Source organism: Streptomyces sp. NPDC014733 (genome assembly GCF_043083385.1).
Lineage (GTDB): Bacteria > Actinomycetota > Actinomycetes > Streptomycetales > Streptomycetaceae > Streptomyces.
Map to the genome: position 1 here is coordinate 1 of NZ_JBIBYO010000010.1, position 115,343 is coordinate 115,343.

Genomic DNA, 115,343 nt, shown 5'->3' on the forward strand with positions numbered 1-115,343 from the left:
GGCGTAGATGTCGCAATCCACACCGAGCCAGAAGGCCCTCACCCGTTCAAGCACCCCACGCGCGTGTCACCAACGTCCCGGGACAACACACCTAGCTCCGCCAGCTGACTCGGTGCCCAAGCGGTAGAAGAACCGCAGACCAAGGGCGTCGGACGGTTCCGGGATCAGGCGGGGTGTAAGTGATTTCGGTGGCGGGGCAGGTGGCGACGAGGTGACGCGGCGCGTCGCCTTCGGTGTGGTCGATGGTCAGCGCCCAGCGGAGCTTCGTGGAGGTCCAGTCAGTCAGGTAGGTGCAGCGAGCTTCGGCGGCCGGCGGCATCCACTGGGCGGGATCCTGGTCGGCTTTGATCCGGTTGGTCTTGGCGGTGACGGTGGCCAGGGAGCGGGGGGCGTCGAGGTCGTTGGCGCAGGCCTGGCGGCGGGCGGCGCTCCACCGGGAGGCGCCCAAGTCCCAGGCTTCGGCGAGCGGGACCATGTGGTCGATGTCGCTGGGCGATGAAGGAACAGTGTGGTCCGTGCCGCCCCCGCCTGGGCAGTTCGAGCTTGCATGTCGCAGCAGCGCCCCCGCTCAGGCCGACCGGCGGCGTTGATTAGAATCGCTTCTCATGTCGAAGCCTGACGAACTGCTGGTTGATGTCGCGGCCTTGGTGGAGTCCGGACGCAGCAACCAGATGACTCTGACTGTGGTCGCCGGTGGTGCTGTCATCACGGGTCGGTTGGCTCCCGAAGCTGTCTGGAGGCAGCGGGTGTCCGAGGTCCTGGCGGACTCGGCCCGTCTCAATGAATTCTCAGCCGCCTTCACCACTACGACGTGTGAGAAGAAGGCGCCCACGCATCTGCATTTCCATGTGGCGCGGATTCTGCAGGGCAGGGTGGGGATCCCGGAGACAGGCGGGATGTACCGCGTGGCGATCGATGACGTCAGCGCTTGGACCGTGGGCGACTTCAGCTACTCCGACCAGTGAGATACGACGCTGCGCGTTGACGGACCGCGCGGCAACGCGGTGAGGGTCCGACCGGCAGGGGCCGGTCGGACCCTCACTGTTGTTCTGGTAGCGGCTCGCGCCGCTCGTCGGTCAGACGGCGGCAGGGGCGCCGAGCATCGCGGAAGCCTGCTGGAACGGTCTGCGGACACGCGTGGGCGCGGCGGTCCGGCGGAGGCCGGGGCAGGTGAAGCCGAGCTGAGTCATGGCCCGGAGAACTTCACCGGCGCCGAAATCGCGGCGGTCCTGGCGCGTGATGGCCTGCCCGACCTGCTTGACCGGGTAGATGCGGCGGCCGGTGTTCACGGACTCGCCGATGACCTGTTCGGGCTTGATGCCCTTCATGGATTCCAGGACGCCGCTCTTGGTGAGGTGAGGTCGAACAGGAAGCGGGCGATGACACAGCGCATGATGCCTCACAGAGAGAAGAAGGGGTGGCTCTACCGCGGTGAGGCAGTTCAGTGGGCAAGGGCGTGGACGCCCCGAGCGCCGTCCTGGTCTTCGACGACCGGCAGGGCAGCGAGCCGGCGGCCCAGGGCTGCGTGCTCGGCTTCGGCAGTCGTGGCCAGGGGCGAGGTGAACGGCCCACTGCCGCCGAGGATGTCGCGCAGTTGGACCCGGTCCGTGTACGCGGGGCTGTCACGGACTGCGGTGAGCTGGACCTGGGTGACCAGGTGGGCGCACAGGCCGTCGTTGTCGCAGACGAACAGGTGCCCGGTGCGGGCGCCGGCCATGACGGACAGAGCGACTTCGATGATCATGTCGTCGCAGACCTGCAGTGCGTCTGCGTCCATGACGTCCGCCGCAGTCGTGGGTGCGGGGGTGACATTCGTCGAGCGGGGCTGCATCTGAACCAGCGTCAAAAGGTGCCTCCTGCAGTGATGGGCCAGTTTAGTGATCACGAGGTTTCTAGGACGCCGCCGCGTCGAAGGAGGTCTGCCGCACGGTCCTGCGCCGGGCAGCCGAGGCGGGGCTGCGCCGGCCGCGTGAGGTCGCGCCCTGGATCGGGAGCGGGACGCTCATGCCCTGCGCGGTCAACGCGGCCAGTAACTGGGTGGGCATGTCGGGCTCGGCGAACGCCCCGTCCGCGGGCAGTGCGGGAGTGATCGTCTTCGGCAGGGCGAACTCGCCCGAGGCCTCGGCGGACCGCCGCCCCTGGCCGCCCGAGCGGCTCCGGCCCCCGGAACGGCTCGGAACGGGCGAGCCGAAGCGACTGCCCCGGCCCGAACCGGCGCCGGAACCGAAAGCGGGGCCGCCGGTGCGGCGGGTCCGGGAGGCGCAGTCGTTCGTACGTGTGGGATTTATTCGAGAACCTTCCTCGATACGGCATGCATCAAGGAATTCCCGCAGCGGAAGAAAAGTGCGGAGAATCGCAAGAAGGGGCCGAAATGAAAGGCGAAAGCAAAGCTGCCATGCAGTGAATCCGGTGCGGGAGGCAGACGGTGAAATGGGTGACGCCAGATGGGTGTGAGATCCCGGACGTCGATGAATGCGGCCCGGGGAAGGCGTGCCCCCCTGGAGAAGAGCTGGGGACGGTTCGTCCCACAGGTGGCGTCATTGAGGGAAGTGCCCGTAGCTGGGCCCCGCACCCCGAGGGATGCGGGGCCCAGCTACGAAGTGCGCGTCAGCGTCAGGCGGGAACAATGTTCTCGGCCGTCGGGCCCTTCTGGCCCGATGCGATGTCGAAGGTGACCCTCTGGCCTTCGAGCAGCTCACGGAAACCGTCGGCGGCGATGTTGGAGAAGTGGGCGAACACGTCAGCACCTCCACCGTCCTGCTCGATGAAGCCGAAACCCTTGGCCGCGTTGAACCACTTCACAGTGCCAGACGCCATGTCATATCTCCTCGTGGGGCAGTACGTCGGCACCCGCAATCCACGGATACCGGGTCGCTGCGATGATGCCCCGCCCGGAGAACAACCGGAAATTCAAAACGCTTCTCGCGGCTAAATGCGGGCGTAAGCGTGGAAGTTTTTGGGAACCACAACTGCAACTGAGATCGACACTAGCACGCGGAAACGGTGCGCGTCCGGTCGCTGACGGCACTCTGCTTGCGTCGGTAGAAACACTCTTCACGCGGCACGCTAAACCCTCATCCGGCCGCAATAGATTGGCGAGTAACAGTGAACGTCTTTTACGGCGCACTGCGGGCTCGGCCGTCGCTGGTCATGTAGCTCCCAGGAAGACGCGGAACGCGATACCGGCCGTGGCTCCGCCCCACACCAAGGCCAGCAGAATCCGCTGCTGGCCCGCGGGCAACAGCAGTACTGCCAGGGGTGTGTACGTACCGGCGATGATCAGGAAGATGTTCGCGTGGCCCAGCCGCCGCAGGACGGCCTCCCCGCGCGGGCCCCATGTCCCACGGTGGTAGAGCGCACTAGTACCGAACAGCAGGCAGACCGACAGTGCGTACACCGAGCAGGCGACGACTGCCGCCGCGGAGCGGGCAAGGGTGATCAGGACGATGCCGCCGGCCAGCCCGAGGGGGAACACTCCGGCGTGCAGCCAGCCCCGCATCCTCGGCTTCAGCGCAGCCGCCGCGCGCTGAAGGGCGTCATCCGGGGCGGCACCTGTCGGCCGGCCGGGCGGGCGGAGGCGCATCAACCTCCGGAGCGCGGTGGGTGCCGGAAAGGTGCTGGGGTTGGCGGCTGGGTGCCGCCGGATGGGTGTTTTCAGCAGTCATGTGCTCATGCGGGGAATCGGCGGACGGAGGTAGGTTGCCGCGATGGCAGGTCAGTCGCCGGTTGCGGGCTGGGACGCGGCGCGGCGGTACTCGGCGTTGATGCGCTGGGCTTCTTCGAGCTGGTCTTCGAGGATGACGATGCGGCAGGCGGCCTCGATGGGTGTGCCCTGGTCGACGAGTTCCCGGGCGCGGGCGGCGATGCGCAGCTGGTAGCGGGAGTAGCGCCGGTGTCCGCCCTCGGAACGCAGCGGGGTGATGAGTCGGGCTTCGCCGACGGCGCGGAGGAAGCCCTGCGTGGTGCCGAGCATCTCGGCGGCCCGGCCCATGGTGTAGGCGGGATAGTCGTCGTCATCAAGACGGTCGAAGGATTCGCCTGCTGTCATGTACACCTCTCTGGAACGCGTGGAGAGGCCCGGGTGCCGTACGGCACCCGGGCCTCGAAGGAACTGCTACACCATCTACCGGCCCTGGTACTGCGCCGGCCTTCTGTTTCCGCCGACCCGACCTGAATACTGCCGGGGGTGCGGGGATCGCGGTTGCTTGACCGGAGACCACCTCACTATCGATGTCCTGCGGTACCCGGGCTCACGACTTCCACCCGGGCGATCCTGATGGCGCCTGCTCCTCCGTTCTTCCCTCTGGGATCAATCACTCTCTACTGCTGACAGTGCCATCCTGCGCACTGCCGGTGGCCTGTGACAGCACCACCCTTCGGCAGCCAGCCCCGTTGCCCGTCCTGCATCTGCTCTGGCTTAGAGCCCCACTGCCGAACCCCCGGTGCGCGCGTCCGCAGCCGACGCCTTCACCGAGGTACTGCTCACTCAACTTCACTGCTGGACTGCACTTACAGATACTGCGGTACTGCTCACGGCGGCCCCTGATCACTGCGGGCCACCCGGTCCGGCCGTCAGTCCCGTCGCCGTCCTGCAACAACCCTGGCTTCGGAACTCCACCACCGAACCGTCCTGCGAACTGCAACTGCGGTTAACGCTGCCCGGCAGTTCGTCTCTGCCGGGCCCTGCTGTCTCTCTGGCTACGAGAGAAACCATAACCATGCCACCACCCAATGTCTACTCCCGCCAGCATAGATTTTTGTGGCCCAGGTGGAGAGATAGTCGGCACCAGCCACAGGACGGGTGCCCGGCGGTCCCGCTACAGCCAGGCTCCCCCACTCCGACCAGGCCGGTTGCGCCAACCTCGGTGCCGCGAACACCACAGCAGCCCCCGGCCGGCCCTATCGGCGGTGCGAGGGCGACGGCTTCGGGATAGACCGCGGCGAACAGCCGCGAGGTGCTGAAGCCGACGTGGTCCTGCTTCTCCCGGTCGAAGGGGATCAGGATGTCGATGCGGTCATCCCAGGTGTCCCAGGTGCCCGAGGGCGACGGGTGCCCGTCCGGGGACCAGATGGGTGCGCAGAGCATGAGGGCGGTCAGGACGGCGTCGTAGGTGGCGGCACCGGCGGCCTGCCGGGAACGCCCTGGTGGGTGTACCGCTGAGCGACACTCTGGGCATCGGCAGCTCCGCCTCACTTCGCAGAAGGTGATCGCGGCCTGGCCGGGATGCCCGTTACCGCTTTCGTGGAGCAATCGTCAATAGTTGTGGATCGGACAGGAATCAGGGCCACAGCATCTGCTTGGTCCACCCGTCGGGTGAAGACAGGTAGACGAGCCGGGTGTGGCGGCGCTGCTTGTCGCCTTGCCAGAATTCCACCGACTCCGGGCGCACTGAGTACAGCGTCCAACCTGGCGCCACGAGGTCCGGCTCGCTCTTGATCCGCGTGAGCGATGCCTCCACCTGCGCATCCCTCTCGGCCAGATCCGCGAGCGGTTGCGATTGCCGACCGAGCAGGGCTTCCGCCCGTGCCCCCGCGCCCCGGGCGAGGAAATCCGCAGCGCACAGTTCAGGGGTCTCTCGCACAACCGGGCCGCGCACCCGGACCTGGCGGGCAAGCGGTGCCCAGTAGAAGGTCAGCGCCGCATAGGGGCGGGCAGCGAGGTCGCGGCCCTTGAGGCTGCTCGCGTCCGAGGCGAACTGCCAGCCCTCGGGGCTCACGTCCTTGAGGATGAGTACGCGGGCGGTTGGATCACCGCTGGCGTCCGCCGTGGCCAGCGTCATGGCATGCGGCTCCTGCACCCCGGCGCTCAACGCCTTGAGCAACCACTCGGTGAACAGCTCGAACGGCGTGTCTGGCGCAATCGATGGGTCGAACCCGGGAAGCTCGCCGGCGAAGACCTCGATGTCCCGCAGCGTCTGACGCAGGTTGACCGCACCGGTCACGTTCCACTCCCTCAGCCGTGATCACTCAATTCGAACTGAACCTATCAACCTGCCCAATTCATAAGCTGATTGAGGTTGATCATGCCGCTGCAGCGCCAGGGCGTTCGACAAGGTGGCCGTTTTCGAAGCGAGCTCCGGCACGGACGAGGGCGACGAGGTGGGGTGCGGTGACCGCGCGCCAGCGGGCCTGGGCGGATGTTCACGGGAAACGACGGCAGTGCCGTGTCGTCCAGGGGCGGGGCGCGGTGTGCTCTTCGGGGGGGTGAGCGTGCAGGAGGCGGCGGAGGACGGCGGCCCCTCGGTGAGGGAGCCGCCGTCTTGGGGTGCGGCGGGTGCGCTCAGGCGGTGTGGCAGGTTTTGCGGTGGCGTATGGCGAGGGTGGTGCCGCCACCGGCGGCGAGCAGCACGGCGGCCATGCCGGCCATCGCCGCGGTGTTGTCGTCCGTGCCGGTCTCGGCGAGGTCGGATGCCTTGGCCGTAATCGACGGAGCGCGGTGGGTCTTCATGGTCTTGTCGATCCAGCCCGCGTAGGCGGGTGCGCTGGTGTAGAGGCCGGGGCCCTGCGAGCACGGCACGTCCGGGGCGCCGGGCCCCGAGGTGACGCCGATCAGCTCCCAGCGGCCGTTCCGGCCCTTTTGGACCTGCGGTCCGCCGGAGTCCCCGAAGCACGCCATGGCCTTGGGCACGGTGGTGATCGTGCACAGCCGGGTCCGGTCCGCGTAGCCGGGCGCGCACTCGGACACGGCGCCCCTGCGGGTGTTCAGCTCCTGGAGCCGGTCCGGGAACGCGAACTCGGTGTCGACGGTGGTGCCGAAGCCCAGGAGCCGGGTCGGCGTGCCGGGCCGCCCGGCCCGTTCGGCGATCTTGACGGGTTGCTGGGCGACCGGGCGGTCCAGGCGTATCAGGGCGATGTCGTTCTTGTTGGCGGCCTTGTTGTCGCCGTTCACATAGCCGGGGTGGACGAAGGTCCGGTCGATCTTCCGGACGGTGCCGCCGGACTTGCGGTGGTCGCTGCCGACCCGCACGATGCCGTCCAGCTTGAGCCCCTCAACCTTTATGCAGTGGGCTGCCGTCAGCACCCACTGCTGAGCGATCAGTGACGCCCCACAGTTCCCGTCGATCAGCCCCTGGTCCGGGGCCGACTCCGGGATGGTCGCCATGAACGGGTAGCTCTCGGTGGAGTCCGACCCGTTGACGATGGCTCCCGCGCTGCCGGCCATGACGGTGACGCAGGCCCCAACGGCGAGCGCGCCGACGGCAGCGGTGCGGGCGGTACTGCGACGCAGTGGCTTGAAGCTGAACACAGGAGTTCCCTTTTTGCTTGGTGGATCCGTATACCTTCAGCCTCGTTGCCCGACGCCTGCCGGACCATCCGGGCAGCGGGCCAGTCGATGGTGGGGCCAGCCCCCTCCGGACCGGGGAAAACCCGGCGCCCGGAGTGTCACCATGCACCGCTTCCTTCATACGTCGTTGCAGACAGCGGGGACGTGACAGACGGTGGTTGCCGTCGGATGTGCGCCCCTCGCACTCGGCCGCAGCCACGGAGGCTGTTCTTCCAGAGACCGCAAGAGGGCGCCTGACCGGGGAGATTCCCGTCAGGCGCCCTCTTCGGGCTGTCGCTCGATCCCCGGCGGGCGGGCGGCGTTCAGTTCCGGTAGCGGGCGCGGCCCACCGCCGCGGCGACCGTGAGCGGGAGCGTCAGGAGCGCGGCCGTCAGGAACATCCCCCGGTAGGCGTGGTGCTCGGCCGGCAGGGCGGCGAGGGCGCTGGCCAGCGCGCTGCCGACGTACAGCGCCAGGCCGAACATCGCCACCCCGGTGGCGCGGGCCGTCGGGGAGAGGAGCGTGGCCCAGGACTGGATCGTGGAATGCATGAACGACCAGCCGCCGCCGAGCAGCAGGGCGCACCCCACCAGCGCGGGCACCGACGTACTGGCCGCGGCGAGGCCGAAGGCCACCAGCATCTGCGCCCCGCCGGCCACGATCAGCCACACCGGCGTCCAGCGCCCCACCAGCCGCTTGACGCCCTGCGCCGCGGCCATCGAACCCACTCCGTAGAGCGCGGACACCGCACCGGCCAGCGTCGCCGAGGCCCCCTGGGCCTCCAGCGCCGGCGCCACATAGGTCAAGAATCCCAGCAGTACGGCGCCTTCGAGCATCGCGACGGCCATCACGTACCACTGCCAGCGGGAGCGCAGCACGACCCGGAACGGGGCGAGCAGCGCACCGGACGCCTCACGCGGCGGCTCCGGCAGCCGGCGCAGGGCGACGGTCAGACCGGCGGCGATCAGGCCCGGCAGGGCGAAGACCAGGCGCCAGCTGACGTAGTGGGCCAGCGCCCCGGCGATGACGGTCGCCACGGCGGTGCCCAGTGCGAACGCGGTCATCAGCTCGCTGAGCGGGCGCTGGCGGACCGCGGCGGGCACGGTGTCCCCGACATAGGTGATGGACGCGGCGATGGACGCGGCGAAGAACGCTCCGGCCGCCACCCGGGCCACGATCAGCACCGTCGGGTCGGGTGCCAGTACCGAGGCGAATGCGGCGACGGCGGCCCCGGCCAGCGAGATCCGCATCACCCGCACCCGCCCCAGCCGGTCGCTCGCCAGGCCCCAGACCGGCTGCATCAGACCGTACGCGAGGAAGTAGCCGCTGGCCGCGAGCATCACCGTGGGCAGCGGGGCGCTGAGCTGGGCGCCGATGAGCATCACCATGGGCGTGATGCAGAAGCGGTCGAAGTTGCTCACGAAACCGGCGGTCCGCAGCAGGCGCAGCGCGGCGGCAGGCATCGGCGGGGCGGTCGCGCCGACGGGCGACGTGGCGGCGGTGGCCGGGGGTGAGTCGGTGGTGTCCATGGGGCTCCTTGTGTCCGTGCCTGCCGGTGCTCTCGGCCCGGCGTCCACCAGCCCATCACCATGAACTCACCGCGTGGTCCCGCAACCTATTACCCTTGCTCACACCCTGCGGGCACGGTGTTCCGCCCCGGGGCGGCCGACGGCGGGGGAAGGAGCCGGCGCGTGCACGGCAACCAGTCCGGCGGACCGCGCCGCGAACTCGGCGCGTTCTTACGCTCCCGCCGTGAGCGGCTGGCGCCCGCCGATGTGGGGCTGCCCGGCTCGCCCCGGCGCCGTACCCCCGGGCTGCGGCGCGAGGAGGTCGCGGAGCTGGCCGGGGTCAGCAGCTCCTGGTACGCCTGGTTGGAACAGGGCCGGGTGCGGACCTCGGAACAGGTGCTGCGGTCGGTGGCGCGGGCGCTGCGGCTGAACGCCGACGAGACCGCGCACGTGCTGTCGTTCGTGGCGCACCCCCCGCGGCCCGGGCGTCCGCCCGGATGGGTGTCGCGCAATCTGCTGTCGCTGGTGGATTCGCTGACGCCGAATCCCGCGGCGGTGCTCGACCCGCACTGGGACCTGCTGGCCTGGAACGCGGGGTACAGCGCGCTCCTCACCGACCTGGCGCGGCTCGCGCCCAAGCAGCGCAATCTGCTGTGGCTGGTCTTCCGCTGGCAGCCCGCCCGTACGCTGCTGGCCAGTTGGGAGCCGGAGGCGCGGAGTCTGCTGGGCCAGTTCCGGGCGCAGGCGGCGCGGCATCCGGAGGACGGCAGGTACGCCGAGGTCGCCGAGGAACTGCTGGCCGACCCGGACGCCGCCCGCTGGTACGGCCGCCGGGAGACCTCGGCGTTCCACCCCGCCGTACGGCATTTCCGGCATCCGGTCGCCGGGGATCTGCGGCTGCGCTACGTCAAGCTCGCCGCCGTGGACGAGCCGGGCCACCATTTGCTGGCCTATCTCCCAGACGACCCGGCGACGGAGAAGGCCCTGCGGGCGCTCACCGCCTGACCGGGCGCCCGGACGGCCCGCCGTGCGGGCGGGCGGACAGGCACGACGGCCCGGCCGCGGCGGCGCGCCACGGCCGGGCCGTCCTCTGCGGCAGGCGCCGGTGTCAGGGCCCGCGCGGTGCCCGGACGTCCGGCGTCAGGACGTCAGCACCGCCTTCATCACCGATCCGTCGGCGACCGCGGCGAGGGCGGCGGCATGCTCCTCCAGCGGGAACGCCGTCACCAGCCCCGCCAGACCGAACCGGGCGGTGAGGGCCGGCAGGAGGCGGACGTACTCGACGAGATGGGCGCCGGTGAACGCCCAGGAGCCGACGACGTCGAGTTGCCGGTGGACGATCTGGTGCGGGTTGATCAGCGTGTCCCCGGCGTCCGTGTACTGCCCGATGATCAGGTAACTGCCGCCCCGGCGGGCCAGGGTGAGGCCCTGGCCGACGGCGGCGGGCACCCCGGCGCACTCGATGACCAGATCGGCTCCGTCCCCGCCGGTGGCCTCCCGCACCTGCCGCAGGACCGCCTCGGGGTCGGCGGCGCCGGCGATGTCCAGATGGACGTCGCCGATACCGGCCGCGCGGGCCCGGTCCAGCCGGGCGGCCGGGCCGCCCACGACGATGACCCGGGCGGCGCCGGCGAGTTGCGCGAACGCCGCCGCCGCCAGCCCGACCGGGCCGCTGCCCTGCACCACGACGGTCTCGCCGAGCCGCACCGGCCGCCGCTCGTAGAGCGCGTGGGCCACGGTGGGGCCGGCGCAGGCCAGCGACATGGCGGCGAGCGGGTCGGTGCCGTCGGGCACCTTGATCACGGTGGTGCCGGGCTGGAGCACGATGTGGTCGGCCCAGGCACCGGACAGCTCCGGACCGTCGCCGAGGGCGCGGTTGACGCCGTAGGTCCGGCGCCGCTCGCACAGGGTCGGCTCGCGGTGCAGCCGGCAGGGCGGGCAGACGCCGCAGGCGATGGAGGAGGCCCACATCACCGTGTCGCCGACCGCGAGCGGCGCCCCGGCGGCGTCGTGGTGGGTGCCTTCGCCCACCTCCCGCACCACACCGAGCCCCTCGTGTCCGAGGGTCAGCGGCACGGGGATGTCCAAGTGCCCCTGTTGCAGGTGCAGATCGGTACCGCAGACGCCGCCGTATCCGCAGGCGACGACCAGTCCGCCGACGGGGGCCTGCGGCAGCGGGAACTCCCGCAGTCGCAGCGGCTCGCCGAACTCCTCCAGGACGACGGCGCGTCCGGTGCGTCGTGTCGTCATGCCGCCACCGTGCCCAGGGTGTGGGAGAACGGCGCCGCCAGCGGGCGCAGCGGCTCGGTGTCACGGCACACGACGTACTCCGGCCGGGGCTCGCCCTCGGGCCGCGGCAGATTGCCGCAGTCGTTGTAGGTGGCGATCAGCAGCCGGCGGGTGAACGGCGACATGTTGGGCGCCGAGCCGTGCATGATCTCCGGGGAGAACAGCACGACGGAGCCGGCCGGGCCCTTGGGGCTCGTCATGCCGTAGCGGTCGACGTGCTCGGTGAGCTGCTGCGGCGTCAGCGAGATGTCGTCGGGGTCGAGGTGCTGCGCGGACCTGGCGGCGGCCGAGCGGTCCTCGTGGACGAGTCCCTGGCGGTGCGAGCCGGGCAGGAAGATGACCGGGCCGTTGAACTCGGTGACGTCGTCGAGGAAGACCCCGATGTTGATCTGGCGCGGGGCGGGCAGGCCGTCGGCGAGGCGCCAGGCGAGGTAGTCCTGGTGCCAGGCCCACTTGTCGCCGCCGAACGCCGGCTTGGCGTTGATCTTGAACTGGTAGACGTAGACGTCGTCGGTGAGCAGCTGCCGGACGGGCTCCAGGATGCGCGGGTCGCGGATCAGGCCCGCGCATTCCGGCTGCCGCTGGTGCGAGGCGTAGACGGCGCGTACCTCCGTCCCGCCGTCCTCGGCCACCACCTGCGGGCCGGGCACCTTCGCATCGCGTGCGAAGGCGGCGCGCAACATCTCCACCTCCTGTGTGTCGAGGAGGGAGTCGAGCATCACGAACCCGTGCGTGTGGTACTGCTCGGCCTGTTGCTGGGTCAGTCGCATGAGCTTCATCTCCTGAACGGTGCGGGAATCTGTCGGGACGGACCGGTGGGGGTGCGTGTACCGGGGCGGGTCACCCCATGAAGTGGCCGCCGTCGACGATGAGTTGCTGTCCGGTGACATAGCGGCTGCGTGCGGTCACCAGGAATTCGAGGGCGTCGGCCATGTCCTCGGCCGTACCGAGCCGGTGGCCCGGGATGGCGTCCAGGACGGCGGCCCGCCGCTCCGGGTCGTCGAGGCGGTAGCGCTCGGTGACCTCTTCGGTGTCGGTGAATCCGGGCAGCAGGGCGTTCACCCTGATGTGCGGGGCGAGCTCCAGGGCCAGGCACTTGGTGAGCTGGAGCAGGCCCGCCTTGCTGGCGCAGTAGTTGGCGCCGTTCGCCCGGGGCCGGATCGCCGTGGTGGAGGCGACGTTGACGATGCTGCCGCCGCCCGCCTCCGCCATCGCGGGTGCCAGGGCCTGACTGAGGTGGAAGGGGCCGGAGAGGTTGGTGGCCAACACCGTGTCCCAGTCCTCGGCGGTCATCGACAGGAACGGCCGGTCACGGTTGACCCCGGCGTTGTTGACGAGCACGGACGGCGCACCGTAGTCGCCGGTGATCCGGTCGCGGACCGTCCGGATCTCCTCGGGCCGGGCGAGATCACAGCGCAGCGCCTCGATCCGGCCCCGGCCCGCCGCCGCGGTCTGCCGCGCCGCGGTGTCGTCACCGCGGTAGAGGGCGATCACCCGGTGCCCGAGGGCGGCGAGCCGGAGGCTCAGCGCCCGTCCGATACCGCGGGTGCCGCCGCTGACCACTGAGATCGTCATGACATCTCCCTGCCGTGGCCTCGGTGGGCGATCAGTTGGCGACGAGGTCGCCGCGCTTGAGGCCCGAGCCCTCGGGCACCTCGGCCGGGTCGCCGCCCAGCCCCGCAACGGCGTTGTGCTCGTCGACGAAGACCACGTGAGGGACGAAGGAGACGGCCTCGGCGTCCGTCATGGCGGCGTAGGCGATGAGGATGACGAGGTCACCCGGGCTGATGAGCCGGGCCGCGGCGCCGTTGATGCCGATGACGCCGGAGCCGGCCGGGCCCTCGATGACGTACGTGGACAGCCGGGCGCCGTTGTCGATGTCGACGATGTCGACCTTCTCCCCGGCCATCAGGTTCGCGGCCTTCATCAGATCGGAGTCGACGGTCACCGATCCGACGTAGTGCAGATCGGCCTGGGTGACGGTGGCGCGGTGGATCTTCGACTTCATCAGGGTGCGGTACATGGGCATTCCTCGTCTGTCGGGTGGGTGCGGTGGGGTGGCACGGTCACGGGTGGGACCGGCCGGTGGGACACGGCCGGGTCAGACCGGCCAGGTGGCGTAGCGGCGCATGCCGTACAGCAGCGGCGCCGCGTCGGTGGCCGGGGTGTGCGTCTGGATGTGCACCACCTCGCCGATCACCACGGTGTGATCGCCGGCCGGGGTGAGCCGGGTGACGTGGCACTCCGCGGTGGCGTGCGCGTCCTGCGGCAGCGCCGGCAGGCCGGTGACCGGCGCGGGCTCCCAGGGCACCGTGCGGAACCGCTCGGCGGCCGGACCGGCGAACGCCGCGGCGGCGCGGCGCCCGCCGCTGTGCAGGAGGTTGGCGGTGAAGCTCCCGCGGGCGGCGAGGACCGGGAGGGTGCTCCCGTTGTTGCCCGCGCACACCAGCAGCTGCGGCGGGGCGAGGGAGACCGAGCACAGGGCCGTGCAGGTGAAGCCGTACGGGTTTCCCCCGGCGTCGGCGGTGGTGATGACGGCGACGCCACCGGGGTGGGAGCCCATCAGCTCCCGGAACGCGTCGCGGGCCACCGTGGGTGCGTCCTGCACGGGGGTCACCATGTGAAGGCCCGGGCGTCGTAGAGGTTCACGCCGACGGCGGACTTGCCCAGGTATTCCAGGCACTCCTGCGGCTTGGCGGGCATCACATGGGCGAACTGGACCTCGCGGATCAGCCGCTCCAGCGGGTGCCCGGGGCTGACGGCGGCCGACCCGCACAGCCGCAGCGCGTCCTGGGCGAGCTGCGGGCCGGTCTCGCCGACGACGTACTTGGCGGCGTGCACCATGGCGTTGGCCTCCAGGCTGCCGCGCTGGGCGGTGACGAGGTCACCGGCCTCGTGCACCAGTGCGCGGGCGGCCCACAGCCGGGCGGCCATCCTGCCCAGCTCCTGCTGGACGACGGGTGAGTCGGCGCGGGTGGCGGAGGCGGTGACATGGTCGACGGTGCGCTGGAAGAGGGCCTCGGCGATACCGAGGTAGGCGCCGGTGTAGCCGGCGATCATCCAGTGCGGTTCGCGGACGACCTTGAACAGGGACATGCCCTCGACCCCGAGGTAGAGCCGGGAGCGGGGCACCGGGACCTCGTCCAGCGTCATGGGGGCGGTGCTCGTGCCGTACATCGCCGACATGTGCTGCACGGCGTCGAAGCTGACGCCGGGGTCGTCGGCGGCGACGACGAAGTGCGAGACCTCACCGGTGTCCTCGGCGCTGTCGGCGGCGGCCGCGACGACGAAGTAGTCGGCGACGCCGGCCAGCGACACGAAGGACTTCTTGCCGCTCAGTATGTAGTGCGTGCCGTCGTCGGAAAGGCGGTAACGGGTCTGCATGCCGCGGAGTTTGGCGCCACGACCGGCCTCGGAGGTGGCGGAGGCGAACAGTTTGCGCCCGTTCACGACCTCGTCCAGCATCCAGGCGCGGAACGTCTCGGCCGCCGGGGGAAGCGACGTTCCGCCGGCGTCGGCCAGCGCCCCCATGACGACGTGGTGCATGTTGAAGCCGAGGGCGGCGGCGCCGTTGTGCCGGGCGAGTTCGGCCAGCACCCGCCAGTAGTCGCCGAAGCCGAGGCCCGCGCCGCCCGCTTCCTGCGGGACGAGCAGGGCGAGCAGACCGGACTCGCGCAGCACGCGGTAGGTCTCGTGGCCGTTGTCACGGCCGGCGTCGGTGTCGGTGGCGAGCGGGGCGAGGCGGGCGCCGGTCTCCGCGGCGAGTTTGAGGAGGTCATCGAGTTGGGTCGGCAGCGTCATCACTATTCCTTCAGGTCGGTGGTCGGCCGGCCGGTTTCCCGGCCGGTCAGTTCTCGACGGGGAGGCCGAGTTGGCGGGCGACGCCCACCCGCAGCAGGTCGTTCGGGCCGGCGTAGGTGAGGGCGGCCATGGGCCCGGCCAGATCGGCGGCGAGGTCGAAGCCGGGGAGGAAGGCACGGACTCCGGCGAGCGCGGTGGCGTGCTCGGTCAGCCGTACGTAGTCCTCGGATACGGAGATCTTGGTGAGCGCGGCCTCGGCGGCCAGCTGCCGGGCGGGCACCCCGGCGTCGAGCCGGGCGGCCATCGCGTAGAGCTGGACGCGGGAGCGGTGCAGCGCCATCGCCATGTCACTGACCCGGCCCGCGACCTGGTGGCTCGCGCCCATGCGGCGGCCGAAGTGGTCGCGGTCCGCGGCCCAGTCGACGGTACGGGTCACGAGGCGCTGTATCGGGCCGAGGGCGTAGCCGAGGATGACGGAACGCTCCCAGGCGGTGGTGGAGGCCATCACCGCCAGCCCGGACCCCTCGTCGCCGAGGAGCGCGCCGGCCGGGAGCCGGACCCCCTCGAAGAGGAGTTCTCCCATCGGCACGGTGGGCAGGGCGGTCTTGGTGAAGGACTCGCCGCGGCGGATCCCCGGCAGGTCCAGCGGGAGGAGGAAGGCGGAGAGCGCGAACGGTGAGCGTCCCTCGGCGGTGCGGGCGAAGACGATCGCCCGGTCGGCCACGGGGGCGGCGGTGATGAAGGTCTTGGCGCCGTCGAGCACGAAGCCGTCGCCCTCGCGCCGGGCGCGGGTCTCCATGGAGAACGGGTCGCTGCCGCCGCCGCGTTCGGTCAGTGCGTGGCACAGCAGCACCCGCCCCTGCTGGACCTCCTCGACCGCCCGCCAGGCGCCGTCGCCGACGGCGTCCCGCAGGGGGAACTGCATGCCGAAGAGCTGCGAGGCCAGCGCGTAGCACAGCCCCGGGTCCGCGCCGGCCAGACCGATGCCCTCGATCACCGCCAGCGAGCGGGTGACCGGGCCGGGTGCCGTGGCGTCCGGCGCGGCGAGCCGGAGCACCCCGAGGTCGGCCATGGCCCGCCACTGGGTGAGGAAGTCCGCGTCCGCGAGCCGCGCCACCACCGGTGCCGCCAGGTCCCGGTACGTGTCGACGATCTCCTCGGTGTGCGGGGCGCCGGTGCGCAGGACCGCGGTGGCCGCCGCCCTCATTTGCGGCCCTCGCCGGCGAGGTTTTCGATGGCGGCCCAAAGGGCCTTGGGACTGCGGAAGTTGGCCGCGACGATCTCCGTGTCGGGCAGGCGGATCCCGGCTTCCTTGTCCAGCGCCGCGACGATCTCCATGATCGCCAGCGAGTCGACCAGGCCCATTTCGAGCAGCGGGGTGTCGGCGTTCAGCGAACCGGCGTCCTCGCCGCGCCCCCAGGTGATCCGGCTGCCGACGAGGGTGCAGAGTTCTTCGACGCTGTTCATACGGTGATCTCCTCGTGTGGTGCGGGGGCATCGGCGTCGCGCAGCGCGCGGCGGTCGACCTTCCCGCTGGTGGTGGTGGGCAGAGTGGTGAGCGGGACCACCCGGTCGGGCAGCATCCGCTGGGGCAGTACCTCGCGCAGCGCGGCCAGGACCTCCCGTTCGGTGGCACCGGTCTGTGCGTAGGCCCAGATCTGGCCGGCGTGCGGGCCGCCCTTGGCGACGACCGCGGCGGTGGCGACCTGCGGCACTTCGAGAACGGCGTTCTCCACGTCCATCAGGTCGATACGGTGGCCGCGCCGCTTGACCTGGTTGTCGCGCCGGCCACGCAGGAAGACCAGGCCGTCGGGGGTGATCCGGCCCATGTCACCGCTGGCGTAGGCGCGGCGGGCCACACCGTCGCGGAAGGTGACGTGGACGGTGGGGTCGCTCGGTTCGTCACCGCGCAGATAGCCCTGGAAGACGGTGGGGCCGGCGATGTGGATCTCCCCCGGGCCGTCGGTGGGCCGGCCGTCCTCGTCGAGCACGTCGATGAGGACGCCGCCGATGCCGCGGCCGATGGGCATCTCCTGGTCGGCGGTCCAGTCGGGCGGCACCCGGTAGTAGGTGCAGGCGTTGGTCTCGGTGGGCCCGTAGAGGTTGTAGAAGGGGATCCCGTCGAGCACCTTCAGGTACCGCTCCAGCAGTTCCGGGGCGAACGCTTCCCCGCCGAAGGCGGCGATGCGCAGGGCCGGCGGTGGGGAGTCGGCGAAACCGCCCTGCTGGAGCATGCCGTGGTAGAGGGACGGTGCGGCCATGAAGGCGGTGATGCGCCGGTCGGCCAGCCATCCGACGACGTCCCGCGGGAAGGACCGGAGCAGATCCGGCATCAGGACCGTGCAGGCCCCCGCGGCGGCGGCGCTGAACAGGTCGAAGGTGGTCAGGTCGAAGGTGAGGGCGGCCTGGGAGCCGATCCGGTCCCGCGGGGTGAGTCCGAACTCGCCGGCGGCCCACAGTGCGTAGTGGGCGACGTTCTCGTGCGAGAGCAGGACGCCCTTGGGCCAGCCGGTGCTGCCGGAGGTGAAGAGGATGTAGCCGCCGGAATCGGTGGGCGCGGGCAGCGGCGCGGGGCGCTCCTCGGGGGTGAGGATGCGCAGCCGGTGCAGACCGTGGTCGAGGGCGCTCTCGGAGACCGGGGCCCCGTCGCGGGCGCGGGTGACGGCGCGGCGGGCCCCGGCCAGGGCCCGGTCGCAGGTCAGCAGCAGGGACAGGCCCGCGTTACGGATCATGCGGGCGGTGCGTTCCGGCGGGTCGGCGATGTCGAGCGGCGCGGTCACCGCACCGGCCCGCAGCGACGCGTACAGGGCGATGACGGTGGCCGGGGTCTTGGGTGCGTAGACGCCGACCCGGTCGCCGGGGGCGACTCCGGCGGCGGTCAGTTCCGCCGCCAGTGCGTCGACGGCGCGGTCGAGTTCGGCATACGTCCAGCTCTCGCCGTCCCCCTCCAGAGCGGTGCGCCCGGGGTGGACCTGCGCGGAGCGGGCCAGCAGGGCATCGAGGCGTACGGTGGGCCGCTCGGTCATCGGGCAGCCTCCGCGGTCGGCGTGTGCGCGGCGAGGAAGTCGCCGACGGCGTCGATGACGAGGTCGGGGCGGACCAGGTGGGGGTAGTGGTCGCAGCCCTCGGGGACCAGGCGCCGGAAGGGGCCACGCACCGCGCGCTCGGCGGCGTCGACCTGGGCGAGGGAGCCGTATTCGTCCGCGTCCCCCTGGATCACCAGCACCGGAGCGGTGACGTCGAGGTCGTCCTCGATGGACCAGCTGCGGAAGGCGGGCGAGAGCCAGACTCCGCTCCAGCGCTCGAAGACCCCCCGGGGGTCGTCGTGCACCATGGCCATCTTCCTGGCGAGCGGGCCCGCCTCGTAGGAGGCGCGGGCATTCTCGATGCCGATGCGGTTCTCGTCCTCGTAGTACAGGTGCGGGCCCATCCCCACGACGGCTTCCACGGGGTGCGCCGAGGCGTGGAGGAGTCCGATGGAGGCGCCGTCGCTGTGGCCGACGAGGACGGGGCGCCGCATGCCCAGCGCGCCGAGCAGTTCGGGCAGCACGTCCTGGGCGTGTTCGTGCATGTAGCGGGGGGTGCGGGGCAGCGGGTCGGGGCCGCTGCCGCCACTTCCGTGGCGGGAGTAGACGAGGGCGCGGCGCCCGGTGGCGGCGGCCAACAGGGCGGGAAAGCGCCCCCAGGCAGCGAGGCAGCCGAGTCCGCCGTGCAGGAAGACCAGGGGTGCCAGATCCGGGTCGCCGTCGATGACGACGTATTCGAGGGGACCGTTGCGCATATCTATTACCGGCACAGCGAAAATCCTTCTCAGTGTTGAATGGCAGCGGAACGGAATTCAGCGGAACCGGCCTTCACAGCCCTCTGCGAGCAGCGAAGATGCACCGGGGAAAAGAACGCTCGCCGGGTTCGGCGGGTCCGCGGAGAAGACATGCGGAGAAGAGAGAAAAGGTTTCGGGCAGCGGTCATCGGCGGAACGGCGAGCCGAAGTCGACGTACCGCTGGATCCGAATTATTGACTGACGCCCGGCGCCACTGTCCGGCGGCGCACGGAAATGACGCTACGAAGCCCAACCAACACGGATGACAGACCCCCGGAATGGCACCTGACGCGGTACCCTCCACCGGGCGCTCCGAAAGAACAGGCGCGCCTTTGCTTTTCCTTTAGTCAATCTTTGCGCCCTACCGGTCGATGGCGCACCCAGACTGATGATCACGACGAAACCCCCGTTGGACACATGGTCACACGCAGCGCCAGCTGTTGCCCTGCCGAGCAGGCCGGAAACCCCTTCCGCGCGGCACACCCAGAACACTAGACACCCGACCACTCCGGGAGAAATGACATTGCTGACCCACCTATACACCCAGCGAATCAATGTCGACCTACGCCATCTCCGGTGCTTTCTGGCGGTGGCCGAGGAAGGCGGCTTCACCGCCGCCGGCCGGCGCCTCCACCTCGCCCAGCCCACCCTCACCCGCACCATCAAGTCCCTTGAGGAGTCTCTCGGGGTCCAGCTCTTCGAACGCAACACCCGCAGAACGGAACTCACCGAAAAAGGGGAGAAGCTGCGGGAAAACCTCGGCCCCCTGCTCGGTCAACTCGACCGGACCCTGAAGGACTTACGGGAAGGGGAGAAACTGCGCGTCGGGTTCAGCTGGGGACTGCCCGAGGGACTGTCACGATTCGCCGCCCGGTTCGCGGAGGAGACCGGGACCGGAGTCGAGTTCGTCCGCTGCGAGATACCCCGGGCCGGGCTCGACACCGGCCAGGTGCACGTGGCTCTGCTGCGCGGCGCGCCACCGCCCAAGAACCTGCGCAGCCGCTTCCTCTATGAGGAGCCTCGCATCGCGGGCGTCCCCGCCGGCTGGGAACTGGCCGCACGCACCGAACTCGACTGGGCGGAACTCGCCGGTCTACCGCTGATCGTCAACACCGCCAGCGGCACCACCTTCCCCGACATGTGGCCCGCCGACCGCCGCCCGGCGGTGGGCGCCGAGTGCCGCAACTACGACGAGTGGCTGGAGCAGGTGGCCGCGGGCCTGGGCGTGGGCACCGCACCGATCTCCACCGCCCGCCGCTACACGCACCCTTCCGTACACCTCGTCCCCCTCACCGGCGCACCCACCGTCAGCGCCCACCTCGCCTACCCATCCCACGGCGCCCACCCGCAGGCCGCCCGCTTCGTCAACCACGCCTGGCGGGCGTCCGACGAATTGCAGACGTAGCCACCCCACCGGGCAGCCCACCCCGAGTCCGGCACCTGGGCCGCCCGATCCACCCGAATCGCTCCCCCGACCGCAGGAACCCCAGGTCACGGCCTACGTGACCTGGGGTTCCCCGATCACGACGCATGTCGCGTTCCCGACGGCGGCACCCCGGGCCAACGGGGCTGGCGCACGCGACTGTGGCGTCCGGGACGGTGGCCGGCGCTGCGGCAAGCGGCGCGGCGGCTCAGCCGCTCGGGGCGGCGGTGGGTTCGGGCTCCTGGGCGGGGAGCGCGGCGTCGCTCATGCCGAGGCGGAGGTGCTCGACGTGGTAGAGGGCCTGGTCGAGGAGTTCGGCGACGTGGTTGTCGTAGAGGGCGTAGACGACTGAGCGGCCCTTGCGGGTGCCGGTGACCAGGCCGAGGTTGCGCAGCAGTCGCAGCTGGTGGGAGCAGGCGGACTGCTCCATGCCGACCTCGGCGGCCAGCTCGGTCGCCGGCAGGGGGCCTTCGCGCAGGCGGGCGAGGATGAGCAGACGCGAGGGGGTGGCCAGGGCCTGCAGGGTGGTGGCCACCTTGGCGGCACCGGCCGCGTCCAGGCGTGTGCGCGGGACGTTGCTGGCAGGCTGTGCGGCTCCGTGACCCATGCGCCCATCGTACGCCGCACGATGAATACATGAAGTGATGTTCATCTGTTCCTGTTACGGTGAGGAGGTTGGACGCCTCCGCCGTTGTCGTGTCTCGAGGGACCGTGTCGATGTCTTCCACTCTCACCCGTCCGGTTCCGGCCGACGCCGCTCGCGAACCGGCAGCGCCCAGGCGCCGTACCCGGATCTTCGCGCTCCCCGAGGCCCGCTGGGCGGCCGCGGCGCTGGCGCTGTTCCTGATCGCGCTGCCGCTGTATCTGACCGGGGCCCCGGCCTGGACGTGGGGGCCGCTGTTCGCCCTCACCTACGCCACCGGCGGCTGGGAACCGGGCTGGGCAGGGCTTCGGACGCTGCGGGAGAAGACCCTGGATGTGGACCTGCTGATGGTCGTCGCGGCACTGGGCGCCGCGGCGATCGGGCAGGTGCTGGACGGCGCGCTGCTGATCGTCATCTTCGCCACCTCCGGCGCCCTGGAGGCGATCGCCACCGCCCGCACCGCCGATTCGGTGCGCGGCCTGCTCGATCTCGCCCCGGCGACCGCCACCCGGATCGCCGACGACGGCACCGAGGAGACGGTGCCGACCGAACGGCTCGGCGTGGGCGACATCCTCCTGGTGCGGCCCGGCGAGAGGATCGGCGCCGACGGCCGGGTGCTGGACGGGGCCGGTGAGGTCGACCAGGCCACCATCACGGGCGAGCCGCTGCCCGTGGCCAAGGAGGAGGGCGACGAGGTCTTCGCCGGAACGCTGAACGGCACCGGCGCCCTGCGGGTGAAGGTCGAACGCGACCCGTCGGACTCGGTGATCGCCCGGATCGTGGCCATGGTCGAGGAAGCCACCGAGACCAAGGCGCCCACCCAGCTGTTCATCGAGAAGGTCGAGCAGCGCTACAGCATCGGCATGGTCGCCGCCACCCTCGCCCTGTTCCTCCTCCCTCTGCTCTTCGGCGCCGCGCTGCAGTCCACGCTGCTGCGCGCCATGACCTTCATGATCGTCGCCTCGCCCTGTGCGGTCGTACTGGCCACCATGCCGCCGCTGCTCTCCGCCATCGCCAACGCCGGACGGCACGGCGTGCTGGTCAAGTCCGCGGTGGTCATGGAACGCCTCGGACAGGTCGACACGGTCGCCCTGGACAAGACCGGCACGCTGACCGAGGGCACCCCGCGCGTGACCGACGTCCGCCCCCTGGCCGCCTCCGGCCTGAGCGAGGACGAGCTGCTGCGGCTGGCGGCCGCAGCGGAACACCCCAGCGAGCACCCCCTGGCCCGCGCCGTCGTGGACGCCGCCCGCACCCGCGACCTCGACATCCCGCCGGCGGAAGGCTTCGCCTCCACCACGGGCGCCGGGGTGAGCGCCACGGTCGAAGGCCGCGTGATCGCGGTCGGCAGCCCCGCCCGCCTCCTGGACGACCACACCAGCCACCCCGCCGTCGCCGTGGCCGCGAGCCTTGAGGAAGCCGGCCGCACCGCCGTGCTGGTCACCCTCCACGGCACCCCGGCCGGGGTGCTGGGCATCGCCGACCGGCTCCGCGAGGAGGCCGCCGCCACCGTCTCCGCCCTGGGTGACCTGACGGGGACCGCCCCCGTGCTGGTCACCGGCGACAACCCCCGTGCGGCGGCCCGCCTCGCCGCTGAGGTGGGCATCACCGACGTCCGCGCGGGCCTTCTGCCGCAGGACAAGGTGAGTGCGGTGCGGGAGATGACACAGGCCGGGCGGAAGGTGCTGGTGGTCGGCGACGGTGTGAACGACGCCCCGGCGCTGGCCGCCGCCCACACCGGCATCGCCATGGGCCGCGTCGGCGCCGACCTCGCCCTGGAGACCGCCGACGCCGTCGTGGTCCGCGACGAACTGGCCACCCTCCCCACCGTCGTCCGCCTCTCCCGCCGAGCGCGCCGCCTGGTCGTACAGAACCTGGTCATCGCCGGGGTGTTCATCACCGGTCTGGTGCTCTGGGACCTGGTCGGCACGCTGCCCCTGCCGCTCGGTGTCGCAGGCCACGAGGGCTCCACCGTCCTCGTCGGTCTCAACGGCCTGCGTCTGCTGGCCGACGGCGCCTGGCGCCGCGCCCGCAGCGGCGGGGACCGGTGAGCCGTCGCGCGCGGGCCTGTGCGGCCTGCCACCGCACCGCGCGAAGGGCGGCACCGCGGTGTCAGCGCGTCAATCCGGCATCCCTGGCGCAGCGGTCCGCGCCTGCCGTCTCCCCGGACCCTTCCCACCGGCGATGAGAGCGCCCGGCGATCCGCTGACGGTGCGCGGGAGCCCCCGGACGGGTACCGGGGCGGACGTCGCCCCCTCGCCATGAGGAATTGGCCGAGCGGGGCCGCATCCCGGAGTCGCGTCATCTGCCGGGCCGTGTCCCGCCTCCGCCCGGCAGGTGAAAGTGAAACTACCTAAATCGCGATTTTGCCGCACAGGAATCGGCCGCCCCGTACAGAGAATCGCGGCGCCCGGAGCGAAGGAAATTAGCCTGCGCCATCCCTATGAAAAACCCACGGGATTCGCGACATAGCGGACGCCGGCGGTCCATTGTGCGGGGGTGTTCATCGTTACCATGGTGAATCCTGGTGAGCACCGTTACCGGTGTGGAGGCTCCGTGTGGGTTTCTCCGCAGGGAGGGGGACAGGAGCGCAGACCCGGCCCGAGCACGAGAGAACCGCAGGCCGACCGGTTTTTCTTCCTCACCGACTCCCCTGCCACGCCCCTCACCGACGCCCCCTTGCCTCGCCCCTCCCCCCCCCGTGACATCTCCCGAAGTCACCGCACACCTGCGGTTTCCCGCGAACGATGCGAGCGGCACCTTCTCCACGATGGCGAACGACCAGTAACTCCCCCAGGCCGTATACGCCTGCCGGCTGAATACGGGCTCAAGAGCGAAAGCGGTGATGTCGCATGTCGAAATTCCCGAAAAGGATCGACGCGCTGTTCGCGGAAGTCGCCGAGGCGCAACCAGCGTCCACAGCGGTCATCGACGGCCACAGAAAGCTCACCTACGGCGAGTTGTCCAGCCGGGCCGATGCCGTCGCGCGTGCTCTGCGCCACCGCGGAGTGGGCCGGGGCGACGTCGTGGGGCTGGCGCTGCGGAAAAGCGCCGACCTGATCGTCTGCATGCTGGGGGTGCTGAGGAGCGGTGCCACCTATCTGCCGATGGACACGGCCTACCCCGAGGAGCGCCTGCGGTACTTCCTCGACGACGCGCGCCCCACCTGCGTCGTGGTGCAGGACGACCCGCCGCCCCTCCTGGACGGCGCACCGTCCACCGTGCCGTACGACGAACTCGTCGCCGCTGCCCGGGGACCCGCACCGGACGGGAGCGGGTTCACCACCGACGACGCGGCCTATGTCATCTACACCTCCGGCTCGACGGGGGAACCCAAGGGCGTGGCGGTGGCTCACTCCAGCGTCACCGCGCTGGTGGGCAGCGCGAACGGCGCCTTCGGTTTCGGGGCGGACGACGTGTGGACGTTCTTCCATTCGCAGTGCTTCGACTTCTCCGTCTGGGAGATCTGGGGGCCGCTGCTGACCGGCGGCCGGGTCGTCGTGGTCCCCTACGCCATCGGCAGCGCCCCGGCCGACTTCCTGCAACTGCTGCGCCGCGAGCGCGTCACCGTACTCAACCAGACGCCGTCGGCGTTCTACCTGCTCGGCGAGACGGCGGCGGCACAGCCGTCAGCCGCGGAGGGCCTGGCGCTGCGGTATGCCATCTTCGGCGGTGAGCCGCTGGACTTCGGGCGGCTGCGGACCTGGCGGGACGCCGTCGGCTCCGCGCCGGAGTTCGTCAACATGTACGGGATCACCGAGACCACCGTGCACACCACGCTGCGCCCGGTCCTGGACGAGGAGATCGACGCGGCCCCGGGCAGCGTCATCGGGTCGGGGCTGCCGCACCTGACCGTGCACCTGCTGGACGAGACGCTCACCCCCGTCGGTCCCGGTGAGGTCGGCGAGATGTACGTCTCCGGCGAGGGCGTGGCTCTCGGGTACCTGAACAAGCCCGCGCTGACCGCCGGCCGTTTCGTCGCCTGTCCGTTCCGCAGCGGGGAGCGCATGTACCGCTCGGGCGACCTGGCGCGGCTGCTGCCGGACGGGGAGCTGGAGTACGTCGGCCGGTCCGACGACCAGATCAAGGTCCGGGGGTTCCGGATCGAACCCGGGGAGATCGAGAAGGCGTTGACCGCCCATCCGGGCGTGGACCGGGCCGCGGTGGTACGGCAGGACCTCTCCGGCGGCACCGCGTCGCTGGTCGCCTACGTGTCGCTCGCCGAACCCGCCCCGGGCTCCCCGGACGGGGCGGCGCCCTTGGAGGACGAGGCCGAACGGGTCGCCGAGTGGCGGAGCGTGTACCAGGAAACGTACGCCGCCCTCGACGCGTCGGACACGTCCGCCTCCTTCACGGGGTGGAACCGGAGCTGGGACCAGCAGCCCATCCCCATCGAGGAGATGCGCGAGTGGCAGGCGAACACCGTCGCCCGCGTCCTGGCGCTCAACCCGGAACGGGTCCTGGAGATCGGTGTGGGGAGCGGCCTGCTCCTCACCGAGATCGCCCCGAAGTGCACCGAGTACTGGGGAACCGACCTTTCGGAGTCGTCCGTCGCGCATCTCCGGGAACGGTTCTCCGCGGAGGGCGGGGAGGCGGGTGTCGCGACGCGGCTGCTGTGCCGGCCGGCGCACGACTTCTCCGACCTGCCGGAGAACGCGTTCGACGTCGTCGTCATCAACTCCGTCGTGCAGTACTTCCCGAGCGCCGGCTACCTGGACCGGGTGCTGGCGGGAGCGCTGCGGAGACTGGTGCCCGGCGGGCGCCTGTTCGTCGGTGACGTGCGGAACCTGGCACTGCACCGGCACTTCGCGGCGGAGACCGTCGGCCTGCGCCACGGCGAGCACACGCTGTCCCCGGGCCGGGCGCGGGAGTTGGTCGCCGACGAGATGGACCGGGACAGCGAACTCCTGGTGGACCCGCGCTTCTTCACCCGGCTGACGGGTTCCGCGCACGACGTCGCGGGGGTCGAGGTCCGGCTGAAGGCCGAGAGCAGCGCGAACGAGTTGAGCAGATACCGCTACGACGTCGTGGTGCACCGCAACGGGCCCGGTGCCCGCTTCGAGGACACCGCCTCCGTCGTCCGCTGGGGCACCGACTGCCGGGACGCCGCGGAGCTTCGGGCGCTGCTGGAGGACGCGCCGCGCGGCGTGGTGCGGGTGCGGGGCGTGCCGAATCCGCGCACCTCGCGCAGCGTCTCCTGGCTGTCCGCCCTGGACGGCGACGGACCCGCCTGGCCCCCGGCACACACCGCTCCCGGCACCGGGACCGACCCGGCCGAGCTGTGCGCGGCGGGGGCGCTCTGCGGCTACGAGGCGACCGCGACGTGGAGCGCGGAGCCGGACCGGTTCGATCTCGTGCTGTGCCCGCCCGGCCGGAAGTGGCGCGGCGGCGACGGACCTGCCGCGGCCGACGGGGAGCGCCTGGCCGGCGAGCCCATGCGGTCGGGCCCGGCCCGGCGCCGGTACGGCGGTGCCGTCCGCGGCTGGCTCCGCCGGAGGCTCCCCGCCCACATGGTGCCGTCGTCGGTGGTGGTCGTCGACGACTTCCCGCTGACGGCGAACGGGAAGCTGGACAGGCGCGCCCTGGCCGGGCGGCACCGTGCGCCGGGCGGGGCGGGCGGACCGGCTTCGAGCGAGGACGAGGCGGCGCTGCTGGGCATCGTCGCCGAGGTTCTCGGGCTGCCGGGCGTACCGGCCGAGGAAACGTTTCTTGACGCGGGCGGCGATTCCCTGTCGGCCGCGCGGGTGGTCAACCGGCTGCGGGCGGAACTCGATGTGGACCTCTCCGTCCGGTCCCTGATCGAGCCGCGCCCGATGGCGGAGCTGGCACGGCTGCTGCGGGCCGCGCCACGGGCCAGGCCGCGGCTCGTCCCGACGGCGGAGACCGGCACCGGACCGACCCGCCACCGGTTGTCCGCCGCACAGCGGGACCTGTGGTTCAACGAGCGCGTCATGGGCCCCTCGTCGGCGTACAACGTCCCGGTCTGCTTCGACCTCGCGGGCGAGGTGGACACCGGCCGGCTGGCGCGGGCGTTCCGCCGGGTGGTGTCCGAGGTGCCGGTGCTGCGCAGCCGGTTCGTCACCGAGGAGGACGGGACACCGGCCCAGGAGGTGCTGCCCGCGGAGATGGCCTGCGGTGCCGTGGAGGAGGTCGTGGTACCTCCCGGGGAGCCGGACGTCACCGCGCGGCTCGCCGCCCGGCCGTTCCGGCTGGACCGCGAGTGTCCGGCGCGTCTCGTGGTGCTCCGGCACGGCGGTGACCGCGTCCGCGCGCTGCTGGTGTTCCACCACATCGCCGTGGACGGCTGGTCGATCAGGCCGTTCCTCGACCGGCTCGCGGAATGCTACGCCGACCCGGCCCGCGCCTCGGCCCCGTCCTCGGGGCCGCGGTTCGCCGACTACCTGCGCTGGCAGGACGAGCTCCTGGGGTCCGAGGAGCGGCCGACGGCGCTGCGCACAGAGCAGACGCGGTACTGGCGCGAGCAGCTGTCCGGGCTGGCGCCGCTGCTGCCGCTGCCCACCGACCGGCCCCGCCCGCCGGCGTTCGACGGACGCGGCGCCCGGCACCGCTTCACGATCGGCAAGCCGCTGGTGCGGCGCATCCAGCGCCTGGCCCGGGAGCGGAACTGCACCGTGTTCATGCTCGTGCAGACCGCACTCGGGGTGCTGTTGTCACGGTTGAGCGGCGTCACCGACGTGCCCGTCGGGACCGCCGTCTCCGGGCGGGACGACCCCTCCCTCCAGCGGGCGATCGGCAGTTTCGCGAACACCGTCGTGCTCCGCATGGACCTGGGAGGCAATCCGACGTTCACGGAGCTGCTCGCGCGGGTGACCGACATGAGCCTGCGGGCGTACCAGCATCAGGATCTCCCGTTCGATGCGGTGGTCAACGCGCTGAACCCGGACCGCTCGCTGAGCCATCACCCCGTGTACCAGGTGCTGTCCACCTTTCAGGACGCCGAGGCGGAACGGCTGGCGCTGCCGGGGGCGGAGGCCGCCTGGGTGCCGGTGGACTCCGGCGGGGCCCGGTTCGACCTGGCCTTCGACTTCACGCCGGGGCGCGGGGAGGACGGCGAGGAGATCACCGCGACCATCGAGTACCCGGTCGCGCTGTTCGATGCGGACACCGTGCGGAGCATGGGCGACCGGTTCCTTCTCGTGCTGGAAGCGCTGCTGAGCGCTCCCGGAAGAGGGGTGTTCGACGGTGACGTCCTGCTGCCGGGTGAGAGGGAGACCTACCGTGCGCTCGGCAGCTCCGCCCCGGCCGAGGACGTGCGGGAGACGGTGTACGACACGTTCCGTCGCCGGGCGCTCGCGGCGCCGGAGCGGACCGCCGTCGTCACGGGCACCGAGTCGGTGACGTACGGGCAGCTGCTGGAGCGGGCGTCCGCGGTCGGCGCCGGCCTCGTGGGCTCCGGGGTCCGCCCGGGTGACCTGGTGGGGCTGCTGCTGGAGCGGTCGTCCGACCTGGTCGCGGGCATGCTCGGCGTGATGGCGGTGGGCGCGGCGTACCTGCCGCTCGACCCCGCCAACCCGCCGGGCCGGATCGCACACCTCTTGAGCCTGGCGGAGCCCGTGCTGGTCCTGGCCGACACCGGGCACGACGGGCTCGCGGAGTCCGTCGCGCGGCTGGCCGTCCCCCGCGGTGAGCTGGATGGGCCCGGTCCCGACGGCGGTGTGCCGGGCGGCCCCGGCCCGGACTCCTTGGCGTATGTGATCCACACCTCGGGGTCGACGGGGGCGCCCAAGGGCGTGGAGATCACGCACCGGTCGCTGGCGCAGTTCCTGTCCGGTATGGGCGGGCTGCTGGGGATCGGGGAGGACGACAGTTTCCTCGCGACCACGTCGTCGGCCTTCGACATCTCCGGGCTGGAGCTCCTGCTGCCGCTGCGGCACGGTGCGCGGGTGGTGATGCTGCCCTCCGGGGTGGCCGGCACCCCGGACGTGCTCGGCGCGGAGATCGAGCGGTGGCGGCCCACCTTCGTCCAGGGCACTCCGACCATGTGGCAGCTGCTGCGCGAGTACGGGTGCGTCCTGCCGTCGGGCACGACCGTGCTGTGCGGCGGCGAGGCGCTCCCGGAGGACCTCGCGGCCCACCTGGCCGGGACCGGTGAGACCGCGTGGAACGTCTACGGGCCGACCGAGGACACCGTGTGGTCCACGGCGCACCGCCTGACCCCCGAGGGGGCGGTGGAGCTCGGCCGCCCGCTCCCCGGTACGCGGCTACATGTGCTGGACCAGCGCCTCCGTCCGGTCCCGCCCGGGACGGCCGGGGAGCTGTACCTCGCCGGCGCGGGGCTGGCGCGGGGGTACCGCAACCGGCCGGACCTGACCGCGTCGCGCTTCGTCGCCGACCCGCACGGTGCTCCCGGGGAGCGGCTGTACCGCACCGGTGACCTGGTGAAGTGGATCTCCGGGGGCAGCCTGTGCTTCCTCGGCCGCAACGACGACCAGGTGAAACTGCGGGGCCACCGCATCGAGTTGGGTGAGGTCCGGGCGCGTCTGGTCGCCCACGACGGGGTCGAGACCGCCGAGGTGGCGGTCAAGGCGACCCCGGCCGGTGACCGGGCCCTGGTCGCCTATGTCGTGCCCGCCGACGCACGGCTGACGGAGTCCGCGCTCAAGGCGTCGCTGCGGGCGGCGCTGCCGGAGTACATGGTGCCGGCCGCGGTGGTGTTCCTGGACCGGCTCCCCCTCACCCCCAACGGCAAGGTGGACCGGGCCGCCCTGCCACTCGCCGGGACCGCCGGCGCCGGGCGCGAGCTGCCCGTCACCACGGACGAGGCGGTGCTGACCGGCCTGGTGTCCGAGGTGCTGGGCGGCGCCGGGATCGGGGTGACCGACGACTTCTTCGCCGCCGGCGGGAACAGCATCTCGGCGGTGCGCCTGTGCGCGCTGGCGGGGCGGCGCGGCTACGCGTGCACCCCGGCCGATGTCTTCGCGGGACGCACGGTCCGGGGCATGCTCGCCGGCATCGCGGACCGCGGCGGCGCGGCCGGTTCCGCACCGGCGCCGGACCACGTGCTGGAGTTCCGTCCCGGTGCCCCGTGCCCGGTGCTGTGCTTCTACCCGAAGGAGGGCATGGGCTGGCACTACGCCCACCTGGCCGACGCCCTGGGTGAGGAGGGCGCGGTGTTCGCCTTCCAGTCGCCGTTGCTGGCGGGCGACCGGACGCCCGGGAGCGTGGAGGACATCGCCGCCGGACACGTCCGGGAGATCCTGGCCCGCCGGCCCGAGGGGCCGTACCACCTGGTGGGCTGGTCCTTCGGCGGGCTGGTGGCCTACGAGACCGCCCGGCTGCTGACCGGGAGCGGGCGACGGGTGCGGTCCCTCACCGTGCTCGACATCGCTCCCTTCGACGGTGCCGTACCGGAATGGCCGCCGGGGCTGTACGAGGCGCTCGACGCGGCGGGCGACGCCGTCGCGGAGCCCGCGCCGGAGCCGATGGCCCGTATCCACGAGGTCATGGCCGAGCGTTACCGTCCTCTTCCGGCCCCCCTGGCCGTCACCTACGTCTCCTCCCGGGAGACCGCCGACCCGGGCGCGGACGCCCTGGCATGGCACCGGCTCACGGGGGTGGCGCCGGCCACCGCGCATCTGGACTGCGCCCACCACGAGATGCTGCGGCCGGAATCCGCCGCTGCCCTCGCCGAGATCATGCACGCTCACCTCGTAGCGCACCCCACGGAGTAGGAGGTCTTCTCGTGGCGAACCCGTTCGACGACGAATCCGCCCAGTTCACCGTTGTGCGCAACGACAGACGCCAACACTCGCTCTGGCCCTGCGCGTTCGACGTCCCGGAGGGATGGGAGAACGTGTTCGGCCCGGCGTCCCGGGGCGAGTGCGAGGCGTACATCACCGCACACTGGACGGAACACACGCGTGCTTGACTCCCTCACCACCGGCCGGTCCTCCGAGCCGGACAGCCGCCGGGACGTCCTGGCGGTCGGGCCGCTGCTGACGGGGGCGATCCTCGCCCCGATCGACTACTTCGTCGTCAATCTGGCGCTGCCCGACATCCGGGCGGACCTGTCGGCGGGCAGCGGACAGCTCCCGTTCGTCATCTCCGCCTACGCCACCGCATACGCCGTCGGGCTGATCCCCGGCGGACGGCTGGGCGACCGGTTCGGCCGCAAACGCCTGTTCCTGACGGGTCTGGCGGGCTTCGTGGTCGCTTCGGCCCTGTGCGGACTGGCCGGGAGCGTCTCCTTCCTCATCGCGGGGCGGTTCCTCCAGGGCCTCGCCGCGTCGATGCTCTCACCGCAGGTCCTGGCGACGTTCCGGGCCGTCCTCCCGCAGCGGCGCCAGACACCCGTGATCGCGGCCTACGGCTTCGTGTTCGGCCTGGGCGCGATCATCGGGCAGGTGGGCGGCGGACTGCTGCTCCAGGCCGATGTGTTCGGGCTCGGGTGGCGGGCGATCTTCTGGATCAACGTGCCGGTGGGACTGCTGGCGCTGGTGGGCGCGCGGGCGTGGATGCGGGAGAACGCCGGCGACCGCACCGGCGCCCTCGATGTCGCCGGCGCGGCCGTCCTGTGCGTGCTCATCGCGCTGGTCCTCGTCCCGCTGTCGGTGGGGCGCTCGCTGCACTGGCCGCCGTGGGCGTTCGCCTGTCTGGTCGCCGCCGCGGTGCTGGCGTGGTGGTTCGTACGCTTCCAACGCCGACGCACCACGGTCCGGCCGCTGGTCGACATCGAACTGATCCGTCGTCCGGTGGTCTGGCGCGGGCTGCTGCTGGCGTTCTGGTTCTACACCGACAGCCTGTTCTTCATGGGCTTCGGGATCTACACGCAGGACGGTCTGGGGCGCAGTGCGTCGGCCGCCGCGCTGCTGTTCCTGCCGTTCTCCGCGGGCTTCATCATCGGTCCGCTGATCGTGCCGAAGCTCGTCGTGGCGGCCGGTGAACGCACCGTGCCGATCGGCTTCGCGGTGATCTCGGCGGGCTTCGCGCTCCAGGTGGCGGCGTTGCTGACGACGGCCCGGCCGGGCCCGGCCCTGATCGCCGGGCTGGTGGTCGCCGGCATCGGGCACGGGCTCGTCCTGTCGTCGCTGACCCGCGTGCTCATGATGGGCGTCGAGACCCACCGGGCCGGCCAGATCTCCAGTTTGGTGATCTCCGCGATGCAGATCGGGTCGGCCCTGGGAGTGGCCGGATTCGGCCCTGTGCTGTTCGCCGCGCTCGGCGACGGCACCGGGGTCCGCGCCTACGGCACCGCCTTCGGGATCGCGGAGTCCTGCCTGACCGCTGCGCTGCTCGGCTGTCTGCTGCTCAGCTTCTCGCTGGCACACGTGCTGCGCACCGGACCCCCCGTCCCCACAACGCAGAGGTAGGGAAGGCGAAGAGATGTCGAACGGGTTCACGGTGGCGGTCGTCGGAACCGGGCCCCGCGGGGTGTCGGTCATCGAACGGCTCGTGACCAGGATCGTCGAGCGGCGCTACTCCGCTCCGGTGACGGTGTACGCCATCGACGGTGTCGAGGTGGGCTGCGGCCGCACGTGGCGCACCGACCAGCCGGACATATTGCTGATGGACAACTCCACCGATGAACTCACCATGTTCTCCGGTCCGGCCGACGGCGGTCCCGTCCGGCCGGGCCACGGGCCGACCTTCGCGGAGTGGTACCGGGCCTCGGGCCACACCGCGGGGGTGCCCGTCGGGGACGCCGTGTACGCCCCGCGCCGCGCCTACGGTGAGTACCTCACGTATGTGTTCGCCTCGGTCCTGCGCAACGCCCCGGACACCGTGAGGGTGGTCCCGGTGCGCGACGAGGTCCGGGCGGTCACGAAGGATGCGCACGGCGGCTACGTTCTCGACCTGCGGGCCGGCGGGGAGTACACCGCCGACCGGGTCGTCTTCGCCACGGGCCACCCCGACCGGGAGGACGCCACCTCGCCCGGCGCGCTCGACGGGGGAACGCCGATACCTGCGGACTTCCCGTTCCTGCGCCCGAGACCGGCCGCGGAGTGGGACTTCGGCGACATCGCGGCGGCGAGCACGGTCGGCGTGCTCGGGATGGGGCTGTCGTTCTACGACGTCCTCGCCTCGCTGACGCTCGGCCGCGGGGGCAGCTTCGTCCGGGATCCGGGCGGCGTACTGCGGTACCGGGCGAGCGGGGCGGAGCCCCGACGCATCGTGGCGGGGTCGCGTACCGGCGTCCCCATCCGGGTGCGCGGGGTGCACCAGCGGCTCGGGGTGCGCACCTACGACCCGGTGCTCTTCACCGTGGACCGGATACGGAGCCTGCGCGGCCGCGGCGGATGCGACTTCGCGGAGGACGTACAGCCCTGGATCGACGCCGAGGTGAACGTCGCCTACTTCCACACCCTGCTCGGCGCGGAGCACGGCCCCGAACGGGCCGGGGCGTTCCTCGCGCACCTCCGCGGGGCCGCACCGGCGGCGGAGGACCCCGGAAAGGTGGTCGCGGCGGCGCTGGCGGAGGCGGGGCTCGCCGGGCACGCACTTCTCGACCTCCGCGACCACGCGGACCCCTTCCGGGGGCGGACGTTCGAGAGCCCGGCCGCCTTCGAGCGGGCACTGCGCCGGGTGGTGGGCGACGACCTCGCGCACGCCCGGGCGGGCAACATCGACGATCCGCTCAAGGCAGCGCTGGAGGTACTGCGCGCCACCCGCGATCTCCAGCGGATGGCCGTGGACTTCGGGGCGCTGACCCCGGCGTCCCACCGGTCCTTCGTCTCCGAACTCGCCCAGCCGCTGTCCTTCCTGTCCGCCGGGACCCCGCTGGTCCGGGCGGAACAGTTCCTGGCCCTGCTCGACAGCGGTCACCTGCGCGTAGTCGGCCCGCATGTCCGGTATCGCCGGAGTGCCGAGAGCGGCCGGGTCATGCTGGACTCGGCACGGGTCCGGGGTGCGCAGACCCCGGTGGAGGCGCTCATCGACGCGCGGTTGCCCAAACCGGACCTCCACCACGACAGTTCGCCGCTCACCAGGCAACTGGTCAAGGACGGCATCTGGACCAGCTTCGTCAACGAGGCCGACGGCGACGCGTTCGACACCGGCGGCGTGGCGGTGAGCGACGCACCGTTCCATCCCGTCGACGCCTCGGGCCGGCCGGACGAGAACCTCTACGTCCTCGGGCTGCCCACCGAGCACGTCCGGTGGTTCATGCAGGTCGGTGTCGTTCCCCCGGGCCATCCGCTGCGTGGGCTGGGAGCCGACGCCGAGGCGGTGGCCATGCATCTGCTCCGCTCGTGACGGAAAGGCGAACGGCCCCGGCGGGCCACCGTCCCGGACGCCGGGGTCATCGTTCGGCGTTCCGCCGCGGACCTTCCCGTCAAGCGGGTGGAAGCCGGCGGGCAGGGGCCTCAAAGACGAGTTCGGGGCCGTCCTCCTCGTCCCACTCCTCGCCGACCTCGACGAAGCCGAAGCCCGAGATCGTGGCCAGGGATGCCACGTTGTCGGGGCTGATCGTCGCCCGCACGGTCGTGACCGCGGGTTCCGCCGCTGCCCGGCGAAGCAACTCGGTCAGCATGGCGCGGGCATATCCCCGGCGGCGGAAGCCGGGAGCGACGGAATAGCCGATCTCGACCGTGCCGGCCTCATCGGGCGGTCCGTGGAACCCGGCATGTCCGACGACGGTGCCCTCGTCGCCGACGACCGCCTGCCGCACCATCCACCGCGCGTGACCGGGGTCGGCGTCCATCTGGCCGAGTCGGTACCGCCACAACCACCGCGCCTGGTCCGTCACGAAATACTCGGTCAGCGTGACCCCGGCCGTCCTGCCGGCTGCTGACAGGTCTCCGTCGAGCAGAGCGGACATCGCCTCACCGGAGAGCTCGACGAAACGCACCGTCCTCGGGCTCCGCACGAGCGGCCTCCCGCGACCTTCCTCATCTGTCATCCGTGGATGCTCGCCGATCGGCCTGAGGGTGTCCAACGCTTTCGGCGTGACCCGGCACTCAGCCACGAGGGGATCCGCCGTGCCGCCGCGGCGGACACCGGCCACGCACGGTGTGCGCGATGCAGCGGTGGGAGATCTTGCGGCCGGTGGGCGTCCGGGCATCTCGCGCCGCCGGGCGCCGTGGCGTGGGCCGTGTTCGCGGGCTGCGGCAGCACCGGTGGCCGGTGCTCAGCGGCGGTACGCGACCGTTGCGCTCTCGACGAAGGGGCGGATCAGCGGGTTGGTGTCGCCCCCGTTCCGCACCGCCGCCCACGGGCCCGCGGCCCGGGCGCCCGTCCCCGCCTTCTCCCGGGTCGTCGCGCACGTCATGTGACGGGCCCGCGCCATCACTTGAGGCCGCTCCGGCCGGCGGTGCGAAGGCACCTCCCGCCACGAACCCCGAAAAGGGGACTTTCCCTCCAAACAATTGATCTAATCGTACGAATTTCATTAAGGTCTGCGCCAACCCTCCGTTCAGTGCTCACTCAGGCGGAGTGACAGCGGAAGGCCCCGCCCGCCGACGAGTTGGCAGGCGGTCGAAGGAGCAAGGAGTTCGCCCTGTGGCGTCCCATCGTCGGCCGAAACAGCCCAGCCGAACGCGTCTCACCGTCCTGACCACCGCAGCGGCGGCCGCCGTGGCGCTGAGCTCACAGACCGCCAACGCCGCCCCGAGCCAGAAGCTCAACAAGGACGAGGTCAAGGCGGAGGTCGACAAGCTCTACGAGCAGGCGGAGCAGGCCACCGAGAAGTACAACGGGGCCAACGAGGAGCGGCAGAAGCTGCAGAAGGACCTCTCCTCGATCCAGGACGGTGTCGCCCGCTGCCAGCAGGAACTGAACGCGATGCGCAACGGCCTGGGTTCCCTGGCCAGCGCGCAGTACCGCTCCGGAGGTATCGACGCCTCGGTCCAGCTCTTCCTGTCCGCCACCCCGGACGACTACCTGGACAAGGCATCCAGACTTGACCAGTTGAGCGGACAACAGGTCGCCGCCTTGAGGAAGATCCAGGACAAGCAGCGGGAGATCGCCCAGGCCCGCGCCAAGGCCACCGAGAGACTCAAGAACCTCGCCACCACCCGTACCGAGCTGGGCAACAAGAAGCAGGAGATCCAGAGCAAGCTCGCCGAGGCGCAGAAACTCCTCAACACCCTGACCGCCAAGGAGAAGTCGGCCCTCGTCGAGGAGCAGAAGCGGGCCAGCCGCTCCGCCACCGAGCGGGTCGAGCTCGGCAACGACACGTCCGCCTCCGGCCGGGCCGCCGCCGCCTTCGCCGCCGCCCAGGGCCAGATCGGCAAGCCGTACTTCCGCGGCGGCACCGGCCTCGCCTCCTACGACTGCTCGGGCCTGACCTCCTGGGCCTATGCCCAGGCCGGCATCCACCTTCCGCGCACCTCCGAGGAGCAGGCCCGCATCGGGACCCGTCTCACACGGAGCCAACTCCAGGTCGGCGACCTAGTGTTCTTCTTCAACGACCTGCACCACGTCGGCCTCTACGCGGGCAACGGCCAGATCCTCCACGCCCCTCGCACCGGCACCGTCGTGCGGTACGAGTCGATGGAAACCATCGGCGGACCGTTCATGTTCGGCGTCCGCGTCTGACCCGCCTCCCCCAGTGAACCGCCCGCGCCTTCGCCGAGAAGACGCGGGCGGAACATTCGCGCGTCCGCGACAACGCGTCGGAGCGACCCGCCGCGGCATGCGCCAACACCCTCCGGAAAAGCCCCGTTGGCCGCCGCGTCCCCCGAACCGCTACCGGGTCGACATCTTCGGGGCCGGTCAGCGGCCGGGGCGGTACGGTCGGCAGGGCGGCGCCCTGTTCACCTGGCTACCGGTAGGGGATGATCGCAAAAAATTCGATCTTGCAAGGTACTCGTAGGCGGTATCGGATCGACCGTCCGCGCAGCGGCCCGCAACGCACCGCCGCGACCCGCACATCCGATACGCGCCCCAGGGAGGCACATCGTTGACCCCACTCCATTCCATGCCCCGGAGTTGGCCCGTCCCCGCGGGGGCATCCGGCTACGGAGCCGGGGCTTTCGGCCATCAGAGGACCGGTGAGCAGGGCCGGCTGCGTGCCCTGGAGGACCTGTGGGACCCGTTCACCGAGCACTACGTGAGACAGGCAGGCGTGCCCGCCACGGCCCGCTGTCTGGAGGTCGGGGCGGGCTCCGGGTCGGTGGCCCGGATGCTGGCCCGGATCTGCCCGGGCGGTGACGTCACCGCAACCGATATCGACACCCGCTTCTTCGAGGAGCTCGCGGCCGAAGAGCGCATCACCGTCCTGCGCCACGACGTGACCCGGGACGGTTTTCCCGCCGGCTCCTTCGAGCTGATCCACGCCCGGATGGTCCTGTGCCATCTGGCGGACCCCGCACAGGTGTTGGCCGCCATGGCGGAGTGGCTGCGGCCCGGTGGTCTCCTCCTGGTGGAGGATCTCGACCTGGGGCCCGCCGACGCCTCGCCCCATCCGGTGATGCGTCAGGGACTGCACGTCGCCGAGGAGACCCTCGGCGCCTCCCAGGGCAGCGACCTCCGCCTGGGCCGGCGGTTGCGGGCCCTGGTGACCGACGCCGGCTTCACCTCGGGCGGCATGGGGGTGCAGCCGGTGATGATCGGTGCCGGCGGTCCCGCGGATGAGTTCTGGCGTCTGTCGTTCGCCCAACTCCGTGACTTCCAGGCCCGGGAGAACTCCCCCCTGGCCGGCGAGCTGGACGCGGCGCTGTCCTTGATCGACCATCCGGACTTCACGGATCTCGGCATGCACGCCGTCTCCGTCTGGGGCCGCAAGCCCGTGCAGCCGGCCGGGTAGCCCGTCCGGCCCGGCAGCTCCGGGAGTGGACGCCGCCACCCCGGTCCGGGCACCTCCCCCGCGCTTCGAGCGCTGATCCGACACGCCCCGCTGCCGCCTCACCCTTCCCGAGACTCGAACCTGCGCCGCTCACGTGGAGGCCACCATGGCTGAACCCCGCCCTTCCTCCCCCTCCCCCTCCACCACCTCCGACCCCGCCCCGCTGCCCGCTGACGCGGTGGCGGTGATCGGGGTGGGCCTGCGTCTGCCGGGCTCCATCCACCGGCTGGACCAGCTCGGCCATGCTCTGCACGACGGGCGCGATCTGGTCGGCACCATGCCCCCGGACCGCTTCGACATCAGCGCCCATCAAACCCGTCGTCCGGGAAAGCCGGGCACCTTCCACTCCACAGCGGGCGGATTCCTGCCGGAACCGGAAGTCACCGGCTTCGACACCTCGTACTTCGGCATCGCCCCCAAGGAGGCATCCCGCATCGACCCGCAGCAGCGTCTGCTGCTCGAGTGCGCGGTCGAGGCCCTCGACGACGCCGCCCTCGACATCGATGCCCTGGCCGGCAGCGAAACCGCCGTCGTCACGGGTGTCTCCACCCACGACTACGCCGACCTGCAGGCGCGCCGGCTGCGTTCGAGCAATCCCTACACCACGACCGGCGGCCTCCTGTCGATCACGGCCAACCGCGTCTCGTACGAACTGGATCTGACCGGCCCGTCCAGCACGGTGGACACCGCCTGTTCCTCCGGCCTGACCGCGCTGCACCAGGCGTGCGAGCATCTGCGCACCGGCCGCAGCCCCCTCGCCCTGGCAGGCGCGGCGAACCTGATGCTGTCGCCGGCCCCCTTCGTCGGCTTCGCTCAGGCCGGAGTGGTCTCGCCGACGGGCCGTTGCCACCCCTTCGGAGCCGCAGCCGACGGTTTCGTACGCTCCGAGGGCGCCGTGATGCTCGTCCTGAAGCCCTTGGCCGCCGCGTTGGCCGACGGCGACCGGGTGCACGCCGCCATCCTGGCCACCGCGCTCAACTCCGACGGCCGCACCGTGGGTCTGTCCGCGCCCAGTTCACGCACCCAGGCCGCGCTGCTGCGCCGGGTGTACGCCGACGCCGGCATCGACCCGCGCGACGTGTCCTATGTGGAGGCGCACGGCACCGGCACCCTGGTCGGCGACCCCGTCGAGTGCGCGGCGCTGGGAGAGGTGCTCGGCAGCCACCGTGCCGGCACACCGCTGCCGATCGGTTCGGTCAAGTCCAACCTCGGGCACCTGGAAGCGGCGGCCGGGATGGCGGGGGTCCTGAAGTCGCTGGTCGTGATCGCCTCCCGTTCCGTACCGAGGACTTTGCACGCGGATCCGCCCAACCCGAAGATCGACTTCGACGGCCTCGGTCTGCGGCCGGTACTCGCCACCCGCCCCGTTCCCGGCACCGGCCGCGTCGTGGTCGGCATCAACTCCTTCGGTATCGGCGGTGCCAACGCGCACGCCGTCCTGGCCTCGCCCCCTGTGCCGCCGGCGGTAGGCGACGGCGCCACCGCGCCGGCCGTCAGCAGTGCGGCGCGGCCGGTGCCGGTCATCGTCTCCGCGCATACGCCCCAGGCGCTGACCGCCACCCTGGAGTCCTGGGCGGAGCACTTCACCGCCCTGGCCGCCGACTCCTCGCAGGGGCCCGGGGCCCTGTACGACGCCGCCTTCACCGCATGCCGGCGACGGACCCGGCGCCGCCACGGTATGGCCTTCTTCGCCACCGATCCCGCCCAAGCCGCCGGCGTCCTGGCCCGGGCGGCACAGGGACAGGACGCCGGCACCGCCACCGAACGCCTGGTGAGCGCAGGCCGGATCGGCTTCGTCTTCTGCGGGAACGGCTCGCAGTGGGCGGGCATGGGGGCCGAACTCCTCGACCGGGACCCTGCGTTCACCGCCGAGGTCGAGGCCGTCGCCGAGGAACTCGATCCGCTGCTCGGCTGGAGCGTCCGCTCCGAGCTGGCCCGCGCCGATGCCTCCCGTTGGGACCGTACGGAAGTCGCGCAGCCGATGCTGTTCGCCGTCCAGGCGGGCCTGGTCGCCGCCTTGTCCGCCCGGGGCGTCGCGCCGCACGCCGTCATGGGGCACAGCGTCGGGGAAGTGGCCGCCGCGTACTGTGCGGGTGGCCTCACCCGGGCCCAGGCCTGCCGCGTCATCGCCGCCCGCAGCCTCGCGCAGGCCGCCACCGCGGGGTCGGGCGGCATGGCCGCGGTGGGCCTGGGCGAACACGCCGCCAGGGAACGGATCGCGCGGGCTCAGCTGAACGACCGCGTGGAGATCGCCGCGGTCAACTCCGACCAGGACGTCACCCTCGCGGGCCCGCACGAGGACCTCGCGGCCCTTGGCGCCGCCCTGGATTCCGACGGCGTCTTCTTCCGGGACCTGCGCCTCGACTACGCCTTCCACACGAAGGCCATGGACCCCGTGCGTGACCAGCTGACCCATGCGCTGGAATCGCTGGCCCCCGGGCCCTTCCGCCTTCCGATGATCTCCACGGTGACCGGCCGCGCCGTGTCCGGGGACGCCCTGGACGCCGCGTACTGGTGGGCCAACATCCGCCGCCCCGTCCGCTTCCACCAGGCCGCCACCGCGTTGACGGCCGGGGACGCCGGCTGCGACGTCCTGGTCGAGATCGGCCCGCACCCCGTGCTGACCGCCTATCTGCGACGTGCCACCACAGGCGCCTCCGGCCCCGGCACGATCGTTCCCACCCTGTCCCGGACGTTCGCCGGCGTGGACGCGCTGCAACAGACCGTCCTGCGCGTACTCGCCGCCGGGGCAGCGGTGGACTGGGACAGCTACTTCCCGCGCCCCGGCGCGGTGGCCGACCTGCCGGCGGTGGCGTGGCAGCGCGAGCGGCACTGGAACGGCGACGCGTCCTGGTGGCGGGAGGACGCCCCCGGCGACGGCATCGCCGCGGTCCACCCCCTTCTCGGCTCCCGCCAACCCGGACCGGAGGCCACATGGCTGAACCGTCCGGACGCCGACCGGCTCCCGTGGCTGGCGGACCACCGGGTCACGGACGCCGTCGTATGGCCCGCGGCGGGCTTTGTGGAAATGGCGCTGGCCGCCGCGCGGAGCCGGCACGACACACCCCTCGAAATCACCGGCCTGTCCATCGACCGGGCCCTGACCCTCGAATGGGGCGCCGACGCGGCAGGCCCCACGGACGGGAACGACGTCCAGCTGGCCACCCACCTCGCCCAGGACGGCAGGCTCACCGTCCGGAGCCGCACGGGCAACCAGGAGTGGACCGCGCACGTCCGCGCCGGCGTGCGGAGTCTGCTGCGCCCCCGGCGCCCCCGTCTGGACATCGCCGCCCTGAAACGCCGCCTGCCGCACGAGCAGCCCGCCGTTGAGCACTACGCCGCCGCCCAGCAGGCCGGTCTCGGCTACGGACCGGCGTTCCGGGCCGTCACCCAGCTGCACACCGGGCCGCAGGAAACCGTGGGACGCTACGAGCTCACCGCGCCGGTCCGGCCCGAGCCCGAGATCATCGCCCACCCCACGCTGGTGGACGGCGCCCTGCAGACCTGTCTGCCGCTGATGTTCACCGCGGACCGGCCCGCCCCGTTCCTGCCCGCCCGCATCGCCACCATCCGCAGCTGGCAGGCCCTGCCCTCTTCCGGCTTCACCCATGTCACCCGCGCCACCGGGCCCGACGCCCGGTGGGACATCGCCCTGTGCGACGACGACGGTGAGGTGTGCATGGAACTGCTCGGCTGCGAGCTGCGACGCTTCGACGCCGTGACCGCCGACGCGCAGGACCGCCTCACCGAAGTCCTGCGCGCGGCGCCCGTACCCGGCCAACCCGCTCCCGGCCGGAGCCCGCTGCCCGCACCGCGGTCACTGCCGGACCTGGTAAGCGGGGAGAACGACGCCCCGCTGCGCCGACTGCACCGGATCAGCGACGCGCTCCGGCCGCGGCTGCTCGAAGTCTGCGCCCACTTCACGGCCCAGGCCGTGCGCCAGCTGCTCCCGGCCGCGAAGCACTCCTCGTTCGGTCCCGCCGACCTCTTCGACGCAGGGGTCGAGGCCAAGCACGCGAACCTTCTCGACGTCCTGCTACTCCAGGCCGTCCGCCACGGCGCCCTCACCGCCACCGGGCCCGGCGTCTGGAGCAGCACGGCCGCGCCCCGCCCCGAGGAACTGTTCGGCCGACTGCTCGACGACTTCCCCGATCAGAGCGTCACCGCCCTCACCTACGGTGTGTGCGGGGGCCGCCTCGCCGATGTCCTCACCGGTGACGCCAACCCGCTGGAGCTCCTCTTCTCCGAGTCCGACAACCTCCTCCAGCGGTTCTACGAGGCCAGCACCTTCTTCGCCCCGCACACCCATGCGCTCGTCGGCTGGATCCGCACCGTCGTCGAGGGCTGGCCCGCCGACCGGCCGCTGCGCATCCTCGAGGTCGGCGCGGGCACCGGCGCCACCACCGCGGCCCTGCTGCCCCACCTGCCGCCCGAGCGCGTCCACTACACCTTCACCGACGTGTCCCCCGCGTTCTTCCCCGCGGCCGAGAAGCGCTTCTCCGCCTACGACTTCGTCGTCCACCAGGTGCTGGACGCGGGCCGCGACCCCGTGGAGCAAGGCTTCGAGCCGGGCGCCTACGACCTCGTCATCGCCGCGAACATCCTGCACGCCACGAGCGACATCTCCCGCGCCCTGCGCTCCATGGCGACCTTGCTCGCCGACGGCGGCCACCTGGTCGCCCTGGAGACCCACAGCGTGGAACTCCTGGCTCCGGTGTTCGGTCTGCTGGACTCCTTCTGGCTCTCCACCGACCAGGACGTCCGGCCCGACGGCCCGCTGGTGCCCTACGACCGCTGGCCCAAGCTCCTCGCCGACTGCGGCTTCGCGGCCACGGGGCAATACGACGACACCACCGCGGACCGGCCCCATGTGTCCCTCGTCGTCGCCGAGCGCGAGGCCCGCGCCGTCCCCGGCGAGGCAACGGACCTCGCTTCTCCCGCCGCGCCGGGCGTGCGACGGCCGGACGCCGCCGCCACGGCGCCCGACGACGCGACGCACCGGTCCTGGCTGCTGAGCACTCCCACCGCCGACGCCACCACCGCGTTGGCGCACCGGCTGGCCCGGGCCCTGCGCACCGCATACCCCTCCGACCGCGTCCACCACGTCGCGCAGGCACGCGGTACCGCTCCCTGGACGCGCGAGCTGACCGGTACGGCGGACGGGTCCACCCCGCCCCGGCCGGTGAGCGACGTGATCCTCCTCGCCGAACCGGCCGACGGAACAGCGCCCCGGCAGTACACCGACCACGGCGTACGGCAGTTGGCCGCGCTGCGTGACCTCACCCGTGCCTGGAGCGGGAGTGCGCAGTCACCGGAAGAGGGTCTGCGGATCTGGATCATCGACGCCGGCGGTCAGCAGCCGCCCACCCCGCCGCCCTCGCCCCATGGCGCCCCCCTGTGGGGTGCCGCGCGAAGCCTGGCGAACGAACACCCCTCGCTGCGCGTACGTCGCCTCGCCCTGACCGAACCCGGCAACGACGAAACGTTCCAGCGCCTTCTGCACGAACTGCACCATCTTCCGGACGGCGCAGCCGCGGCGGGCAGCCCCGAGGGGCTCGTCGACGACGAGGTGGTCCTCACGCCGCACGGGCGCTTCGCCACCCGGGTCACTCCCCTGCCCGACACCGAGGGCGCCCGCGGATCCGAGCCCCCCTACGCACTGCACGTCGATGTCCCCGGGCGTCACCCCCTCTTCAGCTGGCGCGCCACCACCGCGCTCCAACCGGCCGAGGGGGAGGTCGTCATCCGTACCGCGGCCGCCGCGCTCAACCACCACGACCTGCTGACCGCGACCGGTAACGGTTCCCTGCCCGCGGCCCGGCGCCACGGATTCCTCGGCCTCGGTCTGGACTGCGCGGGCACCGTCACCGCAGTCGGCCCCGGCGTCACCCGCCCCGTACCGGGCGACCGCGTCGCGGCCATGGCCCATACCGCCCTGGCCTCCCACGTCCTCGCCGCCGCCGAGCACGTCATACCGCTGCCCGGCACCATGGAATTCACCGCGGCAGCCACCCTGCCCAGCGCGTTCCTCACCGCACACCACGCCCTCCGGCAGTGCGCCGCCCTGACCGAGGACGACACCGTCCTCGTGCACGCCGCCGCCGGAGGCGTCGCGCTGGCCGCCCTGCGACTCGCCCGGCGCGCCGGCGCGCGCGTCATCGCCACGGCCGGCACCCCCGCCAAACGGAGTCTGCTGCGCCTGCTGGGCGTCGAGCAGGTGCTGGACTCGCGCACCCTGGACTTCGCCGAGCAGGTCGCGGACCTGACCGACGGCCGCGGCGTCGATGTCGTCCTCAACTCCCTGCCCGGCGAGGCCCGCCTGCGCAGCCTGCGCCTGCTCGCCCCGCAGGGACGCTTCATAGAACTCGGCCGACGCGAAGGGGAGCGGGACGACCCCCTGCCCGTGTCCCCGCCGGCCCGTAACGCCTCGTTCTTCGACGTGGACACCCTGGACCTGCACGATCGGCGCACGCCCGTGGTACGGCGTCACTTCACGGAGCTGGCCGAAGCCGTCACCACCGGCCGCTGGGGGCCGCTGCCCCACCACGTCTTCCCCGCGCACCGCTTCGGGGAGGCCTTCGATCTGCTGAACCACGCCCGGCACACCGGGAAGATCGTCATCAGTTTCGACGCCCCACCGCCGGTCGTCGGCGCCGCGCCCCCGCGCGCCCTCGACGCCGACGCCGCGTACGTCATCACCGGTGGCCTCGCGGGATTCGGTGCCGTCACGGCCCGCCACCTCGCCGCGCGCGGCGCCCGCCATCTCCATCTCGTCGGACGCCGGGGCGCCCGAACGCCCGGCGCTGCGACGCTGCTCGACGAGTTGCGCGCCGCGGGAGCCGAGGTCACCGTGCACCGCGCCGACATCACCCGGCCCGGCGCCCTCGACCCGGTGCGCACCGCGCTGCGGCAACGGCGCCTGGGCGGTGTCGTGCACGCCGCCATGGTCCTCGCGGACGCTCCCTTGGCCGACGTCACCGACACCCACCTGGAGACCGTCCTCGCCCCCAAGATCACCGGACTTCATGCGCTCGCCGCGCTCGCCGAGGACCACGATCCCGACTTCTTCGTCGCCTACAGTTCGATCGCCGCCCTCGACGGCAACATTCAGCAAGCGCCCTACGTCGCGGCCAACGCGGCGATGGAAGCGCTGATCCGGGCCCGACACCGACGCGGCGCCCCCGCCCTCGCCGTCCAGTGGGGTGTGATCGCGGACGCCGGATACGTGCACCGCAGCGGGCGCCTCGACGAGATGGCTTCCTACGGCATGGCCCCGGTCGGCGCCGCCGACGCGCTCACCGCGCTCGACCGGCATCTCGACACCCGGACGGGGCCCGTCGTCGCGCTGGGCCGCTTCGACTGGGACAGCATCAGCCGTGTCCTGCCCCGCCTCAAGGCGCCCCGGACCGGCGCACTGCTCCAGCGGCGTCAGGAGAGCACCGACGATCTCACCACCTTGCGCGCCAAAGTGGCCGCGATGGGCGGCGGCGAGGCCCTCGCCCTGATCGAGGACAAGGTCGCCGAGCTCGCCGCCGCCGTCCTGCACACCCCCGTGGACCGCCTCGACCGCACCAGCCGCCTGGACCTGCTCGGCATCGACTCCCTGATGTTCCTCGAACTCTCCACGGCGCTGCGCCGGCACCTCGGCTGCGACATCCCCACCCTGGAGCTGATGAGCGCCGCCCACCTCCCCGACATCGCCGAGCGAGCCCTGCACCGCATCCAGCAGCAGGGTTCCCCCGGTCCCACCACGACGGCCGCCGTCCCGGAGCGGAGTGAACACGCGTGAACGTCAACGGCTTGGCGGACGGTTCGGCCCGCCGCACCACCGCCCTCGACCAACCGGACTTCGTCGCCCTCCGCCCGGCCACCGGCGACGCCCACGTCCTCCGCCTCTACTGCATGCCGCCCGCGGGGATGAGCGCCCCCTACTTCCAAGCCTTCACCCGCCACCTTCCGGCCGCCGTCGGCGTGTACGCCCTGCAACTGCCCGGGCGTGGACGCGCCACCGGCACGCCGGTGCACACCGACCCGCGCCGCCTCGGGCAGCTCCTGGCAGCGCGCATCCGCCAGGACGACGACGGCCACCCGTATGCCGTCTTCGGTCACAGTGTGGGTTCGCTCCTCGCCCATGAGACCGTCACCTGCCTCACCCGGCAGGGGCATCGCCCGCCCACCCTGCTGGCCCTGTCCGCCATGGCCGCCCCCCACCACCCCGACTTCACCGCACAGGCTCCGGATGTCCTCCTCGGCGGCCGGGAGGGTGTCGAGAAGCTCTTCGGCCGCCTCCCGGACCACGCCGACCACGACCCCAGGGCGCTGGTCAACGCGTGGATTCCGATGCTCGCCGATCTTCTGCTCGCCCTGCAGTTCCCGCCCCACCAGGGGCCACCGCTGGACACCCAACTCGCCCTCTACGGAGGCGAGGACGACCCCGTCATCTCCCCCGAGGCCCTGGACGGCTGGAACGACATCAGCAGCCAACCGGCCACCCCACGGCTCTTCCCCGGCGATCACACCTACCCCCTCGACAACGTCGAAGCCCTCAGCTCCCGGCTCACCACCGACCTCGCCATCTCCCTGCGGGGGTGGGTGTGCCCGGTCGGCGGCCCCGGCACATCTTCCGGGCACTGCCCGGTCGGCGATCTCCGGAACGGAGCACGGCCGTGACCCGTGGCCGTGTGCCCGAGTGGTCAGGGGTGCGTCCTTGCGGTCCCCCGGGTTCACGCCCCACACCGGCGCCCGTGACGCCGCCGGCAGGCTGCACCGGATCGACGGCGCACTCGAACCGATCGATGACCACCACTGCCGCTACACCGCGTTCGTCGACTCCTTCGAATGGATCACCGTCGTCCTGGCAGCCACCGACATCGAATTCACCGTCGACGCGCCCACCGCATACCGGGACTTCCTCCGTCTGACCGCGCACCGCCTCCTGCGCGCGGTCTGACGTCGGCGCAGAAGAGCACTCCGTGGATCAGCGCCGCAGGTCGTCAGCAACGGGTCCGCCGCTGTCTCATCACGGGCCCGGTGCCTGCGGTTCGCCTCCGGCCCGGGGCCGGGCGAACCGTCCGTCCCCCCTCCACCGCTGGTTCGCGCCGGACTGCTCAGTGGCGCCTTTGCACCAGGTCCGCGACGAGGGCGGGCTCACCTGGCGGCACCAGCTGTGAGTAGCGCAGGCAGGTCCTGCTCCAGTGCAAATAGCCGCTCATGGCCGTGCGCATGCAGTCAACCCATCGGCCCGCGGTCTCCACGTCCTGGCCCGACAGGTCGGCAAACGCCTGCTGCTCCAACGCGAGGAACTCCAGGTACCACGAGGTGATCATCTGCTGGATGGCACGGATGCCGGCAGGTCGGTCGCAGCCCCGCTCGTGTTCGAGGACGAGCACCAGATTGTGGAGATCGCCGCGGGACTCCTCCTTCTCCACGGAGTGCACATCGTTGAGGGTGTCCACCACATCCACGGTGATGTCGAGCATGCGGCGCAGCACGGGATGCCCGTGGAGATGGTGCGGGAGCTCGAAGCCGTACGCCTTCTGGCTGAGGTCCAGCATGGCGTAGACAAACCCCGACCGGCGCCGGAGGGCGAAGTACTCGGTCGAGGTCGGCACGCGCCCGTGCGCGCGGTTGCGTGCCTCCCGCGTGTACGCGTCGAGGTACCACTGCCAGTGCTGCCCCGTGCGCTCCAACCAGTCCGGGGCGGAGCCTTCGGCCAGGCGCTTCCAGACGTGCGCACACGCAGTGATCAAGGGCGCCGCCCCGGCCGGTGCCCGCCCGCCCGAGGAGATCACTTCGGTGAAGTCCTGGCACACATCGCCGACCTGATCCGGCCGATCCGCCAACGGGCCGTCGATCTGATCGTCCAGGAAGGTGGCCACCACGACGGCGTCCACCGTCAGGTCCAACGGATCCTGACTCGCGCGCGGACACCAGGCAGCCATCAGCCCGGCAATGTCCCAGCGGAGAAACCTCTGCTCGTCGGTGGGGTGAGCCACCAGGCGCTGCTTTCGGCACCAGGCGAGACTGCGCTGCCGTGCCGCGTCGATATCCGGGCTCTCCCCCGGTGGAAAGGGAAGGTGGAACACGGTGTCTTGAGGCATGATGTGCCCTTCAACGAATTCACGTGGCTATGTCGGGTGCGGGGCCTTCCTTTGTCTCCGGGTGACCGTCCGGCAGCCCGTCGTGCATCCACGGCTGTTTCACGTTTCCGATCCGGCCGTCGTCAGATTCAAGACGGCTCCGCCTGCCGTGCACAACGGCCTTCGTCATCCGCATCCGGTGAAATCACCGGCTCGTTGAACGGCGCCGGAGAGCTGATCGTTTCCATGGCCGCTCCGCACTGCCCTGCGTCGCTCCCGTCAGCTCTGGTCGCATTCGACTCGTGCGCCGCCGCCCGAGCGGAGGCAACTTGATCCGGTACGAACCGCACCGGCTGAATGTCACGGTGAGACACGCTTCCGACGACCGTTCCGGATGCAACACGATCCGGGGCCGTTTTCCCCCACGTCATCCACCGGCGTCAGCCACGGGGCAAGGCTTAGTCTCGCGGGAGTCGTGTTCCTCAGCTTCGGGAGGGTGACCTATGGCCGTGCACGTGACTGTATGGGATGACCGCGATCGGGTCGGAGAAGGCCAGGCCCCGACAGCTTCGGGGGCCCCGGTGGCCCTTGCGGCCGCCGCTGCCCCCGCCCTCTTCGTCCATAACATCTTCACCTGGGGCAGCGACTCCGCGTACGGGTTCGCCGGGCAGCGGCCCCTCGCGGACAGCCGGCGGCTCCTCCTGATGGATCGCCGGGGTTACGGCGACAGTCCGGACACCGCGCGCAGCGACTTCGACGTCGACGCCGAGGACATCGTGGAGGTTCTCGGCGGCGGGGCCTTGGACGCGGGGCTCGGCGACGCCCACCTCGTGGGGCACGGGAACGGCGCCGTCGCCGCGCTCATCGCCGCCGCGCGCCGCCCCGACCTGGTCCGCTCCCTTGTCCTCATCCAGCCCTCCGCCTTCACCGCCGCCGCGCACCATCCCGTCGTCGCCGACCTCCTCGACCGGGTGCGCGACGGCGCCCCCGGCATCCCGGAAGGCGTCACGCCGGAGCAGTATCTGCGTGCGTCCACCGAGGGGTTGGGGATGGCCGTGCCCGAGCCCACGCCGCGCCGGCTCCGTGCCGTTGCCACCTCCATGGGAGAGCGGCCGATCTGGGAGGCGGAGATCCCGCTGGAGGTGATCCGGGGTGCCGCCCTGCCGACTCTGGTGATCTGCGGAACCTGGGACCGCGCCCCGGCCGCGTACCGCGAGCACGTGGGACTCCCCCTCATGGCCGTGGCCGAGTCCCTCACCAACTCCCTCGGGGGCCGCCTCCTGCGGGTGCCCGGGTACTACCCGCACACCCAGGAGCCCACCATGGTCAACGCCGCCCTGCGGGAGTTCTGGGGCTGAACCGGTTCCGCTTCTGCTGCTGTGCCTGGGCCCCTCAGCTGTCCGCGCCCGCCGCGGCCGCCGGGCGGTGCTCAGTGATCGGGCGGTGTTCGTCGTGCCGGCTCGCCGGCCGGCACGACGAACACCAAGTGCCAGGAACCGAACCGGGCAACTTCATCTGCCGGCACCTGCCCGCGGTCCGCTCCACTCCCCCGAACGTCGGTGTCTGCGGTTGATTCCGGGGCCGCGGCGTTCAACGCCTCCCGGAATTCAATGCCGTTGCCATCGGCACGGCCTTTTCCGTGCCGGGCAACGGCGGTCTACTGAGAAGCCGAAACCGTCGGCGGCGACCGCAGACGGGATATCAGCCCGAGGAGGAGTGGGGAAAATGCTTGATCCTTATGGGCCAAGTTTTTCTGCTGTACCTGAAACGGTGGAATTCCCGCCCTTGCGGTATCCGACACCGTCCGCGGTCCGTCCCCGCCGGGAAGAGCTTGACCAACCGGCCCTGGAATGGGTGGAACGGACCGGGACAGCCCGCACGAGCGACGAGACCGACCGGTTGCCCCGCATGAACTGCGGGAAATTGGCTGGCTGTTTCCACCCCCACGGCGTGTACGACCACCTGCTGTGGGAATCGAAGCTGAACTTCTCTCCCTGCTCCTTCGACGATGACCACTGCGACGCCGGGGAGACCTCGCGGCACCCCAGCGATCCGGTACGCGTCACGAACCGGCTGACCTGTGCGGCCACTGGACGCGGGCCAATCACCAGTGATCCAGCGGTGGTAGGACCTGCTCGACCGCAGGTGAGAGACCTCGACGAAGCCGCACCCGCAGATCGCACAGGCAGTCCCCGAAACGCCAGAGACAGGAGTACCGCCGTGACCGCCCGCGACCCCGACACCCTCGTGCCCGGGCAGCTGGACCTGGAAGAGCTGCGCCGTGATGTCGACACCATGCTCCGCCGGTTTTTCCAGAGCAAGGCGGCGGCTGCCGCGACCCGCCGCCTTCCGGGGCAGGCCGCCCAGGTGCTGAAGGAGTTCCTGGCAGCCGGAGGGAAGCGGCTGCGGCCCGCCCTGTGCGGGCTCGGCTGGCAGGCGGCCACCGGCACGCCGCCACCGCCGCCGGTGGTGCGGGTGGCGGCCGCGCTGGAGATGTTCCACGCGTTCTGCCTCATCCACGACGACATCATGGACAACAGCACCACCCGCCGCGGCGCGCCCACGGTGCACCGCGCCCTGGCCCAGCAGTACGCGGCCCGTCGCCCCGGCCCGCTCGCCGAACGCCTGGGGGTCTCCTGCGCCCTTCTCATCGGCGATCTCGCTCTGGTCTGGAGCAGTGAACTCCTCCACACCGCGGGACTCACCTCCCGTCACCTCGACGCCGTGCTCCCGGTGATGGACGCCATGCGCACCGAGGTGATCTACGGCCAGTACCTGGATGTCACCGCCACCGGAGAGACCACGCCGGGTCTGGCGCGTGCCCTGGCGATCATCCGCTACAAGACCGCCAAGTACACCGTCGAGCGCCCCTTGCACATCGGTGCCGCACTCGCCGGCGCTTCGCCGTCCCTGTTGGAGCACCTGTCCGCCTACGGCATGCCTCTGGGCGAGGCATTCCAGCTGCGCGACGACCTGCTCGGGGTCTTCGGCGACCCGGCGAGCACCGGCAAGTCCCGCCTGGAGGACCTGCGCGAGGACAAACACACCGTGCTGGCCGCTCTCGCCCTGCGCGAGGCGTCGCCCGGTCAGGCGGACACCCTCCACCGTCTGCTCGGCAACCCGCATCTGACCGAGGCGGAAGCGGACACGGTCCGCTCCGTCCTGACCGCCACCGGTGCCCGCGCCCAGGTCGAGGAGATGATCGCCAAGCGGCGCGAGCGCGCGCTCCAGGCGCTCGCCTCCGCACCTGACATCCACCCCGACGCCCGGCCGCTCCTCCGCGAGTTCGCCGACACCGCGACGAGGCGCACGTCATGACCTGCGACACCGAAATTCTTCGACGGCCCCATGTGGTCCGCGCTGCTCGCGGTCCGCGTGCGCTGTGCGCCGACACCGGCGTTCTCCCCGCAGAAAGGCGAAGGGGGCTGAGTATGTGGACTCCGCTTACCTCGGCGGACCGGGTACCGGAAAGGCGTCGAGCCTGCTCGGTCGGCGTCGGGCGCGCTCATGCCAAGGCCATTCTGCTGGGCGAGCATGCCGTCGTCCACGGGGCGCCTGCGCTCGCTCTTCCGGTTCCGCAGCTCGTGGTCACGGCAAGCATCGGGTGGTCGTCGCGGCCTTCCGACGGTCCGCGCGGCCTGTCCTGCACGGTGACCGGTTCTCCGTCGCAGGCATCCGTGACCACGTCCGTTGCCGGCCTGCGCAGGTTGGCCACGGAATTCGGGGCGCACATAGGTGCGGCAGACGCGGCGCACCTCGACGTGCTCCTCGACGGTGCGATCCCGTCGGCCCGGGGGCTCGGCTCCAGCGCCGCGAGCGCCCGCGCGGTCGCGCTCGCGCTTGCCGATCTCTTCGGCCGCGAGCTGCCTGAGAGCACGACGTACGACCTGGTGCAGACGGCCGAGAACATGACGCACGGCCGGGCCAGCGGCGTGGACGCAAAGACCGTCGGCGCGTCCCGGCCCTTGCTGTTCCAGGAGGGCCGGACCGAGGAACTGCGCATCGGCTGCGACAGCCTGTTCCTCATCGCGGACAGCGGCGTCCCGGGCAGTACCAAGGACGCCGTCGAGCTGTTGCGTGAGGGGTTCCGAGGCCGTAGCGGCGCACGGGAACGTTTCGTGCGCCGGGCGTCGGAGCTGGCCGAGGCGGGGAGGGCGGCCCTCGCCGACGGCAGGTCCGGGGATCTCGGCGCGCGGCTCACGGACTACCACGAGCTGCTCCGCGCCGCCGGTCTCAGCACCGATCGGACCGACGCTCTGGTGGAGGCGGCGCTGACGGCCGGCAGTTCCGGAGCGAAGATCACCGGGGGCGGGCTCGGCGGCTGTGTGATCGCGCAGACCCCGTTCGGATCGGCCCGGCAGGTGATCCGGCAACTGCACGACGCGGGCGCCGTCCGCACCTGGGCCGTACCGCTGAAGGGGGGTGACGGACATGCGCGGTGACACCCCGGCCGTCGGCACGCTCCGGCTGCTGACACCTGGCCCCGGGCGTAGCGCCCTCGCCCTCGCACACCCGAACATCGCGCTGGTCAAGTACTGGGGCAAGCGCGACGAGCGCCTCGTTCTCCCCTGGACGTCCAGCCTGTCGATGACGCTGGACGTCTTCCCGACGACCACATGGGTCCGGCTCGATCCCTCACTCACGCGCGACAGGGTCACCCTCAACGGGGCACCGGCGACGGACGAGGCACTGCACCGCGTCACCGCGTTCCTGGAGCTGGTGCGGGAGATCGCCGGACGGGACCGGCGCGCAGTGGTGGACACCAGCAACACCGTTGCCACCGGGGCGGGCCTGGCGTCCTCCGCCAGTGGTTTCGCCGCGCTCGCCGTCGCCGCCACTGCCGCGTACGGGCTCCGGCTCCACCCCACCGCGCTGTCCCGTCTGGCGCGTCGCGGCTCCGGGTCTGCCTCCCGTTCGGTGTTCGGCGGCTTCGCCGTCTGGCACGCCGGTCGGGACACCGACGCGGCCGAGGAGGCGGACCTCGCTTCGTACGCCGAGCCGGTACCCGCGGCGGACCTCGACCCGGCGCTGGTCGTCGCCGTGGTCGACTCCGGAGCCAAGGCCGTCTCCAGCCGGGAGGCGATGCGCCGCACGGTCGCCACGTCGCCGCTGTTCCGGCCCTGGGCCGCCGCCAGCAGGGGCGACCTTGACACGATGCGGGCGGCGCTGCAGCGGGGCGACCTCGCCGCGGTGGGTGACATCGCCGAACGCAACGCGCTCGGTATGCACGCGGCGATGCTGGCGGCGCGCCCAGCGGTGCGGTATCTGTCGCCGGACACGATCGCCGTGCTCGACTGCGTTCTCCAGCTCCGGCGGGACGGCGTCGCGGCCTACTCGACGATGGACGCCGGGCCGAACGTGAAGGTGCTCTGCCACCGGGCGGACGCGGAACAGGTGGCCGAGGCCGTCCGTGTCGCCGCCCCGCAGGCAACGGTCTTCGTCGCCGGGCCGGGGCCCGGGGCCCGCCTGTTGAGCGAGGGCTCATGACGGCCCGGCGGCGCACGGTCATCCGGTGTGCGCCGGGCAAGGTGTTCGTGCTCGGCGAGTACGCGGTGATGGAGCCGGGGAACCCGGCGATCCTGGTGGCGGTCGACCGGCAGGCCACCGTAGCCGTGGCCGGCATCCCCCGCGGCTCCGCCGTGGCCGATGTCGTGATCTCCTCCGACCTCGGTCACCGCTCGGTGGAATGGTGGTGGCGCGACGGGCGGCTCGTCACCTCCGCCGCGGAGGACGAGCGGCAGGTGCGCAGCGCCGTGGCCCACGTCGTGTCGGCGATCGAGACCGTGGGCCGGTTGCTGGCCGAACGCGGCCTGGCGCTGCCGGCGATGGACGTCTCGGTCAGCAGCCGGCTGCACGAGGACGGCAGGAAGCTGGGTCTGGGGTCCAGTGGCGCGGTGACCGTGGCGACCGTCGCGGCCGTGGCGTCCTTCTGCGGGCTGGAGCTGTCGCGCAACGCCCGCTTCCGGCTGTCCCTGCTCGCCACCGCGCAGCTCGATCCCTGGGCGTCCGGCGGAGATCTGGCCGCCAGTACGTGGGGAGGGTGGCTCGCCTACCAGGCACCTGACCGGGCCTTCGTCCTCGACGTGGCCCGGCGGCTGGGGATCGGCAGGATGCTGGGTGCCTCCTTGCCGGGTCACGCGGTGCGTCGGCTGACGCCGCCCGACGGCCTGTCGCTGGAGATCGGCTGGACCGGAGAACCTGCCTCCACCGCCTCCCTGGTGGCCGGGCTGCCCCGCCGTCACTGGCGGGGCAGCCCCTCCCACCGCAGGTTCGTGGAGGCGACGTCCGACTGTGTGCGCTCCGCGGTCGCCGCCCTCGGGACCGGCGACCGTGCGGGTCTGCTGCGGCAGATCCGCCGGGCCCGCCGCGAGCTGGCCCGCCTGGACGACGAGGCCGGAATCGGCATTTTCACGCCCGCGCTGACGGCGCTGTGCGACACCGTCGAGGCGATCGGGGGTGCGGCCAAGCCCTCCGGGGCCGGAGGCGGCGACTGCGGGATCGCCTTGCTGGACGCCGGGGCGGCACGGGACATCGCCTACGTACGGCAGCGGTGGAGGACGGCAGGGGTGCTGCCCTTGTCCCTCTGTCCCGCCGTGGAAGGGGTCACGGAATGAGTGCCCAACGCAAGGACGACCACGTTCGGCTCGCCCTTGAGCAGTACCACGCGCACAGCGGACGCAACCAGTTCGACGAGGTGTCGTTCGTCCACCACGCCCTGGCCGGTATCGATCGGCCGGACGTGCTCCTGGGGACAGCCTTCGCCGGTATCGCCTGGGAGGTGCCGGTCTACATCAACGCGATGACCGGCGGCAGCGTCAAGACCGGTGCCATCAACCGGGATCTGGCCATAGCCGCCCGGGAGACCGGGGTGCCCATCGCGTCGGGTTCCATGAACGCCTACGTCAAGGATCCGTCGTGCGCCGACACATTCCGCGTGCTGCGCACGGAGAACCCGAACGGGTTCGTCATGGCGAACGTCAACGCCACCACCTCGGTCGACCACGCACGTCGCGCCGTCGACCTGCTGGAGGCGAACGCGCTCCAGATCCACCTCAACGCGGCGCAGGAGACGGCGATGCCGGAAGGCGACCGGTCGTTCTCGTCCTGGGGCCCGCGCATCGAGAAGATCGCGGCGACGGCCGGTGTTCCCGTCATCGTCAAGGAAGTCGGCAACGGGCTGAGTCGCCGGACCGTCCTGGCGCTGCGGAACCTCGGCGTAGGGGCGGCGGATGTCAGCGGTCGCGGCGGCACGGATTTCGCCCGCATCGAGAACGGCCGCCGGGACCTCGCCGACTACGCCTTTCTGCACGGCTGGGGGCAGTCCACCGCCGCCTGCCTCCTGGACGCGCAGGGCGTCGGCATCCCCGTCCTCGCCTCCGGCGGCGTCCGCCACCCGCTCGACGCGGCCCGCGCACTGGCGCTGGGCGCCCGCGCGGTAGGAGCGTCCGCCGGGTTTCTGCGCACCCTGCTCGACGGCGGCGTCGCGCCGCTGATCGCGCAGATCACGACCTGGCGGGATCAGCTCGCGGCGCTGCAGACCCTGCTCGGCGCACGTACCCCCGCCGACCTCACCCGCTGCGATCTGCTGATCCACGGTGAGCTTCGCTCCTTCTGCGCCGACCGGGGCATCGACACACGGCGGCTCGCCCAGCGGTCCGGCTCCACCGAAATCCTCCACGAGATGACGGACAACACACGATGACCGACACACATCCCACAGCCGGAGTCCCGATGCGGTGGGTGGGGCCGCTGCGCATTTCCGGGAACGTCGCCACCACCGAGACGCAGGTTCCGCTCGCCACCTACGAGTCGCCGCTGTGGCCCTCCGTGGGCCGCGGGGCAAAAGTCTCCATGCTGACCGAGCGGGGCATCGTCGCCACGCTGACCGACGAGCGGATGACGCGCTCGGTGCTGGTCGAGGCGGCCGACGCGCAGACCGCACTCGCCGCCGCGCGGACCCTCCGGACGCGGACCGACGAACTGCAGCAGGTGGTACGCGGCTGCAGCAGGTTCGCCCGGCTGATCGGCATCCGGCACGAGATCAACGCCAACCTCCTGTTCCTCCGCTTCGAGTTCGCCACCGGCGACGCCGCCGGACACAACATGGTGACGCTCGCCTCCGACGCGCTCCTGCAACACCTGCTGAAGACCGTTCCCGGCATCTCCTACGGATCGGTCTCGGGAAACTACTGCACGGACAAGAAAGCCACTGCGATCAACGGCATCCTCGGACGCGGCAAGAACGTGGTCACGGAGCTGCTCGTACCACGTGACGTGGTACGTCGCGTCCTGCGCACGACAGCCGCCGGGATCGCCGAACTGAACATCCGCAAGAACCTGCTCGGGACCCTGCTCGCCGGCGGCGTCCGTTCGGCCAACGCCCACTACGCGAACATGCTGCTCGGGTTCTACGTGGCGACCGGCCAGGACGCGGCCAACATCGTCGAGGGGTCGCAGGGCGTCACCACGGCCGAGGACCGCGACGGCGACCTCTATTTCTCCTGCACGCTCCCGAACCTGATCGTGGGCACCGTCGGCCACGGCAAAGGGCTCGGCTTCGTGGAGACGGCCCTGGCCCGGCTCGGCTGCCGGGACGCCCGCGAACCGGGGGAGAACGCGCGCCGGCTGGCGGTCCTCGCGGCGGCCACGGTGCTGTGCGGCGAACTCTCGCTGCTCGCCGCACAGACCAACCCGGGTGAACTCATGCGCGCCCATGTCCAGCTGGAACGCGACCGGACGACCTCAGAGGCTGGTGCCTGACCATGTCCCTTCCCATCGGAATCCACGACCTGTCCTTCGCCAGCACCGAATTCGTCCTGCCGCACACGGCCCTCGCCGCGCACAACGGCACCGATGTCGCCAAGTACCACGTGGGCATCGGCCAGCAGTCGATGAGCGTGCCGGCCGCCGACGAGGACATCGTGACCATGGGCGCGACGGCCGCCGCGCCCCTCGTCGACCGGTGCGGCAAAGACCGGATCCGCACGGTCGTGTTCGCGACGGAGTCGTCGATCGACCAGGCGAAGTCGGCCGGTGTGTACGTGCACTCCCTGATCGGGCTGGTGCCGTCCTGCCGGGTCGTCGAGATGAAGCAGGCATGCTATGCCGCGACGGCAGCCCTGCAGTTCGCCATCGGCCTGATACGGCGTGACCCCTCCCAGCAGGTTCTGGTGATCGCCAGCGACGTCTCCACGTACGAACCGGACAGCCCGGGTGAGGCGACTCAGGGTGCAGCCGCGGCGGCGATGCTGGTCGGCGCCGACCCCGCCCTGGTACGCATCGAGGAGCCGTCGGGCCTGTTCACGGCCGATGTCATGGACTTCTGGCGGCCGAACTACCGCGAGGCCGCTCTGGTCAACGGGCGGGAGTCCGTCGGCGCCTATCTTCGGGCCGTCGAAGGTGCCTGGAAGGACTATACGAAGCAGGGCGGCCGCTCCTGGGAGGAGTTCGCCGCGTTCGTCTACCACCAGCCGTTCACGAAGATGGCCTACAAGGCCCACCGCCACCTGCTGAGCCTCTGCGGGCGCCCCGCCGACCGGGACACGCTGGAGCGCGACCTCGGCCGGACCACGGCCTACAACGCCGTCATCGGGAACAGTTACACCGCGTCGATGTACCTCGGCCTGGCCACGCTGCTCGACCAGGCCGACGATCTGACCGACCGGCCCCTCGCCTTCCTGAGCTACGGCTCCGGCAGTGTCGCCGAGTTCTTCGCCGGCACCGTCGCCGCCGGGTACCGCACGCACCTGCGCACCGGGGCGAACCACGAAGTGATCGCCCGGCGCAGGCCCCTCGACCACGCCGGCTACCGCGCACTGCACGCGTGGTCGTTGCCGGCCGACGGCGGCGACCACAGCACGCCGGCACAGACCACCGGGCCCTACCGCTTGGCCGGTGTCAGCGGCCACAAACGCCTCTACGAGACACGGTGAGCCGCTCACCTGCGGACCGGTCCATGCGCGCGCCGCCCGCACGCTGTCGCCGCGGTGCGTTCCACGCGGTGCTCCCTGCTGCTCGTCGGCGGCGCATGGGCGTTGGTCAAGCAGGCCCCGGGCCCGACTGGCTGGTCAGGTGGGCGATGCGCTGGAGCAGGGTGCGAGCGTGGATGTTGTGGGAGTAGGAACGCAGTTGGCCGCGGACGTCGGTGAGCGCGGCGTCGATCCGGCCGGCGGTCAGTGCCGGGCACGCGTTCACGAATCGGTGCCAGGTGCGGAGGGCTTCCGAGAGGTGACCGGTCTGCGCCTGTAGCCGTCCGATCTCCGCCAGGGTGAGGGCATGGGAGCGGCGTTCTTCCGGTGGACGCTGCCGCAGTGAGCTTTCGAGCGCCTTGAGTGCGCCTGCGCGGTCGTCGAACGCCTCCCGGACAACGGCCTCTTGGCGGAGAAGGGATGCCTGGTGGTACCGCCCCACCACCGTGTCCACGAGGCTCGTGGCGCGGCTCAGCAGGTGCTCGGCCTCGGCCAGGGCCTGGAATGCCTCGTGGCGGGAGTGGTTGCGCGCATGGGCGACGGCAAGTTGGCCGTGGAGGAAGGCGCCGTGGACGGGATGGGCGCAGAACGTGGCAGCTGCGGTCTCGGCCAGGGCCAGAGCTTTCCGCCGGTGCCCCAGCGCGTCCGCCTGGACGGACAATCCGCACAGCGCGAAGGCGTACTCCAGCGGTGCGTTGTTCTCCGCGGCCAGCCGCAGGGCTGTGAGGTAGTAGTGCTGCGCGGTGGCGTGAAGGTTGTCGTCGAAATGCATGAATGCGCAGAGACAGATGAGCTGGCCGACCACGGACAGGAGCCTGCGGCGCAGCTCGGGCGTGGCGGGGCGGCGTAGTTTCGGCCCGAGCTCCGCGGCGATGTAGCCGGCCAGGGCCCGGCGTCCGTGGCCGCCTCCGAAGGCGGCGTCGGAGCGGTGGAAGATCTCGGCGACGGCCACGGTGACGTCGACCTCGAACCTGTCCACTGCGCGGCCCCGCGTCGGACCCCGCTCGGGCCTGCGCCGGGCCACGGGTCTCGACAGGACGGAGAAGTCAAGGCCCGGAACATCGAGTGAGGTCACCTGGTAGGCGAAGCGGTCCCGTGGGGTCGGGGCCTTGCCGCCGAGTGGTGGCCCGGCAAGCCGCCGAAGCGTTTCGCCGATGTCCTCGTCGCTCATGGCGCCCGGCGGGCCGACGACGGACCGTGCCTGGGCAGGTGCCGGGGACAGACCGGCCTCGGCGAGTGAGACGGGTCGGTCGAGGCGGCGGGACAGGGCTTCGGCGATCAGCTGAGGTGTGGCACCGCGGGGACGGGTACCCGAGAGCCAGTGGGAAACTGTCGAGCGGTCGAAGCTCAGTGTGAGCCCGGTCTCGCCTCCTGCCCGGTTCACCTCCCTTGCCAGCTCGGCAGCGCTCCAGCGGGCCTCGGCCAGAAGCCCCCGCAGAAGCTGGTTCGGCCGATGTGCCGATACCACCGATGACCTCCAAGGCATGTGTCGAAGAAGCTGACGGGAAAGGCCCCTGTTAACCGCCCGCCAAGGGGGCGGCGGCGCCCCGGTCTTCGCCCGAGCCGCCGGAAGGCACGCCGGTGCCGTCCGATGACCGAGGAGGCGCGGGCGCAGTTCGTCGATACCGTCCCTCATCCGCGGGGCCGCGCCCCGGGGAGAGTGAGCGGGGCAGACTCTCCGAACTCACCGTCGAAGAAACCCTCTTGCGGGCTGCCGAGGAGAATTCAGGTATCCCGTGCGGGTGTGACGCCGTCATATCCTGGCGGCCGTCGTCGCCAGGGCTGTTCCTCATTTCGCCGGCACACCGCAGCAAGGTGAACGAAAGCTCTCTGCGGTGGCGGGCCGTCCGAGCGCTTTCATCCTGTTTCACCGGGCACCGCTCCGAAAGCCCCGCAGGGCCGCGATACCGTGAACGTGTTGAATGCGCCCCCGCGGATACCGGCTCGTGCCCGTCCTCCGGCACGGCACATCGCCGGAAGAGGGTGTGCGAGGTGTGCCGCGCGGGGGCGCGTCCGGGCCGAAAAGCGGATCCGTTGCGCAATAAGTCGGCACCGGCCACCGCGCGCCCGGCGTGCAGATGCGCACGGACGGCCCGGCGGACCCCGTGCGCTGAAGGGTGCCCCGGCGACCGAGCCGCTGCCCGAGACCTGACCGACAAGGTGAGCGACCGGTGGCCGGGGGCGGACGCCGCCGAGCCAACGGGCCACCGAGGCGCGGTCGTGGCGCAGGCGCAGACCCCGGGCGCCGCCGGGGACGTTGACAGCCCGGCCAGATCAGTGACCGCCCGGGTCAGCCTCCGCCGGCAGGCCGCCTGTATACGGCTGGGGTGGCGCGGGAGTCATAACGGCCTCTCTCGCCCACTGGTCGCTCCGAAAGGACACTCCCGGCGCGTATGCCGGCACCGCGCAGCGGCTTTCAACACTTTCACGCCTCCCGCTGCGAGCAGGCGTTCCGCTTCGGCCCGTTTCATGGTTCCTTTGGCACACAGCTCCTGTCTACGGCTGAACGCATCGCAAGGGTGCTCCACGGACACCGCAAGACCACCTCGGAAATGTTCCGGTGGAACCGTCACGGAGCGATACGGACGGACGGGCATCCTGCGGGACGGCAGCTTTCCTCGTTATGGGGTGGCACTCTTCATGCCCTTTCTGCACTCGGTCGGATTACCGCACTTCGCGCCCTCTGCCGGACCCGGCGGGTTCGTTGGGCTCCCCTTCCATTCCCCGGAAAAGATCGCCGACCGGGTGCGGGCGGCGCGATGGCGGGAGCCGTAGGTGGGGCCGTCGCGTCGGCGGAACGAAAGACTGCGCGCGCTGCTCGGTGAGGCCCGCTGGACACAGGCCGCGCTGGCCCGGACGGTCAATGCGCTCGCCGCGGAGATCGATGTCGAACTGCACTACGACCGCACGGCCGTCGCGCACTGGCTGAGCGGCACGCGGCCCGCGCCGCCGGTGCCTGATCTGATAGCCGAGGCGTTCACCCGTCGGCTGGGGCGCGCCGTCCCGCCCGCCGCCACAGGGCTCGCGGCGGACCCCGGCGGCGCGTGGGGTGATCGGCTGCGCGGGTTCCGTATGCCGGTGGGGGCCCGCCTCAGCGAACTGTGCAGCCTGGAGAGCGATCCGGCGCGGCGGGCCGGGGCCCGGCTGCTCCCGTACCGGGAAGCGGAGTTGGTGCAGTCCACCCGGTCAGCGATGACGGGGCCGCAGACTGCGGGCGGGGCCGAGGAGGGACCCGGGGTGGTCCGGCTCGCGGTGCAGTTCTTCTCCGCCTCCTTCGACGCACACGGTGGGCAGGGGGCGCGGTCGTCGCTGGCGGCGTATCTCACGGACGACATCGCGCCGTTGCTGCGGGAGCCGGGTGACCGCACACCGGGGCGGGGATTGCTGGTGGAAGCGTCGCGCCTGACGTTCCTGCTGGCGCGGATGCATCAGGACGCCGCCGTCCACGGGCTCGCCCAGCAGCACTTCACGACCGCGCTGCAGCTCGCGGACGCGTCCGGTGACACCACGGCTCGTGCGGTGGTGCTGCGCGGGCTGAGCGCCCAGGGGCTGGCGCTCGGGCACCGGAAGAACGCGCTGCGCGCCGCCGAGGTGGCAGCTGCCTCTCCCGGGGCGTCCGGGGGCCCGGCCCGGGCGTTTCTGTTGTCGCAGCTGGCGGTGGCGCAGGCGGCGTGCGGGTGGCACCGGTCGGCGCGGGTGTCGCTGACTCGCGCCGAGACCGCGCTGGCCGCGGGGGCGGGCGACGGGACGGGGCCGTTCGCCACGTACGCTCCCGGTTCGCTGGAGTTCCAGCGATCGCAGGTTCTGCGGTACACCGGTGATCTGCCCGCGGCGCGGACCGCGCTGGCCAACTCATTGGCGCGGCGGCCTGCGGCGGACCATCGCGGAATGGCTCTCAGCCATGCCCAGCTCGGGGAAATCCTGGTCGGGCTCGGACATGTGGAAGAAGCCTGCGCCTCCTGGAATTCCTTTCTCGATTATTTTGCCGTACTGCGCTCCGCCACGGCGGATCAGGCCGCCCTCCGGATGCGGCAGCTCCTGACCCCTTTCCGTAACGTTCCGGCGGCACATGCCGTATTGCGGCGGATACGGACGAGTACTCCTCCCGACGGACGCCCCTGAGCGGGCGGCGACCTGCGACTTCACCCTTTTCAACAGTTCCGTTCGCGGGACAGGGGTCATGCTCTCGGACCCCGGTGTTGAATGGCGTGGCATCGACCGGATATCCACCGGAAAGGGGGCGGGGATATGCATGCCTCTACCGTGAAAAGCCCGGAGGTCGACGACTGTGTGGCGCCACGGATCTTTCCTGTCGTTTCCGCGCAGGGGGTTCTCGCGACCAGCCTGTTGATACACGCCCGGCGGAATCTTTTCCGTCGTGCGGGACGACCGCGGGGACGGCATCCACCGGGGATCGGCCGACGGCCCCGCCCGCCTGTGGACGGCCGGGTGGTGCGGGACGTCATCGCCCGGGATCCGGCTGATCTTCGCGTAGCAGAGGAGTGTGCGTCATGACGAAGGCGCGTCCCACCGCTGTCCTCGACGGTCTGGGCAGTTGTCTGCCGCCGCGGGTGTTGACCAACGAGGACGTCAAACGCCGGGGGTCGCTGAACACCAGCGACGCATGGATCCGGTCCCGCACGGGGATAGCGCGGCGGCGGGTGGCCGAGGACGACATCAGCACCGGTGATCTCGCGGTGGCGGCGGGACGGGCCGCACAGGAGTCCGCCGGGGCCCTGGCGGATCTGGTGCTGGTGGCGACCACCACGCCCGACCGGCGGTGCCCGGCGACCGCGCCGGAGGTCGCGGAGCGGCTGGGGCTGGGACCCGTGCCCGCCTTCGACCTGTCGGCAGTCTGCTCCGGATTCCTCTACGGGCTGACGGTGGCCGCTTCCCTGGTGCGTACCGGGGTCTGCGCACGGCCGCTGGTGATCGGCGCCGAGACGTATTCCCGGATCGTCGACCCGTTGGACCGGGACTCCGCAGTGATTTTCGGGGACGGTGCCGGGGCGGTACTGCTGCGGCCCGGCGACCGCGCCGAGCCGGGGGCGCTGGCCGCCACCGACTGGGGCGCGGACGGCGGCGGCGCCGATCTCATCGCCATCGCGGTCGGCGGCGCCCGACGGCCCGATCCGGAAGGCCGCACCAGCCGGGAGGAGCGCTCTTTCCGGATGCGGGGCCGGCAGGTGTACGGGCAGGCGGTGCGCCGGATGACGGACTCGTCGCGCGCGGTACTGGCGGCGGCCGGCTGGTCCCCGGACGTGGTCGGGGCGTTCATCGGCCACCAGGCCAACCAGCGCATCCTCGACGCGGTCGCCGACCGCGTCGGGATCCCGGCGAGCCGCTGCCACGGCAACCTCCGCGACGTCGGCAACACCGCCGCCGCATCCCTCCCGCTGGCCCTCGCCGCCACCGCCGCCCGCCGTCGGGTGCAGCCCGGCACGGCCACCCTGCTGACCGCCTTCGGCGGCGGCCTGACCTGGGCTTCGGTCGCCCTCACGTGGCCCGCGGCCCGCCCCTGTGATCTCCCGCCGGAACCGCGTACCGGTCCCGGCACCACTCCCACCGAGCACCGGAGGAATCCCTCATGGACCGTGTCTACGACCATCTCGTGACCGTGCTCACCGACAAGTTCGAGGTGGACGCCGCGGCGATCCGCCCCGAGGTGACGCTCGCCGCTCTGGATCTGGACTCTCTCGTCGTCGCCGAGTTGTACGTCGTCCTCCAGGAGCGCTGGGGTGTGCCGCTGGCGGAGGAGGACACCGCTGCCGATCCGACCGTGGCGCAGGTGGCGCAGGCGGTGGCGGACCGGCTGCCCGCCGACGGTGCGCACCACGGCGGGGCCCCGCGGTGAGCGCTGCCGACGGTGCCGGGGCCGGCTTCGAACGCGGCCGGCTCGTTGAACGGCTGTGGGCGACCGCGGTGGTTCATCGCCTCGCGTCGGTGGTGCGCCGCTCGAAATCGCCCGCCAGGCGGCGCAGCGGGCCGAGCGTGCCGACCACAACGCACCGCTTGCCTCCGCTGGCCCGCCGGCCGCCGTCGAAGCCGCGAGGCCGTCATTCTCCGATGAAGCTCACTGTTTCCCTCATGCCCGCCCGCCCGGTACGCAGAGGGGGAACACCCTCCTTCTCGAATCCGACTGCGACACCGCAGAACAGTGTGTGTCCGTCATCGGCTCCGACTGTCTGCGCGACAGTCGTGCGATACATCGTCCACATCATCTGCGGGCAGCTGTGCAGCCCTTCCGCCCGTAGCAGCAGCATGACGGTCTGCAGATACATCCCTGCGTCTCCCCACTGCGCGGGGCCCATCGCACGGTCGAGGTAGCAGAACAGGGCAACCGGCGCCCCGAACGCCTCCGTGTTCAAGGCGGTGATCTTTTTGGACCGCCCGGGATCGTCCCGCGCGATTCCCAGCGCCGTGTATCGCTGGGCGGCCGCGGCGGAGAAACGGTCCAGATACGGTGAGGACAATTCGGCGGGGTACATCGGGTACTCCCGCTCGTCACCCGCATCGCCGGCCAATGCCCTTGCCCTGGCGCGCTTCTTCAGTTCGGCCAAGGGCTCGCCGGTGACGACGTATACGTGCCACGGCTGGAGGTTCCCGCTGGACGGCGCTCGTGTCGCTGCGGCCAGCACGCGTTCGAGTATCTCCTTGGGCACCGGCTCATCGCTGAACGCCCGCACAGCCCGGCGAGTGTCCACGGCTTCGTATACGTCCATGCCTTCTTACCGCCCTCTCGGCCCGCTACCGACCAACCACCTGCACGGTACGCAACAGCCGTCGCGATCACCGCCCTCACCCTGCAACGACGTTTTTCGGAGGGGGAGTTGCGTGGTGGACGGCGGCGGCGAGGGACGGGCCGGCCGGTCGCGGTCCGGTCGGGCAGGTGTTCCGGCAGTTGGCCGGGGCGTCTCACGCCGTCCGGACCACGAGGAAACCGGCGCTGCCGGACAGTGTGGTGAGCTGCGTGGTGTCCTCGTCGTCGATGCGGATGCCGGTGCGCTCGCTGAGCGTCTCGATGAAGCTGAGGAAGTCCAGCGAGTCCATCTCCAGTGCGTCGCGGAAGTTGTCCTCGGGGCCCAGCGCCGCCAGGTCGGCACCGGGGATGACGGCGGCGATCGATTCCTTGACCACGTCGAGTGCGTCCTTGTGGTTCACAGCTGCTCCGGGTTCTGCAAGAGGCGGTCGACCACGGCCAGGTAGCGGGCGCCGACGGCGCCGTCCGTGGCCCGGTGGTCCGCTGACAGGGTGGCGGTGACGACAGGGCGTACGCCGAGCAAGCCGTCGACGGCGCGCGGCCGGTCGGCGATCCGGCCGAAGCCGACCAGGGCCACCTGCGGCGGGTGGATCACGCCGAAGACCGCTTCCACTCCCTGATCACCGAGGTTGGTGACCGTGATCGTGGCGCCGACCACTTCGGAACCGCGCAGCCTGCCCGTGCGGGCGCGTGCGACCAGGTCTTTCAGGGACGTCATCAGCCCCGGGAGTCCGAGGGCGTCGGCGTCGTGCACAACGGGGGCGACGAGCCCTCCGCCGCGCAGTGACACGGCGACACCGAGGTGTACGCCCTCGCCCGCCGTGAACCGGTCATCGGACCAGAAGCCGTTGAGTTCCGGTACCTCACGGGCTGCGAGAGCCGCCGCCTTGAGCAGCACCGCCGCGGGGAGCAGCCGCTCGGTGACCGGGCTGCGCCGGTTGCGCTCGTGCAGCCACTCCGTGGCGGCGGCCATGTCCACGGTGGTGGACAGATAGTAGTGGGGGATGTCCCGGTGGGCACGTGTCATCAGGCCCGCGATCGCCCGGCGGGCCGCTGCCGCCCGGTCCTGAGCGGAACGCGAGGGACGTACGGTCGCGGCGCGGGACGGAGACGGCGGCGCGGTGGCCGGACCGGGGGCCGCCTTGCGCACGTCCGCGGCCCGGACGGCGCGATCCTTGCCGGTACCGGTCACCGCTGCCAGGTCGACGTCCAGTTCGGCGGCGAGCCGGCGGGCGAGGGGGGTGGCCCGCACGCGCGCGGGCCGGGCAGCGGTCGCGGCTGCCGCCTGCTCGACGTCGGTCCGGGTGACACGTCCACCGGGGCCGGAGCCGTGGAGGGACCCCGGACCGATACCGCTCCGCTCCGCGAGGTGCCGGACCAGGGGGCCTGCCTCGACGAGCCCGCTGTCCGGGGCCGCGGGCTGCACCGGCGCCCGCGGCGGGGCGGGTTCGGCCGGTGCGGGGGGCTCCGGTGGCTCCGGTGCGTGTGCGTGACGGGCCGGCAGCTCCTTCCCGGGCTTCCCGGCCTCGTCGGTCTTCCCGGGTTCCTGCGGCGCCGGTTCGACCAGCGCGAGCGGTGTGCCCACCGGCACGGTCGTGCCCACTTCGACGAGCGGTTCGCCCATGATTCCCGTCTCGAAGCACTCCACCTCGATCGTGGACTTCGCGGTCTCGACGACCGCGACCGGGTCGCCCTTGCCGACGCGGTCACCGGGGGCCACCAGCCACTCCACGAGGGTCCCCTCGTCCATGTCGGCGCCCAGGGAGGGCATGGTGAACTCGCCCATGGCTCAGTCCACCGCCCGGTGTACGGCCGCGATGACGTCTGCGGTCTGTGGCAGTGCGGCCTCCTCCAGCCGGCGGGCGTACGGGATGGGAACTTCGGCGCTGCACACGCGCTCGACAGGCGCGTCCAATTCGTAGAACGACCGCTCGGCGATGCGGGCGGAGACCTCCGCGGCGAGGCTTCCGGTGCGCCATGCCTCGTCGATGACCACCGCGCGGTGGGTGCGGGCCACGGTGGCACCGATCGCCGCGTCGTCCAGGGGCCGGAGCGTGCGCAGGTCGATCACCTCGGCGTCGATGCCTCCGGTGGTCAGCTCGTCCGCCGCCGCGAGCACCTTGGGCAGCGAACCGCCGTACGTGATCAGGGAGACGTCGGTGCCGGACCGGCGGACCGCGGCGTGGTCCAGGTCCACGGCGGTGGTGGGCGGGGCGGGCACGCCGGACGCGTTGTAGAGGCTTCCGTGCTCGAAGATCAGCACCGGGTCGGGGTCGGCGAGCGCCGGGGCCAGCATGTGACGGGCGTCCTCCAACGTGGCCGGGGCGAGGACGCGGATGCCGGGGATGTGCGCGTACCAGCCTTCCAGGCTGTGCGAGTGCTGTGCGGCGAGCTGCCGTCCGGCGCCCGTCGTCATGCGGATGACCAGCGGCACGGGCAACTGTCCGCCCGACATGTGCAGCAGCGTGGCGGCGTTGTTGAGGATCTGGTCGAGGGCGAGCAGGCTGAAGTTGACGGTCATGATCTCGACGATGGGCCGCATCCCGGACACGGCGGCGCCGATACCTGCGCCGACGAACGCGGACTCCGACAGCGGGGTGTCGCGGACGCGTTCCGGGCCGAACTCCTCCAGCAGGCCGAGGCTGACGCCGAAGCATCCGCCGTAACGGCCGACGTCCTCGCCCATGAGGAAAACGCGGTCGTCGGAGGCCAGGGCTTCCCGCAGAGCCTCGCGCATCTCCTCCCGGTAGGTCGTCTCCGACGCTTCCGTCCCGCCGGCGCCCATGGTCAGCTCACCGCCCTGGTCGCAGCACTGGTGACATGGCGGAGCAGGTTCTCGGCCGGTTCCTCGGGGGCCTGTTCGGCTGCTGCGACGGCCCGGTCGATCTCGTCGGTGATCCGCTGCTCGATCCGGGCGAGATCCGCGTCGTCCAGCTCACCGTCCTCGCGCATGCGGGCCATGATCCCGTTGATCGGGTCACGCTCCTTCCACTGTTCGACCTCGGCCTTGTCCCGGTAGCGGTCCGGGTCGTACATGGAGTGGGCGCGGAAGCGGTAGGTGCGCAGCTCCAGGAATGCCGGTCCGCCCCCTGCCCTGATGCCCTCGGTGGCCCGTCGGGCCGCCTGTTCCACGGCCTCGACGTCCATGCCGTCCACGGCCCAGGCGACCATGCCGTAGGAGGCGGCACGCAGGGCCAGGTCGGTCTGCGCCTCGTGCCGTCCGAGGGAGGTACCCATGGCGTAGAGGTTGTTCTCGCAGACGAACAGCAGCGGCAGTTTCCACAGGGCGGCGAGGTTCGCGGTCTCGTGGAACTCGCCTTCGGCGAAGGCGCCGTCGCCGAAGAAGCAGCAGGTGACGCGGGTCCGGCCGCGCATGCGGTCGGCCAGCGCGAGGCCGGCCGCCAGGGGGAGTCCACCGGCGACGATCGCGTTGCCGCCGTAGAAGCGGCGGCTCGCGTCGAACAGGTGCATGGACCCGCCCCGGCCACCGCTGCAGCCGGTCGTCCTGCCGTACATCTCGGCCATGACGGACTCGGTCGTGAGGCCGCGGGCCAGCGCGTGGCCGTGCTCACGGTACGTGGACACCACACCGTCCTCGGGTGCCAGTGCCTCGCTGACGCCCACGGCGACGGCCTCCTCACCGATGTAGAGGTGGACGAAGCCGCGGATCTTCGCGGCGCTGTACAGCTCTACGCACCGTTCCTCGAAGCGCCGGATGCGTACCATCGCCGCCAACAGGTCCGTCCGGTGCCGGTCGGCCGGAGCCCCGTTTCTCGCGCTCCGCTTGCCGGACACGGTCTTCTTCACCGCTTTCGGGGCCGTCTTACGGGTGCGTCCCGGTCGCGCCACACTCATGGGGATCCCTCCAAGGTGGACAGGTCCCCGAGGGGGAGTCCGAGTTCACGCGCCCTCAGCAGTCGGCGCATGACCTTGCCGCTGCGCGTCTTGGGCAGGTTCTGGTCGAATGTGATCTCCCGCGGCGCGACGGCGGGGCCCAGCCGCCGGCGGGCGAAGGCCAGCAGGTCCCGCTCCAGAGCCGGGGTCGGCTCGATGCCCGGGCGCAGCGACACGAAAGCCTTGACGACGTCCCCGGCAACGGGGTCCGGACGGCCGATCACTCCGGCCTCCGCGACCGCCGCGTGCTCCATCAGCGCGCTCTCCACCTCGAACGGGCCGATGAGGTGCCCCGCCGACTTGATGACGTCATCGGCGCGGCCGACGAACCAGTACCAGCCGTCGGCGTCCCGCCTGACCAGGTCGCCGGTCAGGTACCAGCCGCCGGCGAACGCGGCCTCGTAACGCTCCTTGTCGTGCAGATAGCCGCGGAACATCGACGGCCAGCCCGGGCGCAGTGCCAGCTCGCCCTCGACGCCGGGTTCCGCCACCTCGGTGACCTCTCCCCCGGTCACCAGGGCCCGGCCGTCCTCGCCCCGCTCCAGGACGGTCGCCTCGACGCCGGGCAGCGGCCGCCCCATGGAGCCGGGGCGGATGTCGCAGGCGGCGAAGTTCGCGATCATGATGCTGCCGGTCTCCGTCTGCCACCAGTTGTCGTGGACGGGCAGGCCCAGCACGTCCTGGCCCCACTCCACCGCCTCGGGGTTGAGCGGCTCACCGACGGAGGCGATGAAGCGCAGTGCCGACAGGTCGTAGGCGCGCGGCAGGTCGTACGGGCCCTCGCGTGGTGTCGCGCGCATGAGCATCCGCAGGGCGGTGGGCGCGGTGTACCAGACGGTGACGCGTTGCTCGCCCAGGATCCGGTACCAGCGCCGGGCGTCGTAGTCGCCCTCGTCGACGATCACCGTCACGCCGTGGACGAGCGGGGCGATGATGCCGTACGACATGCCGGTGACCCAGCCGGGGTCGGCCGTGCACCAATACACGTCCTCGGGGTGCAGATCGAGCGCGTACGCGGCTGTCGCGGAATGGGCGACCACGGCCTCGTGGACATGGACCGCGCCTTTGGGGGTGCCGGTGGTTCCGCTGGTGAAGTGCAGCAGGGCCATGTCCTCGGGCGAGGTCGGCGGGATCGTGAAGGCGCCCGGGGCGGCGGCCATCAGCTCGTCGAGGGAGACCGTGCCGGGCAGGTCCTCGGCGCCGGGACCGACGATCAGAACGTGTGCGAGCCCGGGCAGCGAGTCCCGGCGGTCGGCCACCTTCCGGCGGTAGAGGGCCGCGGTGGTGACCAGGACCCGGGCGTCGCCGAGACGCAGCCGCTGTTCCACCGGATCGGGGCCGAAGGCGGGGAAGAGCGGGCACAGCACGCCGGTGTTCTTCAGCGTCCCCAGCACCACGACGTACAACTCGGGGCAGCGGCCGAGCAGGGTGAACACCCGGTCTCCCCGGCCGGCGCCGAGCGACCGCAGAACGTTCGCGAAGCGGGCCGTACGGCGGGCCAGCTCGGCATACGTGACGGTGGAGACCGTGTTGTCAGGGGCGACGCACCGCAGCGCGGTCTTGTCCGCGTGTTCCGGTCCCCCATGCCGGTCGACGGCCTCGTGCGCGATGTTCAGCCCTCCGCCGGGCAGCCCGGCCAGCGCGGTGCGCGCCTGTGACCAGGAGAAATCGGCACGGGCCCGGTCGTAGTCGGCGAGATTCGGCCTGACGGGCGCGGCGGTGCCCTTGTGGATCGTCTCCCGACGCATGGACGTTCCTCCCGACGCCTGCCTCTGCCTCTGCTTCCAGAGTCGCCGAGCCGGGCCCGGGCCGCATCGCGACGTTCCCGGCCGGGAACGGAACGGGACACGTTCTTGTGCACCACCCGCCACCGGTCGCGTCACCACACGCCACCGGTCGCGTCACCACACGCCTTCGGCGCCTTCCGGGGCGGCGGGCTCGCCGGTGAGCTGGGGGATGACGTCCACCACGCCTTCCACGGCGCGGACGAGACGCACGGCCGCCGGGATGAGCGAGGTGTCGTGGACTCGTCCACGGAGGGCGACTACTCCCTCGTGCACGTTCACGTGGATGCTGTGGCTGACGGCGGGGAACAGGTAGGACACCACCGTGCGGCGGACCTCCTCCTCGATGTCCTCATCCGGCCGCAGGAACACCTTGAGCAGATCGCCACGGCTGACGATGCCCTTGAGCACGCCCTCGTCATCCACCACGGGAAGACGCTTGACGTGCCTCACCGCCATGATCCTGGCCGCCCGGGCCAGCGTGACGTCGCCGTGCACGGTGATGGCCGGGGTGCTCATGACCTCCTCGGCGGTCGCCGCCTCCGCCTTGGCGATGTCCGGCAGCCGTTGGCGCTGCTCGTACAGGCTCGGCGCGCTGTCGTGGAACTCCTCCTTCGGCAGCAGGTCGGCCGCGGAGACCACACCGATGACGCGGCCGTCGCCCTCCAGGACCGGCAGGGCGCTGACCTTGCTCCGGTCCATGGCCCGGACGATCTCCTTGAAGCGCGCGTCCCACCTGACCGCGACCACCGTCCTGGTCATCACATCACTCACGATGTGCGGGCCCTCAGGCATGCCGGACCTCCTCCGCTCACCGCATCAGGGCACTTCGCCCGCGCCGTGGAGCTGCCGGCCGCCGCGGCCCAGGCGCCGATGACGAGGGGGAAGCGGGGCCGGCTCGGCGTCTGCCCGTCCCCCGGGATCCGCGTCCGGCCACGGACGGCTCGCCATGCGCTGTACCGGTACCCGTCCCGGGAGACTCGGCGGCTGCCGACCGGCCGGGTCTCACCGGCGCCGTGGCACAGCGCTCCGTCCCACGCAGCCGTATGACTCCACCATCGCCGCAAACGGGCACGGCGGCACCCCGGCCGACCGCTTGGCGCAGCGGGACCCGGGCGGTGCCACGGTGCGCAGGGGTCTCCCCCTGGGGTCGCCCCCACCGGCCCCTTTCCCTCCGGGAGGGGGCGCGTTCCGGTCCGTACCCGGACCGGAACACCGCCGCTCGCCTCACCCTCCGGCGTTGTCGCCGGTGGGGTGCGTGGCGGCCCATGCCGCCTCGATCATCCGGAAGATCTCGTCGAGCGCGGTCTGCGGTTCGGGCGCCTCACGGGCCACCGCATAGGCGTCGATCACGAACCTGGCGAGGGCCCGGCAGGCCGTGGTGGTCCGCGGCAGGGCGGGATCGGCGGCGAGGGTCGTCGCCAGGGCCTCCGCATGACGCAGCCTCATCGACTCCTCGTACTCCCGCAGGGCGGGTGACGCGTCGATCATGTGCCAGATCGGGGTGGCGCTGTCCGCCGTGCAGTGCGCCACCAGGGCCTGGACCTCGCGGCGCAGCGCGGGGAGGAGCGGCTCGTCCGGCGCGCGGTCGGTGACCGCCCGTGTGAGGCGTAGCTCGAAGTCTTCGTCCCGCTCGAACACCAGGGCCTCTTTCGAGGCGAAGTGGGAGAAGACCGTGGTGACCGCCACGTCGGCCTCGGCGGCCACGTCGCGGATGCCCACGGCGTCGAAGCCGCGGTCCAGGAAGAGCCGCAGGGCGGTGTCGGCAATCTTCTGGCGGGTCGCGGCCTTCTTGCGCTCACGGCGTCCGGGCGGCTCAGTCATAGCCGAACACTACCAGGTGCAAAAGTATAACCGCTTCAAAACACTATCCGTTAGTGTTACGTTCTGCCGCATGAAGAACATGAAGAAAGTGAGCTTCGACGAATTCGGCGGCCCGGACGTGCTGCGTCTCGTGGACGCCGAGGAGCCCCACGCGGGCGCCGGTCAGGTACGCATCGCCGTGCGGGCGGCGGGCGTGAATCCCGTCGACTGGCGGATCCGCGAAGGACAGATCCTGGGGGCGCATCCGATCGAGCTGCCCTCCGGAGTCGGACTGGACGCCTCCGGGGTGGTGGACGAGGTGGGCGAGGGCGTGGCGGGGGTCGAGATCGGCGACGCAGTGTTCGGCGAAGGATCGAGCACCTATGCCGAGTTCGCCGTGCTGTCGGCGTGGGCCCGGATACCCGAGGGGCTGACGTTCGCGGAGGCGGCCGGATACCCCTCCGTGGTGGAGACCGCGCTGCGCATCATCCGCGAGGTCGGCGTGCGGCCCGGGCAGACGCTGCTGGTCAGCGGAGCGTCCGGTGGAGTCGGCTCGGCGGTTCTGCAGATCGCCCACGACCGCGGCATCACGGTGATCGGCACAGCCGGGGCCCGGAACCAGGACTATCTGCGCGGCCTGGGCGCCCTCGCCACCACATACGGCGAGGGCTGGGTCGAGCGGGTGCGGCAGCTCGGGCAGGTCGACGCCGCTCTCGACCTGTCCGGCTCGGGCGTGATCCGCGAGCTCGTCGCGCTGACCGGGGATCCGCGGAAGGTGATCTCCATCGCCGATCTCGGCGCACCGGCACTCGGCGTCCGGTTCTCCGGCGTGGCCGGGAGCGTGCGGGACGCGCTCGCCGAAGCCGTCGACCTCATCTCACGGGGGAAGCTCCGGATCCCGGTCGAGAAGTCGTACCCGCTGACCGAGGCTGCCGCAGCGCACATCGACAGCCAGGCCGGCCACACACGCGGGCGCCGGGTCCTGATCATCTGACGGCCCGCCCTGCCCTGCCCTGCCCGGGCGCCGGGCTCCGCCGACTCGGCCTCGCGTCCGGCAGACGACGGAAGGCCCGGCCGCCATCGCGGCCGATCCCCCCACACCTCTGGCCACAGGAAAGGACCTCGTGGCAGACGTCCGGCCACCGGGCAGGGCACCCGCACGCGCAAGGGGCGGAGCGGCCCGTCGGCCCGCGTCGGGACCCTCGCCCCTCTCATCCGACACCAGGCGATCACGGGACAGTTCCCGGCGCGCCAACTCGTCGGGCACCGGCACCGCCCCGCGCTCCAGAACTTTCCCAAGCAGTTCCAAAGAATGGGTAGTTGGGGCCACGGGCCCTTGACGGCGGCTTTGGTCTAGTCCATTTTCTGTCGGTGAACGGTCATGCTCTTCTCTCGTCCTCCCGGAAGGACCGGACACCTGATGAGGAAGCCGATCCGTACAGCCCTGGTGACGGCAGCCGCCGGAGCCCTGTCCAGCGTCGGAATCACCGCCGCCGGCGCGAGTCCCGCGCCCCCGCAGACGATCCGCCCGGCCGCCCACCTCGACACGGCGGGAGAGTTCGCCCCGTACGTGGACATGAGCAACTCCGCCGAAGGGCTGCTCGACACCGCCATCACCGGCCACGGTGTGAAGACCTACACCGCCGCCTTCACCATCGGCGCCGGGTGCGACAACATCTGGGGCGACACGCTCCCCGTCGGCAACGACCCGTACACCGATCCGGAGATCGCCAAGGCCAAGGCCGAGGGCGCCGACGTGATCATCTCCTCCGGCGGAGCAAGCGGTGAGCCGCTGGCCTTCACCTGTACCGACCAGAGCAAGATCGACGCGGGTTACCAGAAGGAGATCACCGCCTACGGCACCACGTCCCTGGACTTCGACATCGAGGGCGCGGCCGTCGCCGACACCGCGGGCGTGGCCCGGCAGATGACCGCGATCAAGGACCTCAAGGCCAAGAACTCCGGGCTGACCGCCTCGGTGACCCTGCCGGTACTGCCCACCGGCCTGACCGCCGACGGCGTCAACGTACTGAAGGCCGCCAAGACAGCCGGCGTGAAGCTGGACAACGTCAACATCATGACGATGGACTACGGACAGGGCACCGGCACGGACATGGGCGCGGCGGCGATCAGCGCGGGCAAGGCCACCCTGGCGCAGATGCAGTCCGTGGACTCCGGCTACACCTACGCCAACCTCGGAATCACCCCGATGATCGGCGTGAACGACGACGGTTCCGTCTTCAGCCTGGCCGACGCCGCCTCGGTGGCGAGCTGGGCGCGGGGCAACGGGGTCGGCCGGATGTCCTACTGGTCCGTCAGCCGCGACCAGGCGTGCAACGCGGCGGCGCAGCCGGCGGCCAAGAGCGGCACGGACACCGCACCGACCGGGAAGGCGGCGGCCTCACCGGTATGCAGCGGCGTCTCCCAGTCGCCGTTCGCCTTCACCGACGCACTCGGCAAGGGCTGACGCCCAGCCCCCGGAGCCGTGCCCGCGGAGAGATCGCGGAGCCCCCGGGCGCATTCCGCCTGACGGTCAGACGGGCTCGACGGTGAGCGGCAGGCGGCTGAAGCCGCGGAGCAGGTGGTTGAGCAGGCGTACGGGGGTCCCGGCGGGGCGGATGAGGGTGCAGCGGGTGGCGAGGGCGTCGATCAAGGCGCGGGCCTGCAACTGGGCCAGATGGAGGCCGACGCAGGTGTGGGGCCCGGCGCCGAACGCCAGGTGGCTGCCGTGGCCCGTGCGCCGGACGCGGAACTCATCGGCGTCGGGGCCCCAGTGGCGCCGGTCGCGGCCGGCGCTGCCGTAGAGGACCCACAGCTTGTCGCCGCCGCGCAGCTGCGTGCCGGCGAGGGCGGTGTCGGCGGTCACCCGGCGTCCGAACGCCTGGATCGGGGCCTCCAGCCGCAGCGCCTCCGCGAACGCCTGATCCGCGGTGGCGCGCCCGGTGCGCAGATGCTCCCACTGACCGGAGTATTCGGCCAGCAGTTGCAGGGTGGTGGTCAGGGCCAGGAGCGTGGTGTGGACGCCGGCGGCAGATCAGCGGCAGGGTGCCCGCTCACCGGTGGGCGGGTTCCCGGTCGGTGAAGGCGAACACCTCCGCCGACGGTCAACTCGACGCTGTCAAGCGGGTGTTGCCCTCCGGCCCCGGAGGCGTCACACCTCCGCAACAGGGGTGCACACCCCGGCCTGCGGCGGGCACGCCGACTCCGGGGCAACCCGCACTGCCGGGCGGAGCCCACCACCGCGGTGACCCTTGCCGATCCCGGCCATCCGTTCCACGTCACCGAGGAGGAGCGGCCGCTACGGCCGACTGCGGCCGGTGTCGCTCCGCCCGCCGTTGGTGACCGGTCAGCCAGGCTCCCGTGATCCGTCGGCGCGGGCGGCACTCCGATACGGTTTCGCCGCAGCACCGATCTTTGACGGAACGTGTCAGCATACTCGCCAGGTGTGACATACGGCCGTGGAGGAAACCGGCAACGCTGAGCCCGTACCGGCTGCCGTGCCCGCCCGAGCCCGGCCGGGAACGCTGACGACGGGGGGACGATGGGCGACGAGGAGAAGTTCCTCCTCGTCGCCCCCGAGCCCCAGCTCCTGGCCCCCAGGCCGCCCCGGTCATCGCCTACAGCGTCACCCGGGACAGAAACCCACGGCCCCAAGGGGGCAATGCCGCGGACCGCGCATCCGCTGCCCGCCCCAGGAAACGGGCATATCGTTCGTAGTGGGTGGTCGGGTGGCCGGGTGATCGGGCGGTGCGCCCGGGGCGGATTCCGGCGGATGCGCCGGATGCCCGCGTCGCATCCCGTTCGCAGCTCCCGCCCCTGCCCCCGTTCCGCTTCGGCTCCGTGAATCCCCGCGCCGAAAGAAGGCTTCCGATGCATGCAGCGCTCACTTCCGCCGACCTCGCCCAGCTCCGCCGGCGGCGGCCCTACCCAGCCGTGTCGGTCCTGATGCCCACACACCGCCGGGAGCCGGACAACGCACAGGACCCGGTCCTGTTGCGCAACATGCTGACGGAGGCCAAGGAGCGGCTCCAGGACGATCCGGACGTCTCCAGGGAACGACGGATCGATGTCATCGAGCAGTTGGGCCGGGCGGCGTCGGAGGTCGACCTGACGCACGCCGAGGAGGGCCTGGTCGTCTTCGCGGCGCCGGGGGAACACCAGGTGTGGTCGGTGGGGCGTACGGTTCCGGCCCGGGTGGTGCTCTCGGACACCTTCCTCACCCGCAACCTCGTCGCCGCGCAGGCCGCCGAGCACCCCTTCTGGGTGCTGGCGCTCTCCGCCGACCGCGTCAGCCTGTGGAGCGGTGCGGCCGACCGCGTCGCCGAGGTGCACCGCGGCGGATTCCCGCTGACCCGCAGCCTGGTGGACCCCGATCCCGAGGACCAGTTGCAGGTGGGTGACGTGCCCAGCACCTTCCGTGACGAGCACACCCGCGCCTTCCTGCGGGACGCGGACACCGCGCTCACGACCGTCCTCAGGACCGCGCCCCGGCCCCTGTACGTGGTCGGCGAGACGGCGGCGCTCTCGCTGTTCGACGAGGCCGGAACCGTCGTACGGGGCAGCGGCACCGGCACCAGGATCGCGGTGACGCAGGTGCCGCACACGGGGCTGGCGGGTGGCCCGCCGGACGCCCTCTGGCAGGCGATCCGCCCGTACGCCGAGAAGAACGCGGAGGCCGACGTCGCCGATGTGCTGGCCGAGCTGGACCGGGCGCGCGGCCGCCGGACGTTCGCCGCCGGCGTGGACGAGATCCGGCAGAACGCCGAGGCGGGCCGGGTCGCGCTGCTGGCGGTGGAGGAGAACTACCGGGAGACCGTACGGGACACCGGTGACCACCTCATGCCGGCCGAGCCCGGGGACCCGGACTCCGTGGACGACATCGTGGACACGATCGTGGAGCGGTCGCTGGACACCGGCGCGGAGGTGCGGTTCGTTCCCGACGGCGCGCTCACCGAGGTCGGCGGGATCGCGGGGACGCTGCGGTACTAGTCCGGTCCCGTCGGCCCGCGTGCGTGGGTGGTGCGGCCTGCGGAGCGCGCATCGGTGCACCCGCTCACCCTTCGCGCGCCGGGAGCATCCGCTCCGACACGACCGGTGCCCCCTTCCCCGGTAAGAACCAGTGCAGGGCCCGGTCGGTGCGGAACAGGGTGTCCGCGAGGACGCCCGCGCCCGGACCGTGGGCCCGGAGGTGTCCGGCGCGTACGAGCGTGCTCGGGGCGGCGCCGCCGAGGTGGATCCGAGCCCAGGGGCCGTCTTCCCGGAGGGGGACGCCCCCTCCGGAGATCTGCGGACGGCGGGGCAGCGGCTCTCAGGCGCCGCGCCGCACCCGGGCCGCCTTGCGGGCCTCGGCGAGCTTGCGGGCCTCGTTCGCCTTACGGGAAGACTTGCCGCCGGTGCCGCGGGAGGCGCCCTTACCGGTGCCCAGGCCGCGGAAGGGGGCGTTGGTGTTCTTGGGCCGGGCCGCGGCGGGCCCACCGTCGAGCGGACCGCCGGAGGGCGCCTTGGCCCCGGTGATCCGGCTCAGCTCCGCCTCGCCCGAGCGCACCTTGGTGACCGTCGTTTCGACGCCGGCCTCGGCCGTCAGCCGGCTCAGCTCCCGGCGCTGGCCCGGCAGCACCAGCGTGACGACGCGGCCGGACTCTCCGGCCCGGGCGGTGCGGCCCGCACGGTGCAGATAGTCCTTGGGGTCGGTGGGCGGGTCGACGTTCACCACCAGATCGAGGTCGTCGACGTGCAGTCCACGGGCCGCGACATTGGTCGCCACCAAGGCGGTGACCTGGCCGTTCCTGAACTGTGCGAGGGTCCGTGTGCGCTGCGGCTGGGACTTGCCGCTGTGCAGCGCCGCAGCGTGCACACCGTGGGCCCGCAGATGCCGGGTGAGCTGGTCGACGGCGTGCTTGGTGTCCAGGAACAGCAGGACGCGGCCGTCGCGGGCGGCGATCTCCGTGGTGACGGCGTACCGGTCGGGGCCGTGGACGACCAGCACATGGTGGTCCATCGTCGCGACCGCACCCGCGGACGGGTCGACGGAGTGGACGACCGGGTCGTGGAGGTGGCGGCGGACCAGCTGATCGACGTCGCGGTCCAAGGTGGCCGAGAACAGCATCCGCTGGCCGTCGTGGTGCACCTGGTCGAGCACTTCGGTGACCTGCGGCAGGAAGCCCATGTCGCACATCTGGTCGGCCTCGTCGAGGACGGTGATCCGTACCCGTCCCAGGCGGCAGGCCCTCCGCTCGACGAGGTCGTGCAGACGGCCCGGCGTGGCCACGACGACCTCGGCCCCGTCGCGCAGCGCGGCGGTCTGCCGGCCGATCGACATCCCGCCGACCACCGTGGCCATCCGCAGGCCGAGCGCCTCGGCATACGGCGTGAGCGCCTCGGCCACCTGCTGGGCCAGCTCCCGGGTGGGCACCAGGATCAGGGCGAGCGGCTGCTTCGGCTCCGCACGCCGCCCGGCCGTCCGGACGAGCAACGGCAGACCGAAGGCGAGCGTCTTGCCCGATCCCGTACGCCCGCGCCCCAGGACGTCGCGTCCCGCGAGGGCGCTGGGCAGCGTGGCCGCCTGGATCGGGAACGGCTCACGCACGCCTCGTGCGGTGAGCGTGCGCAGCACCTCGGCCGGAAGGTCCACGTCGGCGAAGGTGGCCGGGGACACCGGCCGGGCGAGGTCGGCGTGCGGGGTGCTGGGGCGGTCCGGGTGGTTCATGAAGAGCCTTCCGCGAGGGGAACGTACCGAGGAAGGCCCGGCAGGATCGACGAACAGCTGACGTACAAGGGGGAACCGTGCGGACGGAGTCGCCAGCTGTCGCAGCCGTCCGAACGTGGAAGATTAACACAAAGTGACATTTTGCCCTGCATCGCCGCACGATCCCCGGTGTTCCGCCGCTCCCTGGGAAGAGCTCCCCTGCCACTCCCCCGGCAACGCCCCTCAGTCCGGCAGCAGTTCGGCCAGCCGGACGAGAACGGCATCGATCTCGTCCGGCGTGAGCGGGAGGAGCTCGAACAACAGCTCCTCCGCGTCCCGTCGGCCGGGCAGGGCCCAGATCGGCGGCGAGCCTGCCCGCAGCGCCTCGTCCAGCGCGGTCGCGTCCATGCCCGCCACGGCGGGATCCACCACCAGCCGGGCGCGGTCGAAGGGCAGCCCCGTCGGGTCGGGGACGGACGAGGCGGTGACGCCCCGGAGGGCACCTGCCCGTTCGACGAAGTCCGCCACCTTCTCGGCCTGCTCCCGCCGCCACACCACCAGGTCCAGCTCCTGACGCGCCTCAAGCGCGGCGAGGACGCCGATCACCGCTTCCTTGCTCGCCTTCATCGCCCGGCCGATGCCCCGTTCCTGCGCCCGGACCGCCGCCACCGGTTCCGCCCGGCCCACCACCAGCCCCGCGGTCGGCGAACCCAGGTACTTCTGCCCGCTGACGGTCACCAAGTCCGCGCCCGTGCCGAGCAGTTCGCCGATCCGGAAGTCCTGCGCCGCACCATCGAGGACGACGGGGACCCCGTGACGGTGGGCGACCGCCACGGCTTCGGCGAGATCGGCACCGGTCCCGCGCACAAGACGGGACGACACCAGCAGCAGGCACGCGACGCCGGGGCGCGCGAGGCCCGTCTCCAGATCCTCCGGCGTGAACCCGGCTTCCGTCCCGACGGGAACCGGGACCGCACCCGCCAGCCGGACGGCCTGCACGAGGGGGTGTCCGTAGTTGACGGCGTGCCCCGCCGGGAGGACGACGGCGCCGGGCATCCCGGTCGTGTCCGGCAGCGCCGCGATGCGCTCCGGGGACTCCCCTGTCATCGTCGCCGCGACCGCGAGGGTGATCCCGGACGCCGTGCAGTGCACGACGGTCCCCGCCTCCGCTCCGGTGAACTGCGCGAGGGCCCGGTCGGCCGCCTCCTGTAGTTCATCCATCACGAAGAACTCCGACAGCGCTCCGGCCACGGCGGCGGCCACACGGTCCCCGCTGCGCGAAACGCCGAGGGGTGTGTAGGGCCCTCGTGCGTTGATGATCCGGCTGAGTCCGTAAGCGGTGTGCAGTCCCATGGGGCCATCCTGCCTCCCCCGCACGAGGGCGCCCCCCTGCCCCGGGGAGGCTCATCTTCCTTTCGCGGGACGGGAATTCGTCCTGCGGCCCGCGGGCGAGCCCCACCACCGCCGCCTGTTCACGATTCCTGGCCTCCGACGCCGCGGGCTACATCACCGGCGACAATCTCACCGTCGCCGGCGGCACCGGCGTTCACACCCGCCCCTGACAGGCAACTCCCCGCGGCCCGGCCGCCCGTACCCCGCTGGATTCAGAAGCGGTGCACCCGGGCGGAGTGCGCCGACCAGTGCCAGTTCACCGGGGCGTACTGCCGCTTCAGCGCGTTGCGCCCGGGGCCGTAGCTCTTCAGGGCGGCGCGCACCGCGGACTCCAGGTCGCCGAGGTCCGCCGGTACCGGCACCCGGAGCAGCAGGTGCTGCTTACGGTGGACGAGGAGCAGTTCGCCGGCGGGTGAGCAGCCCATCAGGGAGAAGTGGGTGAGCGCCGTGAACGGCGCGTCCGAGGTGGGTATGCGGGCGCGCATCCGCCCCTCGGCGTCCCAGGCGTACAGGCCGTGGCGGTTGAGGTGGAAGGCCCGCCCGCGGTACGGATCGCCCACCACGGTGAAGCAGAAGCCCGGGTACGGGCTGTCCTCGTACCGGTGCATCCCCTCCAGCCTGCCGCGTACCGCGCCGTCCCCGTCGAGCAGCAGGAACGCGAACACCTGCCCGCGGTTGGCGGACCGGTACATCCGCCCGAAGACCGGGACGACGAAGAGGTCGTCGCCCATGGCCGCGGGGCGGCCCAGCTCGCAGTCGGTGTAGTCGTGGCGGGCGCGGTCGTCCGTGGACACGAGCTCGGTCAGGGAGGGAGACGGCCGGTTGGTGCCGCCGACGGGGGTGCCGTCGTGGACGAGGTGCGCGCGGCGGTCGGCGTCGGTCTGCCGGTCGGTGCGGGCGTCGTGCGTGGCGATGGCCCGCAGGGTGGCCTTGGTCCCGGGGCCGAGGGTGCTGCCGGGCTCGGAGAGCGCGACGAGGTTGGCGACCTGCCCGGCGTAGTTGCTCACGCCGTACTCGGCCGTGGCGCACAGCAGCCGGCCGGCGGGCGTGACGTCGATCGAGAGGGCGAACGGGTCGCCCGTCCGCTCCTCGCCCCAGCCCCAGGGCGCGCGCCAGGACTCCACGAGGCGGCTCAGGTCGGCGGAGAAGAGGTGGGTGTTGCCCGGCGCGGAGCTGATCGCGACCGTTCCGTCCGGGAGGACGGCGAGGTTCATGTCCGACCCCTCGGTGAGGCCGGTCGGGACGTTGCCGGGCGTCGGCCCGCCGAGCAGGGCCGTCGCGGTGGGCGTCCCGTCGGCGGCGAACCGGGTGAGCAGGTGGTACGTGAAATTCAGCTCGAAGGGGTCCGTGGAGGCGACGGCCTGCGGCCGGTAGCGCCCCGCTCCGCACAGCGCGTACGTCTCACCGGCCGCGTTCGCCGCCACGTCGTACGTCGTGAAAGCCCATCCCTCGGAGGGTTTGGCGGTGAGGTCGACGCGGTGCTCGCCCACCAGGGACGCGGGGAGGGTCAGGGGAAGGAGCGCAGCCATGACCACCATCCTGCCCCCGACCACTGACAACGGCAGCGGCAGCGGCACGATGCGCGCGTGGAGGGCTGGGAGTTGGCGGATCGGGCGGCCCCTCGGCAAGTCGGCGGGCCATGCCTGCTCGACGCGCTGGTCGCCGGTCGTCCGGCGGGCCCGCGCTGATAGCGTCTGCGCCGTTGAGGGCGTGGCGTCGGGCACGCGCCCGTACGGGGAGGACGAACGCACCATGATGGGCCATTCGCATGCGATGAGCGGTGCTCTGCTCTTCGCGGGCACCTCACCTTTTCTGCCGCCGCTGCTGATGCACGCTCATCTGGCGCCGGAGGAGATCCTGATGGGCACGGTGCTGTGCGCAGGGGCCGCGCTCCTGCCGGACCTGGACCACCATGACGGCACCATCGCCAACTTCCTCGGCCCGGTGTCCAAGACGCTCTGCCGCTTCGTGGCGTGGATCTCCGGTGGTCACCGGCACGCCACCCACTCGCTGTTCTTCGTGGCGTTGATGACCGCGGGGACCTGGGCCGGAGTGGAGTACCTGGGCCGGCCGTTCACACTCGGCATGACCTTCTTCCTCCTGGCCCTCGCGGTACGTGCGCTCAACCTCTGTCCGCCCGGCCACGGGTTCTCCGCCTGGGGCACGATCGTGGCGATGGCCGGGATCGGCACCGCCGTGATCGCCAAATTCATCCCCTCGGCCCCTGGTTGGCTGCCGTACGCCGCCGGCCTGGGCTGCCTGGCCCACCTGCTCGGCGACTCCATCACCAAACAGGGCGCACCGTGGCTCTGGCCGCTGAAGAACCGCTACGAGATCGTCCTCATCCAGCACAGCGGCAACAAGCTGGAGACGGAGATACTGACCCCGATCATGGGGGTCGCCACCGTCGTCCTGCTGTGGTTCACGGCGCTGTCGCCGCATCCGTTCCACTAGGACCGGTCCCGGGGCTGTCCGTCGACCGGGGTCGCGGAGAAGTCCGGTTCTTCCGGAGCCGGGACAGTGGAGAGCGAAAACCTGAGAAGGGCGTCTGAACTGGGGATACCCGTTCAGGCGCCCTTCGTCGAGTGCGGGAGGGACGGGAGCGGACCGGCGATCAGCTACCGTGGAGGGGTGTCTACGCCCCGAGTTTCCTAGCTGCGGACCCGCTTTCACGCCACAAGTGTGTCCTTTTCGCCTCTCGGAGCGTTTCCTCGTGATGACTCTTCACATCGGGCCGCGCATGGCCACGTGCCTGCCGAAGCCCCGTTCTTCCTGTTGTCCGCCCGCCGTTGCGGGCTCGCGCGGGCGACCGGTCGCCCGTAGCTGAGCAGCAGCTTCTTCCGGCCGACCCCGTTCCCGGGTACGTCGGCCGAGGGGCGGGGGCCTGCGGGCCGTCCCGCCACCGCGGCACGACCGCCCACCCGCGGGCGTGCCGCCGTCCCTCGATCTCTGCGACTTTCCGAAGGGCACCACGTTGTCCACCACCACCTCTGCCCCGCCCCGGACGGCTCCCGCCGGGCGACGGCGTACCGTCACGCTGATCATCGTGCTGCTGGCCGCGTTCATGGACCTGCTGGACGCGACGATCGCCAACATCGCACTGCCGACCATCCGCACCGAACTGCACGCCTCCGCCGCCCAGATCGAATGGGTGCTCGCGGGCTACACACTGGCCTTCGCCCTGGGGGTCGTCACCGGCGCCCGGCTGGGCGACCTCTACGGCTACAAGCGCGTCTTCCTCATCGGCATGGCCGGATTCACGGCCGCCTCCGCGCTGTGCGGCGCCGCCCCCACTCCCGGGCTGCTGGTCGCCGCCCGGGTGCTGCAAGGGCTGTTCGGGGCGGCGATGATCCCCCAGGTGCTCTCCCAGATCCAGCTGCTGTACGCACCGCACGAGCGGGGCCGGGCCATGGCCGCGTTCTCCTCGCTCTCCAGCCTCGCCGCCGCCCTCGGCCCCATCCTGGGGGCGCTGTTGCTGGAGTCGGCCTGGACCGGCCTCGGCTGGCGCGGGGTCTTCCTGATCAATGTGCCGGTCGGCGCCGTGGCGGTGTTCGCCGCCTGGCGCGTCCTGCCCGAGGGCCGCGCCACCACGCGGCCCCGCCTCGATCTGCCCGGTGTCGTGCTCTCCGGCATCGGGCTGCTGCTCCTGCTGTACCCGCTGACGCTCGCCAGCGACCGCGGTACCTGGCCCGCGTGGAGCTACGCCGCGTTCGTCCTCGGTGTGCTCGTCCTGGCCCTCTTCCACCACCACCAGCGCGTGCTGTCGGCCGCGGACCGGTCGCCGCTGGTGGAGGTCGCGCTGCTGCGGATCCCCTCGGTCGGCGGGGGGCTGCTGGTCGAGTTCCTGATCTTCCTGCCGATGATGGGGTTCTTCTTCACGCTGCTCCAACTCCTCCAGGCCGGGCTGGGGTTCACCCCGTTGACGGTCGGTGTGCTGATGCTGGCCTGGCCGGTCGCCAACGCCGGCTTCGCCACCCTCGGCGCCACCGTTCTCATGCCGCGCATCGGCCGCGGGACCGTGCAGATCGGCCTCGTCGTCATGGCGGCGGGGCTGGCAGTCCTCGGGGTCACCGCGCACGGGGCCGCGTCCGACACCCCGTGGGCGGCGTTCGTGCCCGGTGTGTTCGTCGCCGGTTCCGGTGCGGGTCTGGCCGTGGCGCCGCTGGCCCAGCTCACCCTGCAGGACGTTCCCGAACGGCATGTGGGCAGCGGTTCCGGACTGTTCAACACGGTCATCCAGGTCGCCGCCTCCCTCGGCGTCGCCCTCTTCGGCACCCTGTACTTCCACCCGCAGCCCGACCGTACCCATCAGCTCGCCCGGGACGCGGGACCGGCGTTCGCCACCACCATGTGGGTCAGCGTGGCGCTGCTCGCCGTCACCTTCGCCCTGAGCTATCTGCTCCCGTCCCGGAGCCGGTCGGCACAGAGCTGACCCCGGGTTCCACACCAGGGAGGCGGCGGCCGCGGCCGTCGCCTCCCGCGTTTTTGCGACAGGGGCACGGGGCCGGCGGCGGTGCGCCGGTCCCGGCCCGTAAAAGGCGACCGGGCTCCGGGGATCGGCAATTTCGGTGCTACGAGGAGACCGCCCGGCCCGTTTCGAATAGTGCGGTGGGCGGAGCGAGAAGGGCCGAATCGGATGCTCCTTTTCCCCGGGACGCCGGTATTCTCGTGCGGAAACCACCGGAGACTGTCTGGGGGCGCATTTTCGATGATCACCCATGTCCGGAGTGTGGCGCTCGGTGTACCCGACCTCGGCGCCGCCCGGGAATTCTTCGAGAAACACTGGCAGTTGGATCCGGTCGCCGCCGATGCGGACCGGGTATTCCTGGGAGCCGGCTGCCAGGACGATCACGTGCTGCGGCTGCGGGCCACCGCGGAGCCGCGGATGGATCTGCTGTGTCTGGCCGCAACCGATGAGCACGCCGTGGACGAGATCGCCGGGCGGGTGGCCGCACACCCGCAAGGTCGCCTTCTCACCACCCCTGCCACCTGCGACGATCTGGGCGGCGGCTACCGTTTCCGGTTCCTGGACTGCGAGGGCCGTACGGTCGAGGTGGCCTCCGGGACGGCGGCGCGGGCGTTCCGGCCCGTGGAGGCGGGCGAGAGCAGGCCGACCGGCATCAGCCATGTCGTGCTCAACACGGCCGATCTGCCGACCGCTTCGGCGTTCTACCGCGCGGTTTTCGGCCTGCAGGTGACCGACTGGGTGGAGGACATCATGGTATTCCTCCGTTCCGGCGCCGCTCACCATATGCTCGCCTTCACCCGCGCCCCGCATGTGTCGCTGAATCATGTGGCGTTCGAATTGCGCGGCATCGACGAATTCATGCGGGCGACCGGCGAGATGACGAAAAAAGGCTACACACCGCTGTGGGGCCCGGGGCGGCACGGGGTCGGGGCGAACACCTTCACCTATTTCCAGGAACCGAGTTCCCGGTTCGTCGCCGAATACACGACAGGAATGCTGCGGATCGACCCGGACCACACGTGGACGCCCCGGGTCTACCCGGCCAACGCGCAGACCAGCGACACCTGGGGCGTGGCGTCCCCCCGCGACGACGCGGTGTCGGCGAGCCTGCGGGGCTGCCCGGACACCGGCCTGTGGCAGCCGCCGCCGGTGTGACCGGCGGGGCGCGGCCCGGCGGCGTACACCACGAGCGGAAGGAGACGGTGAGTTGGCGGCAGGTGGCGAGGGACGGACGGAGCGGGGCGGCGCCCCGGGGGCGGGCGACGGGCCCGTCGCCGTGGTGACGGGCGGTGCGTCCGGTATCGGCCGTGCCGTCGTGGGCGATCTGGCGGCGCACGGCTACCGGGTCGTGGTGCTCGACCGCGGTGTGCCCGAGGAGCCGGCCGGGGACCGGGTGCGGTGGGTGGCCGGTGACGTACGCGATCCCGAGGCGAACGACGCGGTGGTGAAGGCGGCCCTGTCCCGGTTCGGGCGGCTGGACCTCTTCGTGGGCAACGCCGGGGTGCACGACGGCGGCGTCGGGGTGCGTGACCTCGACGGCGCCGCCCTCTCCGAGCTGGCCGGCCGCGTCCTGGACGTGAACGTCGTCGGCTATGTGCTCGGTGCGCGGGCCGCCGCCGGGCCGCTCACCGAGAGCGGGGGCTCGATGGTCTTCACCCTCTCCGACGCCTCCTTCCTCGTCCGCGGCAACGGCGCGGGCATCGCGTACGCCGCCGCCAAGCACGCGGCGCTCGGGGTGGTGCGCCACCTGGCCGCCGACCTCGCGCCGTCGGTGCGGGTCAACGCGGTGGCGCCGGGCGGTGTGGTGACCGGGCTGCGGACCGTGGACGGCCGCCCGGTCTTCGCCGACTCCGGTGAGATCGGCGCCAAGGTGCGGGAGTTCAACCCCCTGGGCGTGCTGCTGAGCGCCGAGCGGATCGCGCCGCTCTACCGCTTCCTGGCCTCCCCCGCGGCGGCGGGGATGACCGGTGAGGTGTTGCGGCCCGACGGTGGTCTGGCGGTGCGGTAGGGCACGGCTCACTCCTCGACCACCACGTCGAGGAGGTAGGGGCCGGTGGCGGTCAGGGCGGTGCGCAGCGCGGGGACGAGGGCGTCGGGGTCCTCGACCCGCGCGGCGGCGCAGCCCTGGCCGGTGGCGAGGGCGGCGAAGTCGAGCCCGTCGAGCGCCGTGCCCACCGGCCGCGCCATGCCGAACCGCTCGGCGAAGGAGTCGACCGTGGCGTAGCGGCGGTTGTTCACCACGACGACGGTGAGGGGCAGGTGCAGTCGGGCGGCCGACCAGAGGGCCTGGACGGCGTACATGGCGGAGCCGTCGCCGACGACGGCGAGCACACGGGTGCCGGGGCGGCCCAGCGCCTGGCCGACCGCCGCGGGGAGTCCGTGGCCGAGCGCGCCGCTGGCGGTGGTGTAGAAGCTCTCCGGGCCAGGGTTGGGCAGGTGGGCGCACATCAGCGGACGTGTTCCGGGGGCCTCCTCCACCAGGACGCAGCCGTCGGGGCGCTCCTCGGCGAGGGCGTGCACCAGATGGGCCTGGGTGATCCCGGTCGCGGAGGGGGTGGGCGGCGCGGGGCGGCGGCGGGCGGGCGGCGGGGTGCGCGGGGTGCGCGGCGGGTGGCTGCCGAGGGCACGCAGCGCGGGCGCCAGCCCGGTGAGGACGGCCGTGCCGCCGGGGCACCAGGCCGCCTGTTCGGGGTCGTCGGTGAGCAGACAGAGGCCGGTGCCGGGCGGGAGGTGCGGGCCGCTGCCGGGGACGTGGTAGGTGAAGACCGGCGCGCCCACCGACAGGACGAGGTCGTGGCCTTCCAGGGTGCGCACGATCTCCTCGCGGACCGGCGGCAGGAAGCCGGCGAACAGCGGGTGCGCTTCGGGGAAGGCGCAGCGGTGGGACATCGGCTCCGCCCAGACCGGTGCGCGGTGCGCCTCGGCCAGCGCCACCAGATCGGGCACGGCGCCCTCGCGGTCGACCCCGGCGCCGGCGATCAGGACGGGTGACCGGGCCCCCGCCAGGGCCTCGCCGACGTGGGCGAGCAGGGCGGGGTCCGCGGCGACGGTGGTGCTCACCCGCCGCGGCGTGACGGGTTCGGCGGGGCGGTCCCAGTCGTCGCTGGGGACGGAGACCAGCACCGGTCCGGCCGGTGGGGCGGTGGCGAGGTACCGGGCGCGGGCGACGGCCGCCGGGACGTCCTCGGCGCGGGCGGGTTCGCGGCTGAGTTTGACGTACGGGCGGGGCAGCGTGACCGCGTCCTCCGACAGCAGGTAGGGGTGGCCCTCCAGCAGCGAGCGGGCCTGCTGGCCGGCGACGACCACCAGCGGCGTCCGGTTGCGGCGGGCGGTGAACAGCGCGCCCATCGCGTGCCCGACCCCGGCCGCCGAGTGCAGGTTGACCAGCGCGGGGCGGTGGGTGGCCTGGGCGTATCCGTCGGCCATGGCCACCACCACGGACTCCTGGAGCCCGAGGACGTAGCGGAAGTCGGCGGGGAAGTCGCGGAGCATGGGGAGTTCCAGCGATCCGGGGTTGCCGAAGACGGTGGTCATGCCCTCGGCGCGCAGCAGGTCGAAGACCGCCTGCCGCACCGTCGTCGTCCCGTGCGTACCGTTCATCGGATGCCGCCTTCCGCCGTGAGGCCCGCCGCCCGCAGCGCCGCGCGGATGCGGGGCGGGGTGAGCGGGAGCGAGGTGAGGGTGTGTGCGATCTCGGGTACCGCGGCGGCGAGGGCGCAGGCGACCGCCGCGGGCGGCAGGATGGTGCCGCCCTCGCCGAGTCCTTTGAAACCGCCGGGGATCACCGTGCTGGGGGTCGAGGTGTGCTCGATGACGAGGTCCTCGGGGATGTCCGGGGCCGCGGGGAGGGTGTACTCGCGCAGCGACCGGGTGGTGGGGAGGCCGCCGGCGTCCACCGTGGCCTCCTCGGTGAGCGCCTGGCCCAGTCCCTGGGCGATGCCGCCGGCGATCTGCCCGTGGGCGATCAGCGGGTTGACCAGTACGCCGCTGTCGTGGACGGCCCAGTAGCCGGTCACGGTGGTGCGGCCGGTGCCGAGGTCGACCGCGACCTCGGCGGCGTGGGCGCCGTGCGCGAAGGTGAGCTGCGGCGGGTCGAAGTCGACCGACTCCTCCAGCCGGATCGGGTCCGTGCGCCGTGCGCGTCCCCAGCCGCGGTGGCCGCGGTGGGCGACCTCGCGCCAGGCGATGCGGGCGCCGCCGGGGGCGAGGAAGACGGCGTCGGGTGACGACGGGTCCGCGGTGGCCGCGATCCGGGTGCGGACCTGCTCGGGTGCGGCGTCCAGGAAGGCGGCGGCGAGTTGCCGCATCCGGTCGGCGAGCCGTTGTGCGGCGGTGATCAGCGCGCCGCCCGCGAGGGTCAGTGCCCGGCTCGCCTGGGCGGACAGGTCGGAGTGCGGGGCGGTGTCGGTGTCGCCGAGTTCGACGCGTACCCAGTCCAGGGGAATGCCCAGCCCCTCCGCGGCGATCTGCGCCAGGGCCGTCTCGATGCCCTGGCCGACGGCGATCACGCCCGCGTACACGGTGACGGTCCCGTCGTGGTTGATCCTCAGCCGTACGCCCTCCCAGCCGCTCCAGGCGATGCCGTACGCCTCCAGCAGGGCGGTGGGGGCGAAGGCGGTGATCTCCACCGCGGCGACGACGGCGGTGCCCCGGCGCACCCACGGCTCGTCCGGTGGGCGCGGGCGGTCGGCCAGGGCGGCGGCGCGGCGCAGGACGGCGCCGTAGTCGCCGCTGTCGTAGGTGAGCCCGGTGTGGGTGGTGTACGGCAGCTCCTCGGGGCGGAGCAGGTTGCGCAGCCGCAACTCCGTCGGTGGCAGGCCGAGTTCGCGGGCGGCCTCGTCGATGAGGCGTTCGCGGAGGAAGGCCGCCTCCTGCATCCCGTATCCGCGGAAGGCGCCGGTCGGGACGCGGGTGGTGTGGACGCCGGTGACGGTGGCCGCGGCGGCGTCCGCGCGGTACGGGCCCTGCAGCGTCAGCCCGGTCACCTGTGCCGGACCGCTGCCCGCCTGGGTGGCGTACGCGCCCAGGTCGGCGAGGACGTCGGCGTCGAAGGCGAGGAACCGGCCGTCCGCGCCGACGGCGAGGCGGGCGGTGGCCTGCTGGCCGCGGCCCTGGTAGGCGGCGGTGAAGTTCTCCGCGCGCGACTCCGCCCAGCGCACCGCGGCCCCCAGGGCGACCGCCGCGGCGCACACCATGGCCTCGTCCGGGTAGAGCAGGACCTTGCTGCCGAACGAGCCGCCCACGTCGGGCGAGACGACACGCACCCGGTCCGCACGCAGCCCCAGGACGGCGCAGAGGTCCTGCCGCATCGCGTGCGGGGACTGGCTGCCGGCGTGGACGGTGAGCAGTCCGGTGCCCGGGTCGTACGCGGCGAGCACCCCGCGCGGCTCCAGCGGGGTGTGGTGGAGCCGCGGCAGGGTGAACGCGCGCTCCACGACCAGCGCCGCCCGGGAGTGCGCGGCGGCCAGCTCCTCGGGCGGGGAGCCGAAGCGGATGCGCCCGGCGGTGTTGCCCGTCGTACCGGGGACGACGGGTGGGGCGCCCTCGGCGAGCGCGTCGGTGAGGGTGGGGACCGGCGGCAGCGGGCGGAGGCCGAGCCGGACGGTCTCGACCAGATCGGCGGCGGCGGTCGGGGAGTCCGCGACGACGACGCCCAGCGGCTGCCCGGCGTAGCGGGCGGTGCGGACGGCGACGGGCACCGCGTCCTCGGGTTGACCGGGCAGCCGCCAGACGGTGGGGATCGGCGCGGTGCGGGCGGCGAGTTCACCGGGGCCGAGGACGAGGGCGCAGCGGGGGTCGTGCCGGGCGGCGGTGGCGTCGAAGCCGGTGACCTCGGCGTGCGGGAGCGGGCTGCGGACGAGTGCGGCGTGCAGCATCCCGTCGGCGCGCAGATCGGCGATGAAGCGGCCGTGGCCGCGGACCAGCCGGTCGTGGTGGCGGGGCGGCACCGGTCTGCCGATGTGGCGGTGGTCCGCGGTCACCGGTCGTCCTCCCCGGCGGCGAGCCCGCGCCAGGCGGCGCGGATGCCCGCGTAGCCGGTGCAGCGGCACAGGTGTCCGGCGAGGACGTCCTGTTCGCCGCCGCCGTGGCGGGCGGTGTGTGCCATCCGTACCAGCAGTCCCGGGGTGCAGAAGCCGCACTGCAGACCGTGTTCCTCGACGAGGGCGCGCTGGGCCGCGGCCAGGCGGTCGCCGTCGGCGATGCCCTCGACGGTGGTCACCTCCCGGCCGTCGGCCTGCACCGCGAGGAGCAGGCAGGAGCAGACCGGCGCACCGTCGAGCAGGACGACGCAGGCGCCGCAGTCGCCGGTGCCGCAGCCGATGTGGGTGCCGGTCAGCCGGAGCGCGGTCCGCAGATGTTCGGCCAGGGTGAGGTGGTGGGGGGCGTCCGCGGTGCGGACGGTGCCGTTGACGCGCATCGTGATCCTCCGGACGTTCACCGGGCCGCCCCCTCCCCTTGATCCGCGAGGGCCCGGAGCAGCAGGACGCCGGCGACCTCGGCGCGGTATCCGCCGTCCGCGGGCCCCGGGTGGCCGGCCGCCTCCGCGACGAGGGCGGCGATCAGGCCCGGGTGCGGTCCGGCGACCGGACGGCCCGTCAGCCGGGCCTCGGCCCCGGGCAGCCGGACGGGGACCTCACCGCAGCCGGTGACCACCACGCGCGCGGCCCGGATCCGTCCTTCGTCGGTCCGCAGTCCCAGGCACACCCCGGCGACCGGGTAGCCGCTCTCCCCGTGCGTGCACAGCTCGTGGAAGGTGTGGGTGAGGCCGGTGGCGCGGGGGAAGACGATCTCGGTCAGCAACTCGTCCGGGGCGCGGACGGTGGTGTGGGCGCCGGTGGCGAAGCGGTCCGCGGGGACCGCCCGGGTGCCCCGCAGCGACCGCAGCACCACCTCGGCGCCGAGCGCGACCGCGACGGCGGGCAGTTCCGCGGCCGGGGCCGCGTGGCAGAGCGAACCGCCCGGCGTGGCGCGGCGCCGGATGTGCGGATGGGCCACCGCGGCGGCGGCCCGGCCCAGTACGGGCAGCGCGGCGGCCAGTTCCGCGTGCTGCTCCAGGGTGCGCAGGGTGGTCATCGCGCCGATCCGCACCCGGTCGGGGCCGACGGTGATCCCGGCGAGGCCGGGCACGCCGGTCAGGTCCACGACGACGTCCGGGCGCACCTGACGGCTCATCAGCAGTGGGACCAGGCTCTGCCCGCCCGCCAGCGGTGTCGCCGTCCGGCCGGGGGCGGCCAGCGCGCGCAGGGCGCCGTCGAGGGTGTCCGGTGCGGTGTGCGCGAAGGCGACGGCCGTCATCCGGGTGTCTCCCGCTGCACGGCGGCGCGCACCAGCGCGGTGGCGGCCGAGGGGGTCAGGGCACACAGCGCCTCCAGGACGGTGGCGTCGAGCAGGGCGCTCAGGCCGGTGCGTTCGGAGACCAGCCGCAGCCGCCGTCCGTTGCCGGTCGGGTGCAGCAGGACGGCGACCGATGCCGACTCCCCGGACACCCGGCACAGCAGCGCGTCCGCGCGGTGCCCGGGGTCAGAAGATGACGGAGAGCTGTTCATGGGTGGCGACCTCCACGTCGATCAGGACGCGCCGGCGCAGCAGCGTCCGGCGCCCGCGGCGCTCCCGGAGCAGGTCCTGGCGCGCGGCGGTGACCAGCACCGCGTGCTCGACGCCCCGGGCGCCGGTGACCAGCAGATTGGCATCGGCCCGGACGACTTCCGGCGCAGGCGTGCCGAAAACCCGCACCGGACCGAGGAAGTGCCGGGTGGTGACGGCGGGCCGGTCCGACCACGCCTGGAGGAGCCCGGTCCGGCCGAGTTTCAGCTCCAGCACCCGCTTGGTGGCCTCGAACAGCACGGCCGTCCCGCTGTGCCGGGGCAGTTCGGGGTCCTCCCGCAGCAGCGGTACGGGGATCTCGTAGCGGAACGCGGGGTCGAGCAGGTCCAGCCAGCGCCGGTGCTCGCCCTCGTCCAGTGCGGCGCACTCCTCGGTGAGGGCGGCGGTGATCTCCGCGTCGAGGGCGGTGAGCCGGGGGCCGCGGTCGGGGAACGGGCCGTCCGCCAGATCCTCGGGGCGTACGGCGGGGCGGCGCGGGCGCAGAGGTCCGGTCACGGCAGCTCACCCACCAGCTCCGCCCAGCGCCGGTAGAAGGCACGCTGGTTGTGTTCACTGAGGGTGCCGGTCTCGGCGCGTCCCGGGCCGGGGAAGCCGGGCGCCGGGGTGGAGCGGGCGGTCCCCAGGGTCAGGTCCACGGGGCCCGCGCGGTCCGGGGCCGAGCGGGCGAGGGCGGCGTCGATACGGGCGAAGTTCTCGAAGTCGTCCATCTCGAAGAGGATGCCGCCCGCGGACTGGGTGCGGGCCTGGAAGCGGTAGGAGCGGCGGCGCCAGTCCGCGTCCATGGCGGTGGGCACCAGCGTCCAGTACAGGCATTCGGTCTCGCGGGCGCTGACCGGCACATGGGAGCGGATGACGAGGTAGCGGGTCAGCGGGTCGTCGTCCGCGCCGACGGCGCGGTCGTGGGCGACGCTGAGGAAGACGGTGTTGGGGAAGATCACGCCGTGCGCGACCTCGCAGTGGGAGGTGAACCGCACCTGCTCCGGGGTCTGCGCGGCGGCCAGTTCCGCCCAGCGTGCGGGCGGGTAGCCGGGGAACTGCGGGGCGGCCGGGTCGCGGTCGTCGAGGGAGTGCCCGTCCTCGACGACATAGCCCGCGCGCACGCTGTGGCCGCCCGCGGTGGCGATGTTGACGCCGACGAGGTCGGTGCCGATCCGCCCGCGGGTGCCGTCGGCGAGGGTGTCGCCGTAGATGCCCTGGTCGAGCGCGATCCGGTGGGTGGTGCGCATGTGGTAGCCGTCGCCGGCGAAGTTGTCGGTGGGGATCTTCCAGTTCCCCCGGGTGCGCACCCGCTGCGGCGGGCCGCACACCTCCCACTCCCCCGCCCCGCAGTCGAGGAGGGCGTCGAGGTACCAGGCGATCTCGCCGAGATACTCCTCCAGCCCGGGCGCCCCCGCGTCCCAGGTGGCGAAGAGGAAGCCGCGCCGGGAGACCACCCGCGCGGCGGGCAGGTCGTGGGCGGCGCGGTCGAAGTCCGGCGGATAGGCCGACCGGAGCGCGGGGACTCCCACCAGACGGCCGTCGTTGGCGAACGTCCACCCGTGGTAACTGCATCTGAGGTGCGCGGTGTTTCCCAGACTCGCACGGCACAGCCGGGTGCCGCGATGGGTACAGGAATTGTGCAGTGCGCGGATCTCGCCGTCTTCTCCGCGTACGACGACGACCTCGTCCCGGCCGAGCGTCCGCACGACGTAGTCGCCCGGCTCGGGTACCTCCCCGGCGAATCCGAGAAGTTGCCAGGAAGACTTGAATACGCGATCCCACTCGATATCGAGAACGTCGCTGTCGACAAATGCGCGACGCCCGACGGTGGTTACCGAATCAACCGCTTCCGACGACACACATCCCTCCCCTCCAAAGAATTCAAGAACAGGCCGAACCGCACCACGTGCGCAGGGGCCGTCCGCACCGGAAAAGGTGGAGCACGACCGTACCGAGCAGACAGTGCGCGCCCGGGGACCGCCGGGCGACAGCGTCGGAAAAGGCGGCCGGACCGGCATTCCGGGTCCCGCCAGACCCGGAGGTGCGCGTCGGCCGTCCGGCCCCGAAGGGTGCCGCGCCGGGGCGCGCACCGCTTTCCGCGGGCCGGTGAGGCACCCACGCTAAGCGCGGCCACCGCGGCACGCAAGGGCCTCTCCCGCCGCATCAGCAGGCGTTCCGGCCGCCCGACCGGGCGCCGGCGCCACCGCGCGGCGGGCCCCGCCGTGCTGCCCCGTGCCGGGCGCGGGCGGGCCCGCGTACCGCCGCCGACACTGCCCCGCCGCCCGCGCGGAAACAACGGCTCCCCGGTGAAGCGGCCGGAAATCAACGCCCCGTCATCCAGCCAGAAAACCGGTCCGGCCGGTGGCGGTATCCGGCCCCCGTCCCCGGTGAGCAACACCTCCGGGGAATGTGTTCCCGCGCGGGGGAAGGAGAGCGGCCGGCGCCGCGGCCGCATTCCCCCGCGCCCTCCGCAGGGCACTCCAACGCCATCCGGCACTCTCCTCAAGTGGCCGAAAAATTGGCCGCATCGGCGGAAGAATTCCGAATCTCGATGCCCCGGGTTCACGGAGCCGATCCGCTCCTTGAGCGCCGGAGAAAGGTGCTTTACGGTGACGCCGAGAGAGCATATGAATTCTCTCCGCGGCGATAGCGGCCGCCCTCTTGTACCTCCCACCACTTTCCGGGAGCTGTGCTGTGCCAATCGATCTCGTATCCGTCGAAGAGTTCTCCCACAACCACGTCGAGTACATCGAGGACCCGTTCTCCTTCTACGCGCTGATGCGCGAGCGGAGACCGGCCCACCTGTCCGGGAAGATCTTCGGCGGCACCTGGCTGATGTTCCGGTACGCCGACTGTGCGCGCCTGATGAAGGACGAGCGGCTCTCCAACGCGCGCTCCGCGGTCCCGCTGCGCTTCCTGCCGGACGAGCAGCGCGAGGAGTTCGCGGACATGCTCGACATCTACCGCCGCTGGCTGGCGTTCCACGACGGTGCCGAGCACACCCGCAACCGCCGCCAGGCCAACCGCGGTTACGTGCCGTTCACCGACGCGTACCTCGAACCGCGCATCCAGGGGCTCGTCGACCGGCTGCTCGACCGGGTCGACCCGGCAGGCTTCGACCTCCTCTCCGAGTTCGCCTTCCCGCTGCCCGCGATGGTGATCGCCGACGTCCTCGGCGTCCCCGTCGAGGCGCACACCGAACTCAACCGCTGGACCGACGACATCGCGCACCTCTTCGGCTCCACGTCGGTCCCCGTCGCGCATCTGCGCCGGACCCGGGAGAGCACCCGGCAGCTCGCCGCCTTCCTGGCGTCCGAGGAGAACGCGCGCCGCTCCCGCGCCGCCGGCGGGCTCCTGCACCAGCTGCGGGAGATCGAGGTCCGCGGGCACCGCTTCACCGAGCGCGACGTGGTCGCGCAGGCGGCGCTGCTGCTGTTCGCGGGCGTGGCGTCCATCCGCTACCTCATCGGCAACAGCGTGCACGCGCTGGCCGGTGTCCCCACCGCCCAGCGGGATCTGCTCCAGCACCCGGAGACGGTCGGGCCCGCCGTCGAGGAACTGCTGCGGGTGTGCACACCGGTCTCGTTCGTCGGACGGATAGCCGCCGAGGACTTCGAGTACACCGCCTCCGACGGCACCGTCGTCCCGCTGCACAAGGGACAGCCCCTGCTGCTGTACGTCGCCTCCGCCAACCGTGACCCGGACGTCTTCGACCGCGCCGACGAGCTGGTCCTGGACCGGCCGCTGCCCAACCCGCATCTGACGTTCGGCATCGGCAGGCATCTGTGCTTCGGCGACCCGCTGGTACGCCAGACGACGCGGATCGCGCTCACCTCCCTCTACAGCAGGTGGCCGGGGCTGTGCGTCCCGCCGCAGGAGCCCAACTGGAACAACAACCTCGGCTTCCACGGCTTCACGTCGCTCCACGTCACCGGCGGCGAGTGAGCCCCGACGACGTCCGCACGTCCGTGGCATCCCGGCCCCGAGCCCGCCGAGCGACAGGAGAACCCCGTGACCACACCCACCGCGCACCATGTCATCGACGGCAACCGGGCCGGACCCGCGGCCGGCACCGAGTACGCCGACGTCCTCGATCCCTGTACCGGCGACCCGCGCCTGCGGGTGCCGTGTGCCGGAACCGCTGACGTCGACCGCGCCGTACGGTCGGCGGAGGCGGCCTTCGGCGGGTGGTCGCGGACCACCCCGGGCGAGCGCCAGGCCGCTCTGCTGGAGCTGGCCGACGCCGTCCTCGGCCGGGCCGACGCGTTCCGCGAGGCCGAACTCGCCGACACCGGGAGCCGGGACGCCGCCGAGGAGATCGGCGGGGTCGTGGACGAGATCCGCTTCTTCGCCGGTGCCGCGCGGCTGCTCGACGGGGTGGCGGGCGGCGAGTACGCGCCGGGCCACACCTCCTACACCCGGCGGGAGCCGGTGGGCGTCTGTGCGCAGCTCGCCCCGTGGAACTTCCCGCTGCTGATGGCAGTCCTGAAGTCGGCTCCGGCGATCGCCGCCGGGAACAGCGTCGTGCTCAAGCCCGCGCTGACCACGCCCTCCTCGGCGCTGCTGCTCGCGGAGACCGCCGCGCGGGTGCTGCCCCCCGGTGTGCTCAACGTCGTCTGCGGCGGACCGGCGACCGGGCGGCTCATGGTCGAGCACCCGGTGCCGGCCGCGGTCTCGCTGACCGGTTCGGTCGCGGCCGGGGTGGACGTCGCCACCCGGGCCGCCGCCACGCTCAAGCGCACCCACCTCGAACTGGGCGGCAAGACACCGGTGCTGGTCTGCGCCGACGCCGATCTCGCGGAGGCCGCGCGGACCATCGTCACCGGCGCGGTCGCCAACGCCGGGCAGGACTGCACCGCCGCCACCCGGGTGCTGGCCGTCGACGCCGTCCACGACCGGCTGGTCGAGGCACTCGTGGCGGAGGCGGCGGACCGGCGCCCCGGCCCGCCGTCGGACCCGGCGAGCGCGTACGGCCCGCTGAACAACCCCGGGCAACTGGCGCGCGTACAGGAGCACATCGACCGGCTGCCGCCGCACGCCCGGGTGGTCACCGGCGGCCACCGGGCCGGGGACCGGGGCTTCTTCTACGCGCCGACCGTCGTCACCGGGGTGCGCGCGGGCGACGCCGTCACCGAGGCGGAGATCTTCGGCCCGGTCCTCACCGTCGAGCGGTGCGCCGACGAGGAGGAGGCGCTGCGGCGGGCCAACTCCTCGCCGTACGGCCTCGCCTCGGCGGTGTGGACCGGCGACCACCGGCGGGCGATGCGGCTCACGGCGGAGCTGGACTACGGCACCGTGTGGGTCAACACCCATCTGCAGTTCCCCTCGGAACTGCCGCACGGCGGCTTCCGCCGGTCCGGCCACAGCAACGACCTGTCACGGTACGGGTTCGAGGCCTACACCCGTATCAAGCAGGTGACCCACCGCCTGTAGCGGCCCGCGGCACGGGATTCCGCACGGACATCCGCAGTGACCGGCCGGGCCGGGTGCGCGCCGGCCGGTCATCCGGCATCGAGGGGGAGAGGGTGGAACGTTCCCCGGGGGTCTTCGCGCCGCGGTGGCGGCTGACCAGCGTCGGTATCGCCGTCGCCATCAGCCTGTTCGCCTTCGAGGGCATCGCGGTCGCCACCGTGATGCCCACGGCGGTGCGCGATCTGCACGGACTGGCCTTCTTCGGCTGGCCCTTCAGCATCTTTCTGGTCATGAATCTGGTGGGCCTGGGCGTGGCAGGCCAGTGGTGCGACCGGATCGGGCCGCGCCGCCCGCTGCTCACCGGTATCGCCGTGTTCACCGCCGGACTGCTGCTGGCGGGGACCGCCGGGAACATGGCGGTCTTCGTGGCGGGCCGGGGCGCGCAGGGGCTCGGCGTCGGTCTCGCCTCGATCGCGGTCTTCCAGCTCGTCGCCCTCGCCTACCCGGTCGGCCTGCGGCCCAGGGCGCTGGCCATCATCTCCGCGGCCTACGTCCTCCCGGCGCTGGCCGGGCCGGTCGTCGCGGGCGCGATCACCGCGCACGCCGGGTGGCGCGCGGTCTTCCTCGGCCTGGTCCCGCTGGTGCTGGGCGGCGGGCTGACGCTGCGGCCCGCGCTGCGGACGGTGCGGCCCCCGGGCCGGCCGGCGGCGGGCGGCTCCCGTAAGCCGCTCTTCGCGCTGCTCACCGGTGCCGGTGTCGTCGCGCTGCAGTCCGGGGGCGGCGCCGCGGCCGCCGGGCGGACGGCCCCCGCCGTGCTCCTGTCGGCGGCGGGGCTGGCGGCGCTCTGGGCGGGGCTGCGGGTGCTGCTGCCGCCGGGGGCGGTGCGGCTGCGGCGCGGCGTGCCCGCCGTCGTCGCGCTGCGCGGCCTGTTGGCGTGTGCCTTCTACGCCGTGGAGTCGGTGGTACCGCTGACGCTGGTCACGCTGCACGGGCTCGGGACGGTGGCCTCGGGCCTGCCGCTGCTGGCCGGGGCCCTGGGATGGTGGGCCGGGGCGCAGGCCCAGGGCCGGCTCACCGCACCGGACCGGGCGACGCTGCTGCGGTACGGGCTGGCCGCCCTGGCGTGCTGCTTCGCGGGCGTGGCGGTTACCTGCCTGCCGGGCGTACCGGCGTGGCCGGTGTACCCGCTGTGGATCGTGGGCGGTCTGGGCATGGGGGTGTGCGTGCCGACCACCGGTGTGCTCGTGCTGGACCAGTCCGCCGCGGACGAGACGGGCGGCAATGCCTCGGCGCTCCAGATCAGCGATGTGACGGCGGCCGGGCTGGGCACCGGCGCGGCCGGGGTGCTCGTGGGCGCGAGCGCCGCGCAGGGGCCGGGGTTCGGCGCCGGGATGGCGGCGTTGGGGCTGCTGGCCGCGGCCGTGTGCGCCGCGGCGGCGGTCGGCGCCGCACGGACGGCTGCGGTGCGGGGGCGTGCCGTGGCGACCTGAGACGTCCCGGCCACGTACGCGCCGGAAAATCACGTGGCACGTCCGGCTCACCGGTCGCTAGCATGACCCGCATGTCCACTCCGCGCGTTTCCTAGCGACCGCATCCCGCTTCAGGGGACAGGTCTGCCATCAGGAAACCACGGAGAGCACCCATTGATCACTGTACGTAATGTCGATGTGCGTGTCGGCGCACGTCTGCTGCTGTCGGACGTCAACTTCCACATCGCCCCCGGCGACCGCGTCGCCCTGGTCGGACGCAACGGCGCCGGCAAGACGACGCTGATGCGCACGATGGCGGGCGAACTGCGCCCCGCCGCCGGGGCCATCACCACGACGGGCCCGCTCGGCTACCTCGCCCAGGACCCGCGCGGGGCCGACCAGGACCAGACGGTCACCGAACGGGTCCTGGCGGCCCGCGGGCTGGACCACGCCACCGCCGCGCTCCGCGCCGCCGAGACGGCCATGTCCGAGGCGCGCACCGACGCGGCGCGCGACCGCGCCATGCGCGCCTACACCCGGGCGCAGGACGAGTTCGAGGTCCGCGGCGGCTATGCGGCCGAAGCGCTGGCCGGGCGGGTGACGGCCGGTGTCGGGCTGCCGGAGCGGGTGCTGACGCAGCGGCTCGGCGAACTGTCCGGCGGACAGCGCCGCCGGGTGGAGCTGGCCCGCATCCTCTTCGCCGAGCAGGACACCCTGCTGCTCGACGAGCCCACCAACCATCTCGACGCCGACTCCATCGCCTGGCTGCGGGACTTCCTGTCCGGTTTCCCCGGCGGGCTACTGATGATCAGTCACGACAACGAGCTGATCGAGACGGTGGCCAACCGCGTCATCCATCTCGACGCCGAGCGGCTGGCGGTGGACATCTACAACACCGGCTGGCGGCGGTATCTGGCCGACCGTGACGCGGCCGAGCGCCGGCGCACCAGGGAGCGGGCCAACGCCGAGCGCAAGGCGGCGGCGCTGCACGCCCAGGCGGACAAGATGCGGTCGCACGTGGCGACGGCGGTGGCCGCGAAGAACATGGCCCGCCGCGCCGACACCATGCTGCGGGAGCTGGAGCCGGTCCACCGGGCCGCCCGGGTGGCGCGGGTCCGGCTGCCCACCCCGCAGCCCTCCGGGCGCATCCCGCTGGCCGCCGTCGGTCTCGCGAAGTCCTACGGCGACCACACTGTCCTCGACGGCATCGATCTCGCCGTCGACCGGGGCAGCCGGCTGGTCGTCCTGGGACTGAACGGCGCCGGGAAGACGACGCTGCTCCGCCTCCTGGCGGGCGAGCAGCAGCCCGACCGGGGCCGGGTGGTGGCCGGACACGCCCTGCGTCTGGGGTACTTCGCGCAGGAGCACGACACGCTCGACCCCGCGGCGACGGTGTTCCAGTCGCTGTCGTCCGCGGCGCCGGAGCTGACCGACGGCGAGGTGCGGCAGGTGCTCGGCGCGTTCCTGTTCCGCGGTGACGACGCCGACAAGCCCACCGGTGTGCTCTCCGGCGGCGAGAAGACCCGGCTGGCGCTCGCCTGCCTGGTCCACTCCGGTGCGAACGTCCTGCTGCTCGACGAGCCCACCAACAACCTGGACCCGCTCTCCCGGGGCGAGGTCCTGGCCGCCGTGGGCACCTACCCGGGCGCCGTCGTGATGGTCACCCACGACCGTGGCGCGGTGGAGGCGTTGCGTCCCGACCGGGTCCTCATCCTCCCCGACGGGGACGAGGACCTGTGGAGCGACGCCTACGCCGATCTGGTCGCCCTGGCCTGATCACGCCGCGCGCGCCCGTCACGAACCGCCCTCCGGTCCCCGGGGACCGGCCGACAAGCTGAGGAGCACCATGCCCGATCTGCAAGGCCGCACCGCACTCGTCACCGGTTCCTCGCGCGGCATCGGCCGCGGTATCGCCGAACGGCTGGCGGCGGACGGCGCGCGCGTGGCGGTCCATTACGGACACGACGCCCGGGCGGCCCTCGACACGGTGGCGGGCATCCGCGACCACGGGGGCGCGGCGTTCGCCGTCGGCGCCGATCTGTCGACGGTCGCCGGGGTGGACGAGCTGCTGGCCGAGACGGCCGCCCGGTTCGCCGAGGGGGGCCGGGACCGTCTCGACGTGTTGGTCAACAACGCGGGATTCAGCAGGACGTTCTTCGAGGCCACCACGCCCGAGACCTTCGACGCGCTGTTCGCGGTGAACGCCCGGGCGCCGTTCTTCCTGGTCCAGCGCGCCCTGCCGCTGCTCGCCGACGGCGGCAGGGTGGTGTCAATCTCGTCCGCGGCTGTCCGGGTCGCGGTCGCGGACGTGGCGTACACGATGGCCAAGGCGGCGGTGGTGGCGATGAACCGGACGCTGGCGCATCTGCTGGGCGAGCGCGGCATCACGGTGAACACGGTGGCCCCGGGCGCCGTGGACACCGATCTGACCGCGGCGGAGCGGCGGGAGCAGCCGGAGGCCAGGCAGGTCGTGATCGACATGACCGCGCTCGGCCGGATCGGCACCCCCGCCGATGTCGCCGGTGTCGTGGCGTTCCTCGCCTCGGACGACGCGAGGTGGGTCACCGGCCAGCTCATCGAGAGCAGCGGTGGCCTGTTCCTGGGGCTGCCCCCGGGGCTGACGCAGTGACCGCACCCCACGGCGGGAGAGGCGCCGGGCGCCGGGTGGGGCTTTGCGGAGACCCCCTAGTGGGAGTCGCCCAGCCAGCCCGCGTCCGACGGCGCGTCGCAGCCGACGAAGGTGTTCACGAACGCCTCGGTGGCCTGCGCGTCGGCGGCGGTACGGGCCAGCTCGTCCAGGAAGCCGGCGCCGAACGGCCGCAGTTCGGCCTGCTCGCAGGTGTAGGCGAAGGCCGCCAGCCGCTGGGTGTCGCGGGTGGCGGCGTAGCCGGCCAGCGCGTCGTCGAGCGCGGTGGCGTCGCGGAGTCCGGCGCCGAGGGCGTCGGCGAGGGCCGCGGCGTCGGCGAAGGCGTCGGAGATGCCCTGCGCCGAGACGGGGTCCTTGTGGTGGCCGGCGTCCCCGGCCAGCACCCACCCCGGGCCGTGAGCGCGCCGCCGGGCGTTGCGGACGGCGGCGGCCCGGGGCCCGGTCACCACCGTCCCGCCCTTCAGGGCCTCTTCGACCTCGGGCACCGCCCGCAGCGCGGCGGAGTAGAACTCCGCCGCGCCGCCGGGCCCCGGCGCCTCCTCGGGCGGGAAGATCAGCGAGACCACGGTGAGCCCGGCGTGTGTGGGCCACAGCGAGATGCCGCGCCTGCCGCGGAACACCACCCGCACCCCTGGCTCGGTGACGCCCGACCAGTAGGCGTAGAGGCTGCGGGCGAGGGTGCCGCGGTCCTCCACGACGGGGGAGCCCGCCAGGCGTGCGACGGTGGAGTTGCGGCCGTCGGCGCCGACGACGAGCCGTGCGCGCAGGGTGGCGGGACCGTCCGGTCCGCTCCCCCGCACGCCGGCGACCCGGCCGTCGGTGACGACGAGACCGGTGACCGGGAAGCGTTCCCGTAGCCGGGCGCCCCGGGCGCGGGCGGCGGCCACCAGCAGCGCGTCCAGTGCGGTCCGCCGGGGCGCGTAGGTCACGGCCGCCGCCCGGCCGGCTTTCGGTGCGCCCGTCAGCACCCGGCCCTCGAAATCGAGGGAGACGCCGCGTACGGGCGGGCATCCCGAATTCTCCAGTGCCGCGACAAGGCCCCATTCATGCAGCTGCCGAACGCCCGGCCACCTGATCCAATGGGTGGAGAGCGTGTCGGCCCCCACCGGATTCCGGTCAACGATTTCGACGGAATACCCCTGCTCGGCGAGGAGCATTCCCAGGGGGGCACCGGCGCACCGTGCGCCGACGATGACGACGTCCCGAAGTTCATCTGCCGCATCTAATTCAGCATTCACCGGAACACATCCGCCTCTCTGCGGGGAATGCGCCTTCCACCTGACCATCTGACCAGGTGGAAGGCGTGTCGGAGTGTGGTGCAGCAGCGTCGATTATGGCATCGGGCGCGCGGTACGACGAGCGGGTTTCGGGTTTTTCCGCAGCCTTATCGCCTGGCCGGATCGGGTCCGTAAAACGGGGAGTCGCGTGCTCTTTTCTGCCTGCCGGGAACTGTATTGAGCCCACGTTGCCGGTTCCGTTCGGGAACGTTGACACCTCTCTTCGGGCAGACCTAACCTTCCCTCATGTCCAGCGATTCGATCCCGTTAATTGCATCGCGCTGCCATGCGGCGGGGGACCCGATTCATCTCCTCTGCTATTTCGCCCCCGAGGCCGACAAGGAGTTCACCTCCGCCGGACTCGAACCGGGCCACATGGGGTACTTCGCCGGCCGAGCCGCTCCGCTCGGACGCGCCTCCTCCGCCGCGGTGGCAGCCGCGTTCTTCAACTTCAACCCCGCGCTCGTCGCCCGGCATCTGCCCCGGGCGTGGGATCTGGCCCCGCCCGAGCGGGTGACGGAGGCCCGGCTGACCGCCGTGGACCGGGCGTTGCGCCGCGTCCTCGGTACGGAGACGGTGCGCGGGCCGCAGGTCGCCGAGGCGGCCCGCCTCGCACGGACGGCCGCCGAGGCGTGCGCCCCGGAGGGACGGCCGCTGTTCGCGGCCCACGCCGAGCTGGCCTGGCCCCGGGAGCCCCATCTGATGCTCTGGCACGCCCTCACGCTCCTGCGTGAACACCGGGGCGACGGCCACATCGCCGCCCTGGTCGGCCACGGTGTCGGCGCCGTCGCGGCGCTGATCACCGATACTGCCACCGGGCGGAGCCTGTTCACCGCGGAGCAGGTGCGCACCCACCGCGACTGGTCCGTGGCGGACTGGGCGGCGGAGACCGCCGCGCTCACCGAGGCGGGCGTCCTGGACTCCGCCGGGCGGCTGTCGGAGGAGGGCAGGCGGCTGCGCGCCCGGATCGAGGCCGCGACCGACGCCGCCGCGGCTCCCCCGTACCGCGCGCTGGGCGCGGAGCGCGCCGAGCGGCTGATCGCGCTGTGCACTCCGCTGCGCGACACGGTCGCCGCCTCCGGCGAGCTGCCGCGCAACGACACCGCGGACCGGCCCGCCCGGGGCTGAGCCCGCCCTCCCTCCACCGGTGGCTCCCGCCGGCCTCCGGTACGGCCGTGGAAGGAGCGATGCCCGCGCCCCGCCAGGCGCCCCACCAACCGTCAGTCCGTCACTCCATCACTCCCGCACGGGACCGACGTGCCCGGGAGACCGTCCGGCGAGCGCCCGTCCGTGTCACGGGCCGCTCGTCCCTACGATGCCGTCCCGCCGCGGGGCGCCGTGTCCGGACCGCCATCCGGGCGCGCGCCGCCCCGCGGCGCAGGCACCGGTCGCCGCCCCGGCCCACCGGGGACCGTGACCGGGCACCACCGGCTCCGCGGCGGCAGCGCGGAGCATCCCGCCGGATCCGCGGGCACGCGCCACCCGCGTACGCCTGCGCGCCGGTCCCGGCGCCCGCCGTGGCGCGGACCGGACGAGCCGTTCCGGCGTCCGGCGCCGCCCGGCGCGCACACCCCTGCGCGCCCGCACCTCGCCACTCCAACCACCCCAGCGGAGGTGACCCATGGACGTCACCGCACTCATCGATGCGGTCTCGCGGACCAGAGGCCGAGCCGGCCGGCTCTCCCGGCAGGACATCACCGACCGGCTCTCCCGCGCGCTCACCGCGTTCACCACCTCCTCGGCCAACCAGCGCTTCGCCGAGGAGTACCGCCCGAGCGGCAACTACACGCGGCTGCTGCTGAACTCCCCGGACGACGCCTACCAGATCGTCCTCGTGTTCTGGGGCCCGGGGCAGGGCAGCCCGGTCCACGACCACGACGACACGATCGGTGTGGTCAGCGCGCTCACCGGCCGCACGAAGGAGGTCAAGTACGTCCTCACCCCGCGCGGCGAGGGGCGCGTCGGGCTCACCGCCGCGGGCGAGTTCACCCTGGCTCCCGGCCGGATCACCCCGATCCTGCCCGAACGCGACAAGCAGCTGCACCTGATGGTCAACGAGCAGGACCACTGGTCGGCCACCGTCCATGTCTACCTCACCGCGATCCACCGCTACCGGCAGTACACGGTGGTGCCGGACGGCACGTACCGGGCGACCGAGACCCGGCTGTGGTTCGACGAGACCGGCGTCGGGCGCCGGATGCCGGTGAGCACCCGTTCCTGACCCGCCGGGGCATCCGCCCGCCGCCGGGACGCGCCGCGCGGACGGCGCCCGGTCCCGTAGAGAGAGGTAGCGATGGATCTGCTGGACGCCGTGGCCCGCCAGGCGCGCCGTACCCCGGACGCCGTGGCGCTGACCGATCACCGCGGAGCCCGCCTGACCTACGCCGGACTCCAGGCCCGCGCCCGGGCGGCGGCGGGCTCCCTGACCGCGCTCGGGGTGCGGCCCGGGGACCGCGTCGGGCTGGTGCTGCCCCGCACCGTGGAGCTGTTCGTGCTGGAACTCGCGGTGCTGCTCGCCGGCGGCTGCTTCACCCCGCTCGACCCGGACCAGCCGCCGGACCGGCTGCGCCTGCTGCTGGAGCGCGCCGCGGTGGCCGTGCTGCTCACCGACGACGCGGAGCCGGCGCGGGACGTCGGTGTCCGCGCGGTGCGGCCCGGCGCGCTGCCGCCCGCGGACCCCGCCGCCCCGTGCCCGCGGGACGCCCGCCCGGAGGACCCCGCCTACTGCCTGTTCACCTCGGGCTCGACGGGGACACCGGTGGGCACCTTGATCAGCCGCGCGGCGCTGGACGTCTACGTGGCGGCGTACGCGCGGTTGGTCGGCGCCTCACCGCGGGAGCGCGGGGCGCAGATCGGCTCACCCGGGTTCGACGTCACCATCGACGAGCTGTGGCCGTTCCTGACCACCGGGGCGTCGGTGCACCTCGCGTCCGACGCCGACCGCGCCTCGCCCCGCGCACTGGTGAACTGGCTGCGCGCCCACCGGATCACCCAGACCTACATCCCGCCGCTGCTGCTGGAGTCGGTCTTCTCCCTGGACGGCGCGGAGCTGGGGGACGTACGGCTCATCCGTACCGGCGGTGAGCGCCTGGCCGCCTACCCGCCACCGGGGTTCCCCAGCCGGGTGCTGAACGAGTACGGGCCGACGGAGACCGTGGCCGGGGCGGTGTTCTGCGACGTGTCCGCCTGGTCCGACCGCAGCGTGCTGCCGCCCATCGGCAGGCCGCTGCCGCACATCCGGGCCCGCGTCCGCGACCGGGCGGGGCGGCCGGTCGCACCGGGGACGCCGGGTGAGCTGTATCTGGGCGGTCCGACCGTCGGCATCGGCTACCTCGGCGACGACGAGCGGACCGCGCGCAGGTTCGTCGAGGTGGACGGGGAGCGCTGCTTCCGCACCGGCGACCTGGTGCGCGAACTGCCCTCCGGCGACCTGGAGTTCCTCCGCCGCCTCGACGATCAGGTCCAACTCCTGGGCAAGCGCGTGGAGTTGGGCGAGGCGGAGAGCGCGGCGGGCGCCCATCCCGCGGTCCGGCGGGCGGCGGTGGCGGCTCCGGTGGACGCGGCGGGACGCGCGGAGCGGCTGGTGTGCTTCGTGGAGTGGCGCCCGGGCCACGACGCCGCCGGCACCGAAGGGCTCCGGGACCATCTGCGCCGGACTCTGCCGCCCCACATGGTGCCGTCCGAGGTGCACACGGTCGACCGGCTGCCCACGACCCCGTCGGGCAAGGTCGACCGGCGGGCGCTGCTCGCCGCCCGGCCGGCCGCGGGGTACCCGCCGCCGACGCCCGAGGCGCTGGTGACGGTGTGGGAGCGGGTGCTGGGCGTCAGCGGTCTCACCGCGGACGCGGACTTCTTCCTGCACGGCGGCGACTCCGCGCGCGCGGTGAGCGCGGTGACCGAGATCGGGCTGCGCCTCGGGGTGCAGGTCACCGCGCGCGACGTGTTCGTCCATCCCACCCCTGCCCGACTCGCCGAGCGGCTGACGGAGGAGACCCGGTGAGCGCAAGCCCCGTGCTCGACATGATCGCGGCCACCGCGGCCGCCCACCCCGCCACGACGGCCGTCGTCCAGGGCGACCGGTCCCTGACGTATCGTCAACTGGCCGAGGACATACCGTCGTTCGCGGAAGCCCTGGTCACCCGGGGCGCCTCCCCCGGTACGCATGTGCTGCTGGTGCTGGAGAACCGGCCGGAGTTCGCGGTCGCCTACTTCGCCACGGCGGAGGCGGGCTGCACGGTGGAGGCCGTCGACCCGGACCAGCCGCCGGAGGTGCTGCGGCGGCGGCTGGCCGACAGCCGCCCGGCGGTCGTGGTCACCACGCCCGGCCACCCGGTGGCCGCACTCACCGACCGCCCGGTCCTGTACGTGGACGCGCCCCTCCCCCGGCCCCGGTCCGGCGCGCGCCGGACCGCGCGGGCGGGCGGCCCGTGGGTGACCGCCCTGTCCTCCGGCAGCACCGGCGAGCCCAAACGCGTCGTACGCCACCAGGCACACCAGGTCGCCGAGGCGGGCCACATCACCACGACAGCGCGCATCACCGCCGGGGACGTCCTGCTCTGCCCGGTGCCGCTGTTCCACGCGCTCGGGCAGTTCTGCTGTCTGCTGGCGGCGGTCCGCTCCGGCGCCACGCTGGTGCTCACCGACCGCGGCGCGGACACCTCTGCCGTGGACGCCGTGGTGGCGGCGCTGGCCCGGCACCGCGTCACGCTGCTGATCGCCGTACCCCAGCTCTTCGACGCCCTGGCCGACCTGCCCGCGGACGTACCGGTGGAACTGGGCGCGGTCCGCCTGTGCCTGTCCGGGAGCAACTTCCTCGACCCGGCCGTGGCGCGCCGCTTCACGGCCCGCTTCGGCCTCCCCGTACGCCAGAGTTACGGGTCCACGGAGGCGGGCAGCGTCTGCTGGGACGTCGGCGCCGAGCCCTCCCCCGGTACGGTCGGCACCCCGCTGAACGGCGTAGGCGTCGAGATCGTCGACGAGCGCGGCGATCCGCTGCCGCCGGGCGTGACCGGCGAGATCGTGGTCTCCGGCCCGGCCGTCGTGGCCGACCCCGGCAGCGGCCACCACCGCACCGGCGACCTGGGCAGCCTGGACACCGAGGGCCGGCTGACCGTCGTCGGACGCTCCCGGGTGCTGATCGACACCGGTGGGCACAAGGTCAACCCGGTCGAGGTCGAACGTGTCCTGGCCGCCCACCCGTCGGTCGCCGACGCGGGCGTGGCCGGGGTGCCGCTGCCCGGCCGGGGCGCGCTGCTGGTGGCGGCGGTCCGCCCGCGCGACGGCGCCCGGGCCGAGCCCGCCGCGCTGCTCGCCCACTGCGCACGCCATCTGCCTTCCCACGCGGTGCCCCAGCGCGTGCGCGTGGTGGCCGGTGTCCCGCGCACCGCGCTGGGCAAGGTCCGCCGTACGGAGTTGGCCGCGCTGCTCGCGGACGGCGGGGACGGGCCGGACGCCGGGGCGCGCGAGCGGCTGGCGGCGCTGCCGCCGGACCGGCGGCGCGCCGAGACCCTCGCCCGGCTGTGCCACGCGGTGGCCGAGGTGACGGGGACGGCGCCCGCGGCGGTGGACCCGGACGCCCCGGCCCGGGACGCCGGGGCGGACTCGCTCGCCGCGCTGCGGCTGCGCACCGCCGTCCACGCCGAGCTGGGCGTGCGGCTGCCGCTGCCCCTCCTGCTGGGCCCCCGCCCGCTGCGGGAGATCGCCGAGGAGCTGGCCGGGCGGCTCGACGGGCCGGGGGACGACGCCGACCCGGTGCCGCGCGGACCGGCCGACGGCTGTTTCCCGCTCGCCCCCAACCAGCTGTCGCTGTGGCACGCCGACCAGCTCCATCTGGGCGGCTCGGCCTACGTGGTGGCCTTCGCCGCGCGCCTGACCGGCGGATGCGACGTGGCGGCGCTGCGCCGCGCGTGGACCGCGCTGGCCCAGCGGCATCCGGCGCTGCGCACCTTCTTCCCGCTGCGGGACGGGGAGCCGGTGCAGCAGGTGGCCGCCGAGGCGCGGGTGGACTTCGCGGTCGTGCCGGGGACGGACCGCGAAGAGCTGATCCGGTCGGCGTTCGCGCCGTTCGACCTGACCGCGGGGGCGCCGCTGCGCGTCCGGCTCCACACCGACGGGCCCGACGACCCGGTGCTGGTGGTCGCCCAGCACCATCTGATCACCGACCACTGGTCCACGCTCCTCCTGCTGCGGGAGCTGGCGGTGCTCCTCGCGGCGGAGACCGGCGGCGACGAGGCGTATCTGCCGGCGCCCGCGCACCGCTACGCCGACTTCGCGGTGTGGTCCCTGGCCCGGTCCCGCTCCCCGCGCGGCGCAGCCGATCTCGGCCACTGGGTACGGGAGCTGACGCCGCCGCCCCCGCCCGCGGAGCTGCCCGCCGACCGGCCCCGCCCCGCGGTGCGCGGGCAGCGCGGGGCGACGCTGCGCACGGAGCTGTCCCCGGCACCCTCCGCCGCCGTCCGCGGGTACGCCCGGGCCGCGGGCACGACGCCCTACACCGTGCTGCTGGCGGTCTTCCATGTGCTGCTCCACGCGCACACGGGGCGCGCCGACAGCGCCGTCGCGGTGAACACCGCCCAGCGCGACCGGCCCGAATTCGCCGACGTGCTGGGCTGCTTCACCAACACCGTGGTGCACCGGGTGCGGCTCTTCCCGGAGCAGTCGTTCACGGAGCTGGTCGGCTCGGTCGGGGAGCGGCTGCTGGCGGGCCTCGACCACGGCGGCACCACCGTCGACCAGCTCCTGGGCCCGCTGGGCGTGGCGCGCGACCGGAGCCGGGCGCCGCTGGTGGAGGTCGGGTTCGGGCAGAACACCGCGCACGACCCGGCGCTGGGCCCCCTCGGCACCCTGCTGACCGCCGACCGCGACGGTGCGCGGGTGCCCCTGGGGCCGCTGACCCTGGAGGCGGTCGCGCTGCCCCGCACCGGGGCCGTGTACGACCTGGCCGGTGTGGTGTCCGAGCACGGCGACGCGCTCCTCGTCACCTGGGAGTACGACACGGACCTCTTCACCCGGGCCACGGTGGCCGGGCTGGCGGACCGCTTCGCGGCCCTGGTGGACACCCTGCTCGCCGCTCCCGGCGCCGCGTTGGGCACCGTCACTCCCCCGGCGCCGCCCGGGCCCGCCGCGGCGCCGCCGGGCGAGCCGGTGGCCGACCGGGTGCGCCGGTGGGCCGAGGCCGAGCCCGGGGCGCCGGCGGTCGTCGACGGGACCCGGGTGGTGTCCTACGGCGCGCTCGACCGGGCCGCGGACCGGGTGGCGGCCGCGCTCGCCGCCGCGGCGCCCTCCGCCGTGGTGGCCGTACGGGCCGGGCAACCCGCCGATCTGGCCGCCGCCTGCCTGGGTGTGCTGCGCGCGGGGCTGGTCTGCGCGCCCCTCACGGGCGAGGGCGACGCCGAACCGTCCGAGGTGGGGGCCGCGTTGCTGGTGGACGCGGCGGGATGCGCGGACGCCCCGGCCGCGGTGTCCGTCGAGGTGCTGTCCGGGCCGCCGGCGCCACGCCCCGACGGCCCGGAGGCGCCCGCGCTGGTGCTCCGCACCAGCGGCACGACCGGGCCCCGCCGCCCCGTGCTGCTCGGGCAGCGGGCGCTGGCGGACGCGGTACGCGACGACGAGCGGGGCGAGGTCCTGCTGGCCCACGGGCCGGCCGACCGGCTCGCGTGCGAGCTGCTCACCACCCTCGCGGCGGGCAGCGTCGCGGTCCCCCTCGCACCCGACGCCCGCCTGGCGGAGCTGGCGCGCGGCCGCCCGGCCGCCGTGGCCGCCCTCACCCCCACCGAACTGGCCCTCCTCCTCTCCCGCCTGGACGGCACCGCGGCCCCCGCGGTCCGCACGCTGGTGATCGGCGGCGAACCGCTCGGCGCGGACCTCGTACGCCGGTGGCGGTCCCACGCCCCGGACGCCCGCCTGGTGCACACGTACGGCGGCGCCGAGTGGGGGCTCGTCCTGGCCGAGGAGGAGGTGGTGGGCGACGGGGACGCGGAGCCCGCCACCGGCCTCGTACCGGTGGGCGGGCCCGTGCCCGGGACGGCGCTGTGCGTGGTGGACCCGTGGGGCCGCGCCTGTCCGGCGGGCGTGCCCGGGGAGATCTGTGCCGCCACCGGGGAACACGCCGCGCCGTTCGGGCCCCCGGCACCGGACGCGCTGCTCCCGCACCCCGCGCGCCCCGGCACCCGGGTGCGGCGCACGGGGGACGCCGGTCTCCTCCTGTCGGACGGGAGGCTGGTCGTCCTCGGCCGGCTCACCCAGCTCCGCTCCGAGCGCGGCTACCACCGGGTCCCGGCGCGGGTCGAGTCCGCGCTGCGGGGGCACCCCGCCGTACGGGCGGCCGTGGTCACGGACGGGGCCGAGGGGCCCCTCGCGGTGGTGGAGACGGACGGGAGCGTGGCCGAGGGCGTGCTGCGGGAGCTGCTGCGCGGGGCGATGCCCGCGCATCTGCTGCCCGCACGGCTGGTGTGCCGCGCGCCGTTGCCGCGTACGCCGGACGGCAAGGCCCGGCGGACACCTCCGGCCGAGCCGGACACCGGCCCGCCGCCGTCCGCCCCCGCCGAGGAGCTGACCGGGGTCGAGGCGGCGCTGGCGCAGGTGTGGTGCGAGGTGCTGGGCGTCGCGCACGTCGGCCCGGACGACGACTACTACGCGCTGGGCGGCGACTCGGTGCAGGCGGTCCGCATCGCCACCAAGGCGGCGGAGGCGGGCCTCCAGGTCACCCGGCGGCATCTGTTCACCCACCCGACCGTCCGTTCCCTGGCCCGGGTCACCACCTCGGCCGCCGCCGCGACCACGGTCCGCGCCAGTTTCGCCCGCCGCCGGTGCCTCCCGCTCACCCCGGTGCAACGCTGGTTCTTCGCGCTGGCGTTGCCGGACGCGGGCCACTGGAACCAGTCGGTCGCGCTGTCGGTCCCTCCCACGCTCTCCACGACGGTGCTGACGGACGCCGTACAGGCGGTGGCCGACCACCATCCCGTCCTGCGCCACCGCTTCCGCCACCGCGGAACGAGCTGGGCGCAGGTCGTCGACCCGACCGCGCAGACCGTGGCGGTCGAGGAGGCCACGGCCGACGGCGACGAGGCGGTCCGGACCGCGACCGAACGGGCCAGGCGCGGCTTCGACATCGCCGCGGGCCCGCTGCTGCGCGCCGCCTTGATCCGCACCGGGGAGGAGGGACGGCTGCTGGTCCTGACGGCACATCACCTGGTGGTGGACGTGCTGTCGTGGGGCGTGCTCCTGGACGACCTGCGCACGGCCTGCGCCCACGGCACGGCGGGCGAACCCGTCCGGCTGCGCCCCGGGTCCGTCACCTACGACCGGTGGGCGCGGTCCCTGCCGGGCGACGGCGGCGAGGACGCCGGGGAGGACGGATCCTCCGGTGCGCAGGCGGGCGAGCCGCCCACGACGTACGAGCGCGCCACCCGCGTCGCCGAGCGCGCGCTCGGCCCGTCGGTCACCGGGCGGCTGCTCCGCGGCGTACGGGCCCGGGGCGCGCACCCGGCCGACGCCGTGCTGGCCGCCGCTGCCACCGCGGTCGCCGGCGAGCTGGGCTGCCACACGGTCCGCGCCGTGACCGAACTGCACGGCCGGGACGAGGAGAAGGCCGGCGGCGCGGACCTGTCGCGGACCGTGGGCTGGTTCACGGCGCTGGCGCCCGTGCGGGTCGTCGCGGCGCCGGACGCCGATCCGCGCGCGGTGCTCGACGCCGCCCGGGCGGCCCGCACGGGCGCCGACGGCCGCGGCGCCGCCCGCCTCACGGGCCCGGACCGGCCGTGGCTGAGCGTCAACTACCTGGGCGCCCTCGGCTCACTCTTCGCGGGCGCGGCGGGCGACGGCGGTCTGACGGAGGCCGCGCTGCCGGACCGGGGCGACCGCGGACCGGACAACCCCCGGCCGTTCCACTGGGAGTTCAGCGCCCACACGGAGGGAGACACGTTGCGGCTACGACTGGCACACGCGGACGGTACGGACCGGGCGGAGCGGCTGCTGGACGCCGCCTGCGGCTGGCTCCGGGACCTCGCCGGAGCCCTGGACGGGGCCGGGCGGGAGGTGACCCGGTGAGCACCGAGTGGCTGGTGGATCTCGTGCCCGCCGGGCAGCCACGGCGGGTGGTGTATCTCTTCCCGCACGCGGGCGCGGGCGTCGCCGCGGTGCTGGCGGTGGGCCGCGCGCTGGGGCCGGACCCGCATCCGGTGGCGGTCCGGCTGCCCGGCCGGGAGGCGCTGCTCGACGCGCCACCGCTCGCCGACCTCCCGGCGCTGGCCGCACGGCTGGCCGCCGCCATCCGCGCCCATGCGGACGGCGCCGAGATCCTCCTCTGCGGCCACTCCTCGGGCTCGGTCCTCGCGTACGAGACGGCCCGCGTCCTGGAGCCCGCGGGCCCCGCCCTGCTCGCGGTCTCCGCGCAGCAGGCGCCGGGAACGGCCGTCCGTACCGCCGCCGGATGCTGGGACCTGCCCGACGAGGAGTTCTTCGCCCAGGTCGTCGCGGACGGCTATCTGCCCGCCGAACTGCTCGAAGCCCCCGACGTCCTGGAGATGGTGGCCCCGGCGCTGCGCGCCGACTACCGGGCGACGCACGAGTACCTCACCGGGCCGGCCCGCTGGACGCCGTTGGCGGCGCCGATCCTCACCGTCCGCGGCACGACGGACCGGACCGTCTCCGCGGCGGACCTCGCCGCGTGGTCGGCACTGACGACCGGCGGGCACACGGCCGCGACGCTCGACGCCGGGCACAATCTGCTGCGTGACTGCCCGCGGGAGCTGGCCGCCGCCCTCCGCCAGGCGCTGCCCTGACCGCGGGGCAGCGGCCGGTCAGGGCCTGCGGTGCACGGAAACCGCGTACGGGCCGCCGGTGTAGGGCTCGCGCGACCAGGTGGCATACCTGGCCTCCGGCGTGAGCCCCGCCGCGCGGCAGTGCGCGTCGTAGTCGTCGAGACCGTACCCACGGTCCAGGGAGAACCCGGCGACGAGGTGTCCCCCGGGCCGGACGTGCCGGGCCGCCCCGGCCACCAGCTCGGCCTCCGTCCCGGGCGGCGTGAACAGCGGGACGTTGCCCGCCATCACCACGACGTCGAAGGTCCGTCCCAGATCGAGGCCGACCAGGTCCCGGCGGTACCAACGGATCTCCGCCGCCCGGCGCCGCGCGGTGTCCAGCATCGAGGCGTCGGCGTCCACCCCCGTCACCTCGATCCCGTGCCGGGCCAGCTCCACGGCCACCCGCCCCGTGCCGCACCCCGCGTCAAGCACGCTCGCCGGCTCGAAGGCCCGGATGAACACGGCCTCACCGTGCACGTCCTCCCCCGCGGCGGCCATCCGGTCGAACCGGGCCTGGTAGTCGTCACCGTTCCACGTCATACGCCCACCTTGGCACACCGGTCACCCGCCACCCCAGGGGCCCTTTTCCGTCGCGGCCGCGGGGCCGGAACGCGTCGCCTTCCCCTGCCTCACCGCCGGCCGGCAACCCCGGAGCGCTGCCGGGCGCCGCTCGACCCTCCCGGCAACCACGAGGGTGCCTCAACACGCCTCCGGCATCCGCAGGTTGCTCTCCGCGCACCGCGAACGACGCGCCGGACCAACGGTCTTCCGGACACTCCCCGGGACATCGGGCCGACGCGCGCCGAGGCCCCATTACACACATCGGGCGACCAGACACACGCACTATCCGCTTTTCCCACCATTTGAGGGAACTCCCCAGATCATCGCGGCCGGACCGGCGCCGCGGTGCGCAGAATTCCGTGCGTGTGCCAACTCCACTTATTACCCCGGCCGGTGGCCGGTTTCGCCGCCGCCACCTTCCTGATACTGACCGGATTCGCCGCGGTGCCGGTCCTGACCTCCCCCGCCGCGGCCGACCAGACGCACGACACCGGGCACCGGACCGGACACGGCGCCACGCACGGCTCCGGGCGCCACGGAGTCCACGCCGACGTCGGCGAGCACTCCGTCCACGCCACCTCCGGCGACTCCACCGCATCCGTCACCCCCGACGGGGCGTACGCCTCCTCCGGTGACAGCTGTGCGTACGCCGGGGCATGGCCGGCCATCGGCGTACCGACCGGCTTCCCGATGCCGCCCGACTGGCATTTCCCCTGTACGGAGCCGACCCCCACGCCCACCCCCTCGCACGAGCCGACACCCCGGCCCCGTCCGTCGGAGACCGGCCCGCGCCCGACCCCCCCGCCCGGGACGCCCTCGCGCCCGCCCGTACCGCCGCCCGCGCCGCCGCATCCGGCGCCGCCCGCTCCTCACCCGCACCGGCCCACCCCGGCGGTGCCCTCCCCCGCGTCGCCGAGCGCCTCCCCCGAGGCCCCGCGCGACTACGCGGCGGCGGCGCACACGCCCACCCACGGGAGCTCGATGGTGACCAGGACCTTGCTGGTCACCACCCCCGCCGTCCTGGCCGGGGTCGCGCTCCGCCCCCGTTCACGCTCCACGTCCGGTTCTTCCGGGCGCCGTTCCTCGTAGGAGAACGCATGTCGCAATGGCTGGTACTGGCGATCGCCACCGCCGCCGTCTGTGGCGTCGTCCTGGCCATCACGGTGCTCAAGCAGCGCCGGATCGGCGAGGACGACGACCCGTCCGAAACCCCCGATGTCATCGAGTACATGACGATGATGGTGGGTGTCGTCTACGCGATCGTC

At 72.7% G+C, this 115,343-nt stretch carries 86 protein-coding genes and 3 pseudogenes (1 of these 89 running past the window's edge); 43 read left to right on the forward strand and 46 right to left on the reverse strand.

Going from position 1 to position 115,343, the window contains the following annotated elements; all coding sequences use genetic code 11:
* Window positions 1-91 precede the first annotated feature (91 nt).
* A complete protein-coding gene (locus ACF1BH_RS21850) occupies window positions 92-475 on the reverse strand; it encodes a hypothetical protein (RefSeq protein WP_391644582.1) in 384 nt (127 codons plus the stop codon).
* A 130-nt stretch (window positions 476-605) separates the two neighbouring features.
* On the opposite strand from ACF1BH_RS21850, the gene ACF1BH_RS21855 reads away from it, so the two are divergent.
* Window positions 606-965, forward strand: coding sequence for a hypothetical protein (locus ACF1BH_RS21855; RefSeq protein WP_391644584.1), 360 nt, complete (start codon window positions 606-608; stop codon window positions 963-965).
* Between the two features lie 111 nt (window positions 966-1,076).
* Here the strand turns inward: ACF1BH_RS21855 and ACF1BH_RS21860 are convergent.
* The 9 genes and pseudogenes from ACF1BH_RS21860 to ACF1BH_RS21900 all read right to left on the reverse strand — a co-directional run bounded on the left by ACF1BH_RS21860 (window position 1,077) and on the right by ACF1BH_RS21900 (window position 8,793).
* Window positions 1,077-1,393, reverse strand: a pseudogene (locus tag ACF1BH_RS21860) (SCO5918 family protein).
* 48 nt (window positions 1,394-1,441) lie between these two features.
* The gene (locus ACF1BH_RS21865) at window positions 1,442-1,846 is read right to left on the reverse strand and encodes a CBS domain-containing protein (RefSeq protein ID WP_391644586.1); all 405 of its coding nucleotides are present in this window, start codon (window positions 1,844-1,846) and stop codon (window positions 1,442-1,444) included.
* A 127-nt stretch (window positions 1,847-1,973) separates the two neighbouring features.
* Window positions 1,974-2,288, reverse strand: a pseudogene (locus tag ACF1BH_RS21870) (ATP-dependent helicase); the annotation flags it as partial.
* A gap of 325 nt (window positions 2,289-2,613) precedes the next feature.
* Window positions 2,614-2,817: a cold-shock protein gene (locus tag ACF1BH_RS21875; RefSeq protein WP_391644588.1), complete on the reverse strand. Its 204-nt coding sequence runs from the start codon at window positions 2,815-2,817 to the stop codon at window positions 2,614-2,616.
* Window positions 2,818-3,163: 346 nt separating this feature from the next.
* Window positions 3,164-3,665, reverse strand: a pseudogene (locus ACF1BH_RS21880) (hemolysin III family protein); the annotation flags it as partial.
* Window positions 3,666-3,715: 50 nt separating this feature from the next.
* Entirely contained in the window at window positions 3,716-4,048 is a 333-nt protein-coding gene (locus ACF1BH_RS21885) for a MerR family transcriptional regulator (protein ID WP_391644590.1), read from the reverse strand.
* Window positions 4,049-5,279: 1,231 nt separating this feature from the next.
* On the reverse strand, window positions 5,280-5,942 hold the full coding sequence (locus tag ACF1BH_RS21890; protein ID WP_391644592.1) for a pyridoxal 5'-phosphate synthase: 663 nt from the start codon (window positions 5,940-5,942) through the stop codon (window positions 5,280-5,282).
* Between the two features lie 338 nt (window positions 5,943-6,280).
* Window positions 6,281-7,246, reverse strand: a complete 966-nt coding sequence (locus tag ACF1BH_RS21895; protein ID WP_391644594.1) for a trypsin-like serine protease — start codon at window positions 7,244-7,246, stop codon at window positions 6,281-6,283.
* 341 nt (window positions 7,247-7,587) lie between these two features.
* Complete coding sequence (locus ACF1BH_RS21900; RefSeq protein WP_391644596.1) at window positions 7,588-8,793, reverse strand: MFS transporter; 1,206 nt, start codon at window positions 8,791-8,793, stop codon at window positions 7,588-7,590.
* Between the two features lie 162 nt (window positions 8,794-8,955).
* Between ACF1BH_RS21900 and ACF1BH_RS21905 the strand changes: the two genes are divergently transcribed.
* On the forward strand, window positions 8,956-9,777 hold the full coding sequence (locus tag ACF1BH_RS21905; protein ID WP_391644598.1) for a helix-turn-helix domain-containing protein: 822 nt from the start codon (window positions 8,956-8,958) through the stop codon (window positions 9,775-9,777).
* 135 nt (window positions 9,778-9,912) lie between these two features.
* Here the strand turns inward: ACF1BH_RS21905 and ACF1BH_RS21910 are convergent, their stop codons facing one another.
* From ACF1BH_RS21910 to ACF1BH_RS21955, 10 genes are all read right to left on the reverse strand, one after another.
* Window positions 9,913-11,022 carry a zinc-binding dehydrogenase gene (locus ACF1BH_RS21910; protein ID WP_391644600.1) on the reverse strand — a complete coding sequence of 370 codons (1,110 nt, stop codon included), beginning with the start codon at window positions 11,020-11,022 and terminating at the stop codon, window positions 9,913-9,915.
* Complete coding sequence (locus ACF1BH_RS21915) at window positions 11,019-11,840, reverse strand: phytanoyl-CoA dioxygenase family protein (protein ID WP_391644602.1); 822 nt, start codon at window positions 11,838-11,840, stop codon at window positions 11,019-11,021. The genes ACF1BH_RS21910 and ACF1BH_RS21915 overlap by 4 nt, the downstream gene beginning before the upstream one ends.
* 61 nt (window positions 11,841-11,901) lie before the next feature.
* Window positions 11,902-12,636 (reverse strand): SDR family NAD(P)-dependent oxidoreductase, encoded by a 735-nt coding sequence (locus ACF1BH_RS21920; RefSeq protein ID WP_391644604.1) that lies wholly within the window; start codon window positions 12,634-12,636, stop codon window positions 11,902-11,904.
* 31 nt (window positions 12,637-12,667) lie between these two features.
* Window positions 12,668-13,084, reverse strand: a complete 417-nt coding sequence (panD, locus tag ACF1BH_RS21925; protein ID WP_391644606.1) for an aspartate 1-decarboxylase — start codon at window positions 13,082-13,084, stop codon at window positions 12,668-12,670.
* A 78-nt stretch (window positions 13,085-13,162) separates the two neighbouring features.
* The gene (locus ACF1BH_RS21930) at window positions 13,163-13,669 is read right to left on the reverse strand and encodes a flavin reductase family protein (RefSeq protein WP_391644608.1); all 507 of its coding nucleotides are present in this window, start codon (window positions 13,667-13,669) and stop codon (window positions 13,163-13,165) included.
* Between the two features lie 5 nt (window positions 13,670-13,674).
* Complete coding sequence (locus ACF1BH_RS21935) at window positions 13,675-14,862, reverse strand: acyl-CoA dehydrogenase family protein (RefSeq protein WP_391644611.1); 1,188 nt, start codon at window positions 14,860-14,862, stop codon at window positions 13,675-13,677.
* A 46-nt stretch (window positions 14,863-14,908) separates the two neighbouring features.
* Window positions 14,909-16,069 (reverse strand): acyl-CoA dehydrogenase family protein, encoded by a 1,161-nt coding sequence (locus ACF1BH_RS21940; protein WP_391644613.1) that lies wholly within the window; start codon window positions 16,067-16,069, stop codon window positions 14,909-14,911.
* A complete protein-coding gene (locus ACF1BH_RS21945; protein ID WP_391644615.1) occupies window positions 16,066-16,329 on the reverse strand; it encodes an acyl carrier protein in 264 nt (87 codons plus the stop codon). The genes ACF1BH_RS21940 and ACF1BH_RS21945 overlap by 4 nt, the downstream gene beginning before the upstream one ends.
* The gene (locus tag ACF1BH_RS21950; RefSeq protein ID WP_391644617.1) at window positions 16,326-17,888 is read right to left on the reverse strand and encodes an amino acid adenylation domain-containing protein; all 1,563 of its coding nucleotides are present in this window, start codon (window positions 17,886-17,888) and stop codon (window positions 16,326-16,328) included. The genes ACF1BH_RS21945 and ACF1BH_RS21950 overlap by 4 nt, the downstream gene beginning before the upstream one ends.
* Entirely contained in the window at window positions 17,885-18,658 is a 774-nt protein-coding gene (locus tag ACF1BH_RS21955) for an alpha/beta fold hydrolase (RefSeq protein ID WP_391644619.1), read from the reverse strand. The genes ACF1BH_RS21950 and ACF1BH_RS21955 overlap by 4 nt, the downstream gene beginning before the upstream one ends.
* A 542-nt stretch (window positions 18,659-19,200) precedes the next feature.
* On the opposite strand from ACF1BH_RS21955, the gene ACF1BH_RS21960 reads away from it, so the two are divergent.
* Window positions 19,201-20,088 (forward strand): LysR family transcriptional regulator, encoded by an 888-nt coding sequence (locus ACF1BH_RS21960; protein WP_391644621.1) that lies wholly within the window; start codon window positions 19,201-19,203, stop codon window positions 20,086-20,088.
* 226 nt (window positions 20,089-20,314) lie between these two features.
* Here the strand turns inward: ACF1BH_RS21960 and ACF1BH_RS21965 are convergent, their stop codons facing one another.
* Window positions 20,315-20,713 (reverse strand): ArsR/SmtB family transcription factor, encoded by a 399-nt coding sequence (locus ACF1BH_RS21965; RefSeq protein WP_391644623.1) that lies wholly within the window; start codon window positions 20,711-20,713, stop codon window positions 20,315-20,317.
* Window positions 20,714-20,823: 110 nt separating this feature from the next.
* Between ACF1BH_RS21965 and ACF1BH_RS21970 the strand changes: the two genes are divergently transcribed.
* The 5 genes from ACF1BH_RS21970 to ACF1BH_RS21990 all read left to right on the forward strand — a co-directional run bounded on the left by ACF1BH_RS21970 (window position 20,824) and on the right by ACF1BH_RS21990 (window position 33,961).
* A complete protein-coding gene (locus ACF1BH_RS21970) occupies window positions 20,824-22,800 on the forward strand; it encodes a heavy metal translocating P-type ATPase (RefSeq protein WP_391644625.1) in 1,977 nt (658 codons plus the stop codon).
* 801 nt (window positions 22,801-23,601) lie between these two features.
* Entirely contained in the window at window positions 23,602-30,441 is a 6,840-nt protein-coding gene (locus ACF1BH_RS21975; RefSeq protein ID WP_391644627.1) for an amino acid adenylation domain-containing protein, read from the forward strand.
* 11 nt (window positions 30,442-30,452) lie between these two features.
* A complete protein-coding gene (locus ACF1BH_RS21980) occupies window positions 30,453-30,638 on the forward strand; it encodes an MbtH family protein (protein WP_391644629.1) in 186 nt (61 codons plus the stop codon).
* Window positions 30,631-32,079, forward strand: a complete 1,449-nt coding sequence (locus ACF1BH_RS21985; protein WP_391644631.1) for an MFS transporter — start codon at window positions 30,631-30,633, stop codon at window positions 32,077-32,079. Before ACF1BH_RS21980 ends, ACF1BH_RS21985 begins: the two co-directional genes overlap by 8 nt.
* 13 nt (window positions 32,080-32,092) lie before the next feature.
* Window positions 32,093-33,961, forward strand: a complete 1,869-nt coding sequence (locus ACF1BH_RS21990) for an FAD/NAD(P)-binding protein (protein WP_391644633.1) — start codon at window positions 32,093-32,095, stop codon at window positions 33,959-33,961.
* A 79-nt stretch (window positions 33,962-34,040) separates the two neighbouring features.
* Here the strand turns inward: ACF1BH_RS21990 and ACF1BH_RS21995 are convergent, their stop codons facing one another.
* Window positions 34,041-34,556 (reverse strand): GNAT family N-acetyltransferase, encoded by a 516-nt coding sequence (locus tag ACF1BH_RS21995; protein ID WP_391644635.1) that lies wholly within the window; start codon window positions 34,554-34,556, stop codon window positions 34,041-34,043.
* Between the two features lie 279 nt (window positions 34,557-34,835).
* Window positions 34,836-34,976 (reverse strand): hypothetical protein, encoded by a 141-nt coding sequence (locus ACF1BH_RS22000; protein ID WP_391644637.1) that lies wholly within the window; start codon window positions 34,974-34,976, stop codon window positions 34,836-34,838.
* A gap of 230 nt (window positions 34,977-35,206) precedes the next feature.
* On the opposite strand from ACF1BH_RS22000, the gene ACF1BH_RS22005 reads away from it, so the two are divergent.
* The 5 genes from ACF1BH_RS22005 to ACF1BH_RS22025 all read left to right on the forward strand — a co-directional run bounded on the left by ACF1BH_RS22005 (window position 35,207) and on the right by ACF1BH_RS22025 (window position 46,443).
* Window positions 35,207-36,244, forward strand: a complete 1,038-nt coding sequence (locus ACF1BH_RS22005) for an NlpC/P60 family protein (RefSeq protein WP_391644639.1) — start codon at window positions 35,207-35,209, stop codon at window positions 36,242-36,244.
* 364 nt (window positions 36,245-36,608) lie between these two features.
* Complete coding sequence (locus ACF1BH_RS22010; RefSeq protein ID WP_391644641.1) at window positions 36,609-37,454, forward strand: class I SAM-dependent methyltransferase; 846 nt, start codon at window positions 36,609-36,611, stop codon at window positions 37,452-37,454.
* 145 nt (window positions 37,455-37,599) lie between these two features.
* A complete protein-coding gene (locus ACF1BH_RS22015) occupies window positions 37,600-45,282 on the forward strand; it encodes an SDR family NAD(P)-dependent oxidoreductase (protein WP_391644643.1) in 7,683 nt (2,560 codons plus the stop codon).
* A complete protein-coding gene (locus ACF1BH_RS22020; RefSeq protein WP_391644645.1) occupies window positions 45,279-46,163 on the forward strand; it encodes a thioesterase II family protein in 885 nt (294 codons plus the stop codon). Before ACF1BH_RS22015 ends, ACF1BH_RS22020 begins: the two co-directional genes overlap by 4 nt.
* Before the next feature lie 37 nt (window positions 46,164-46,200).
* On the forward strand, window positions 46,201-46,443 hold the full coding sequence (locus ACF1BH_RS22025; protein ID WP_391644647.1) for a hypothetical protein: 243 nt from the start codon (window positions 46,201-46,203) through the stop codon (window positions 46,441-46,443).
* A gap of 157 nt (window positions 46,444-46,600) precedes the next feature.
* Here the strand turns inward: ACF1BH_RS22025 and ACF1BH_RS22030 are convergent, their stop codons facing one another.
* Window positions 46,601-47,578, reverse strand: a complete 978-nt coding sequence (locus ACF1BH_RS22030) for a hypothetical protein (protein ID WP_391644649.1) — start codon at window positions 47,576-47,578, stop codon at window positions 46,601-46,603.
* Between the two features lie 497 nt (window positions 47,579-48,075).
* Here ACF1BH_RS22030 and ACF1BH_RS22035 point away from each other — a divergent pair, with 497 nt between their 5' ends.
* The 8 genes from ACF1BH_RS22035 (at window position 48,076) to ACF1BH_RS22070 (ending at window position 57,504) form a co-directional block, all read left to right on the forward strand.
* On the forward strand, window positions 48,076-48,930 hold the full coding sequence (locus tag ACF1BH_RS22035) for an alpha/beta fold hydrolase (protein ID WP_391644651.1): 855 nt from the start codon (window positions 48,076-48,078) through the stop codon (window positions 48,928-48,930).
* 862 nt (window positions 48,931-49,792) lie between these two features.
* Entirely contained in the window at window positions 49,793-50,890 is a 1,098-nt protein-coding gene (locus tag ACF1BH_RS22040; protein ID WP_391644653.1) for a polyprenyl synthetase family protein, read from the forward strand.
* 113 nt (window positions 50,891-51,003) lie between these two features.
* Window positions 51,004-52,014 (forward strand): mevalonate kinase, encoded by a 1,011-nt coding sequence (gene mvk / locus ACF1BH_RS22045; protein ID WP_391644931.1) that lies wholly within the window; start codon window positions 51,004-51,006, stop codon window positions 52,012-52,014.
* Window positions 52,004-53,059, forward strand: a complete 1,056-nt coding sequence (mvaD, locus tag ACF1BH_RS22050; protein ID WP_391644655.1) for a diphosphomevalonate decarboxylase — start codon at window positions 52,004-52,006, stop codon at window positions 53,057-53,059. Before mvk ends, mvaD begins: the two co-directional genes overlap by 11 nt.
* Window positions 53,056-54,186: a phosphomevalonate kinase gene (locus ACF1BH_RS22055; RefSeq protein WP_391644657.1), complete on the forward strand. Its 1,131-nt coding sequence runs from the start codon at window positions 53,056-53,058 to the stop codon at window positions 54,184-54,186. Before mvaD ends, ACF1BH_RS22055 begins: the two co-directional genes overlap by 4 nt.
* Window positions 54,183-55,274, forward strand: coding sequence for a type 2 isopentenyl-diphosphate Delta-isomerase (gene fni, locus ACF1BH_RS22060; RefSeq protein WP_391644659.1), 1,092 nt, complete (start codon window positions 54,183-54,185; stop codon window positions 55,272-55,274). Before ACF1BH_RS22055 ends, fni begins: the two co-directional genes overlap by 4 nt.
* Window positions 55,271-56,332, forward strand: a complete 1,062-nt coding sequence (locus tag ACF1BH_RS22065) for a hydroxymethylglutaryl-CoA reductase (RefSeq protein ID WP_391644661.1) — start codon at window positions 55,271-55,273, stop codon at window positions 56,330-56,332. Before fni ends, ACF1BH_RS22065 begins: the two co-directional genes overlap by 4 nt.
* A 2-nt stretch (window positions 56,333-56,334) precedes the next feature.
* The gene (locus ACF1BH_RS22070) at window positions 56,335-57,504 is read left to right on the forward strand and encodes a hydroxymethylglutaryl-CoA synthase (protein WP_391644663.1); all 1,170 of its coding nucleotides are present in this window, start codon (window positions 56,335-56,337) and stop codon (window positions 57,502-57,504) included.
* Between the two features lie 106 nt (window positions 57,505-57,610).
* Here the strand turns inward: ACF1BH_RS22070 and ACF1BH_RS22075 are convergent, their stop codons facing one another.
* On the reverse strand, window positions 57,611-58,924 hold the full coding sequence (locus ACF1BH_RS22075) for a hypothetical protein (protein WP_391644665.1): 1,314 nt from the start codon (window positions 58,922-58,924) through the stop codon (window positions 57,611-57,613).
* 1,391 nt (window positions 58,925-60,315) lie between these two features.
* On the opposite strand from ACF1BH_RS22075, the gene ACF1BH_RS22080 reads away from it, so the two are divergent.
* The 3 genes from ACF1BH_RS22080 (at window position 60,316) to ACF1BH_RS22090 (ending at window position 63,394) form a co-directional block, all read left to right on the forward strand.
* A complete protein-coding gene (locus tag ACF1BH_RS22080) occupies window positions 60,316-61,662 on the forward strand; it encodes a hypothetical protein (protein WP_391644667.1) in 1,347 nt (448 codons plus the stop codon).
* Window positions 61,663-62,051: 389 nt separating this feature from the next.
* Window positions 62,052-63,155 (forward strand): beta-ketoacyl-ACP synthase 3, encoded by a 1,104-nt coding sequence (locus ACF1BH_RS22085; protein WP_391644669.1) that lies wholly within the window; start codon window positions 62,052-62,054, stop codon window positions 63,153-63,155.
* Window positions 63,128-63,394, forward strand: coding sequence for an acyl carrier protein (locus ACF1BH_RS22090; RefSeq protein WP_391644671.1), 267 nt, complete (start codon window positions 63,128-63,130; stop codon window positions 63,392-63,394). The genes ACF1BH_RS22085 and ACF1BH_RS22090 overlap by 28 nt, the downstream gene beginning before the upstream one ends.
* Before the next feature lie 202 nt (window positions 63,395-63,596).
* Here ACF1BH_RS22090 and ACF1BH_RS22095 read toward each other — a convergent pair whose 3' ends face one another.
* The 8 genes from ACF1BH_RS22095 to ACF1BH_RS22130 all read right to left on the reverse strand — a co-directional run bounded on the left by ACF1BH_RS22095 (window position 63,597) and on the right by ACF1BH_RS22130 (window position 71,802).
* Entirely contained in the window at window positions 63,597-64,262 is a 666-nt protein-coding gene (locus ACF1BH_RS22095; RefSeq protein ID WP_391644673.1) for a nitroreductase, read from the reverse strand.
* Window positions 64,263-64,455: 193 nt separating this feature from the next.
* Complete coding sequence (locus tag ACF1BH_RS22100) at window positions 64,456-64,701, reverse strand: acyl carrier protein (protein WP_391644675.1); 246 nt, start codon at window positions 64,699-64,701, stop codon at window positions 64,456-64,458.
* Entirely contained in the window at window positions 64,698-66,086 is a 1,389-nt protein-coding gene (locus ACF1BH_RS22105) for a dihydrolipoamide acetyltransferase family protein (protein WP_391644677.1), read from the reverse strand. Before ACF1BH_RS22105 ends, ACF1BH_RS22100 begins: the two co-directional genes overlap by 4 nt.
* A 3-nt stretch (window positions 66,087-66,089) precedes the next feature.
* The gene (locus ACF1BH_RS22110; protein WP_391644679.1) at window positions 66,090-67,085 is read right to left on the reverse strand and encodes an alpha-ketoacid dehydrogenase subunit beta; all 996 of its coding nucleotides are present in this window, start codon (window positions 67,083-67,085) and stop codon (window positions 66,090-66,092) included.
* A 2-nt stretch (window positions 67,086-67,087) separates the two neighbouring features.
* Window positions 67,088-68,155 (reverse strand): pyruvate dehydrogenase (acetyl-transferring) E1 component subunit alpha, encoded by a 1,068-nt coding sequence (gene pdhA / locus ACF1BH_RS22115; RefSeq protein WP_391644681.1) that lies wholly within the window; start codon window positions 68,153-68,155, stop codon window positions 67,088-67,090.
* Entirely contained in the window at window positions 68,152-69,942 is a 1,791-nt protein-coding gene (acsA, locus tag ACF1BH_RS22120) for an acetate--CoA ligase (protein WP_391644683.1), read from the reverse strand. The genes pdhA and acsA overlap by 4 nt, the downstream gene beginning before the upstream one ends.
* Window positions 69,943-70,095: 153 nt before the next feature.
* Window positions 70,096-70,773: a CBS domain-containing protein gene (locus ACF1BH_RS22125; RefSeq protein ID WP_391644685.1), complete on the reverse strand. Its 678-nt coding sequence runs from the start codon at window positions 70,771-70,773 to the stop codon at window positions 70,096-70,098.
* A 432-nt stretch (window positions 70,774-71,205) separates the two neighbouring features.
* On the reverse strand, window positions 71,206-71,802 hold the full coding sequence (locus ACF1BH_RS22130; RefSeq protein ID WP_391644687.1) for a TetR/AcrR family transcriptional regulator: 597 nt from the start codon (window positions 71,800-71,802) through the stop codon (window positions 71,206-71,208).
* 79 nt (window positions 71,803-71,881) lie between these two features.
* Here ACF1BH_RS22130 and ACF1BH_RS22135 point away from each other — a divergent pair, with 79 nt between their 5' ends.
* Window positions 71,882-72,775, forward strand: coding sequence for an NADP-dependent oxidoreductase (locus ACF1BH_RS22135; protein ID WP_391644933.1), 894 nt, complete (start codon window positions 71,882-71,884; stop codon window positions 72,773-72,775).
* Between the two features lie 426 nt (window positions 72,776-73,201).
* Window positions 73,202-74,248, forward strand: coding sequence for a chitinase (locus tag ACF1BH_RS22140; RefSeq protein WP_391644689.1), 1,047 nt, complete (start codon window positions 73,202-73,204; stop codon window positions 74,246-74,248).
* Between the two features lie 66 nt (window positions 74,249-74,314).
* On the opposite strand, the gene ACF1BH_RS22145 is transcribed toward ACF1BH_RS22140, so the two are convergent.
* Window positions 74,315-74,788, reverse strand: coding sequence for a cytochrome P450 (locus ACF1BH_RS22145; protein WP_391644935.1), 474 nt, complete (start codon window positions 74,786-74,788; stop codon window positions 74,315-74,317).
* A gap of 863 nt (window positions 74,789-75,651) precedes the next feature.
* On the opposite strand from ACF1BH_RS22145, the gene ACF1BH_RS22150 reads away from it, so the two are divergent.
* A complete protein-coding gene (locus ACF1BH_RS22150; protein ID WP_391644691.1) occupies window positions 75,652-76,770 on the forward strand; it encodes a chemotaxis protein in 1,119 nt (372 codons plus the stop codon).
* A 319-nt stretch (window positions 76,771-77,089) separates the two neighbouring features.
* Here ACF1BH_RS22150 and ACF1BH_RS22155 read toward each other — a convergent pair whose 3' ends face one another.
* The 3 genes from ACF1BH_RS22155 to ACF1BH_RS22165 form a co-directional block, all read right to left on the reverse strand.
* Window positions 77,090-78,487 carry a DEAD/DEAH box helicase gene (locus tag ACF1BH_RS22155; protein ID WP_391644693.1) on the reverse strand — a complete coding sequence of 466 codons (1,398 nt, stop codon included), beginning with the start codon at window positions 78,485-78,487 and terminating at the stop codon, window positions 77,090-77,092.
* 222 nt (window positions 78,488-78,709) lie between these two features.
* A complete protein-coding gene (locus ACF1BH_RS22160) occupies window positions 78,710-79,819 on the reverse strand; it encodes an aminotransferase class V-fold PLP-dependent enzyme (protein WP_391644695.1) in 1,110 nt (369 codons plus the stop codon).
* A 251-nt stretch (window positions 79,820-80,070) separates the two neighbouring features.
* Window positions 80,071-81,387, reverse strand: a complete 1,317-nt coding sequence (locus ACF1BH_RS22165) for a hypothetical protein (RefSeq protein ID WP_391644697.1) — start codon at window positions 81,385-81,387, stop codon at window positions 80,071-80,073.
* Here ACF1BH_RS22165 and ACF1BH_RS22170 point away from each other — a divergent pair.
* From ACF1BH_RS22170 to ACF1BH_RS22185, 4 genes are all read left to right on the forward strand, one after another.
* Window positions 81,386-82,312, forward strand: a complete 927-nt coding sequence (locus ACF1BH_RS22170) for a metal-dependent hydrolase (RefSeq protein ID WP_391644699.1) — start codon at window positions 81,386-81,388, stop codon at window positions 82,310-82,312. The genes ACF1BH_RS22165 and ACF1BH_RS22170 overlap by 2 nt on opposite strands.
* A gap of 520 nt (window positions 82,313-82,832) precedes the next feature.
* Window positions 82,833-84,290: a DHA2 family efflux MFS transporter permease subunit gene (locus ACF1BH_RS22175; RefSeq protein ID WP_391644701.1), complete on the forward strand. Its 1,458-nt coding sequence runs from the start codon at window positions 82,833-82,835 to the stop codon at window positions 84,288-84,290.
* A 276-nt stretch (window positions 84,291-84,566) separates the two neighbouring features.
* Window positions 84,567-85,481: a VOC family protein gene (locus ACF1BH_RS22180; protein ID WP_391644703.1), complete on the forward strand. Its 915-nt coding sequence runs from the start codon at window positions 84,567-84,569 to the stop codon at window positions 85,479-85,481.
* A gap of 52 nt (window positions 85,482-85,533) precedes the next feature.
* Window positions 85,534-86,334 (forward strand): SDR family oxidoreductase, encoded by an 801-nt coding sequence (locus ACF1BH_RS22185; protein ID WP_391644705.1) that lies wholly within the window; start codon window positions 85,534-85,536, stop codon window positions 86,332-86,334.
* A gap of 8 nt (window positions 86,335-86,342) precedes the next feature.
* Here the strand turns inward: ACF1BH_RS22185 and mdlC are convergent, their stop codons facing one another.
* From mdlC to ACF1BH_RS22220, 7 genes are read right to left on the reverse strand one after another with little or no spacing between them, the layout of a single operon-like run.
* On the reverse strand, window positions 86,343-87,926 hold the full coding sequence (mdlC, locus tag ACF1BH_RS22190) for a benzoylformate decarboxylase (protein ID WP_391644707.1): 1,584 nt from the start codon (window positions 87,924-87,926) through the stop codon (window positions 86,343-86,345).
* Window positions 87,923-90,307, reverse strand: a complete 2,385-nt coding sequence (locus ACF1BH_RS22195; RefSeq protein WP_391644709.1) for a xanthine dehydrogenase family protein molybdopterin-binding subunit — start codon at window positions 90,305-90,307, stop codon at window positions 87,923-87,925. The genes mdlC and ACF1BH_RS22195 overlap by 4 nt, the downstream gene beginning before the upstream one ends.
* Window positions 90,304-90,765 (reverse strand): (2Fe-2S)-binding protein, encoded by a 462-nt coding sequence (locus tag ACF1BH_RS22200; RefSeq protein ID WP_391644711.1) that lies wholly within the window; start codon window positions 90,763-90,765, stop codon window positions 90,304-90,306. The genes ACF1BH_RS22195 and ACF1BH_RS22200 overlap by 4 nt, the downstream gene beginning before the upstream one ends.
* Window positions 90,762-91,622: an FAD binding domain-containing protein gene (locus ACF1BH_RS22205; RefSeq protein WP_391644713.1), complete on the reverse strand. Its 861-nt coding sequence runs from the start codon at window positions 91,620-91,622 to the stop codon at window positions 90,762-90,764. Before ACF1BH_RS22205 ends, ACF1BH_RS22200 begins: the two co-directional genes overlap by 4 nt.
* On the reverse strand, window positions 91,619-91,873 hold the full coding sequence (locus ACF1BH_RS22210) for a hypothetical protein (protein ID WP_391644715.1): 255 nt from the start codon (window positions 91,871-91,873) through the stop codon (window positions 91,619-91,621). The genes ACF1BH_RS22205 and ACF1BH_RS22210 overlap by 4 nt, the downstream gene beginning before the upstream one ends.
* Window positions 91,848-92,426: an aromatic-ring-hydroxylating dioxygenase subunit beta gene (locus tag ACF1BH_RS22215; RefSeq protein WP_391644717.1), complete on the reverse strand. Its 579-nt coding sequence runs from the start codon at window positions 92,424-92,426 to the stop codon at window positions 91,848-91,850. Before ACF1BH_RS22215 ends, ACF1BH_RS22210 begins: the two co-directional genes overlap by 26 nt.
* The gene (locus ACF1BH_RS22220) at window positions 92,423-93,928 is read right to left on the reverse strand and encodes an aromatic ring-hydroxylating dioxygenase subunit alpha (RefSeq protein WP_391644719.1); all 1,506 of its coding nucleotides are present in this window, start codon (window positions 93,926-93,928) and stop codon (window positions 92,423-92,425) included. Before ACF1BH_RS22220 ends, ACF1BH_RS22215 begins: the two co-directional genes overlap by 4 nt.
* A 676-nt stretch (window positions 93,929-94,604) precedes the next feature.
* Between ACF1BH_RS22220 and ACF1BH_RS22225 the strand changes: the two genes are divergently transcribed.
* The 5 genes from ACF1BH_RS22225 (at window position 94,605) to ACF1BH_RS22245 (ending at window position 101,420) form a co-directional block, all read left to right on the forward strand.
* The gene (locus ACF1BH_RS22225) at window positions 94,605-95,855 is read left to right on the forward strand and encodes a cytochrome P450 (protein ID WP_391644721.1); all 1,251 of its coding nucleotides are present in this window, start codon (window positions 94,605-94,607) and stop codon (window positions 95,853-95,855) included.
* Window positions 95,856-95,921: 66 nt separating this feature from the next.
* Window positions 95,922-97,343 carry an aldehyde dehydrogenase family protein gene (locus tag ACF1BH_RS22230; RefSeq protein WP_391644723.1) on the forward strand — a complete coding sequence of 474 codons (1,422 nt, stop codon included), beginning with the start codon at window positions 95,922-95,924 and terminating at the stop codon, window positions 97,341-97,343.
* Window positions 97,344-97,435: 92 nt separating this feature from the next.
* Window positions 97,436-98,812, forward strand: a complete 1,377-nt coding sequence (locus tag ACF1BH_RS22235; protein WP_391644725.1) for an MFS transporter — start codon at window positions 97,436-97,438, stop codon at window positions 98,810-98,812.
* Window positions 98,813-98,965: 153 nt separating this feature from the next.
* Complete coding sequence (locus tag ACF1BH_RS22240) at window positions 98,966-100,567, forward strand: ABC-F family ATP-binding cassette domain-containing protein (RefSeq protein ID WP_391644727.1); 1,602 nt, start codon at window positions 98,966-98,968, stop codon at window positions 100,565-100,567.
* Window positions 100,568-100,637: 70 nt separating this feature from the next.
* Window positions 100,638-101,420 carry an SDR family NAD(P)-dependent oxidoreductase gene (locus ACF1BH_RS22245; protein ID WP_391644729.1) on the forward strand — a complete coding sequence of 261 codons (783 nt, stop codon included), beginning with the start codon at window positions 100,638-100,640 and terminating at the stop codon, window positions 101,418-101,420.
* Between the two features lie 56 nt (window positions 101,421-101,476).
* Here the strand turns inward: ACF1BH_RS22245 and ACF1BH_RS22250 are convergent, their stop codons facing one another.
* The gene (locus ACF1BH_RS22250) at window positions 101,477-102,724 is read right to left on the reverse strand and encodes an FAD-dependent monooxygenase (protein WP_391644731.1); all 1,248 of its coding nucleotides are present in this window, start codon (window positions 102,722-102,724) and stop codon (window positions 101,477-101,479) included.
* Window positions 102,725-102,961: 237 nt separating this feature from the next.
* On the opposite strand from ACF1BH_RS22250, the gene ACF1BH_RS22255 reads away from it, so the two are divergent.
* The 5 genes from ACF1BH_RS22255 (at window position 102,962) to ACF1BH_RS22275 (ending at window position 113,496) form a co-directional block, all read left to right on the forward strand.
* Window positions 102,962-103,843 (forward strand): hypothetical protein, encoded by an 882-nt coding sequence (locus tag ACF1BH_RS22255; protein ID WP_391644733.1) that lies wholly within the window; start codon window positions 102,962-102,964, stop codon window positions 103,841-103,843.
* Between the two features lie 493 nt (window positions 103,844-104,336).
* Window positions 104,337-104,936, forward strand: a complete 600-nt coding sequence (locus ACF1BH_RS22260) for a cysteine dioxygenase (protein ID WP_391644735.1) — start codon at window positions 104,337-104,339, stop codon at window positions 104,934-104,936.
* Between the two features lie 72 nt (window positions 104,937-105,008).
* Complete coding sequence (locus tag ACF1BH_RS22265) at window positions 105,009-106,715, forward strand: non-ribosomal peptide synthetase (protein ID WP_391644737.1); 1,707 nt, start codon at window positions 105,009-105,011, stop codon at window positions 106,713-106,715.
* Complete coding sequence (locus ACF1BH_RS22270; RefSeq protein ID WP_391644739.1) at window positions 106,712-112,762, forward strand: AMP-binding protein; 6,051 nt, start codon at window positions 106,712-106,714, stop codon at window positions 112,760-112,762. Before ACF1BH_RS22265 ends, ACF1BH_RS22270 begins: the two co-directional genes overlap by 4 nt.
* Window positions 112,759-113,496 (forward strand): thioesterase II family protein, encoded by a 738-nt coding sequence (locus ACF1BH_RS22275; RefSeq protein ID WP_391644741.1) that lies wholly within the window; start codon window positions 112,759-112,761, stop codon window positions 113,494-113,496. Before ACF1BH_RS22270 ends, ACF1BH_RS22275 begins: the two co-directional genes overlap by 4 nt.
* 18 nt (window positions 113,497-113,514) lie before the next feature.
* Here the strand turns inward: ACF1BH_RS22275 and ACF1BH_RS22280 are convergent, their stop codons facing one another.
* Window positions 113,515-114,057, reverse strand: a complete 543-nt coding sequence (locus tag ACF1BH_RS22280) for a class I SAM-dependent DNA methyltransferase (protein WP_391644743.1) — start codon at window positions 114,055-114,057, stop codon at window positions 113,515-113,517.
* Between the two features lie 384 nt (window positions 114,058-114,441).
* Here ACF1BH_RS22280 and ACF1BH_RS22285 point away from each other — a divergent pair, with 384 nt between their 5' ends.
* Together ACF1BH_RS22285 and ACF1BH_RS22290 are read left to right on the forward strand one after the other, a co-directional pair.
* On the forward strand, window positions 114,442-115,167 hold the full coding sequence (locus tag ACF1BH_RS22285) for a hypothetical protein (protein WP_391644745.1): 726 nt from the start codon (window positions 114,442-114,444) through the stop codon (window positions 115,165-115,167).
* Window positions 115,168-115,175: 8 nt separating this feature from the next.
* Window positions 115,176-115,343, forward strand: the 5' portion of a protein-coding gene (locus tag ACF1BH_RS22290) for a hypothetical protein (RefSeq protein ID WP_391644747.1). Its footprint extends 594 nt past the window's final position; 168 of the gene's 762 nt are visible here — the first part of the coding sequence; its start codon is at window positions 115,176-115,178; its stop codon lies off the right edge, out of view.

Bases quoted from the DNA above. Each gene is read 5' to 3' on its own strand.
- pdhA (WP_391644681.1), bottom strand. From the start codon at position 68,155: ATGAGTGTGGCGCGACCGGGACGCACCCGTAAGACGGCCCCGAAAGCG.
- ACF1BH_RS22210 (WP_391644715.1), bottom strand. From the start codon at position 91,873: ATGAACAGCTCTCCGTCATCTTCTGACCCCGGGCACCGCGCGGACGCG.
- ACF1BH_RS22155 (WP_391644693.1), bottom strand. From the start codon at position 78,487: ATGAACCACCCGGACCGCCCCAGCACCCCGCACGCCGACCTCGCCCGG.
- ACF1BH_RS22280 (WP_391644743.1), bottom strand. From the start codon at position 114,057: ATGACGTGGAACGGTGACGACTACCAGGCCCGGTTCGACCGGATGGCC.
- mdlC (WP_391644707.1), bottom strand. From the start codon at position 87,926: ATGAACGGTACGCACGGGACGACGACGGTGCGGCAGGCGGTCTTCGAC.
- ACF1BH_RS22165 (WP_391644697.1), bottom strand. From the start codon at position 81,387: ATGGCTGCGCTCCTTCCCCTGACCCTCCCCGCGTCCCTGGTGGGCGAG.
- ACF1BH_RS21850 (WP_391644582.1), bottom strand. From the start codon at position 475: ATGGTCCCGCTCGCCGAAGCCTGGGACTTGGGCGCCTCCCGGTGGAGC.
- ACF1BH_RS22255 (WP_391644733.1), top strand. From the start codon at position 102,962: ATGTCCAGCGATTCGATCCCGTTAATTGCATCGCGCTGCCATGCGGCG.
- ACF1BH_RS21960 (WP_391644621.1), top strand. From the start codon at position 19,201: ATGACATTGCTGACCCACCTATACACCCAGCGAATCAATGTCGACCTA.
- ACF1BH_RS22130 (WP_391644687.1), bottom strand. From the start codon at position 71,802: ATGACTGAGCCGCCCGGACGCCGTGAGCGCAAGAAGGCCGCGACCCGC.
- acsA (WP_391644683.1), bottom strand. From the start codon at position 69,942: ATGCGTCGGGAGACGATCCACAAGGGCACCGCCGCGCCCGTCAGGCCG.
- ACF1BH_RS21920 (WP_391644604.1), bottom strand. From the start codon at position 12,636: ATGACGATCTCAGTGGTCAGCGGCGGCACCCGCGGTATCGGACGGGCG.
- ACF1BH_RS22160 (WP_391644695.1), bottom strand. From the start codon at position 79,819: ATGGGACTGCACACCGCTTACGGACTCAGCCGGATCATCAACGCACGA.
- ACF1BH_RS22150 (WP_391644691.1), top strand. From the start codon at position 75,652: ATGCATGCAGCGCTCACTTCCGCCGACCTCGCCCAGCTCCGCCGGCGG.
- mvaD (WP_391644655.1), top strand. From the start codon at position 52,004: ATGCGCGGTGACACCCCGGCCGTCGGCACGCTCCGGCTGCTGACACCT.
- ACF1BH_RS21950 (WP_391644617.1), bottom strand. From the start codon at position 17,888: ATGACCGAGCGGCCCACCGTACGCCTCGATGCCCTGCTGGCCCGCTCC.
- ACF1BH_RS22035 (WP_391644651.1), top strand. From the start codon at position 48,076: ATGGCCGTGCACGTGACTGTATGGGATGACCGCGATCGGGTCGGAGAA.
- ACF1BH_RS21915 (WP_391644602.1), bottom strand. From the start codon at position 11,840: ATGAAGCTCATGCGACTGACCCAGCAACAGGCCGAGCAGTACCACACG.
- ACF1BH_RS22095 (WP_391644673.1), bottom strand. From the start codon at position 64,262: ATGGACGTATACGAAGCCGTGGACACTCGCCGGGCTGTGCGGGCGTTC.
- ACF1BH_RS22180 (WP_391644703.1), top strand. From the start codon at position 84,567: ATGATCACCCATGTCCGGAGTGTGGCGCTCGGTGTACCCGACCTCGGC.
- panD (WP_391644606.1), bottom strand. From the start codon at position 13,084: ATGTACCGCACCCTGATGAAGTCGAAGATCCACCGCGCCACCGTCACC.
- ACF1BH_RS21970 (WP_391644625.1), top strand. From the start codon at position 20,824: ATGTCTTCCACTCTCACCCGTCCGGTTCCGGCCGACGCCGCTCGCGAA.
- ACF1BH_RS21975 (WP_391644627.1), top strand. From the start codon at position 23,602: ATGTCGAAATTCCCGAAAAGGATCGACGCGCTGTTCGCGGAAGTCGCC.
- ACF1BH_RS22085 (WP_391644669.1), top strand. From the start codon at position 62,052: ATGACGAAGGCGCGTCCCACCGCTGTCCTCGACGGTCTGGGCAGTTGT.
- ACF1BH_RS22105 (WP_391644677.1), bottom strand. From the start codon at position 66,086: ATGGGCGAGTTCACCATGCCCTCCCTGGGCGCCGACATGGACGAGGGG.
- ACF1BH_RS22265 (WP_391644737.1), top strand. From the start codon at position 105,009: ATGGATCTGCTGGACGCCGTGGCCCGCCAGGCGCGCCGTACCCCGGAC.
- ACF1BH_RS22170 (WP_391644699.1), top strand. From the start codon at position 81,386: ATGACCACCATCCTGCCCCCGACCACTGACAACGGCAGCGGCAGCGGC.
- ACF1BH_RS22140 (WP_391644689.1), top strand. From the start codon at position 73,202: ATGAGGAAGCCGATCCGTACAGCCCTGGTGACGGCAGCCGCCGGAGCC.
- ACF1BH_RS22070 (WP_391644663.1), top strand. From the start codon at position 56,335: ATGTCCCTTCCCATCGGAATCCACGACCTGTCCTTCGCCAGCACCGAA.
- ACF1BH_RS22135 (WP_391644933.1), top strand. From the start codon at position 71,882: ATGAAGAAAGTGAGCTTCGACGAATTCGGCGGCCCGGACGTGCTGCGT.
- ACF1BH_RS21875 (WP_391644588.1), bottom strand. From the start codon at position 2,817: ATGGCGTCTGGCACTGTGAAGTGGTTCAACGCGGCCAAGGGTTTCGGC.
- fni (WP_391644659.1), top strand. From the start codon at position 54,183: ATGAGTGCCCAACGCAAGGACGACCACGTTCGGCTCGCCCTTGAGCAG.
- ACF1BH_RS22250 (WP_391644731.1), bottom strand. From the start codon at position 102,724: ATGGTCAGGTGGAAGGCGCATTCCCCGCAGAGAGGCGGATGTGTTCCG.
- ACF1BH_RS21990 (WP_391644633.1), top strand. From the start codon at position 32,093: ATGTCGAACGGGTTCACGGTGGCGGTCGTCGGAACCGGGCCCCGCGGG.
- ACF1BH_RS22065 (WP_391644661.1), top strand. From the start codon at position 55,271: ATGACCGACACACATCCCACAGCCGGAGTCCCGATGCGGTGGGTGGGG.
- ACF1BH_RS22110 (WP_391644679.1), bottom strand. From the start codon at position 67,085: ATGGGCGCCGGCGGGACGGAAGCGTCGGAGACGACCTACCGGGAGGAG.
- ACF1BH_RS22000 (WP_391644637.1), bottom strand. From the start codon at position 34,976: ATGACGTGCGCGACGACCCGGGAGAAGGCGGGGACGGGCGCCCGGGCC.
- ACF1BH_RS22055 (WP_391644657.1), top strand. From the start codon at position 53,056: ATGACGGCCCGGCGGCGCACGGTCATCCGGTGTGCGCCGGGCAAGGTG.
- ACF1BH_RS21855 (WP_391644584.1), top strand. From the start codon at position 606: ATGTCGAAGCCTGACGAACTGCTGGTTGATGTCGCGGCCTTGGTGGAG.
- ACF1BH_RS22125 (WP_391644685.1), bottom strand. From the start codon at position 70,773: ATGCCTGAGGGCCCGCACATCGTGAGTGATGTGATGACCAGGACGGTG.
- ACF1BH_RS21940 (WP_391644613.1), bottom strand. From the start codon at position 16,069: ATGAGGGCGGCGGCCACCGCGGTCCTGCGCACCGGCGCCCCGCACACC.
- ACF1BH_RS21935 (WP_391644611.1), bottom strand. From the start codon at position 14,862: ATGACGCTGCCGACCCAACTCGATGACCTCCTCAAACTCGCCGCGGAG.
- ACF1BH_RS21900 (WP_391644596.1), bottom strand. From the start codon at position 8,793: ATGGACACCACCGACTCACCCCCGGCCACCGCCGCCACGTCGCCCGTC.
- ACF1BH_RS22260 (WP_391644735.1), top strand. From the start codon at position 104,337: ATGGACGTCACCGCACTCATCGATGCGGTCTCGCGGACCAGAGGCCGA.
- ACF1BH_RS21945 (WP_391644615.1), bottom strand. From the start codon at position 16,329: ATGAACAGCGTCGAAGAACTCTGCACCCTCGTCGGCAGCCGGATCACC.
- mvk (WP_391644931.1), top strand. From the start codon at position 51,004: ATGTGGACTCCGCTTACCTCGGCGGACCGGGTACCGGAAAGGCGTCGA.
- ACF1BH_RS21910 (WP_391644600.1), bottom strand. From the start codon at position 11,022: ATGACGACACGACGCACCGGACGCGCCGTCGTCCTGGAGGAGTTCGGC.
- ACF1BH_RS22220 (WP_391644719.1), bottom strand. From the start codon at position 93,928: ATGCCGGTCCGGCCGCCTTTTCCGACGCTGTCGCCCGGCGGTCCCCGG.
- ACF1BH_RS22245 (WP_391644729.1), top strand. From the start codon at position 100,638: ATGCCCGATCTGCAAGGCCGCACCGCACTCGTCACCGGTTCCTCGCGC.
- ACF1BH_RS21965 (WP_391644623.1), bottom strand. From the start codon at position 20,713: ATGGGTCACGGAGCCGCACAGCCTGCCAGCAACGTCCCGCGCACACGC.
- ACF1BH_RS21885 (WP_391644590.1), bottom strand. From the start codon at position 4,048: ATGACAGCAGGCGAATCCTTCGACCGTCTTGATGACGACGACTATCCC.
- ACF1BH_RS22090 (WP_391644671.1), top strand. From the start codon at position 63,128: ATGGACCGTGTCTACGACCATCTCGTGACCGTGCTCACCGACAAGTTC.
- ACF1BH_RS22205 (WP_391644713.1), bottom strand. From the start codon at position 91,622: ATGACGGCCGTCGCCTTCGCGCACACCGCACCGGACACCCTCGACGGC.
- ACF1BH_RS22015 (WP_391644643.1), top strand. From the start codon at position 37,600: ATGGCTGAACCCCGCCCTTCCTCCCCCTCCCCCTCCACCACCTCCGAC.